This is a genomic window from Pseudomonas sp. MAFF 730105 (genome assembly GCF_055380705.1).
On record NZ_AP018438.1, the window covers coordinates 634,388 to 749,730 of the forward strand.

Genomic DNA, 115,343 nt, shown 5'->3' on the forward strand with positions numbered 1-115,343 from the left:
CAAGCGCTATACGACCGCAGAACTCAGGCACGGCACCATCACCCAGATCAAGGACTCCCTCGGGGCCGCTATCGGGCTGACCGGGAGTGCGTTATCGGGCAATGTCAAAACCATTGCCATTGGTCTGTATGAAGAGTTCGATGAATGAACAAGGAACTGACGCTCCGGGTGTTCTTCCAGCGGCACTTCCTTGGCTTCATCGCGGCCATCTTCACCGCCTACCTTTCCGTTGCCTTGGCGCTTGCGCTGGCGTTTGTCACCTATTTCCGAGCATGGCCGCTGGAGGACAGCGGCATCTACATCATGCTGGCTGGTGCCGTGGTCACCCTGCTGGTGGCCCACGGTAACCTGATGGTCCTGTGGGGACGACCGCGCTGGGTGTGGCTGCTGGTGGGGGTGTTTGTTGCCTGCCTGGCGTTTGTGCTGCCGATGATTTACTTCGCCCCTCATCAAGTGCTTTATGGGCTGGCTGTGTTGTTTCCGCTATTGGGCTTGCTGTTGCTCAACAGCAAACGCCACCGTGAAATGCGCAGCAAACTGGTCGAAATTCGCCATCAGCGTGAACGCCTCTCTCAAGCGATAAAGACCTCACGCTCGCGCCGCTGAGTCGATTCGCTACGATCCCCGCCACATTTATGTGCACCTCTGTGCACGGGAAGTCGGGCATCGTTCCGTTTTAGTGCTCTACTGCCTTGAGTAGACGAAGAAAGTGTCCGGCCAGCCTGCATGGCATAAGTCTTGCGCCGCTTTCTATTCCGCCCAGGTTTGCAGGAGGCACGCCGTGTCGATCCATGTCGCATTGCATCACGTCACGCATTACCGCTACGACCGTGCCGTCGAGCTCGGCCCGCAGATCGTTCGCCTGCGCCCCGCGCCCCACAGCCGTACGCGGATTCTTTCCTATGCATTGAAAGTTTCGCCTGAGCAGCACTTCATCAACTGGCAGCAGGATCCCCAAGGCAATTACCTGGCGCGCCTGGTGTTCCCCGAAAAAACCAAAGAGCTGCGGATCGAGGTCGATCTGCTGGCGGAAATGGCGGTGTTCAATCCGTTCGACTTTTTCCTCGAACCCTACGCCGAAAAGATTCCATTCACCTACGGGGCCGATGAGAAACACGAGCTGATGCCGTACCTGGAGACGTTGCCGCTGACGCCGAAATTCAAGGCGTACCTGGATGGCATCGACCGCACACCGCTGCCGGCGGTGGATTTTCTGGTGGCGCTCAACCAGCGCCTGCACGACGACATCAGCTATTTGATCCGCATGGAGCCCGGTGTCCAGACCCCGGAACACACCCTGGAACAGGCGTCCGGTTCCTGCCGCGACTCGGCCTGGTTGCTGGTGCAACTGTTACGTCACCTGGGCCTGGCCGCGCGGTTCGTCTCCGGTTACCTGATCCAATTGACCGCCGATGTGAAAAGCCTCGACGGTCCGTCCGGTACCGAAGTGGACTTCACCGACCTGCATGCCTGGTGCGAGGTCTACCTGCCCGGCGCCGGCTGGATCGGCCTGGATGCGACGTCCGGCCTGTTTGCCGGCGAAGGGCATATTCCGCTGGCGTGCAGTCCCGATCCTTCATCGGCGGCGCCGATCACGGGCCTGGTGGAGCCGTGCGAATGTGAATTCAGCCACGAAATGTCCGTGGAGCGGGTCTGGGAAGCGCCGCGGGTGACCAAGCCCTACACCGAAGAGCAATGGCTGGCGATCCAGGCGTTGGGCCGGCAAATCGACGCTGACCTGCTGGAAGGCGATGTTCGGCTGACCATGGGAGGCGAGCCGACCTTCGTCTCCATCGATGACCCTGACGGCGCCGAGTGGAATACCGCAGCGCTCGGCCCGGACAAGCGTCGGCTCTCCGCCGAGTTGTTCCAGCGCATGCGCAAGCACTACGCGCCCCAGGGGCTGGTGCATTTCGGCCAGGGCAAGTGGTACCCCGGCGAACAGTTACCGCGCTGGTCCCTCAACTGCTACTGGCGGCGTGACGGCGTGCCGATCTGGCATAACAGCAGTTTGATCGCGGACGAGCAGCAGGATTACGGTGCCGATGGCGAGATGGCCGGGCGTTTTCTGACTAGCGTCGCTGAACGTTTGAACATTCCCGCGCGCTTCGTGTTTCCGGCCTACGAAGACAACTTCTATTACCTCTGGCGCGAAGGCGCGTTGCCTTCGAATGTCAGCGCCCAGGACCCACGCCTGGACGATGCCCTGGAGCGGGCGCGGTTGCACAAGGTTTTCAGCCAGGGCCTGGACAAAGTGATCGGCCAGGTCTTGCCACTGGCCCGCACCGCCAAGGGCGATCAATGGCAGAGCGGTCGCTGGTACCTGAGGGATAACCACTGCCGATTGGTGCCGGGGGATTCGCCCCTGGGCTATCGCTTGCCGCTGGCGTCCCAGCCGTGGGTGACGGCAGCCGAGTATCCATTCATTCACCCGACCGACCCTAATCAGGATTTACCTGAGCTGCCCGGCGCCGAAAAGCTGGCCCGTCACGGCGAGGCGCTGATCGAAGAGGATCGCGTGCCGGAAATCGACGTGTCCGCCGACTGGCTGACCCGCACCGCATTCTGTGCCGAGGCCCGCGAAGGTCGGCTGTATCTGTTCATGCCGCCGCTGGAGCGGGTCGAGGATTACCTTGAACTGGTCAGTGCCATCGAGGCCACCGCCGAGGAGCTGCAGTGCCCGGTGTTGTTGGAGGGCTACGAGCCGCCGAGCGATCCACGGCTGGGTAACTTCCGCATCACGCCCGATCCGGGCGTGATTGAAGTGAACGTGCAGCCGTCGGCGTCTTGGGATGAATTGGTCGAGCGCACCGAATTCCTCTACGAGCAGGCACGGCAAACCCGGCTGACCACCGAGAAGTTCATGATCGATGGTCGGCATACCGGCACGGGCGGCGGTAACCACTTCGTCCTCGGCGGTGCGACGCCGGCTGACTCACCGTTCCTGCGACGCCCCGATCTGCTGCGCAGCCTGATCAGCTACTGGCATAACCATCCGTCGTTGTCCTATCTGTTTTCCGGATTGTTCATCGGCCCGACGTCCCAGGCGCCCCGGGTGGACGAAGCGCGTAACGATGCGCTGTACGAACTGGAAATCGCCTTTGCGCAGATGCCGGAGCCAGGCGAGGCATGCCCACCCTGGTTGGTTGACCGGTTGTTGCGCAACCTGTTGATCGACGTGACCGGCAACACTCATCGTGCCGAATTCTGCATCGACAAGCTGTATTCGCCGGACGGCGCGACAGGGCGTCTCGGCTTGCTGGAATTGCGCGCCTTTGAAATGCCTCCCCACGCCCGCATGAGCCTGGCCCAGCAATTACTATTGCGGGCGCTGGTGGCGCGGTTCTGGCGCGAACCTTATGCGCCGGCCAAACTGGCGCGCTGGGGCACCGAACTGCATGACCGGTTCCTGTTGCCCCACTTCATCGAGCAGGACTTCGCCGATGTCATCGAAGAACTGAATACCGCCGGTTACCCGCTGCGGGCCGAGTGGTTCGCCGCGCACCTGGAGTTCCGCTTCCCGAAAGTGGGCGATTACGCGGCGGGCGGTATCGAGCTGCAATTGCGCCAGGCCCTGGAACCCTGGCATGTGCTGGGCGAGGAGGGCGCAGTCGGTGGCACCGTGCGCTATGTGGATTCATCCCTGGAGCGCTTGCAGGTCAAGCTCAACGGCCTGGCCCCGCAACGGTATCTGCTGACGTGCAACGGTGTGCCGGTGCCGCTGCAACCCACTGGCCGGGTCGGAGAGTTTGTCGCCGGGGTGCGTTTCCGTGCCTGGCAGCCCGCCAGTTGCCTGCAGCCAACCATCCCGGTCCACGCGCCGCTGGTCTTCGATCTGCTCGACACCTGGATGCAGCGTTCCGTGGGCGGTTGCCAGTACCACGTGGCACACCCGGGCGGGCGCAACTACGACAGCCTGCCGGTGAATGCCAACGAGGCCGAGAGCCGGCGGATGGCGCGTTTCTTCCGTCTGGGACACACTCCTGGGAAACTGCCGATACCCAATCTGGACGTGGCTGACGAGTTCCCACTGACACTCGACCTGCGGCGTTTTCAGGGGGCCCTGAACAAAGGAAACTGAAGAGGTTTACCTGTGGCGAGGGGATTTATTGTGGCGAGGGGATTTATCCCCGTTGGGGCGAAGCCCCCCCATAATTAATGCCCGCTACACCGCGGTGCCTGGATTGGGTCTGCTGCGCAGCCCAGCGGGGATAAATCCCCTCGCCACAGAAAACCTCCTCCCACCAGAGGTACTGCGTCGGTCAAACCGTTCACATGCCAAGCCATGGCATCTATCCGGGCATCATGCCCTTGCGCTAGTCTCACCTTTCACTGCCGTCTGCCGAGCTTTCCATGCCTGACCTGCTTGACCGTTACCCGCTGACAACGGGCACCTATCACGAACTGCTGGACGACAGCGGTGCGGTACGCCCGCACTGGCGGCGGCTGTTCGACCAGTTGCAGCGCAGCACGCCGGCCCAGTTGATGCAGCGTCAGGCCTTGCTGGCGCGACAGATCCAGGAAAATGGCGTCACCTATAACGTCTATGCCGATCCGAAGGGCGCCGACCGGCCGTGGGAGCTGGACTTGCTGCCCCACGTCGTCGATGCGCAGGAATGGAAGCAACTGTCGGCCGGTATTGCCCAGCGCGCACGGTTGCTCAACGCGGTGTTGGCCGACCTCTACGGGCCGCAACGACTAATCAGCGAAGGTCTGCTGCCGGCGGAGCTGGTGTTCGGACACAACAACTTCCTCTGGCCCAGCCAAGGCATCAGCCCGCCGGACGGGATTTTCCTGCATTTGTATGCCGTGGATCTGGCGCGAGCGCCCGATGGACGCTGGTGGGTCACGGCGGATCGGACCCAGGCCCCCTCCGGGGCCGGTTATGCGCTGGAAAACCGCATGATCGTCTCCCGTGCCTTTCCGGATCTCTATCGCGATCTGAAGGTCCAGCACCTGTCCGGTTTCTTTCGCACCTTGCAGGAAACCCTTGCCCGGCAGGCCCCCAGCGATGGGGAGCCGCCGCTGGTGGTGTTGTTGACGCCGGGGCGTTTCAACGAAAGCTATTTCGAACACCTCTATCTGGCGCGCCAGCTTGGCTACCCGTTGGTGGAGGGGGGCGACCTGACCGTTCGCGACGCCACGGTCTACCTCAAGACCCTCAGCGGGCTCCGTCGGGTCCACGCGATCATGCGCCGGCTCGATGATGATTTTTGCGATCCGCTGGAGCTGCGTACGGATTCGGCCCTGGGTGTGCCGGGGCTGCTGGAGGCGGTGCGCCAGGGCCGGGTGCTGGTGGCCAACGCCTTGGGTAGCGGCGTGCTGGAATCGCCAGGCTTGTTGGGGTTCCTGCCGAAGATCTGCCAGTTCCTGTTCGGCGAAGACCTGTTGCTCCCCTCCATCGCCACCTGGTGGTGCGGCGAGCCACCGGTGCTGGCCCAGGCCCTGGAAAAGCTGCCACAGCTGTTGATCAAGCCGGCGTTCCCTTCCCAGAGCTTCAGGCCGGTGTTCGGCCGTGACCTGAGCGAGGAGCAGCGCGACCGTCTGGCGGCGCGGATCCAGGCGCGGCCCTACGCGTATGTGGCCCAGGAGCTGGCGCAGCTGTCCCAGGCCCCGGTCTGGCAAGCCGAGGACGGGCTATTGCAGCCACGGGCCATTGGCATGCGCGTGTATGCGGTGTCCGGTGAGGACGATTACCGGGTGCTGCCGGGCGGCTTGACCCGCGTGGCGGCCGAGGCCGATGCCGAAGTGGTGTCGATGCAGCGCGGCGGCGCCAGCAAGGACACTTGGGTGCTGGGAGAACAGGCACCTGGCAGTGAACAATGGAAGGCCCAGCGTACCGTGGGCGTTCACGACCTGGTTCGGCGGGATCCGTACTTGCCATCCCGGGTGGTGGAAAACCTGTTCTGGTTCGGCCGTTATTGTGAACGCTGTGACGATAGCGCGCGCCTGCTGCGGATCATGCTGGCGCGTTATGTCGATGGCGACGATCCGCAGGCCCTGCAATCGGCGGTGTCCCTGGGTGAAAGCCTGATGCTGCTGCCCGAGGAGGGCGAACTGCCCGAGCGTCTGCTGGTCGCGTTGCTGGGGGACGATTGGTCGTTCAGCCTGCGCTCCAACCTGCAGCGCCTGCAGTGGGCGGCCTCGCAGGTGCGGGGCAAATTGTCCCGAGAGAACTGGCAGGCGCTGGTGGAGCTTCAGCGCGAGGCGCTGGAGCTGGAAACCGACGAAGCGGATTTCGGCGAGCTGCTGGATTTCCTCAACCGGCTGGTGATGTCCCTGGCGGCGCTTTCCGGCTTCGCCCTGGACGACATGACCCGCGACGAGGGGTGGCGCTTCCTGATGATCGGTCGGCGCCTGGAGCGCCTGCAATTTCTCAGCAGCAGTCTGGCCGCATTCCTGCGGGGCGAGGCGGTGTTCGATCAGGCCGGGCTGGAATGGCTGCTGGAACTGGGCAACAGCAGCATCACCTACCGCTCGCGTTACCTGGCGGTCGCCCAGTTGATCCCGGTGCTCGACCTGTTGCTGCTGGACGAGCAGAACCCCCATGCGGTGCTTTTCCAGTTGAAACTGGTGACCCGTACCCTCAAGCGCTTGAACGATGACTTTGGCGCGCCCAGGGAAACCGCATTGCCGGAGTTGGTGACGCGCCTGTCGCGCTTTGACCTGCGTTGCCTGGAGAATCCACTGTTTGGCGAAGCCAGCCTGCGCGCAGCGCTTGATGGCCTGGCCGATCTGTTGCAGGAAGTGGCCGATGTCAGCGGCCAGGTGTCGGATCGCCTGGCCTTGCGTCATTTTGCCCACGTCGATGACGTCAGCCAACGCACGGTGTCCGTATGATGAGCGCCCGCTACCAGATTCTCCACGACACCCACTACCACTATGACAGCCCGGTGTCCCTGGCCCAGCAGCTTGCTCACTTGTGGCCGCGGTCCTGTGATTGGCAGCGTTGCACCGATCAGCAGTTATTGATCAGCCCTGAGCCGACGACCCGTCGGGATGAACTGGATGTCTTCGGTAATCCACTGACCCGGCTGGCATTCGAACGGCCCCATGACGAGTTGTTGGTCAACGCCCGCCTGAGCATCGAGGTCCTGGCCCGCCCCGCGCTGGATTTCAACCTGTCGCCGGCCTGGGAGGCGACCTGCCAGGCACTGACCTACAGCAGCCGGCCGCTGTCCGAGGCGGTGCTGGGTGCGTGTCGCTACCGTTTCGAGTCACCCTACGTGCACCTCAAGCGCAGCTTCGTCGAGTTTTCCGAAAGCTGCTTCCCGCCGGGACGCCCGTTGATGTTGTGCATTCGGGCGTTGATGGAGAAGATTTTCGACGAGTTCACGTTCGATGCCGAGGCAACCCAGGTGGCGACGCCGCTGGTGGAGGTGCTGGAGCGACGGCGGGGCGTCTGCCAGGACTTTGCCCACCTGATGCTGGCCTGCGTGCGCTCCCGTGGGTTGGCGGCGCGCTACATCAGCGGCTACCTGCTGACCCAGCCACCGCCCGGCCAGCCTCGGCTGATTGGCGCCGATGCGTCCCATGCCTGGATCTCGGTGTTTTGCCCGGAGCTGGGCTGGGTGGATTTCGACCCGACCAACAACGTACAGCCCGCCCTGGAGCACATCACCCTGGCCTGGGGCCGGGACTTCTCCGACGTGTCGCCGTTGCGTGGGGTGATCCTGGGGGCGGTAATCACGATCCCGAGGTTCGCGTGACAGTGATGCCGCTGGAGTAATACAGGGTTTGGTCTGAGGGAAGGCTGCGGGAGCATGGCTTGCCCGCGATCGGGATGTAGCGGCTGAGCTGAAAACCGCGAGGGCCATCGCGAGCAAGCTTTGCTCCCACAGGGCAAGCCATGCCCCCACAGGAACTGCGTGCTTCCATGGGGGCCACATGGTTCATAGGCGCTGTGATTTATTGGAGAGCTATATGTTCCCGGTTTCCATCAAAGGCGTGCTGCAATCCCCCGAAGGCCTGATCGTGCTCATGCTCAACGAGCGGGATGAGTGGGAATTGCCCGGCGGGCGAATCGAATTGGGCGAAACGGCACCGCAATGCCTGGCCCGGGAAATCATCGAGGAACTCGCGGTGGAGGTGAGCGTAGGGGAACCGCTGGATTCCTATCTGTTCGAGGTCATCCCCGGCAAACACGTATTCATCTCCACTTACCGCTGCCAATTGGTGGGCGGCTTCGTGCCGATCGTCAGCCATGAACACAAGGAGATCGGGCTTTTCGAGCCGGGCCAGCTACCGGCCAACCTGCCCGAAGGTTATCGCGCCTCGATTGCCAAAGCCTTGCGCGGGTGAGGGCCCCAGAGCCCTCACGCCGGTTCTCAGAGGGTTTTCTGCTCAGCCCATTTCGGCTGTACCGAGGGTTGCCATTCATCCAGCGCATCGAGCAGGTCATGCGCTGACTCGCTCACTTGCAGCATGTCGCGATGGGCTGCACGGACGAAACCTTCGTCGACGATATGGTCGAGGAAAGCGGTGAGTTTGCTGTAGAAACCATTCACTTCCAGCAGGCCCAGCGGCTTGCCGTGGTAGCCGAGCTGACCCCAGGTCCAGACTTCGAACAATTCCTCCAGGGTGCCGAGGCCGCCGGGCAGGGCGATGAAGGCGTCGCTGAGTTCGGCCATGCGCGCCTTGCGGGCATGCATACCGTCCACCACCTCCAGGCGGGTCAGGCCGCCGTGGCCGATTTCCTTGTCCTTCAGGCTTTGCGGAATGATGCCGATTACCTCGCCCCCGGCCGCCAGGGCCGCGTCGGCAACGATGCCCATCAGGCCGACGGCGCCGCCGCCATAGACCAGGGTGAGCTTGCGTTCGGCCAATGCTCGCCCCAGGGCTTGCGCCGCTTCACGGTAGGCGGGATTGGAGCCGGTGCTGGCGCCGCAAAATACACAGACAGACGCGATGGACATGCTTTACTCCAGAGTCGGTAACCGCTGCAGAGTAAAGCCTGGCCGCTGCCGTGTGCAAAGGGCGCAAGGGCATCAAGCCTCGCGTGCAGGTTTTTCGTAGGTGCCGCTGGCGCCGCAGGCGTAGGCGGCGAGCAGGCTGCATAACAGGCTGTTGAGGTTCATGACAGGCGCTCCATTGAGGTGATGAGGCCGATCATAGGCGGACATCGTGCGTCTGGCCGGTTGATTGTATCCATCAGGCTGATAGCCTTAAGTTGTATACAATTTTTGATTCAGGTCATAGGAACTTGTCTGAAATTAGGGCAGTCTTCCCCTTTGAAGGAATTTTCTAACCATGCCTTGGAGATTCATGATGTTTGCCAAACTTGTAGCAGTATCCCTGTTGACACTGGCTAGCAGCCAACTGATGGCAGCGGAGTGCAAGACCACCATCGACTCGACTGATCAGATGTCCTTCAGCACCAAGGCCATCGAGATCGACAAGAGCTGCAAGACCTTCACCGTTGAGCTGACCCATTCGGGCAGCTTGCCAAAAAATGTCATGGGCCATAACTGGGTGTTGAGCAAAGAGGCTGACATGCAGCCGATTGCGACCGATGGCCTGGGCGCCGGGATCGACAAGAACTACCTCAAGGAAGGTGATGCACGGATCATCGCCCACACCAAGATCATCGGCGCCAATGAGAAAGATTCGGTGACCTTTGACGTATCGAAGCTCGATGCCGCCGAGAAGTACGGTTTCTTCTGCTCGTTCCCTGGCCACATCTCGATGATGAAAGGCACCGTGACGCTGAAGTAATCCTTCAGGCATAAAAAAGCGCCCCTTGCAGGGCGCTTTTTTATGTCCGTAAATCACCGGGGGCCGGATGTGGGAGCGAGCCTGCTCGCGATGGCGGAGTGTCAGTCAACTTCCAGACTGGCTGACCTGACGCCATCGCGAGCAGGCTCGCTCACACAGGAGCTTTGGGTGCCGGCTATGGGGCGTACGGCAACACTCGCTTGTGCTCGGTCTTGCGATAGGTCTCGCAGATGATCCGGGCCGCTTCTTCGCGAATGGTCTGGCCGTGCAGGAAAGCATCGATTTCCCCATAGGTCACGCCGTGAGCGGCCTCGTCGGGTTTGCCCGGGGAGAGGTCCTCGAGGTCGGCGGTGGGGACTTTTTCCACCAGCGATTCCGGCGCTCCGAAGTCACGGGCGATGGCCCTGACCTGATTCTTCACCAGGCCGCTCAGGGGCGCCAGGTCACAGGCGCCGTCACCGAACTTGGTGAAGAAACCCATCACGGCTTCAGCCGCATGATCGGTACCGACCACCAGGCCTTGCTCGGCACCGGCGATGGCGTACTGCGCCACCATGCGCATCCGCGCCTTTGAATTACCCAGCACGAAATCCCGCGAGCCTGGCGTCTTGCCTTCGAATGCCAGGATTTCATTGGCCAGGGCCTTGACCGCCGGGCCGATGTTGACGGTGTGGCGTTCGTCCGGCTCGATGAAGTCCACGCAGGCTTGTGCTTCGTGCTCATCGAACTGGGTTTCGTACGGCAGGCGCACGGCGATGAACTTGTAGGCCGGGTTACCGGTTTTTTCCCGCAACTCGCGCATGGCGCGCTGGGCCAGCAGGCCGGCAGTCAACGAATCGACCCCTCCACTGATCCCCAGCACCAGGCTCTTGAGTCCGGAGTTGACGAGGCAGTCCTGGATGAAGCTAACCCGACGAGCGATTTCGGCCTTGAGGGCGGCCTCATCGGCGAACGGTGGCTGGACCTTGAGCTGTTCAGCAATCTCACGCTGTACGGCTTGCATGAATTCACTCCTTGCTTGATATGCCAGAAAGGGTGGCAGGTACTTGGAAAACGTGTCGCATGTAGGCGACGAAATTCGGATCCTTGCAGTGGGTCTTGCCGGGCTCGTCTGAAATCTTGGCCACGGGTTGCCCGTCACAGCTGATCATTTTAAGCACAATACTCATGGGCTCGACGCCCGGGATGTCGCAGGTCAGGTTAGTGCCAATACCGAAGCTGACATTGATGCGACCACGCAACGCACGGAAAATCTCCAGGCATTTGGGCAAGGTCAGACTGTCGGAGAACACCAGGGTCTTGCTCATCGGGTCGATCCCCAGCTTGTGGTAGTGGGCGATGGCTTTCTCGGCCCAGGTCACCGGGTCACCCGAATCATGGCGCAGGCCGTCGAACAGCTTGGCGAAGAACAGATCGAAGTCCTTCAGGAAGGCGTCCATGGTGATGCAGTCGGTCAGCGCGATCCCCAGCAGGCCCCGGTACTCGCGCACCCAGCAATCGAGGGCGGCGATCTGGCTGTCGATCAGCCGCGGGCCCAGTTGCTGGTGGGCCATGATCCACTCATGGGCCATGGTGCCCAGGGGTTTCATGTCCAGTTCCCGGGACAAATGCACATTGCTGGTGCCGACGAAGCGCCCTGGGAAATCGTGCTTGAGCACGTTCACCACTTCTTCCTGGGTGCGGTAGGAGAACCGGCGGCGGGTACCGAAGTCCGCCACTTGCAGCTCGGACAATTCCTCGCTGCTGGCGTTGGCGCTCAGCCAGTCGAACTTGCGATACAACTGCTCCCGTGCCTGCTCCAGGATCACCTCGCGGTAGCGATAGCGATTGCGCACTTCGCTGACAATGGCCAGTAGCGGCACTTCGAACAGGATCACATGCAGCCACGGCCCGCGCAGGCGGATGAACAGCTCACCATTTTCGATGCCGGTGTACACGTAGCGCAGGTTGAAGCGAAACAGGCCCAGGAAGCGCAGGAAATCCGGCTTCAGGAAGCTGATGCGCTCCAGGAAACCCAACTGATCGGCGCTCAGGTTGAGCTCGGCCAGGCGTTCGATCTGGAAGCGGATCTCTGCCAGATAAGGGCGCAGGTCTTCGCTGTTGCGGCAACGAAACTCCCATTCGACTTCGACGTTGGGGTAGTTGTGCAGGACTGCCTGCATCATCGTCAACTTGTAGAAGTCGGTGTCGAGCAGGTTCTGCACGATGCGATCGGCAAACACACTCTCGCTCATGACGGGTATCTCCAGACAGTTCGCTGCAGCGGGCAGCGTCGGACAGCGGTTTGTGATGAAGGGGCTAGTGGCGCATAACCTTTGGGGTGATTGCCAGTGTTTTTTGGACACGGAGCTTTTGTGGCGAGGGGATAAATCCCCTCGCCACAGGGCTTTGTGTCGGTAGCTCTTACTGTGGTGCATCAGGATTAGCCATCTGCTCCAACATCCACTCCACAAAGTATCTGACCTTGGGCACCTCTGCCGAATGCTCAGGATAAGCCATGTAATAGGCGTTGGTGCTGGGCATGGCGTGCTGCCATGGAATGATCAGCTTGCCGTCTGCCAGTTCTTCCTCCACCAGAAAGCGCGGCAGCAGGGCGACGCCGCAACCGACCTGGGCGGCGCGGATGCACATGTAGAACGTTTCGAAGCGCGGCCCGTGGTAGCTGTGTTCGGTGTGAAAGCCTTGGTCGGCGAACCAGTCATGCCAGGCCTGGGGGCGTGATGCATTCTGCAACAGCACCAGGTCGGCCAGTTGCGTCGGGTCGGTAAAGGGGGTATCCGGCAGGCAGCCCGGCGCGCAGACCGGCACCAGTTCTTCGCCGAACAGTTCCAGGGATTCGGTGCCAGGTCGAGAACCCTGGCCGAAGTAAAACGCCATGTCGCTGCGCCCTTGCAGCAAATCGTCGGGCTCCTGCTCGCTGCACAGGTCCAAGTGGATCTTCGGATGCCGCAGGCGCCAGCCTTTGAGGCGCGGCACCAGCCAACGTGCACCGAAGGTCGGCGGCGTGGAGACTCGCAGGACTTCCGTGTCGCCACCGTAGGAGCGCAGGTAATGGGTGGACATTTCGACCTGGGTGAGAATTTTCCGCACTTCCCCCAGGTACAAGTCGCCGGCCGGCGTCAGTTGCAAGCGCCGACGCACGCGGCGGAACAGCAGGTGCTGCAAGAGCTCCTCGAGCTGCGCGACCTGCTTGCTGACGGCGCTTTGGGTCAGATGCAATTCTTCGGCGGCACGGGTGAAGCTCAGGTGACGGGTCACCGCTTCAAAACATTGCAGCGCCGTAATCGACGGTAAATAGCGTTTATTGAGCATCGGTGAGGCCTATTTGCGGTGGCTCGATGTATCCGTTCACGGGCAGCATGAATAAACGGAATGATATCTCGCTTAAAGGTCGTTTGTTGGCAAGACTCGGGCCAGCTACAACTACAGTCCTGATCAGCCGTGATCGTCCGGCTGCTGTTTTTTGTCTTTCGCTTGAGGAATTGACCATGGTTGCTGCATTGCTTGATCGCCTGGGGGTAGCCCCGGCCCTGTACCAGAACGGCACACAGCCGGTGCATTCGCCTATCGACGGCAGTCGTATCGGCGCGGTGAATTGGGAAGGCGCGGCCGAAGTCGAGCAGCAGGTCAGCCGTGCTCAACATGCTTTCGATCTGTGGCGCCAGGTCCCAGCCCCGCGTCGCGGCGAGCTGGTGCGCCAGTTTGGTGACCTGCTACGTGAATACAAGGCCGATCTCGGCGAGCTGGTGTCATGGGAAGCTGGCAAGATTACCCAGGAAGGCCTGGGTGAAGTGCAGGAGATGATCGACATCTGCGATTTCGCCGTCGGCCTGTCCCGTCAACTGTATGGCCTGACCATCGCCTCCGAGCGCCCGGGTCACCACATGCGTGAAACCTGGCATCCGCTGGGCGTGGTCGGGGTGATCAGTGCGTTCAACTTCCCTGTCGCGGTCTGGGCCTGGAACACCACGCTGGCTCTGGTGTGCGGCGATTCGGTGATCTGGAAACCTTCGGAAAAGACCCCGCTCACCGCCCTGGCGTGCCAGGCGCTGTTCGAGCGTGCATTGAAGAACTTCAGCGATGCGCCGGAATATCTGTGCCAAGTGATCATCGGCGGTCGCGATGCCGGTGAGGCGTTGGTAGATGACCCGCGCGTGGCATTGATCAGCGCCACCGGCAGCACCCGCATGGGTCGGGAAGTGGCGCCGAAAGTCGCCGCGCGCTTTGCCCGCAGCATCCTCGAACTGGGTGGCAACAACGCGATGATCCTGGCGCCGAGTGCCGACCTGGACATGGCCGTGCGCGCCATCCTGTTCAGTGCCGTCGGTACCGCCGGCCAGCGTTGCACTACCCTGCGCCGCCTGATCGCCCATGAGTCGGTGAAAGAAGAAATCGTCACCCGCCTCAAGGCCGCCTATTCGAAAGTGCGCATCGGCCATCCGCTGGAGGGCAACCTGGTCGGGCCGCTGATCGACAAGCACAGCTTCGACAACATGCAGGACGCCCTCGAGCAGGCCTTGAGCGAAGGTGGTCGCGTATTCGGCGGCCAGCGCCAGCTCGAAGACCAGTTCCCGAATGCCTATTACGTGTCGCCGGCCATCGTCGAGATGCCGGAGCAGAGCGACGTGGTCCGCCACGAAACCTTCGCCCCGATCCTGTATGTGATCGGCTACAAGGACTTCGCTGAGGCCCTGCACCTGAACAACGCCGTGCCCCAAGGCCTGTCGTCCTGCATCTTCACCACGGACGTGCGTGAAGCCGAGCAGTTCATGTCCGCGGTGGGCAGCGATTGTGGCATCGCCAACGTCAACATCGGCCCGAGCGGCGCGGAAATCGGCGGCGCCTTCGGCGGTGAGAAGGAAACCGGCGGCGGTCGCGAATCCGGCTCCGACTCGTGGCGCGCCTACATGCGTCGCCAGACCAACACCGTCAACTACTCGCTGGAGTTGCCGTTGGCCCAGGGGATTACGTTCGACTGAGGTTGAGTGAAGCGGATCTTCCTTTCATGAAGATCCCTGTGGGAGCGAGCCTGCTCGCGATGGCGGTCGATCAATCGACATCAGTGTTGAATGAGCGTCGCCATCGCGAGCAGGCTCGCTCCCACCCTTGAAAGGTGTGATGGTTGGGTTTCATTTCCGGAGTCTGGCAATGCCGTTACGCGAAGAATGTCTGTGGGAAAAACTGACGCCGCAAAGGCCTGAAAACACTGCGCTCACCGGTGAGGTCACGGTGGACGTCTGCGTGATTGGCGCAGGCTTTACCGGGTTGTCGGCGGCGGTGCATTTACTGGAACAAGGCAAGCGCGTCGCGGTGCTGGAGGCTCATCGGACCGGACACGGCGGTTCGGGGCGCAATGTCGGGCTGGTGAACGCGGGCCTGTGGATTCCGCCGGACGATATCGAGGCCGGCTTCGGCGAAGCCGTCGGCAGCCAGCTCAATCGCATGCTGGGCGCAGCTCCAGCGTTGGTGTTCAGCCTTGTCGACAAGTACAACATCGATTGCCAGTTGCGCCGCGAAGGCACGCTGCACATGGCCCATAACGCCCGGGGCGAGGCGGACCTGCGCAGTCGTGAAGAACAATGGAAACGCCGTGGCGCCCCGGTGGAGCTGCTTACCGGCCAAGCCTGCGTCGAAGCCACAGGCACGTCGAAAATCGCTGCGGCTTTGTTGGATCGACGCGCCGGTACGCTCAATCCTATGGCCTATGTCAGCGGATTGGCCAAGGCGGCGGCGGACCTGGGCGGACAACTGTTTGACCACTCCCCCGTGACCCGCCTGGAACGCCAGGGCCAGCGCTGGTCGGTACAGACGGCCCAGGGTTCGGTACTGGCCGAGCAGGTGGTGATCGCCTCCAATGCCTACACCGAAGGCGAATGGACCGAGCTGCGGCGCAATTTCTTCCCCGGCTATTACTACCAGGTGGCTTCCGTCCCGTTGACCGACGAGGCGGCACAACGCATCTTGCCTGGCGGCCAGGGGTCGTGGGACACCCGTCAGGTGTTGAGCAGCATTCGCCGCGACAAGGACGGTCGTTTGTTGCTGGGCAGCCTGGGCAATGGCAACCGCAAGCCCACCTGGTTCCTCAAGGCCTGGGCGGATCGGGTACAGCAGCACTACTTCCCGTATCTCAAGTCGGTGGAATGGGAGTCCACCTGGACCGGTTGCATCGCCTTCACCCCCGACCATCTGATGCGCCTGTTCGAGCCGGCGCCCGGATTGGTGGCGGTCACCGGCTACAACGGGCGGGGCGTGACCACCGGTACGGTGGTGGGCAAGGCCTTTGCCGATTACCTGTGCCATGGCGACGCGAAAGCGTTACCGATTCCCTTTGCGCCGATGCAACCCGTGACTGGGGCGGGGGTGCGCAGCTGCTTGTATGAGGCGGGCTTCTCGCTGTATCACGCGGGCCAGTGCCTGCGGATCGTCATTTGAGTGTGGAAAAATGTTGCCGGAACCGGCGTTTTCCGGCGAAGCGTCTAGCCTGTAATGGTGCGGGTTGTAGCAGTTGTGCACCGACAGTGTGCAGTTCGGTGACGCAGGTTGTTACAGGCTGGTTGCACGTACTTTCCTGCGATGGTTGCAATGATGGCTCAAAGAGGGTTGTGCTCGGCTAGGCAAAAGGTTGCACCTCGTGCGATTTAGACGGTTGCACGCCCTGTGAAAAAGGGCCCGAAACAGTCGAAATAACAATAAAGCAGCGACTTTTTTCAGAATAAAAAACCGATGGCACGGCCCTTGCTCTGAGCTTTTCAGTGAAGTCGCAGTGCCAACTAAAAAAAACCTTGGAGCACCACCTCATGTCCCAGACGTTTTACAAGAAAGGCTTTCTGGCCCTCGCCGTTACAGCAGCGATGGGTGTTTCCGCGTTTGCCCATGCAGACTTCAAGATCGGTGTAGCGGGTCCCATGACTGGTGCCAACGCAGCGTTTGGCGAGCAGTACATGAAAGGGGCACAGGCGGCGGCGGACGAAATCAACGCCAAGGGCGGCGTGAACGGCGAGAAGATCGTTCTGGTGAAAGGTGACGACGCCTGCGAGCCGAAGCAGGCCGTGGCCGTGGCCAACCGCTTCGTCGACCAGGACAAGGTGAACGCCGTGGTCGGTCACTTCTGCTCTTCGTCGACCATCCCGGCTTCCGAAGTCTATGGTGACGCCGACATCATGGCCATCACCCCAGGTTCCACCAACCCGGCCGTTACCGAGCGTGGCCTGAACGCGATGTTCCGTATGTGCGGTCGTGACGACCAGCAGGGCATTGTCGCCGGCGACTACATTGTCGACGTGCTCAAGGGCAAGAAAGTCGTGGTGCTGCACGACAAGGACACCTACGGCCAGGGCCTGGCGGATGCCACCAAGGCCCAGCTGACCAAGCGCGGCGTGACCCCGGTACTGTACGAAGGCCTGACCCGTGGTGAGAAAGACTTCAGCGCCGTGGTCACCAAGATCCGTGCCGCTGGTGCCGACGTGGTCTACTTCGGCGGCCTGCACCCGGAAGCCGGCCCGCTGGTTCGCCAACTGCGTGAGCAAGGCCTCAAGGACGTGAAATTCATGTCCGACGACGGCATCGTGACCGACGAACTGGTGACCACCGCCGGCGGCGCGCAATACGTCGATGGCGTGTACATGACCTTCGGTGCCGATCCACGCCTGCTGCCAGACAGCAAGTCCGTGGTCGACGCATTCCGTGCCAAGGGCACCGAGCCGGAAGGCTACACCCTGTATGCCTACGCTTCCGTCCAGACCCTGGCGGCCGCTTTCAACGGTGCCAAGTCGAGCAAGACCGACGCCGCGGCCGAGTGGCTCAAGACCAACCCGGTCCAGACCGTAATGGGCAAGAAGGAATGGGACAAGAAGGGCGACCTGAAGGTCTCCGACTACGTGGTCTACCAGTGGGACAAGGACGGCAAATACCATCAGTTGGAAAAACAGAAGTGATTTGAAGGGATAACGGCGTGTGGCGAGGGAGCGTGCTCCTTCGCCACGCAACCCGTGATCGCCCTTCCCGGGCTGGTATCAGCCAGGACCCACCTGTCTTTTCTCCCGAAAGCTGTGCGCCCACCGTGTAGCCTCGGCGGCTGAACCCCGGTCCGTCGCTGCGGTGCGCGTGCAGTCTTTCAAATGCGTGAGATTGCGTTATGGATGGTATTTTCCTGCAGCAACTGATCAATGGCCTGACCCTCGGGTCGGTCTATGGTCTGATCGCCATCGGCTACACAATGGTCTACGGCATCATCGGCATGATCAACTTCGCCCACGGCGAGGTTTACATGATTTCCGCGTACCTCGCGGCAATCAGTCTGGCTCTGCTGGCTTACTTCGGTATTGAATCCTTTCCGCTAATGATCCTCGGCACCCTTGTGTTCACGGTTGTGGTCACCGGGGTATACGGCTGGGTCATCGAACGCGTCGCCTACAAACCGCTGCGCAACTCCACCCGCCTGGCACCGCTGATCAGTGCCATCGGCATTTCGCTGATCCTGCAGAACTATGCACAGATCAGCCAGGGCGCTCGCCAACAGGGTGTGCCGACACTGCTTGAAGGCGCCATGCGCGTCGACATCGGCACCGGCTTCGTCCAGCTCACCTACACCAAGATCTTCATCCTGGTCGCCGCGTTCGCCGGGATGGCCTTGCTGACCTACATCATCAAGTACACCAAGCTGGGGCGCATGTGCCGTGCCACCCAGCAAGATCGCAAGATGGCCTCGATCCTGGGGATCAACACCGACCGGGTGATTTCCTACGTGTTCATCATCGGCGCGGCCATGGCGGCCCTGGCCGGTGTGCTGATCACCATGAATTACGGCACGTTCGACTTCTATGCCGGCTTCATCATCGGCATCAAGGCGTTCACCGCAGCGGTCCTCGGTGGCATCGGCTCCCTGCCTGGGGCGATGCTCGGCGGGATCATCCTCGGGATCTCCGAGTCGCTGTTCTCCGGACTGATCAACTCCGACTATAAAGACGTGTTCAGTTTCTCCCTGCTGGTGATGATCCTGATTTTCCGTCCCCAAGGCCTGTTGGGTCGCCCACTCGTGGCGAAGGTATAAGTATGTCTGCTGCCAATAAACCGATTGATATCAAACAGAGCGTCATTGACGCGATCCTGGCGGGCCTGATCTCGCTGATCGTATTCGGGCCGATTGTCGGCGTGGTGCTCGACGGCTACAGCTTCAACCTGCAACCGGCCCGCGTCGGCTGGCTGGTGGCGATCGTGATGATCGGGCGCTTTGCCTTGAGCCTGTTCCTGCAAACGTCCAAGGGCCTGAAGGTGCTCCAGGGCTTTGAAAACCCGGGTTCCGGCGTGCACGTCCTGCCACCGGACTACAAGTCGCGCCTGCGCTGGATCATCCCGGCGCTGATCGTGATTGCCATCGTGTTTCCGTTTTTCGCCAACAAATACGTGCTCACGGTAGTCATCCTCGGGCTGATCTACGTGCTGCTCGGCCTGGGCCTGAACATCGTGGTCGGCCTGGCGGGCCTGCTCGACCTGGGTTATGTGGCGTTCTACGCCATCGGTGCCTATGGCCTGGCGCTGGGCTATCAGTACCTGGGACTGGGTTTCTGGACCGTGCTGCCACTGGCGGCGCTTGCGGCAGCGCTGGCGGGATGCATATTGGGCTTCCCGGTGTTGCGAATGCACGGCGACTACCTGGCGATCGTGACCCTGGGCTTCGGTGAAATCATCCGACTGGTGCTCAATAACTGGTTGTCGTTCACCGGCGGGCCAAACGGCATGCCCGTGCCGTCGCCGACCTTCCTCGGTCTGGAGTTCGGTCGCAAGGCCAAGGATGGAGGGGTGCCATTCCACGAGTTCTTCGGCATCGACTACAACCCGAACCTGAAATTCCTGTTCATCTACATCGTGTTGTTCATCGTTGTGCTGCTGGTGCTCTACATCAAGCACAGGTTGACGCGCATGCCGGTCGGGCGCGCCTGGGAAGCCCTGCGTGAAGACGAGATCGCCTGCCGTTCCATGGGCCTGAATCACGTACTGGTCAAGCTTTCGGCGTTCACCCTCGGTGCATCCACCGCCGGCCTGGCCGGGGTGTTCTTCGCCAGCTACCAGGGGTTCGTCAACCCGTCGTCGTTCACATTCTTCGAGTCGGCGCTGATCCTGGCGATCGTGGTCCTGGGCGGCATGGGCTCGACAGTGGGCGTGGTGATCGCGGCATTCGTACTCACCATTACGCCAGAGCTGCTGCGCAGCTTCTCCGAATACCGCGTGCTGCTGTTCGGTGTGCTGATGGTGTTGATGATGATCTGGCGACCTCGCGGCCTGATCCGCATCAGCCGTACCGGTGTGAGGCCGCGTAAAGGTGTCATAGCGCATGACGGAGGGCAGCGCCATGAGTGAAGTCGTACTCCAGGTCGAAAACCTGATGATGCAATTCGGTGGCATCAAGGCCCTCAGCGATGTCAGCCTGCAGGTCAAGCGCAACTCGATCTTCGCCCTGATCGGCCCCAATGGCGCGGGCAAGACCACGGTGTTCAACTGCCTGACCGGTTTCTACAAAGCCTCCGGCGGCAAGATCGAACTCAACGTGCGCGGCGAGCGGACCAACGTCATCAAACTGTTGGGCGAAGCGTTTCGCCCCACCGACTTCGTCTCGCCGAAATCCTTCGCCAGCCGGCTGTACTACAAGATGTTCGGGGGGACCCACCTGGTGAACCGCGCCGGCCTGGCCCGTACCTTCCAGAACATTCGCCTGTTCCGGGAAATGTCGGTGCTGGAAAACCTCCTGGTGGCCCAGCACATGTGGGTCAACCGCAGTCTGGTGGCCGGCATCCTCAACACCAAGGGTTATCGCAAGGCCGAAAGCGACGCACTGGATCATGCCTTCTACTGGCTCGAAGTCGTGGACCTGGTGGACTGTGCCAACCGCCTGGCGGGTGAGCTTTCCTATGGTCAGCAGCGCCGCCTGGAAATTGCCCGGGCCATGTGCACCCGTCCGCAGGTCATCTGCCTCGACGAACCGGCCGCCGGCCTCAACCCTCAGGAAACCGAAGCGCTGAGCGCGATGATCCGACTGCTGCGCGACGAGCACGATCTGACCGTGGTGCTGATCGAACACGACATGGGCATGGTAATGAGCATTTCCGACCACATCGTGGTGCTGGACCACGGCAACGTGATCGCCGAGGGCGGCCCGGAGGCGATTCGCAACGATCCTAAGGTGATCGCGGCCTACCTGGGTGCCGATGAAGAGGAACTGGTATGAGTGAACCGATCCTCGAACTCAAGGAACTGGACGTGTTCTACGGGCCGATCCAGGCCCTGAAGAAAGTCTCGATGCACATTGGCAAAGGCGAGACGGTGAGCCTGATCGGCTCCAATGGCGCTGGCAAGTCCACGCTGCTGATGTCGATCTTCGGCCAGCCGCGCGCAGCCAGTGGTCAGATCATCTACCAGGGTGTGGACATCACCCATAAGTCGTCCCACTACATCGCGTCCAACGGCATCGCCCAGTCGCCGGAAGGCCGGCGGGTGTTCCCCGACATGACCGTCGAGGAGAACCTGCTGATGGGCACCATCCCCATCGGCGACAAGTACGCCAGCGAAGACATGCAGCGCATGTTCGAACTGTTCCCGCGGCTCAAGGAGCGGCGCAACCAGCGGGCCATGACCATGTCGGGTGGCGAGCAGCAAATGCTCGCCATTGCCCGGGCGTTGATGAGCCGGCCGAAGTTGTTGCTGCTCGATGAGCCGAGCCTGGGGCTGGCGCCAATCGTGGTGAAACAGATCTTCGCCACCCTGAGGGAACTGGCGTCCACCGGGATGACCATCTTCCTGGTGGAGCAGAACGCCAACCACGCCCTCAGGTTGTCGGACCGGGCCTATGTGATGGTCAACGGCGAAATCCGCCTGACCGGCACCGGCAAGGAGCTGCTCGCCAACGAAGAGGTGCGCAACGCGTACCTGGGCGGGCACTGACGCCGATATGGCAATAAAGAAACCGGCGAGTGATCGCCGGTTTTTTTATCTCTCCTGAACATCACCAACCCCTGTGGGAGCGAGCCTGCTCGCGATAGCGATGGAACAGTCGGCATCTCTGTGCCTGATCCACCGCTATCGCGAGCAGGGGAAATTCATGTGGCCGAAGAATTGTGGACAACAATCCTTAACCCTTAGCAAACCGCGACATAAAGTCGCCGCAAACAGTTGTTTTGTCACGGTTTTGACTTGTCCCCGTTTGCTGTGGAACCGGCTGTGGGTAACGTGGGAGTAGCTGGCTGGACGCCTTTAAATACGTGGCTTGCAGGCCGGCGATCGTTTTTTGATCAGGCATTTTCAGGCGAGCATGAGTCTAGGTTGTCAACACTTTTTTAAGCGCGGGATAGGCCGGAAAATCTGTGGGCAATCCTGTGGATAAGTCTGTGACTAAACTCTGGAAAGACCGCTCTGAGGGCCGTGGTTACTGGCTTCGAGCCATCGCCCCTATGGATCGTGGCTCATAGCAGAGAATCCGATCTGCACAAGCTCACATGCAGGGTCAAGGGAAAAAATTTTCCAGATGCCTCGCAAAGCCTTATGCACAGCGGGCTGGAGCGTTTTCACTTGCCCCCGATTACTGTGGACGTGCCTGTGGATAAGGTGCGGGCAACAGGCTGCACCCCCTATCCTGCAAGGGTTGGCGCGGTTTGATCATTTTATGATCAGTCCGACCCGAATCAACATCCACGGTGGGCAGTTGCCGCTCGCGGTCGGGCCGGGCATGCTGTGGGCCGATCCCATTCAATGGCTGCCTCAAGCCCATTCAAGGAGAACATGATGTCCAACACCCTGTTTATCACCGGGGCGACGTCCGGATTTGGCGAAGCCTGTGCCCGTCGTTTTGCCGAGGCCGGTTGGAAACTGGTGCTGACCGGGCGCCGTGAAGAGCGCCTCAGTGCACTGTGTGCCGAGCTGTCGAAACAAACCGAAGTCCATGGCCTGGTATTGGATGTGCGCGACCGCACGGCCATGGAGGAGGCAATCGCCAATCTGCCGCCGTCCTTCGCTACATTGCGTGGCTTGATCAACAACGCTGGACTCGCCCTGGGGGTCGATCCGGCGCCCAAGTGCGACCTCGACGATTGGGACACGATGGTCGACACCAACGTCAAAGGGCTGCTCTACAGCACGCGCCTGCTGCTGCCGCGCCTGATTGCCCATGGCCGCGGTGCAGGGATCATCAACCTGGGCTCCATCGCCGGCAACTACCCCTACCCGGGTAGCCACGTGTATGGCGCGACCAAGGCGTTCGTCAAACAGTTCTCGCTGAACCTGCGTTGTGACTTGCAGGGTACGGGTGTGCGGGTCAGCAACATCGAGCCAGGGCTGTGTGAGAGCGAGTTCTCACTGGTGCGCTTCGGCGGTGACCAGGAACGCTACAACGCGACCTATGCCGGGGCCGAGCCGATCCAGCCGCAGGACATTGCCGAAACCATTTATTGGGTGCTCAACACGCCAGCCCACATCAACATCAACAGCCTGGAACTGATGCCGGTAAGCCAGACCTGGGCCGGATTTGCCATTGAGCGTAACAAGACCTGACGGCAATCCCCTGTGGCGAGGGGATTTATCCCCGTTGGGCTGCGAAGCAGCCCTAAAATCAGCCGACTCGGTGTCAGGTAGATTGAGGTGAGTGCTTTGGGGCTGCTTCGCAACCCAGCGGGGATAAATCCCCTCGCCACAAACAGCCTCAGCCCAGGTAATCGGCCAATCCGCGATAGCAGGTCATCAGGTGATAGGGGGTGGTGGAGGGCATGTCCCGACGGCTGACGACGCCGTCGGCATCAAGGCATTCGTTCCACCCCTTGGCATGCAGGAAATGCTGTTGCAGAGCCTGTAGCTGACGCAGCAACACGTCCTGGCTTCCCGGGCGCAGGGTGAGGGCGCGCAGGTATTCGGCCTGGGCCCAGATGCGCTGGGTGGCGTCGCGCGCGATAGCGTCCGGCGCCGGGCCCAGCATGGCGCATACCGCGCCGGACTGCAGGTTCACGCCTTGTTGCTCGGTATAGCCGAAGCTTTGTTCCAGGGCCGCATGCAACTTGCCGCCCTGCAGCAGGGGAGACGAGGCCAGCAGGAAATACCACTCGAACTGGTGTCCCGGCTCAAACCAGTTATCCACAGCCTTGAGCGGTTTCTCCATCATCACGCCCAGCTTCGGTTCAATGAAACGCTTGAACATTCCATCACACAGGCTCAGCAATGCCTGGCGAGTGCTGGCGTCTTCGCGAACCGAGAGGGTGGCGAGGAAGGCTTCGGCCAGGTGCATCAGGGGGTTCTGCAACGGGCCGGATCCGAGCGTTGACCAATCGCGCTTGAGACCGGCCTCGTAGAGACCGTCGCCAGTGGCAAAGCGCCGGGCAATGACTTCCAGGGCAGCGTTGAGCACCGATTCCACCAGCGGCTCGCGAACTTTGCCCCAGTAGTGGGCGCAGGCAAACAGGATGAAGGCGTGGGTGTAGAGGTCTTTGCCAGTGTCCAGCGGGGTGCCTTGCGGGTCGATGCTGTAGAACCAGCCGCCGTGTTCGGCATCGTGGAAGTGCCGCTGCAGCGAGCGGAACAGCGCCGCGGCCCGTTCTTCGGCCCCTGTCACTTCGCCGATCAGACTGGCGAACACATACAACTGTCTGGCGCAGGCCATCGCGCGGTAACGCTGGGGCGGCAACGGCGTGTGGGTGGCATCCAGGGATTCGTAGGGCAGTGCCAATTCGGCATTCCAGCCCGGGCCCTGCCACATGGGCACGATCACCTCGTGAAAATGCTGGCGCACTGTTGCGAACAGGGCGATCAATTCAGGCGAAGGAGCGGGGCGGGAAGCATCGGGCATGGGCGGACGTCGTCACGGCAGGGGCGATTGCGCGACATGGTAGCAGAGTGACCGACTTCAGATAGGTAGCGCTTGCAAGTCTGCCATCGCGAGCAGGCTCGCTCCCACAGTTGTTGGGCGTACGCCGTTCATGTGGGAGCGAGCCTGCTCGCGATGAGGCCCGTACGGGCACTAATAAATCAACCCGCCAACAACCAGACCCCAACCCCCGCCGAAGCCGCCCCCGCCAGCCGCACCAAAGGCGCTGCGGCTCGCGGCAACGCGCGAACCAGGGCGAAACCTGCGCCATGCAGCGCCGCTGTCGCTGCGACGAACCCGGCCGCATAGGCCCATGGGCTCGACATGTCCGGCAGTTCCAACCCATGGGCCACGCCATGGAACAGCGCAAACAATGCCGTCGCGACAACCGCCAGGCTCAATGGCGGACGCACGGCCAGCGCCACCGCCAGGCCCAGGGCCAGCACCGAGGCGGCAATCCCGCTTTCCAGTGCCGGCAACTGCAGGCCTTCGAAACCGAACAAGCCACCGATCAGCATGGTGCCGATGAACGTGCAGGGCAGCGCCCAACGTGCGGTGCCTTGTTGTTGTGCCGCCCACAAGCCGACTGCGAGCATGGCGAGCAAATGATCCAGGCCGCCGACAGGGTGCCCGAGGCCGGCGATCAGGCCATTGTCGCCATGGCCGGGGTGGGCGAAGGCCAGGGTCGGGGCCAGCAGCAGGGCGAGGGCGCCGAGAATGCGTTTGAGTGTCATGAAAAGGCTTCCTTGTTGAGAGTTCGAAAAATCAGGCCGCAGTCAGCAGGCCCTGGCGCTCGATGAACGCGATGATTTCGTCCAGGCCCTGGCCGGTTTTCTGATTGCTGAACACGAATGGCTTGCCGTTGCGCATCCGCCGGGTGTCGCTGTCCATCATCTCCAGGGAGGCGCCTACCAGTGGTGCCAGGTCGATTTTATTGATCACCAGCAAGTCGGACTTGCAGATGCCCGGCCCGCCCTTGCGGGGCAACTTGTCCCCGGCCGATACATCGATCACGTAAAGGGTCAGGTCCGACAGTTCCGGACTGAAGGTCGCCGAGAGGTTGTCGCCGCCGGACTCCACCAGGATCAGATCCAGCCCCGGGAAGCGCCGGTTCAACTGGTCTACCGCTTCGAGGTTGATCGAGGCGTCTTCGCGAATGGCTGTGTGCGGGCAACCACCGGTTTCGACACCAATGATCCGCTCCGGCGCCAGGGCTTCGTTGCGGACCAGGAAGTCGGCGTCTTCGCGGGTGTAGATATCGTTGGTGACCACCGCCAGGTTGTAGCGCTCGCGCAGGGCCAGGCACAGGGCCAGGGTCAGGGCGGTCTTGCCGGAGCCCACCGGGCCGCCGATGCCGACGCGCAGGGGTTGTGTGTTCATGTTGGTCTCCTAGGAACGGAACAGACGGCTGTACTGGCGCTCATGGGCCATACACGCCAGGGACAGGCCAAACGCGGCGCTGCCGTAATGCTCGGGGTTGATGTTCGAGGCGTTGTGCTGGGCCTGTTGCAGCAGCGGCAGCAGTTCGCTGGTCAGGCGCTGGGCGGCTTGCTGGCCGAGGGGAAGGGTTTTCATCAGCACCGCCAGTTGGTTTTCCAGCCAGCTCCACAGCCAGGCGGCGAGCGCGTCCTGGGGCGCGATGTCCCAGGCGCGGGCGGCCAGGGCCCAGCCCAGGGCCAGGTGGGGTTCGCTACGTTGCTCGAGAAATTGTCGGGCGGCACCGTCGAGTTCCGGCAGGCCGCCGAGCAGTTGCTGCAACGAATAGCCCATCTGCCGGCTCTCCTGATACAGCTCGCGGGTTTCCCGGCTGGCGCGGTGTGCTTCGTAGTGTTGCTCCAGGGTGGCCCAATCGTCAGCCGCGGCGGCGGTGCAATGGGCGAGCAGCAGGGGCGCTTCGAAGCGTGCCAGGTTCAGCAGCAATTGATCGCCGATCCATCGGCGTGCGTCGTCGGCGGTCTTGACCTGGCCGTTATCCACCGCCATCTCCAGCCCTTGGGAATAGCTGTAGCCGCCGATGGGCAACTGCGGGCTGGCCAGACGCAACAGCGCCCAGGCCGGGTTCATGTGCGCACGCCGAACTGGTGCAGGCGCGGTGCGTAGTTGAAGTCTTCGTCGCCGTGCCGTGAATGGTGATGGCCGCCGCCATAGGCGCCGTGTTCCGGTTGGAAGGGGGCTTCGATGGGGGTGACGCTGGCGCCCAATTGTTCGAGCATCGCCTTGAGCACGTAATCGTCCAGCAGGCGCAACCAGCCATCGCCCACTTGCAGGGCCACATGGCGATTGCCCAGGTGATAGGCCGCACGCGTCAGCTCGAAGCCATTGGCGCAGGTGACATGCAGCAGTTGTTCGGGGCGGGCGCAGACGCGCACGATACGTCCGTCTTCGGCCTGGAGGTATTCGCCGTCGTAAAGCGGCGGCTGGCCCCGCTCCAAAAACAATCCCACATCTTCGCCCTCGGCACTGAAACAGCGCAGGCGACTTTTGCTGCGGGCATCAAAAGTCAGATGAAGCTCCGCATCCCAGCGGGGTTGAGTGTCGATTCTGCGGTGAATCACCAGCATCGGAGTGCTTCCAGCAATGAACGGTGCTGTGTTTAGAGCAAGGGGCTTGCCAATCGAAGATGGTGTAGGAAATGGGCGTGGGATGCTTGGCGCAGCCTTTCAGGTCGCTCCGAACCAGTGCGCGCGACGAGAGGTGCGCACTGTTTTGTAGCGTTCGGCGGACCTGTGGGAGCGAGCCTGCTCGCGATGGCGGCGCATCAGACGCATGGAAGTCGACTGATCCACCGCCATCGCGAGCAGGGGGATTACTCTGTGCTGCCCAACCCTTGCCAATGCTTGAGGCCGATAAAGATAAACCGCAGTTGCTGGGTGATCTTCGCCTGAGGCGTGAGGTGGTCGGGGGGCGCTTCGGCGGGAGGGTCGATGATGTCGGGCAGGGTGGCGAACACGCTCTTGACGATGAGATCGGCCATTACGCTCAGCCCGGCCAGATCCAGATGCTGCAGTTTCGGCATCAACGCGAGGTCGGCGGCCAGGTCAGAGCTGATGGCTTCGCGCAGTTGTGCGACGGCCTGGCGTACTGGAAGGGAGCCGCCGTACTGTTCGCGGGCTAGAAACAGAAACTGCGATCGGTTGGCTTGCACCACGTCGAGGAAAATTCGCACCGACGCGTCGATGATGCCGCCCATGACGAATTCATTGTGACGCACCAGCCGGATGGTTTCGCGGAAGGTCTGGCCCACTTCGCTGACCAGCGCCAGGCCCAGTTGGTCCATATCGTCGAAATGTCGATAGAAACCGGTGGGTACAATGCCCGCTGTCTTGGCCACTTCGCGCAGGCTCAGGCTGCCGAACCCCCGGCCGGACTCCATCAAATGACGGGCCGCATCCATCAGGGCAATTCGGGTTTGTTGTTTCTGTTCGGCGCGGGGCAGCATCGCAGGACTGACTTCCGAGTCATGGGAGCGACGCACTTTAGCAAATCGGCTTTGCCGACGTCGAACGGTAGAGGGGGATTACGCGGGGACGCGGGGTGCATGAAAAGCAAAAGCCCGATTGCAGGAATCGGGCTTTTTTCCGGGCCACCATGGGCTCAGCTCACTTTGCTGTTGCGTTCGAGGGCTCGCTCACTGCCGTCTTCAACCAGGCCTTTTTCTTCCAGACGCTGGCGACCGCCTTCAGCGAGTTGGCCCTGAGGGGTGTTGTTGTAGCCATCTTCAGCGAGTTGGCCCTGAGGGGTGTTGTTGTAGCCATCTTCAGCGAGTTGGCCCTGAGGGGTGTTGTTGTAGCCATCTTCGGCGAGTTGGCCCTGAGGGGTGTTGTTGTAGCCATCTTCGGCGAGTTGGCCCTGAGGGGTGTTGTTGTAGCCATCTTCAGCGAGCTGGCCCTGAGGGGTGTTGTTGTAGCCATCTTCGGCGAGCTGGCCCTGAGGGGTGTTGTTGTAGCCGTCTTCAGCGAGTTGGCCTTGGCGGGTTTGGTTATAACCGTCTTCGGCAACAGTCTGGCTATACACGGAGTGGCTGTCCTTGACCTGTGGTGTAGCCTGTTCGGAAGCTGGCAGGGCGAAAGCGGTGGAGGCCAGCAGTGAAAGGGAAAGACTCATCAGTAATTGGCGTTTCATGATCGTTGCTCCTCGGGAGGGCTAAAAAGTGGGTACGAGGGCAATGCTACTCTCGATAAGTCGATATAAAAGTTCCTAAACGCAATGGTAATAATCAACGGAATTGATTGTTCTATGGGAAGGCTCTAGAACGGGCGTTTCCGAGGGGCGGTTTTGCACCATGGTGGGTATTTCGTACCCATCGGCGCCACGCAAATGTGCGGGGGCGGTAACAACTTGCTGGCGGATCGGTCAGGTTTTTCGCCCTGTAGGGTAAACCTGTTGCTCGTTTCACCAGTCTCACTCATATAACGAACCGACTACAGGTTCGGTTTTCAGGTGTTGCGGTACGGACGCCGATTTGTCATCAGGAGCCTTGTGCATGACACGCACTTCAAAAATCCTTGCCTGGAGCTTGGCCAGCCTTGCTGTCCTGCTGGCCGTGTTGGTGCTGGTCATCGTGTTCTTCGATTGGAACCGGATCAAGCCGACGCTCAACGCCAAGGTCTCCGAGGAACTGCATCGCCCGTTTGCCATCAACGGCAACCTGGCCGTGGTCTGGCAACGTGAGCCCGAAGAGGGCGGCTGGCGGGCCTGGGTACCGTGGCCCCATGTGGTAGCCGAGGATTTGAGCCTGGGCAACCCCGATTGGTTGAAGAAACCGCAGATGGCCACGCTCAAGCGTGTCGAGTTGCGGATATCCCCCTGGCCCTGCTGGCTCGGCGAGTGACGATTCCCCGGATCGACCTGACCGAACCCGACGCCAACCTGCAACGCCTGGCTGATGGACGTGCCAACTGGACCTTCCAGTTCGATCCGAAGGACCCGGACGCCAAACCGTCGAGCTGGGTGATGGACATCGGCGCCATCGGCTTCGACAAGGGGCACGTCACGCTTGACGACCAGACCTTGAAGACCCGACTCGACCTGCTGATCGACCCGCTGGGGAAATCCATTCCATTCAAGGATATCGTCGGCGAAAAGGCCGCGAAAAAGGTTCAGGACCAGGGCGCGACGCCTCAGGACTATGGGTTCGCCTTCAAGGTCGACGGACAGTATCACGGACAGGACCTCAGTGGTTCCGGCAAGGTCGGCGGTCTGCTGGCCTTGCAGAATGCATCGCAACCCTTTCCCCTGCAGGCCCAGATCAAGACCGCCAATACCCGTGTCGAACTGGCCGGCACCCTCACCGACCCGATGAATCTCGGCGCCCTGGACCTGCGGCTGAAACTGGCCGGCACCAGCCTTGCTCATCTGTACCCACTGACCGGCGTGACCTTGCCGGATTCGCCGCCCTATGAAACTGACGGTCATCTGATCGCCAAGCTCCATGAGCCGGACGGGGCGCTGTTTCGCTATGAGGCATTCAACGGAAAGATCGGCGACAGCGACATCCACGGTGACCTGGCCTACGTCGCCAGCCAGCCACGGCCAAAACTCAGTGGCACGCTGGTATCCAATCAGCTGTTGTTCAGCGATCTGGCGCCGCTGATCGGCGCCGATTCCAACACCGAACAGAAGGCCCGCGGCAGCGCCAGCAAGCAGCCATCGGACAAGGTGCTGCCCGTGGAGGAGTTCCGCACCGAGCGCTGGAGCGCGATGGACGCCGACGTGGAGTTCACCGGCAAGCGCATCGTCCACAGTGCGCAGTTGCCGTTCACCGACCTCTACACGCACTTGGTGCTCAACGACGGACAATTGAGCCTTGAGCCCCTGCGTTTCGGCGTCGCCGGTGGCCGACTCGATGCGCAGATCCGCCTCAACGGGCAGGCCCATCCCCTGGAGGGCCAAGCGAAGTTGACGGCGCGAGGATTCAAGCTCAAGCAGCTATTCCCCGGCTTCGAACCGATGAAAACCAGTTTCGGCGAGCTCAACGGCGATGCCGATATCAGCGGGCGCGGCAATTCGGTCGCGGCGTTGCTGGGTACTTCCAACGGTACGCTGAAAATGCTCATCAACGACGGTGCCATCAGCCGCGAGCTGATGGAGCTGGCAGGGTTGAACGTGGGTAACTACGTGATGGGGAAAATCTTTGGCGACAAGGAGGTGAAAATCAACTGTGCAGCGGCGGACTTCGACATCAAGACCGGCCTGGCAACCACCCGCCTGTTCGTATTCGACACGGAAAACGCGATTATCTACATCGACGGCACGGCGAACATGGCCACGGAGCAACTGGACCTGACCATTTCTCCGGAATCCAAGGGCTGGAGGCTGATTTCCCTGCGCTCGCCCTTGTATGTGCGGGGCAAGTTCGCCAAGCCCTCCGCCGGGGTCAAGGCCGTGCCGCTGATGTTGCGCGGTGCCGGGATGGTGGCGCTGGGTGTGATCGCCGCGCCGGCGGCCGGCTTGCTGGCCCTGGTGGCCCCCAGCGGTGGCGAGCCGAACCAGTGTGCGCCGCTGCTGGAGCAGATGAAGGCGGGCAAGGCGCCGGTGACGGTCAAGCCGACACGGTAATTCGGAGATTTGCGGTGAGGCGGCTGGCCTCATCGCGAGCAGGCTCGCTCCCACATTGAGGGTGTACACCTATCGAATGTGGGAGCGAGCCTGCTCGCGATGGGGTCTTACAAATCGGCCAGGATATCGGCCATGTCATCGGCGTGTTCTTCTTCCTGGGCCAGGATGTCCTCGAAGATACGCCGGGTGGTCGGGTCCTTATCCCCCATGTACTGGATGATTTCCCGGTAGCTGTCGATGGCGATCCGCTCGGCCACCAGGTCCTCGTAGACCATTTCCTTGAGGGTGTTGCCTGCCACGTACTGTGCGTGGGAGTTGCGGGTCAACAGATCGGGGTTGAACTCCGGCTCGCCGCCCAGTTGCACGATGCGCTCGGCCAGTTTGTCGGCATGTTCGGCTTCCTGGTTGGCGTGTTCGAGGAATTCGCTGGCCGCCACGCTGGCCTTGAGGCCGGTGGCCATGAAGTAATGGCGCTTGTAACGCAGCACGCACACCAGCTCAGTGGCCAGTGCTTCGTTGAGCAGGCGCACGACTTCCTGTCGATCGGCGTTGTAGCCCTCGGTCACCGCGCCGTTCTGCACGTTCTGCCGCGCACGTTCGCGCAGGGTCGTCACATCGGATAAGTGCATGTCGCTCATCTCGTTCTCCTGGAGGCTGATCCGGTTGGGGGGCGTCGCGCTCTCGAGGCGCGATCGCTTACAAGGTTGGGAGTGATGAGCGAGGCAAAAGTTTTATGGGATGTGCCAGCTCTTACAATGATGACCAGGCGTCATGAAGGGCGCCTAGACTGCTCTTCAACCCCATCATCAATCACAAGGACGTCCATATATGTCGCAACGCTGCGCCACTCGCTACCCGCTGGTGCTGGTCCCTGGCATGCTCGGGTTCATCCGCCTGGTGTTGTATCCGTACTGGTATGGGATCGTTTCGGCGTTGCGCCGGGGTGGCGCGGTGGTGGTGGCGGTGAAGGTCTCGCCGCTGCATTCGTCCGAGGTGCGCGGCGAACAATTGCTGGCGCGGATCGAGGAGGTCCTGCGGCAAACCGGCGCGGCCAAGGTCAACCTGATCGGCCACAGCCAGGGCGCCCTCAGTGCCCGTTATGCGGCGGCCCGGCGCCCGGACCTGGTGGCCTCCGTCACGTCGGTGGCCGGTCCCAACCACGGTTCCGAACTGGCCGACTACCTGCTGGCCCACTATCCGCCGAACAGTGCCAAGGGGCGCATGCTCAGCGCGGTGCTGCGGTTGATCAACGCGCTGATGAGCCTGCTCGAAACCGGCTATCGCGGGCCGAAGCTGCCGGTGGACCTCCATGCTTCCCATGAATCCCTCACCACTGCCGGGGTGGCGCGCTTCAATGAGCGTTATCCACAGGGGTTGCCTGAAACCTGGGGCGGGCAGGGGGCTGAAGAGGTCGACGGCGTGCGTTATTACTCCTGGTCCGGGATCCTGCAACCCGGCAAGACGGACAAGGGGCGCAACCTCTTCGATGGCACGAACCGCAGTTGCCGCCTGTTCGCCCGGACTTTCGTACGTGAGGCGGGGCAGTGCGATGGCATGGTCGGACGCTTCAGCTCGCACCTGGGTACGGTCATCGGTGATGACTACCCACTCGACCATTTCGATATCGTCAATCAGTCCTTGGGGCTGGTGGGCAAGGGGGCCGAGCCGATCCGGTTGTTTGTCGAGCATGCAGAGCGCTTGAAAGCGGCCGGTGTCTAGGCCCTGTACGAAGAACCTTGATGCTCGTTCATGCTGCGTTGAAAACAGCCTCGCCTGACCTTCGTCTCAAGACTTTTCGTACAGAGCATAGGGCTGCGTTGTCTACACTGGATTCATCGCCGTCACGGTCGTGCGGCATTCAGGAGAAAACGTCATGAAGATGTTGCGTGTCCCTTTGTTGATGATCGGTTTGCTGCTGTGTTCCCAAGGCTTCGCTGCGACGGCCCAACAGACCAAGATGACCACCTGCAACGCCGATGCCACCGCCAAGGCGCTCAAGGGCGATGAGCGCAAGGCCTTCATGAGCACCTGCCTGAAGACCAAGCCGCCTGAAGTACGGGCAACGCCGCAGGAGCGCATGAAAACCTGCAACGCCGACGCGACCACCAAGGCGCTCAAGGGCGACGAGCGTAAAGCGTTCATGAGCAATTGCCTGAAGAACAAGTAACGCAGTGTCTGTCGCGAGTTTCTGTGGGAGCATGGCTTGCCCGCGATGCAGGCGCCTCGGTTTACGTTGAGACCGAGGTGACCCTGTCGCGGGCAAGCCATGCTCCCACAGGGCCCTCACGGCTACTGCAAAATCCCCTGAACCCCGACCAAAGTCGGCCGATACAATCCCTAGTGCTGTCGGCGGAAGGCTGGCAGACTGCCGATCCTTTCACGCCGTTTTTGGTTCTGAGGCTGTATGCCAACGTTTTCTCAGCGTCATGTGTTGTTGGTGATCAGTTGGGTGATCATTTTTGGTGGGTTGCTGCTGGTGTTGCCGCTACGCCTGTTGCCAAGCCTGATGGCCGGGCTGCTGGTGTTCGAGCTGGTCAACATGCTCACCCCACAGTTGCAGCGATTGATCGAAGGCCGACGTGCCCGCTGGCTCGCGGTAGCGTTGCTGGGCACCCTGGTGGTCAGTGTGCTGTCGTTGATCTTCGCCGGTGCAATCAGCTTCCTGCTGCATGAAGCGGAAAACCCCGGTGCATCCCTGGACAAGTTCATGGCCGTGGTCGACCGCGCCCGCGGACAGTTGCCCCCCTTCATCGACGCCTACCTGCCGGCCAGCGCCGCCGAGTTCCGGGTAGCGATTGGCGACTGGATGAGCAAGCACCTGAGCGACTTGCAACTGGTGGGCAAGGACGCGGCGCACATGTTCGTGACATTGCTGATCGGCATGGTGCTGGGGGCGATCATTGCCTTGCAGCGCGTCCCCGACCTGACCAAGCGCAAGCCCCTGGCCGCCGCACTGTTCGATCGCCTGAGCCTGTTGGTCAAGGCGTTCCGCAACATTGTCTTCGCCCAGATCAAGATTTCCCTGCTCAACACCTTCTTCACCGGGATTTTCCTGGCGGTGGTGCTGCCGCTGTTCGGCATCAAGCTGCCGCTGACCAAGACCCTGATCGTGATGACCTTCCTGCTGGGTTTGCTGCCGGTCATCGGCAACCTGATGTCCAATACTCTGATCACCATTGTCGGCCTGTCGCTATCGATCTGGGTTGCCGTGGCGGCACTGGGTTACCTGATCGTGATCCACAAGCTCGAATACTTCCTCAACGCCCGCATCGTGGGTGGACAGATCAGCGCCAAGTCCTGGGAACTGCTCATGGCGATGCTGGTGTTCGAAGCGGCGTTCGGCCTGCCGGGGGTGGTGGCGGGGCCGATTTACTATGCGTATCTCAAGAGCGAGTTGAAGCAGTTGGGGATGGTCTGATTCCGGGAATGCATTGTCTGATCCGGCCCCTTCGCGAGCAGGCTCGCTCCCACAGGTGACCGAGTCTCTTCAGCAAGCACCCGGTGCAATGTGGGAGCGAGCCTGCTCGCGAAGGCCGCCCCGCAATATCAGGTCAGGCCTGGGTCCCGTAGCGCTTCATCGCCTCGATCGCCAACCCGCTGCCAATGCTCCCGAAGATGTTCCCTTCCACATGCCGCGCCTTGGGCAGCATGGCCGAGACGCTGTTGCGCAGGGCCGGGATGCCACTGGAGCCGCCGGTGAAGAACACCGTGTCGACCTGATCGACGCCAATGTTGGCGTCGCCGAGCAGTTGCGTGACGCTGGCGCGAACCCGCTCCAGCAGACCGTCGATAGCCGATTCGAACAATGCGCGGCTCAGGTCCACGCTCAAGCCCGGTTCGATCCGGTCCAGGGCCACGTGGCGCTGGTCGGCGTGGGTCAGCTGGATCTTGGTTTCTTCCACTTCCATCGCCAGCCAATGCCCGGCGCGCTGTTCGATCAACTTGAACAGTCGGTCGATGCCGCCGGTGTCTTCGATGTCGTAGCGCATGCTGTTCAGGGCCAGGGTGGATTTCTGCGCATACACTGCGTTGATGGTGTGCCAGGTCGCCAGGTTCATGTGGTGGCTGGTGGGCATGTAGGCGCCGCTTTTCATCCGGCTGCCATAGCCGAACAGGGGCATCAGGCCCTGTAGGCTCAGTTGCTTGTCGAAGTCGGTCCCACCGATGTGCACGCCGCCGGTGGCGAGGATGTCGGCGTGGCGGTTGTCGTGGTTGCGGCGTTCGGGAGACAGGCGTACCAGGGAGAAGTCCGAAGTACCGCCGCCGATGTCGACGATCAGCACCAGCTCTTCTTTTTCGATGGTCGATTCATAATCGAATGCCGCAGCGATGGGTTCGTACTGGAACGAGACCTCCTTGAAGCCGATGGCGCGAGCCACCTCGACCAAGGTGTTTTCGGCCTCCTGGTCCGCCAGCTCATCGTCATCGACGAAAAACACCGGGCGGCCCAGCACCACTTCCTCGAACTCCCGACCAGCGGTCGCCTCGGCGCGTTTTTTCAACTGGCCGATGAACAGGCCGAGCAAGTCCTTGAATGGCATCGCCGTGCCCAGCACGCTGGTGTCGTGCTTGATCAGCTTGGAACCGAGCAGGCTCTTGAGCGAGCGCATCAGCCGGCCTTCGTAGCCTTCCAGGTATTCGTGCAGGGCCAGTCGGCCGTAGACCGGGCGGCGCTCCTCCAGATTGAAAAATACCACCGAGGGCAGGGTGATCTTGTCGTCCTCCAGCGCGATCAGCGTTTCCATGCCGGGGCGCAGCCAGCCGACGGTGGAGTTGGACGTGCCGAAGTCGATGCCGCAGGCACGGGCTGGGGATGCGTTTTTCATGTCTTTCAGGTTCCGGTCGAAAAAACGGCCGCGCAGTGTATGCCAGTGCGGCGCGGATTCGAAGGCCGGTTATCCGCTAATTCGCACTCTCAGCCTTGAAAGACAGCGTTGGACCCCCAAACTTGTCGGCATGAGACTGGCAGCCACAGGGCGGACACAAGAACCGCCACCGGTTGCCGATAAACTTCTGAAGCGCCGCCAGGTCCCAATCTTGAGATGGATCAACCCGGTGCCCGCTGTTCGGGGCATGCTGTGGACGGTGGTGCGACATCGATAACGGGTGGTGATGCTTAGATGGACTTCAAAGACTATTACAAGATCCTGGGTGTGGAACCGACGGCTGACGACAGCACGATCAAGGCTGCCTATCGCAAACTCGCGCGCAAATACCACCCGGATGTCAGCAAGGAAAAAGACGCCGAGACCAAATTCAAGGATGTCTCCGAAGCCTATGAAGCGCTGAAAAGCGCCGACAAACGCGCCGAGTACGACGATCTGCGTCGATATGGCCAGCACGGCCAGCCGTTCCAGGGGCCGCCGGGCTGGCAGAGCCGCGGTGGTTTCGGGGGCCAGGATACCGGGGATTTTTCAGACTTCTTCAGTTCGATCTTTGGCAATCGCGGGCCAGGATTCGGGGGCGCACAGTCAGGTCGCAGCGCCGGCCGTCGGGGGCAGGACGTGGAGATGGAATTACCGATTTTCCTGGAAGAAGCCCTGTCGAATGAGTCGAAAAAGGTCAGCTTCCAGGTGCCGCAGTACAACGCGGCGGGCCAGCACGTCAGCAACACCAGCAAAAGCCTGAACGTGAAGATCCCGTCAGGCGTGACTGACGGCGAGCGGATCCGCCTCAAGGGCCAAGGCGCGCCGGGTATTGGTGGCGGGGCCAATGGCGACTTGTACCTGACCATTCGCTTTGCCCCGCACCCCAAATTCGATGTCGAAGGCCAGGACCTGATCATCACCCTGCCGCTGGCGCCCTGGGAGTTGGCGCTGGGCACCGAGGTGGCCGTCCCGACCCTCACCGGCAAGATCAACCTCAAGGTCCCGGCCGGCAGCCAGAACGGCCAGCGCATGCGCGCCAAGGGTCATGGCCTGCGCAACAAGGCCGGTGAGCGCGGCTACCTGTTCATCCAGCTCAAGGCCGTGATGCCCAAGTCCAACGACGAAGCGGTCAAGGCTTTGTGGGCAGAGCTGGCGAAGAAAGCCGCGTTCGATCCACGGGAGAATTTCTGACGGCGGGGCCTTTGCCAGCCCTGCCCTATCAAGGTATTGGGAGAAGCACACCATGAGCAACCCGATCATTGAACTGAGCCTGACGGAGTTCTGCGAGGCCGCCGCGTTGCAGGATGTCCATGTGATAGAAATCGTCGCCCATGGCATCCTCGAACCCCACGGCGCGGCCCCGACGGACTGGCGGTTCACCGACTACGAGCTGGTCCTGGCCCGTCGTGCCGCCAAGCTGCGCCGCGAGCTTGAACTGGAATGGGAAGGCGTCGCCGTGGCGCTGGATCTGTTGGAAGAAGTGCAACAACTGCGCACCGAGAACCGCATGCTCAAGCAGCGGTTGGGGCGGTTGGTGGAGTGATGCTCGCTCATTAGCTAGAGCCAATCCTTGTGGCGAGGGGATTTATCCCCGCTGGGCTGCGCAGCAGCCCCTATTTTTTTGCGGTTGCTGCGCAACCGAGCGGGGATAAATCCCCTCGCCACAGGGGGCTGTGTTTACCCAGGGCCCTCTTTTCAAGTCAAAACAGAAAATACCGCTGCGCCATCGGCAGCGACTCGGCCGGCTCGCACCACAGCAACACACCGTCGGCCTTGACCTGATAGGTCTGCGGATCGACGTCGATGTCCGGCAGGTAGTCGTTGTGGATCAGGTCGGTTTTCTGCACCCCCCGGCAACCCTTGACCACCGCGATTCTTTTCTTCAGGCCTAACTGTTCCGGCAGGCCCGCATCGGCGGCCGCCTGGCTGATGAAGGTCAGGCTGGTGGCATGTCGCGAGCCGCCGAAGCTTGCGAACATCGGTCGGTAGTGCACCGGTTGCGGTGTCGGGATCGAGGCGTTGGCGTCGCCCATCAGGCTCGCGGCAATCGCTCCGCCCTTGAGGATCAGCGTCGGCTTGACGCCGAAGAACGCCGGGCGCCACAGCACCAGGTCGGCCCACTTGCCCACTTCGATGGAGCCCACTTCATGGCTGATGCCATGGGTGATCGCCGGGTTGATGGTGTATTTGGCGATGTAGCGCTTGATGCGGAAGTTGTCGTTGCCTTCGCCGTCGCCGGGCAGGGCGCCGCGTTGTTTCTTCATTTTGTCCGCAGTCTGCCAGGTGCGCAGGATGACCTCGCCGACGCGGCCCATGGCCTGGCTGTCGGAGCTGATCATCGAGAACGCGCCGAGGTCATGGAGGATGTCTTCGGCGGCGATGGTTTCGCGGCGGATTCGGCTTTCTGCGAACGCCACGTCTTCGGCGATGCTTGGGTCCAGGTGGTGACAGACCATCAGCATATCCAGGTGTTCGTCGATGGTGTTGCGGGTGAACGGCCGGGTCGGGTTGGTAGAGCTGGGCAACACGTTAGGGAAACCACAGGCCTTGATGATGTCCGGCGCATGACCGCCGCCGGCGCCTTCGGTGTGGTAGGTGTGGATGGTGCGCCCCTTGAGGGCGCCCAGGGTGGTTTCCACGAAGCCGGACTCGTTGAGGGTGTCGGTATGGATCGCCACCTGCACGTCGTACTGGTCGGCCACGTTCAGGCAGTTGTCGATGGCTGCCGGGGTGGTGCCCCAGTCTTCGTGCAGCTTCAGGCCGATGGCGCCGGCCTTGACCTGTTCGATCAAGGGCTCCGGTAGGCTGGCATTACCCTTGCCGGTGAGGCCGATGTTCATCGGGAAGGCGTCGGCGGCCTGGAGCATGCGCGCCAGGTGCCATGGGCCGGAGGTGCAGGTGGTGGCGTTGGTACCGGTGGCTGGGCCTGTGCCGCCGCCGATCATGGTGGTGACGCCGCTCATCAAGGCCTCTTCGATCTGCTGTGGGCAGATGAAGTGGATGTGGGTGTCGACGCCGCCAGCCGTGAGAATCATGCCTTCGCCGGCAATCACTTCGGTGCTGGCGCCGATGGCGATGGTCACATCGGGTTGGATGTCCGGGTTGCCAGCCTTGCCGATGGCCGCGATGCGTCCGTCCTTGAGGCCGACGTCGGCCTTGACGATGCCCCAGTGGTCGATGATCAGCGCGTTGGTGATCAACGTGTCCACCACCTCCGCGGCCAGCAGCTGGCCCTGGCCCATGCCGTCGCGAATCACCTTGCCGCCGCCAAATTTCACTTCTTCACCGTAGGTGGTGAAGTCCTTTTCCACTTCGATCCACAGCTCGGTATCGGCCAGGCGGACCTTGTCACCGACGGTGGGGCCGAACATGTCGGCGTAGGCTTGTCTCGAGATCTTCATGTGCTTTCCTGATCGTTCCCATGCTCTGCGTGGGAATGCCGCCATGGACGCTCTGCGTCCGCTTGTGGGACGCGGAGCGTCCCGAGATGCATTCCCACGCAGAGCGTGGGAACGAGCTGTGACCTAGAGGTCGCCCATGATCCGCCCGGCAAACCCGAACACCCGGCGATGCCCGGCCAGGTCCACCAGTTCCACCTCGCGGCTCTGCCCCGGCTCGAAGCGCACGGCGGTGCCGGCCGGGATGTTCAGGCGCATGCCGCGGCTGGAGGCGCGGTCGAAGGTCAGGGCGTCGTTGGTTTCGAAGAAGTGATAGTGCGAGCCGACCTGGATCGGCCGGTCGCCGCTGTTGGCGACGGTCAGCGTCACGATACGGCGGCCGACGTTGAGTTCGATGTCGCCGGGCTGGACCTGGTATTGGCCTGGAATCATTGCGGTTGTCCCAAAAGCTTGTAGTAGATGGCGGTCGGGGTGTACGTCCCGTCCGGGCTCTGGCAGTAGTCGGGCAGTTCACCGACACGGGTGTAGCCCATGGCGCGGTAGAACGCCTCGGCCTCGGAGCCGGCCTCGGTGTCGAGGTACAACAGGCCACGCTTGTGCTGGCGGGCGCCGAGCTCCAGGGCACTCATCAGCTGCTGGCCCAGGCCCCGCCGGCGGGCCTCGCCTCGGACCAGCAGTTTCTGCACTTCGGCGCGGTTCAGGCCGTTGGGCTTCTGACACAGGGCAAGCTGGACGCTGGCCTGCACCTGTTCGTCCTTGACCACGACCCACAACAACAGACTGCCCTGATTGAGGCTGGTCTGGACTTCGTCGAAATAGGCGCGGGCCTGGACCGCATCGAGATCGGCCATGAAGCCGACACTGGCGCCGTACCCCACGGCGTCGAGCAACAGATCAATCAGGCCTTGGCGGTAATGCGCAAAGCTTTCGGCGTGGACTCGACGCAACTGGGCGGCGTTCATCTGATGTCACTCCTTGTTGGAAACAGGCGCAGGTGCCCCGGGATTGAGGATCAACTGCATGAAAGTCAGGTCCAGCCAGCGACCGAACTTGGTCCCCACCTGGGGCATCTGCCCGGTGATGACGAAACCGGCCCGCTCGTGCAAACGAATCGAAGCCGCGTTGCCGCTTTCGATGGCGGCGACCATGACGTGTTTGCCACACGCCTTTGCGCGCTCGATCAACACCGTCATCAACCGTGGGCCGAGGCCATTGCCACGCTGGTCGCTGCGCACGTACACCGAATGCTCCACGGTGTGCCGGAAGCCGTCGAAGGGGCGCCAGTCGCCGAAGGCAGCATAGCCGAGTACATGTTCTTCGCCGTCGACGATCACCAGCACCGGGTAGCCCTGGAACTGCCGCGCATCGAACCATGTCTGGCGGTTGCCCAGGTCCACGGCCTGTTCGTTCCAGATCGCCGTGGTGTTGAGCACCGCGTCGTTGTAGATGTCGCGGATGGCGGGCAGGTCCGCCGGGAGCGCGTCACGAATCCGATACGTCATGGCACGGTCCTCAGGCGATCGGCTGATGGACGGTGACCAGCTTGGTGCCGTCGGGAAAGGTTGCCTCGACCTGGATCTCCGGGATCATTTCCGGGATGCCTTCCATCACCTGTTCGCGACTCAGCAGGGTGGTGCCGTAATGCATCAACTCGGCCACGGTCTGACCGTCGCGGGCGCCTTCGAGCAGGGCCGCGGAAATGTAGGCCATGGCCTCCGGGTAATTGAGTTTCAAGCCGCGGGCCAGTCGCCGCTCGGCGACGAGGCCGGCGGTGAAGATCAACAGCTTGTCTTTTTCGCGTGGGGTCAGGTCCATGTGTCATCCATAAGGGCAGATAAATAGTTCGAGCCAAAACAAGTTCCCTGTGGGAGCGAGCCTGCTCGCGATAGCCATTGAACATTCAACATGGATGTTGACTGACCCACCGCCATCGCGAGCAGGCTCGCTCCCACAGAAAAGCAATTCAGGTGCTCCAGATCCGAGGTGGCACGGCTTCTCGACCCAGCAGCGCCGGCCGCAGTAACCGCCACAACTCAACCAGCCACCCCCGCGCCAGCAACGCCTCGCTCGCCAGGCACCGCGCCACGACCAGCCCCGGCAACTGCGTCAGGTCCCCACGCACCGCGTGGCCCAGGGAGCGACACTGCTCCAGCAGTTCACTGTCGATCTCGCCCGTCACCAGCAGCGTCGCAAACACCGGGTCGCCGCCCAGCCCGATGGGTGAGTCCAGTAAACCGTCGCCACCGACGATGCGCTGGCGCTCATGCCACAACAACTGTCCGTCGCGGCGAATGTCCAGCCGCGATTGAAAGTGTCCCAGGTCGAAGCGCTCGCCGCTGGCGGGGCGGCCGAGGGCAACCATGTCCCAATAAAACAGGCGCCCGTCGCCCTGCAAGTCGATGGACGTGCCGAGTTCGGCCTGGGCGGCGCTGAAAACAATGGTCTCCTGGGGCAACCACTCCAGTGTCGCCCCGGCTGCCACGCTCAGGCTCAGTTGCTGACAGGCAGGCGCCGTGGCGCGGTACCACTTGGCCGCGCCGGGGCTGGTCAGCTGTGCCCAGGCGCCGGGGCCGACGTGAGCCGAGATCGCCAATCGGTCACCGCCAGCAATGCCCCCAGGCGGGTGGACAATGATGTGTTGGCACACCTCGGGCCCTTCGGCATACAAATGTTTTTGCACCCGCAGCGGGCCTTTATGGCGGCGTTGTACCGGGCGCGTGCTGTCGCCAAAGCGGGCGTAGGCCAGCTCCAGCTCGGCGTGCCAGCAGGGCGTGAACAGGGCAGGTGCAGAGAGAGGTAGATTCATGATTTCTGATTATTGTCCGGACGCTACAGACTAGATCGTAACCAGTCCGCGCACACCCTCGGCTTCCATGTTTTCTCCGCGCCCCTGCTGCACGATCTCGCCCCGGGACATCACCAGGTATTGATCGGCCAGCTCGGCGGCGAAGTCGTAGAACTGCTCCACCAGCAAAATCGCCATGTCGCCCCGGGCCGCCAGTTGCTTGATGACCGCGCCGATTTCCTTGATGACCGACGGCTGGATGCCTTCGGTGGGCTCGTCGAGAATCAACAGGCGTGGGCGACTGGCCAACGCCCGGCCAATGGCGAGCTGCTGTTGCTGGCCGCCGGACAGGTCACCGCCACGGCGCTGTTTCATTTGCAGCAGCACCGGGAACAACTCGTAGATGAACGCCGGAACCTCCCGCGCCTCGGATGCGGGAAAACGCGACAGGCCCATCAGCAGGTTTTCTTCCACCGTCAGCCGCCCGAAAATCTCCCGACCCTGGGGCACATAGGCGATGCCGGCGTGAACCCGCTGATGTGGCTTGAACGCGGTGATGGTTTTGCCTTCCCAATTCACTGCCCCTTCCCTGGCCGGCAGCAGGCCCATCAGGCATTTGAGCAGGGTGGTCTTGCCCACGCCATTGCGACCTAGCAGGCAGGTTACTTCGCCGACCTTCACGTCAAACGACAGGCCCCGCAGGATGTGACTACCGCCGTAGTATTGGTGGAGCTTGTCGACTTGCAGCATCTTCCTGATTCTCCTCAAACCCCTGTGGGAGCGAGCCTGCTCGCGATGGCGGCGGCACATTCAACACCTAAGCAAACTGACCCACCGCTATCGCGAGCAGGCTCGCTCCCACAGGGAACAGCATTTTCCGCTCTACCGACCGAGATACACCTCGATCACCCGCTCATTGTCCTGGACCTGCTCCAACGACCCTTCGGCCAGCACACTGCCCTGGTGCAGCACGGTGACGTGGTCGGCGATGGTGCCGACGAAGCCCATGTCATGTTCCACCACCATCAGCGAATGCTTGCCCGCCAGGGATTTGAACAGCTCGGCGGTGAAGTCGGTTTCGGCGTCGGTCATGCCCGCCACGGGTTCGTCGAGCAATAGCAATTGCGGGTCTTGCACCAGCAGCATGCCGATCTCCAGGAACTGCTTCTGTCCGTGGGACAGCAGCCCGGCCGCGCGATTGACCGATGGCGTGAGGCGGATGGTCTCCAGCACTTCATCGATACGGTCATGCTGCTCGCCGGTCAGCTTCGCCCGCAGGCTGGCCCATACCGACTTGTCGGTTTTCAACGCCAGTTCCAGGTTCTCGAACACGCTCAGGGCTTCGAACACTGTGGGCTTCTGGAACTTGCGGCCGATACCGGCCTGGGCGATCTGCACTTCGCTCATGCCGGTCAGGTCGAGGGTCTCGCCGAACCAGGCGTTGCCGTGGCTGGGGCGGGTCTTGCCGGTGATCACGTCCATTAGCGTGGTCTTGCCCGCGCCGTTGGGGCCGATGATGCAACGCAGTTCGCCCACGCCGATGTACAGGTTCAGATCGTTCAGGGCCTTGAAACCGTCGAAGCTGACGCTGATGTCTTCCAGGGTCAGGATCGTGCCGTGACGGGTATTCAGGCCTTCGCCGGCGGCCCGGCCGAGGCCGATGGCGTCGCGGCTGCTGCCGGCGTCCTTGTTGGGTTCGGTTGGAAAAAAAGCTGGCTCGAGCATGAATTCGGCACTCGCTGTGATTCTCATTGTTCGCCTCGTTTCTTCAGCAGGCCCACCACGCCCTTGGGCAGGTATAGGGTCACCACGATGAACAGCGCGCCCAGGAAAAACAGCCAGTACTCCGGGAAGGCCACGGTGAACCAGCTCTTCATGCCGTTGACCACGCCGGCGCCCAGCAGCGGCCCGATCAGTGTGCCGCGCCCGCCGAGCGCCACCCATACGGCGGCCTCGATGGAGTTGGTCGGTGACATTTCGCTGGGGTTGATGATGCCAACCTGTGGCACATACAACGCCCCGGCCAGACCGCACAGGACCGCGCTCAAGACCCAGACGAACAGCTTGAAGCCCCGGGGATCGTAACCGCAGAACATCAGGCGGTTTTCCGCGTCCCGCAGGGCGGTCAGCACCCGGCCGAACTTGCTGCGGGCCAGTCGCCAACCGATGAACAGGCTCGCCACCAGCAACAGCACGGTGAGCAGGAACAGCACGGCTCGGGTGCCGGGTTCGGTGATGCCGAAACCCAGGATCGAGCGGAAATTGGTGAAGCCGTTGTTGCCGCCGAAGCCGGTTTCGTTGCGGAAGAACAGCAGCATTCCGGCGAATGTCAGGGCCTGGGTCATGATTGAGAAATACACGCCCTTGATCCGCGAACGAAAGGCGAAGAAACCGAACATCAACGCCAGCAGCCCCGGCGCCAGGACCACCAGGCACAAGGCCCAGAGAAAACTGTCAGTGCCGGTCCAGTACCAGGGCAATTCGGTCCACGACAGGAACGTCATGAACGCCGGCAAGCCATCACCGGCCGCCTGGCGCATCAGGTACATGCCCATGGCGTAGCCGCCCAGGGCGAAGAACAGGCCATGGCCCAGGGACAGCAAGCCGGCGTAGCCCCAGACCAGGTCCAGCGCCAGGGCAACGATGGCGTAGCAGAGAATCTTGCCCACCAGCGTCAGGGTGTAGGCCGAGACATGCAGTGGATGGTCCGCCGCCAGCAACGACAGCAGTGGCAGGCTCAACAGTACGGCCAGGATCAGCGCACCGACGGCGAGGGTGACTTTAGGCCCGGCCTTTTGCGTGGCCGTGAGCATCAGGGGCTGGTTCATCAGTCGATTACCCGTCCTTTGAGCGCGAAGAGGCCTTGCGGACGCTTCTGGATGAACAGAATGATCAGCGCGAGGATGAGGATCTTGCCGAGCACGGCGCCGATCTGCGGTTCGAGAATCTTGTTGGCGATGCCCAGCCCGAACGCGGCGGATACGCTACCGGCCAACTGGCCGACGCCGCCGAGCACCACCACCAGGAACGAATCGATGATGTAGCTCTGGCCCAGGTCCGGGCCGACGTTGCCGATCTGGCTCAGGGCCACGCCGCCCAGCCCGGCAATGCCCGAACCGAGGCCGAAGGCGAGCATGTCCACGCGCCCGGTGGGTACGCCGCAGCAGGCCGCCATGTTGCGGTTCTGGGTGACGGCCCGCACGTTCAGGCCCAGGCGGGTCTTGTTCAGCAACAACCAGGTCAGCAACACCACGAACAGTGCGAAGGCGATGATGACGATGCGGTTGTACGGCAGCACCAGGTTCGGCAACACCTGGATCCCCCCCGACAGCCAGGCCGGGTTGGCCACTTCGACGTTCTGCGCGCCGAATACCAGGCGCACCAGTTGGATCAGCATCAGGCTGATGCCCCAGGTGGCGAGCAGGGTTTCCAGTGGCCGTCCGTAGAGATGGCGGATCACCGTGCGCTCCAGGGCCATGCCGATGGCGGCGGTGATGAAAAATGCCACCGGCAGGGCGATCAGCGGGTAGAACTCGATGGCGTTCGGCGCGAAGCGCTGGAACAGCATCTGCACGACGTATGTGGAATAGGCGCCGAGCATCAGCATCTCGCCGTGGGCCATGTTGATCACCCCCAGCAGGCCGAAGGTGATGGCCAGGCCGAGGGCCGCGAGCAACAGGATCGAGCCCAGGGACATGCCGCTGAACGCCTGGCCCAGCAGCTCGCCCACCAGCAGTTTGCGCTTGACCTGGGCGAGACTGGTCTCGGCGGCGGTGCGCACGCCCGCATCGGTTTCGGCGCCAGGTTCGAGCACGCCTTCGAGACGGGTGCGGGCCAGCGGGTCTCCGGTTTCCCCCAGCAACCGGACGGCCGCCAGGCGCACGCTTGGATTGGCGTCCACCAATTGCAGGTTTGCCAGGGCCAGGCTCAGAGCGGCGTGGACATCTTCGTCTTGCTCGCCGGCCAGTTGCCGGTCGAGAAAAGCCAGCTGCGCCGGGCGCGCGCTTTTTTGCAGCTGTTGCGCTGCGCCCAGGCGCATGCGGGGATCACTGGCAAGCAGTTGGTGACTGGCGAGGGCGGTTTCGATCAGCCCCCGCAAGCGATTGTTCAGGCGCAAGGTCTTGGGCTGGCCGTCGACGGTCAACTGGCCTTGCTGCAAAGCGTTGAGCAGTTCGACACGCCCGGGCTCGGGCTGCGCCGCCCAGGTTTCCAGCAGTTTGGCCTGCAGGGTCGGGTTGGCGGCGACGAAGTCTTCGGCGTCGCCCGCGTGGGCGCCCAGTGGCAGTAACATCACCAGGGCGAGAATCAGACGGTAAAGGGCGGTGGGCATATGCTCGGCCTTGCGCAGTGCTTTTTGTGGGAGCGAGCCTGCTCGCGATAGCGGCGTACCCGTCACGTTTGCGCTGACTGATCCAGCGCTATCGCGAGCAGGCTCGCTCCCACAGGAGTCGTGTGTCGGTCCCGGGATCCGGGGCCGACACCCATGGGCTCAGTTACCCTTCACCGCATAGTCGGGCTTCTTGTCGTTGCCGGCGATGAAAGGGCTCCACGGCTGGGCGCGGACCGGCCCCTCGGTTTGCCAGACCACGTTGAACTGACCATCGGCCTGGATCTCGCCGATCATCACCGGCTTGTGCAGGTGGTGGTTGGTCTTGTCCATGGTCAGGGTGTAGCCCGACGGCGCGGCGAAGGTCTGGCCGGCCAAGGCTTCGCGGACCTTGTCGACGTCGGTGGACTTGGCCTTTTCTGCCGCTTGGGCCCACATGTGGATACCGACATAGGTGGCTTCCATCGGGTCGTTGGTCACGGCCTTGTCGGCGCCCGGCAGGTTCTTGGCCTTGGCGTAGGCTTTCCAGGCGTCGACGAATTTCTTGTTCGCCGGGTTATCCACGGATTCGAAGTAGTTCCATGCCGCCAGGTTGCCCACCAGCGGTTTGGTGTCGATGCCACGCAGCTCTTCTTCGCCCACCGAGAACGCCACCACCGGTACGTCGGTGGCTTTCAGGCCCTGGTTGGCCAGTTCCTTGTAGAACGGCACGTTGGAGTCGCCGTTGACCGTGGAGATGACCGCGGTCTTGCCGCCGGCAGAGAACTTCTTGATGCTCGCCACGATGGTCTGGTAATCGCTGTGGCCGAACGGGGTATAGACCTCTTCGATGTCCTTGTCCGCCACACCCTTGGAGTGCAGGAACGCGCGCAGGATCTTGTTGGTGGTGCGCGGGTAGACGTAGTCGGTGCCCAGCAGGAAATAGCGCTTGGCGCTGCCACCTTCTTCGCTCATCAGGTATTCCACTGCCGGAATCGCCTGCTGGTTCGGCGCGGCGCCGGTGTAGAACACGTTAGGCGACATCTCTTCGCCTTCGTATTGCACCGGGTAGAACAGCAGGCCATTGAGTTCTTCGAACACCGGCAGCACGGATTTGCGCGACACCGACGTCCAGCAGCCGAACACCACGGCGACCTTGTCCTGGGTCAGCAACTGCCGGCCTTTTTCCGCAAACAGTGGCCAGTTCGAGGCCGGGTCCACGACCACCGCTTCGAGCTGCTTGCCGTTCACACCGCCCTTGGCATTGATTTCGTCGATGGTCATCAGTGCCATGTCCTTGAGGGACGTCTCGGAAATCGCCATGGTCCCGGACAGCGAATGCAGGATGCCGACCTTGATGGTCTCGGCGGCCTGGACGGTCCAGGTCATGCCCATCGCGGCAATGCTGGCCGAGAGGGTAAAAGCCTTGATCAAGCTACGACGTTTCATGGTGCAATCTCCGTGAATTGGTGTTTTTTTCGAGGGCAGATGCAGACGCTGAACAGGGCTTTTGCAAGGGGTGTGCCCGGTCGTGGCAAGGCCGGGAAATGTGGGGGCGATGCGCTGGGGAGCGCAGGGCAACGCACCACGAGCGACCGTCGCTTGTGCGCTGGTGCGATCAGATGCGCCACATCGGTGCGCAGAAATCGCAGGCCCCGAATGCCTTGATGTGGGAGCGAGCCTGCTCGCGATAGCGGTGGGTCAGCCAGAGACGATGGGACTGATCCACCGCTATCGCGAGCAGGCTCGCTCCCACAAGGAGGCTACTGTGGACAGAGGATTCGGGGGCTCAGCGCCGGCGCATCAGGCCGATGAAAAACAGCCCGCCAATGGCTGCCGTCGCGACGCCAATCGGCAAGTCTTCCGGTGCGATCAGGGTCCGGGCGGCCACGTCCACCCACACCAGGAACAGGCTGCCCAGCAGTACACAGGCCGGCAGCAAGCGACGATGCTCGGCACCCACCAGGCGCCGGGCGATGTGCGGCACCATCAGCCCGACGAAACCGATCGAACCGCTGATGGACACCAGCACGCCAGTCATCAGCGACGCGATCAGGAAGATCCACAACCGCACCTTCGCCGCGTTCAGGCCCAGGGTCACCGCGGTTTGTTCGCCCGCCATCAGGGCGTTCAACGGCCGAGCCATGCCCAGCAGCAGGACCAGTCCCAGCAGGACACTGGCGGCGGGCACCGCCAGCAGTTCCCAGCGCGCCAGGCCCAGGCCGCCGAGCATCCAGAACATCACCGCGGAGCTGGCGCGATGGTCACCCAGGAACAGCAGCAGGTTGGCCGCCGCCATCATCACGAATGACACCGCCACGCCGCACAGCAACAGACGATCGCTTTCCAGGCGACCCTGGCGGCTGGCAATCGCCAGCACCAACAGCATGCTCAGCAGCGCGCCGATGAACGCGGCGAGGGGCAGGGTCAGCAGGCCGACGATTTCCCCGACATGCAGCACCACGATGACCGCCCCGAGGGTCGCGCCGGAGGTGACCCCGAGCAGGTGCGGATCGGCCAGTGGGTTGCGGGTGACCGCTTGCAGCACCGCGCCGATCAATGCCAGCCCCGCGCCCACCAGCGCGCCGAGCAGCAGGCGCGGCACGCGGATCAGCCAGACGATGTGTTCCTGGCCGGCCGTCCAATGGACCTCTCCCATACCGAAGGCCTTGTTCAACAAAATATCCCAGACCACGGCCACCGGTACCCGCGCCGGCCCGAAGCCCAGGGACACCACGCACGACAGCAGCATCAGCGCGCCGAGGAAGATCAGCAGTCCGGCATAGCGACGAGGGTTCATCGATGCTGGAAACCCTGCGCCAGGGTTTGTACCGCCAGCACGTTGTCGATGCCCGGTGTGGCCTGGACGTAGGGAATCACGATGAAGCGTCGGTGCCTGATCGCATCCACTGATTGCAAGGCCGGATTGCTCAGCAGGAATTGCTGTTTCTGCTCGGCGCTGACTTCGCCGTAATCGACGATCACGATGACCTCGGGGTTGCGCTCGACCACGTTCTCCCAGTTCACCCGGGTCCAGCTGGTTTCAACATCGTCCAGGATATTGCGCCCGCCCGCCGCGTCGATCAGGGCCTGGGGCATGCCCAGCCGGCCGGAAGTCATGGCCCTGTCTTCACCGCTGTCGTAGAGGAACACCCGGGGCCGATTGGCTGGCAGGTCTTTGCGGACTTCGGCCACCCGGGCCTGCATCGCGGCGATCAGTGCATCGGCGCGATCCTGGACATCGAAAATCTTCCCGAGATTGCGCAGGTCGTTGTAGGTGTCCTCCAGCGAAGCCGCCGGGCGTTTCATCACGAACGCACAGGATTCGGTCAGTTCGTAGACAGGGATACCCAGCGGTTGCAGGGTCTGTGGCGTCAGCTCACCGCCCACCCGCATGCCGTAGTCCCAGCCGGCGAAGAAGAAGTCCACGTTGGCGTTGAGCAGGGTTTCCACCGAGGGGTATTTGGCCGCCAGTTCCGGCAGGCCATCGAGAATCTTCGCCATCTCCGGCGTCACCGATTTCCAGCCGCTGATGCCGCTGTAGCCGACCATGCGCGATTTGAGCCCGAGGGCGAGCATCATCTGGGTCATGTTGATGTCGTGACTGACGGCATGCCGGGGTGCTTCGTTGAACACCACCTGACGGTTGCAGCTCTGGATCGTCAATGGATAGCGGGTGGCTTCGGCCAGGGCGTGGGCGCTGCACAGCAGCAGCGGCAGGAGCAGCAGGGAACGCAGGGTCATGGTTGGGTTATCCAGGTGATTCGTGGGTAGCCAGCGAGGGGATGTTCATCCACCAGGGCTTCGACGCCGAAGACGTCGTGCAGCAGCGTGGTGGTCAGTACATCCTTGGGGGCACCGCTGGCGACGATGCGGCCGTGTTCGATCACATAGAGTCGGTCACAGAAGGCGGCAGCCAGGTTCAGGTCGTGGATGCTGGCGAGGGTGCCGATCCCCAGGCGCTTGATCAGTTGCAGCAGTTCGAGTTGATAGCGCGGGTCGAGGTGATTGGTCGGCTCGTCGAGGATCAGCAGTTGCGGTTGCTGGGCCAGGGCCCGGGCCAGGATCACCCGCTGCTTTTCACCGCCCGAGAGGGTGGCGAAGGCATGTTCGCCGAAGCCTTGCAGCCCTGCCGCTTCCAGGGCCTGGATGACCAGACGCCGGTCCTCGTGGTTATCGCCATCGAACAGGCCTTTGTGAGGCGTGCGGCCCATGGCGACCACTTCCTCGACCGTCAGGCCAAAGGCGTCGGGAAATTCCTGCAGTACCACGGCGATACGTTGCGCGCACCAGCGTGACGACTGGCGCCAGACGTTGTGGTGGTCGAGTTTCACCTCACCGCTCTCCGGCGGGTTGAACCGATAGGCGCAACGCAGCAGGCTGGTCTTGCCACTGCCGTTGGGCCCGATCAACCCGACGAACTCCCCGGTCGCCACCTGCAACGTGGCGTCACGCAGTTGGAACTGGTGATGGCAGTGACCATGGCCCAGGGGTGTCCAGGCGAGGTGGGAGAGGGTCAGCGAGGTCATGCGTGTACTCAAAGATCGGGTTAAAACACAATCCCTGTGGGAGCGAGCCTGCTCGCGATAGCCGTGGATCAGGCGCCTCTGTGCTGGCTGATCCAGCGCTATCGCGAGCAGGCTCGCTCCCACATTGGCGGGTTATGTCTACAGTTCGGCAGCGGGCGCGATTGTAGAGGTTTCGCGCCGCCTTCCGTTAACACACTGTCTTCAACTTGAAGATGAAGCCACTTCAGCCTGGCGGTTGAAACGGGTGAAGAGCCGATCGAACAGCCACACCACCACCAGCGACGCCCCCACCAAGGGAAACACCACGGCCAGGGTCAGCATGATGAACACCCCGGTTTTCCACGTTGGCAGGTCGTGACGCAGGGGCGGTACGCCGAACTTGCCCTGTGGCCGGCGCTTCCACCACATCACCATGCCGCTCACCGCGCTGAGCAGGATCATCAGGCAGATCAGCAGCACGACGATCTGGTTCGCCGGGCCGAACATCTTGCCTTCGTGCAACATGACGCCGGTTTCGGTGGCGCGGGCGACGACGCTGTAATCGGCCCAGCGCACATCAGCCAGGACCTTGCCGGTGTACTGGTCCACGTGAAGAGTCGCGTCATTGCGCGGATCGTCGGCGAACACGGCAATGGTGAACACTCCCGTGGCTGTGGTCGGCAGGGTGATGCTGTAGCCCGGCGTGACCTTGTGTTCGGCGGCGATGTCCTGCACCGCTTGCAGGCGGATGGTCGGCGCCGCGGGACCCTCGTGCATGCCACCGTGGGCCATGTGTTCGGCATGATCGCCGGACATCGGCATCGGTGTGTTCTCCACGGCCCAAGGCACGGTCTGGCGGTGGGCGTTGTTGAGGCTGCCGGCTTCGACGTCGGACTTGGGCATGTCGTTCCACATCGCAGCCGGGAAGCGATTCCAGAGCTCGGCATACTGCTTGCCCCAGAGGCCGGTCCAGGTCATGCCGCTGAGCAGCATCACCAGCAGCAACGCCGCGCCCCAGAAGCCGACGACCACATGCAGGTCGCGCCAGAACAGCCGACCGCGAGCGTTCCAGCGCGGCCACAGGACCCCGGCCGAGGATTGCCCACGGGGCCACCACAGGTACAGCCCCGACACCACCAGCACCACGCCCCAGCCGGCGGCCATTTCCACCAGCCGATCACCGACGGTGCCGATCAGCAGTTCGCCATGGATGGCCCTGGCCATGGCTTGCAAGTTGTTCTTGGCGTCCTGTTCGCCGAGGACGTCACCGTGATAGGGATCGATGAAGACGTTCAGCTCCCGACCCTTGTCGATCACCACGAACTGCGCGCTGCGCTCGGCGTCGGCCGGTGGCAGGTACTGTTTGACCCGCGCTTCGGGGTAGGCCTGGCGGACCTGTTGGAGCAAGTCGTCCGCGGCCATCGTGTGATGACCGGCCGGTATGTTAAGCAGGCTACCGTACATCAGTGGATCGAGTTGCGGTTTGAACAGGTAAATGATGCCGGTCAAGGCCAGCATCACCATGAACGGGGCGACGAACAGCCCGGCATAGAAATGCCAGCGCCAGGCCAGGTTGTAGAAATTCGGTTTCGGTTGGCTCATCGAAAAGCGCTCCGCTTGGCAAATGTGTTTGTTATGTAGTCGCTGTGCGACCGAGCGCGGGCAAGCCTTGCTCCCACAGGGTTGGGTAGTGCCTGTGGGAGCAAGGCTTGCCCGCGATGTTGTCAGAAACTCATGTCCACCTTGGTCCAGAGCGTGCGCCCCGGTTCGTTGATGGCTTGGGGATCACTGGCCGGATAGCCGAATCCGGCGTTGCCGGCCAGGTTCAAGTGTTCCGCGTAGGCTTTGCCGAACAGGTTGTCGACGCCGCTGCTGACCTTCCAATGCGTGTTGATGCGATAGGCGCCGTTGAGGGAGAAGACCCCGAAGCCCGAGCTCGTGCCGTAGTCCTTGCCCACCACGTTGCCCCTGTTCTCATCGACCCGGTGCTGCGCCGCCACCACGCGCCACAAGGCTCCGGCGCTCCAGCGGTCGGCGCTGTAGGTCAGGCCCAGGCGCGCATCCAGCGGCGGCATCTGTGCCAGGGCACTGCCGTCGCTGCTGTTCTTGCCCCAGGCATAGGCCAGGGTGGCGTCGGCCTTCCAGCGTTCAGTCAGTTGGTAGGCCGCCCCCAATTCGCCGCCCATGATCCGTGCGTCGATGTTTTCAGCCCGGGAGGTACTGCCCATCATGCCGGGCGTGTAGTCGAACAGGATGTAGTCGCGCACCTGCCCGACATAACCCGAGGCCCAGGCTTCGAGGGTTTCGGTCTTGTACTGCAGGCCGAAGTCGAGCTGGGTGGTTTTTTCCGGCTTGATCGAATCGAAGGCATTCAGCGAGCCGGTGGGTCCGTTATCCGGCGAGAACAGCTCCCAGTAGTCAGGGAAGCGTTGCGCGTGGCCCAGGCCGGCATAAACCGTCGTGGGACTGTCGGCCAGATCGTGCTCGTAGCGGACGAAACCGCTGGGCAGGGTATCGGCGCGGGTCTCGTCGGCAGTGGGGTTGGGCTGGACCATCATGCCGGAGCCGACGCTCTGCCGGTAATCCTTGGCCGAGGCCCGGTCGAGGCGGGCGCCGGTCACCAACCTGTCGCGGTCGGCGGCGTACCAGGTCAGTTCACCAAAGACACCGTAGTTGTGAAAGTCGGCGTCCTTGGTGCGCGGCAGTTCCTTGTAGGTATCGATCCCCATGCTGCTGCGTTGGCGATGTTCGTTGGTCTGGGCATCCAGGCCGCTGATCAATTGCACATCGGCCCAGCGCCAGGTGGCCTTGATGCGTGCGCCAAGCGTGCGTCGGTCGACGTTGGACGCCATGGGCCCGGCCATCATCCCGGTGCCCGAAGGCGTGCGCAGCGTGTAGTTGTCCATCACGTGGTCGGCGTAGTTGTAGTAGACCTGTGCCTCGATCTTATCCAGCACTTCGCCGAGGTTCGACCGTTCGAAACGCAGCCCTAGGCTTTCACGCTTGAACTGTGCGCCGTCCATGCCTCGCCCGGCATAGCGCGCCTCGCCGTCGCCCTTGCCGGCGGTCAGCTCCAGCAGCGTATCGGTATCCGGCGTCCAGCCAAGGGTGACGTCACCGTTCCACTTGTCGTAGCGCGACGGCACCGTGTCGTTATTGCCATCGCGGTAATCGTCCGAATGAGCGGTGTTGCCGATCACTCGTACGTAGCCCAACGACCCGCCCGCAGCAGCATCCAGCACTTTGTCGAAACGACCGTTGGAGCCGGCCAGCACACTGGCATTGACCCTCGTGCCCAGTTCGCCGAACTGTTCCGGCTTGCGGTCGAACAGGATGGTTCCGGCCGACGCGCCGGGGCCCCACAGCACGGTTTGCGGGCCCTTGATCACCGTGAGCTGATCGTAGGTTTCCGGTGAGATGTAGGAGGTGGGCGCGTCCATCCGGCCGGGGCAGGCGCCCAGCAGCGTGCTGCCGTTGGTGAGGATATTCAGTCGCGAGCCGAACATGCCTCGCAGCACCGGATCGCCATTGGTGCCGCCGTTGCGCACCAGGGCGAAGCCGGGAATGGTCTTGAGGTAGTCACCGCCGTCACTGGCCGGGACCGGTTGGCGCGGGTCCTTGGGGTTGGTGACCACGGTCAGAGGGGAGCTGGGCGCGATGGCGGTGATGACCGTCGGGCTCAGTTCCTCGACTTGGCTTTCATGATGGTCGTGCTCATCGGCCAGTGCTTGAGACGTGAGCAACAGGCCGCACACGGCGGCGACGGCAGGGTGAAAACGCACCCGTGCCTCATTTGGAGGGCAACTGGCCTGGGCAGTGCCCAAAGCGATGCCGGCAGGAAACCTGGACATGATGATTCCATCGAACAAACGTAGACGACACGGTCGGGCAGCCTGGGGCTGTCTTGTGCGACCGGGTTGGTAAGTGTCGGGTTTACGCGTCGAGGGGCGGTGCGCGGGGACGGGCGCCCGGGAAGAAGGCCGGCCGGGCATGGCCCAGACGTGGAGAAGGGCTGGTGAAGGTGTTGGCCGTTGGGGTGTCGAAAACGGCGAGGGACTGCCCTCCGGGCAAGGCCGGGCAGTTGAACAGCAGGCTGCAATAGCCGCATTTTTCCCACAGCGCGTGGTGCTCGTTCTGGGACGGGCAGTGTTCGGCTGCCGTTGCCTCATCTCCGGTGTGAGCACCTGCGGACATGTCCATGCTCATGTCCATATCCATGGTCATAGGCATGGACGAAGACATGCGTTGATCCATCGGCATCGACTGAGAAATCAGTGGACCGATAAAGATCATCAGCATGGCGAACAGGCTGATCCAGCTGCCGCGTGCCAGTCTCATCGGCTGGCGGCGGGGCATGTCAGGCCTGGCGCGGAGAAGACCCATGGCCGGCTATCAGTGCATGTGGGCTTCGGTTATGGTGCCGTCGGGGGCTTTTTTCTGCACCGCTACGTCGACCGTGACATCCCCGGCTTTCTCGAAGTGCAGGGTCATGGCGAAGCGCTTGCCGTCGCTCAGCAGGCTGCGGTCCTTCAGGTCCAGCAGCATGACGTGGTAAGCCATGGGGGCAAAAGTGACGGTGGCGCCAGGAGCAATCGCAACCACAGGCACGGGCTGCATCTTCATCAGGTCGTCCTGCTTCACGTGTTCGTGGAGCTCGGCCTTGCCGGCAATCGGCGAGTCGACGCTAAGCAGTTTGTCCGCCGTTGCCCCGGTGTTGTGGATCACGAAATACGCGGCCACGGTGGGCGCGTTGGGCGGCAGTTCCTGGGACCAGGGATGGGCAATCTCAAGGTCGCCGACCTTGTACTGATGAGCATGGGCGAAGCCGACGGGAAGCAGCAGGGCTGCCAGCAGGATGAGTCTGTTCAACATGGGTGATTCTCCGGAACGATTCAGGACGCAATTGTTTTTATGCGGTGGGAATCAGACCAGAGGCGAGGCGCGGGGGTTGAGACTCGGCCATTGTTGGCGTGGCGTGGGGCTGTCGAACGCCAGGTGGACAAGGCCGTGATGGGCAGGCTGTGGAGTCAGATACAGCCGCGGAGCCTGTCCAGTGAGCGCCACCAACGACGCCGAGCCTGCGCAGCACCAGCAATGCTGCATGGTCGAATGGTCGTCGTTGCGGGGCGTGCCCTGTTCGAGCTTGCCCAGGGAAATCGCCACCAGCTTCGTGCCGCTGGAGGAGCAGAAACTGCCCCACAACAGCTGCTCGACCGGCGCATCCTTCTGCACCGCCCCGCTGCCGGAAAGCGGCATGGCAAGCATGTTGAACAGCATTGCGAAGCAGGCGATCCAGGCAAATGCAAGCCGTTGTCGGGACATGGGCGAATCCGCTCGGTTGGGCGATCAGGTGGCGGTATTTAGCCTGATCGCAGGCTGGAAGTAAAAAAGCCATGTGCGGTGTAGGGTCGCAGGGCTGGGGTTAACAATAGCAACAGATCGCCATATGAGCGCTGTCGTGGCGAGATATCAGGCAAGGCGATGTAGTCTGGGTTCGTAGTCTCAGTGCGGCCGGATCGTGAAGGTCGGTAGAGTTACATCGACAGCGCCGACAACATCTCATCCAGCGTCCAGAATTCCCGATCCACCCCCGCCAACACCGGCCGCCTCAACACCAACACCGGCACCCCACGCTCCCGCGCCACCTCCAGTTTCGGCTCGGTCGCGGTGCTGCCACTGTTCTTGCTGACCAGCACATCGATCTGCCGCCGCTCGAACAGCACCCGTTCGCCGTCGATATGGAACGGCCCTCGCGCGCCGATGACTTCGCAGCGTTCGTTGCCGGGGTACACGTCCAGGGCGCGCAGGGTCCAGAATTGCTCCGGGGGAATTTCATGCAGATGTTGCAGTGGTTCGCGGCCGAGGGTGAAGAGGGGGCGGTGGAAGGGTTTCAGGGCCTGGATCAGTTCGGCCCAGTCGGCCACTTCGCGCCAGTCATCGCCATGGCGGGGCTGCCAGGCCGGGCGGCGCAGGGCCCAGCAGGGGACGCCACAGGTGCGGGCGGCGTGGGCGGCGTTGTGGCTGATCTGGGCGGCGTAGGGATGGGTGGCGTCCAACAGCAGGCTGATGCTCTGGTCGCGGATGAATTGCGCCAGGCCCTCAGCGCCGCCGTAGCCGCCGACGCGTACCTGGCAGGTCAGGTCAGTGGGGACACGGCCTACGCCCGCCAGGCTGTAGATGTGTTCAGGGCCGAGTGTGCGTGCGATGGCCAAGGCTTCGGTGACGCCGCCCAGCAGCAGGATGCGTTTCATGTAAAGGCTCCGGCGTGGCCGACGATCCCGCCTTGGCGGTCGATGGCGAAGACTTCGACTTGAACCTGGGGCGGCACGACGCTACGGGCGAAGGCCAGGGCGTGCTCGCACACCGCGTCGCCGAGGGCGATGCCTGCGGCACTGGCCATCGCCAGGGCCTGTTGGCTGGTGTTGGCCTCGCGGATGCCTTTCTGCAAGACTTCGCCGGCGCCGATTGCGGCGGCCCAGTCGGCCAGTTGTGGCAGGTCGATGCTCGAATGGCGGCTGTGCAGGTCCATGTGACCGGCGGCGAGTTTGCTGATCTTGCCAAAGCCGCCGCAGAGGCTGAGCTTGTCCACTGGAACCTTGCGCACATGCTTGAGCACGGCCCCGACGAAGTCGCCCATTTCGATCAAGGCGATTTCCGGTAGGTTGTAGACCCGGCGCATGGTGTCTTCGCTGGCATTGCCGGTACAGGCCGCGATGTGCAGGTAACCGTTGGTTTTCGCCACGTCGATGCCCTGATGGATCGAGGCAATGTAGGCCGCGCAGGAGAAGGGCCGGACAATGCCGCTGGTGCCGAGGATCGACAGTCCGCCGAGGATGCCCAGGCGTGGGTTCATGGTCTTCAAGGCCAGGGCTTCACCGCCCTCGACGTTGACCGTGACTTCGAAACCGCCGGTATAGCCGGTTTCTTCGGCCAGCCGGTCCAGGTGATCGCCGATCATTTTGCGCGGCACCGGGTTGATCGCCGGCTCACCGACCGCCAGCACCAGGCCCGGTCGCGTCACTGTGCCGACGCCGCGCCCGGCAATGAAGCGCACCCCCGGTTCGGCGGTCAGCCGCACCTGGGAAAACAGCAACGCACCGTGGGTCACGTCGGGGTCGTCGCCGGCGTCCTTGATCGTCCCGGCCTCGGCGCCCTGGCCGGTCAACCGGCAGAACTCCAGGCGCATCTGCACCTGTTTGCCCTTGGGCAACACGATCTCCACGGCATCGGCGCAATGACCTTGCAGCAACAGGCGCGCCGCCGCCAGGCTGGTGGCCGTGGCGCAGCTGCCGGTGGTCAGGCCGCTGCGCAGGGGCGCGGGTTGTTCGGCGGTTTCGTCACGCATCGAGGGGCTTTACCAGGTCCAGCAGGGTAATCGGCAACGCCTGGCGCCAGGTGTCGAACTCGCCCAATGGTTGGGCCTGGGCAATGTGGATGCGGGTCAGTTCGCCGCCATGGAGTTCGCGCCAGTTCATGAGCGTCATCTCGCTTTGCAGGGTCACGGCATTGGCGACCAGCCGACCGCCGGGCTTGAGTTGGGCCCAGCAGGCTTCCAGCACGCCTTCACGGGTAACGCCGCCGCCAATGAATACGGCGTCCGGTCGCTCCAGTCCCTCAAGGGCCTGGGGCGCTCGTCCGCGAATCAGTTGCAGGCCGGGTACGCCGAGGGTATCGCGGTTACGTTCGATCAAGCCTTGGCGGCCTTCGTCGGCTTCGATGGCCAGGGCTCGGCAGGCCGGGTGCGCGCGCATCCATTCGATGCCGATGGAGCCGCTGCCTGCGCCAACGTCCCAGAGCAATTCGCCGGGCATCGGGGCGAGACGGGCCAGGGTGATGGCGCGCACATCGCGCTTGGTCAATTGGCCGTCATGTTCGAACGCGGTGTCCGGCAAACCGGCCAGGCGTGACAGGCGCAACGCCGCAGGGTCGGCCCGGCACTCGACGGCGATCAGGTTCAGGTCGGTGACGTCTGGCTCGGACCAGTGTGCTGCGCAGCCTTCGATCCGCCGTTCTGCCGGGCCGCCAAGGTGTTCCAGCACAGTCATGGGGCTGGGGCCGAACCCGCGCTCGCGCAGCAATGACGCCACTGCACCGGGACTGTGGCGGTCATTGCTCAGCAACAACAACCGGACGCCTGTGGATAAATGGGCATTGAGCGCTGCCAGAGGACGCGCCACCAGCGACACAGTGACCACCTCCTGCAGCGGCCAACCCATGCGCGCCGCCGCCAACGAACATGACGATGGGGCCGGGATGACCAGCATCTGCTCGCTTGGCAGGTGTTTGGCGAGGCTGGCGCCGACGCCATAGAACATGGGGTCGCCGCTGGCCAGCACACACACCGGCTCGCCCCGTCGCGCCAACAGTGGTTCCAGGGAAAACGGGCTTGGCCACAGCTCCCGTTCGCCGCGAATGCACACCGGCAATAACGCCAGTTGGCGAGCGCTGCCGAGAATGCGCGTCGCTCGCAACAGGGCATGGCGAGCCGTTCGGCCCAGACCCTTGAAGCCGTCTTCGCCGATGCCCACTACGGTCAGCCAGGGGGTCATCTCTGTTCCTCGAATGGGTAGGGTTGCTCGACGGGCACATCAGTCCCGCGAACCGGGCCGCCATCATACCGCGCCGGTGGGAGCAAGGCTTGCCCGCGATGGCGGTGCCCATTCAACATCACCGTCACAGACGGCCCGCTATCGCGAGCAGGCTCGCTCCCACATTTGAATGAGGTTGCCCCCTTAATTTGTACCAGCCGCGGATCCTTTGTGGGAGCAAGGCTTGCCCGCGATGGCAGTGTTCCGTTCAACATCATCATCACAGACGGCCCGCTATCGCGAGCAGGCTCGCTCCCACATTTGAATGAGGTTGCCCCCTTAATTTGTGCCAGCCGCGGATCCTCTGTGGGAGCAAGGCTTGCCCGCGATGGCGGTGCCCATTCAACATCACCGTCACAGACAGACCGCTATCGCGAGCAGGCTCGCTCCCACATTTGAATGAGGTTGCCCCCTTAATTTGTGCCAGCCGCGGATCCTTTGTGGGAGCAAGGCTTGCCCGCGATGGCAGTGTTCCGTTCAACATCATCATCACAGACGGCCCGCTATCGCGAGCAGGCTCGCTCCCATATTTGAATGAGGTTGCCCACTTAATTTGTGCCAGCCGCGGATCCTCTGTGGGAGCAAGGCTTGCCCGCGATGGCGGTGCCCATTCAACATCACCGTCACAGACAGACCGCTATCGCGAGCAGGCTCGCTCCCACATTTGAATGAGGTTGCCCCCTTAATTTGTGCCAGCCGCAGATTCCCTGTGGGAGCGAGCCTGCTCGCGATGGCGTCGGACCATTCAGCCCCACCTTGCCAGCCACACCGCTATCGCCGGCCAGCTCGCGCCTCACATTCCTGGCGACGCTGCACATAATCCGACGGGCAAGCTTTTCATGCCCCCCGGCAAAGCAGGCATAATGGCGGTCCTTCGCCGATGCTGACCGGTTTTCCCTTGAACGAACGTCCATCCTCCAACGCCATACGCCCCTCGGGTTGCCCGGGGTTGCTGCGTGTCGTCCAGGCGCTGGACGGGGGCATCTGCCGGATCAAGCTCGATGGCGGTGCTATCCAGGCGGATCAGGCCGAAGCCGTGGCGTTGGCGGCCGAGCGGTTCGCCGGTGGCGTGATCGAGGCGACCAACCGAGCCAATCTGCAGATCCGCGGGATCGGCCCTGAGCACGCCGCGTTGATCGAGTCATTGCTGGCCGCCGGACTCGGCCCGCACACGCCGGCCGGCGACGATGTGCGCAACCTGATGCTCAGCCCCGCGGCCGGCATTGACCGGCAGATGCTGCTGGACACCCGCCCGTTGGCTGCGCAGATCCTGCTCAGCCTGCAGACCCACGAACGATTCCATGAACTGTCGGCCAAGTTCGCCGTGCAACTGGACGGCGGCGAGGCGCTGGCGATGCTCGATCATCACCATGACCTGTGGTTGTCGGCGTTCATGCGTCACGGCGAGCCCTGGCTGGCGTTCGGGTTGGCGGGCTCGCCCCTGGATGAGCCGGCAGGCGCGGTCCCCCTGGCCGAAGGACATGGGTTGGTGCTGGCGGTGCTGGAGCTGTTTCTCGACCTGGCCCGCCCAGACCAGACACGCATGCGTCACCTGCTGGCAGAGCTTCCTGACACTGGATTCAGCCAGCCACTGGCCCGCCGGGTCTCGCTGCAACCGTGTTCCGGTTGGCAGCGCGAGGGGGCCATCGATGGATTGCACCTCGGCATCCAACCCCAACATGACGAACGTGTCTACGTGGGCGCCGCGGCGCCCCTTGGCCGACTCGACGCCGTCATGCTGCGAGGACTGGCGCAACTGGCCCGGGAGAAGGGTGACAGCAGCCTTCGTTTCACCCCATGGCAAAGCCTGTTGTTGCCCAACGTACACCGCGAGGACGCGGATGAAGTGCTGGCGCGGCTCGAAGGGTTGGGCCTGCTGTGTTCGGCGGAACAACCGTTGGCGCATCTCATCGCCTGCACGGGCTCCAGTGGCTGCGGCAAGGCGCTGGCCGACACCAAGGCCGATGCCCGGCGCCTGGCCGACGTGCTGCAACGCCAGGGCCACGGGATGAAAGTCCATTTATCCGGGTGCCCGCGCTCATGCGCGGCGGCCCATATCGCGCCCGCCACCTTGCTGGCGGTCGCTCCCGGTCGTTACGACCTCTATTTTCGCGATGCCACGCAGCCAGGTTTTGGCGCGTTGCAGGCGCACAATCTGACTATTGAAGCGGTCGGCCAATGGCTCGACGCTCGCCCCCGGAGCCCCCTTTGATGCTTGATTACATCCGCGACGGTCAGGAGATCTATCGCAACTCCTTCGCGATCATTCGCGCCGAGGCCAACCTGGCGCGCATTCCGGCCGATCTGGAAAAACTCGCGGTACGGGTCATCCATGCCTGCGGCATGGTCGAGGCGGTCGATGGGCTGCAGTTTTCCGAGGGCGCGGGCACGGCCGGGCGTCAGGCCCTGGCTGCCGGCGCGCCGATCCTGTGCGATGCGCGGATGGTCAGCGAAGGTGTGACCCGTGCACGCCTGCCGGCCAACAACCCGGTGATCTGTACCTTGCGCGACGAGAGCGTGCCGCAGTTGGCTCGCGACTTGGGCAACACCCGTTCGGCGGCGGCCCTGGAGCTGTGGCGCCCACATCTGGAAGGCAGCGTCGTGGTGATCGGCAATGCACCCACCGCGCTGTTCTACCTGCTGGAAATGCTCGACGCCGGCGCCCCGAAACCCGCGTTGATCCTGGGCTTCCCCGTCGGGTTTGTCGGCGCCGCCGAGTCCAAGGCGATGTTGGCGGCCAACAGCCGTGGCGTGCCGTTCGTGATCATGCAAGGCCGACTCGGCGGCAGCGCCATGGCTGCGGCTGCCGTCAATGCCCTCGCTACGGAGATTGAATGATGCAGCAGCGTGGACGTCTGATCGGCCTCGGCGTGGGCCCCGGTGACCCGGAACTGATCACCCTCAAGGCCTTGCGCCTGTTGCGCGAGTCCCCCGTGGTGGCGTACTTCGTCGCCAAGGGCAAGAAGGGCAACGCCTTCGGGATCATCGAAATGCACCTGCAAGAAGCGCAGACGCTGATGCCGCTGGTGTATCCGGTCACTACCGAAGTGCTGCCGGCGCCGCTGTCCTATGAGCAGGTGATCGCCGACTTCTACGACACCGCCGCCGAACAGGTGGCCGTGCATCTGGATGCCGGTCGCGACGTGGCCGTGATCTGCGAGGGCGATCCGTTCTTCTACGGTTCGTATATGTACCTGCACGATCGTCTGGCCGAGCACTACGACGCCGAAGTCATTCCCGGCGTCTGCTCGATGCTGGGCGGAGCCTCGGTGCTCGGCGCGCCGCTGGTGTACCGCAACCAGAGCTTGTCGGTGCTCTCGGGTGTGCTGCCCCATGACGAACTCAAGCGCCGGCTGGCCGATGCCGATGCGGCAGTGATCATGAAGCTGGGGCGCAATTTCCCCAAGGTCCGCCAGGTGCTCGGGGAACTGGGCCTGGATGGCCGGGCGTTGTACGTCGAACGGGCGACCATGGCCAACCAGAAAATCGTGCCGCTGGATGAAGTCGAGCCAATGTCCTCGCCGTATTTCTCGTTGATCATCGTGCCGGGCGAACGGTGGCAGGGATGACGTTCAAGGCACCGGCAATCGTCATCCTCGGCCCGGGCAGCCTCGCAACGGCCCGGCGGGTCCAGCAGTGCTATCCCGATGCCTTGATCCACGGCCTGGCCGGGCGGGTCGAGGGCGTGGACCGTCACTACCTGGAGTTCGGCGCGACGCTGCGCGAGCTCTATCAGCAGGACACCCCCATCATCGCCCTGTGCGCGGCGGGCATCGTCATCCGCACCCTGGCGCCGCTGCTGCTGGAAAAAGGCGTCGAGCCCGCCGTGCTGGCGGTGGCCGAAGACGGCAGTGCCGTGGTGCCATTGCTCGGTGGCCTGGGCGGGGTCAACGTCATGGCCCGGGACATCGCGACCGCCCTGCAAGTCGCCCCGGCGATCACCACCAGCGGCGAATTGCGTTTCGGCACTTGCCTGCTCAATCCGCCGAGTGGCTACCGTCTCGACGATCTGGAGCAGGGCAAGCGCTTCGTCTCCGATCTGCTGGCCGGTGAGCCGGTGCGCATCGAAGGGGCCGCGCCGTGGTTGGATCAGGCGCACTTGCCCCAGGACCAACAGGCGCGCCTGGCCATCCGTATCGACAGCGCTGCCGGTGTGCCCGCCGTTGATGAGTTGCGTATCTATCCACGCAACGTAGCCGTGGCGCTGGACGTCGGGATGACGGACATAGCGGTCGCCATTGGCGATGCCCTGGGTCAGGCCGGCCTCGCGGTGCAGTCATTGGCCTGCCTGGTGGCGGCGGACAGCGACATGACCCGTCCGGAGTTACACGAAGCCGCTGCGGGCCTGGGCGTGCCGCTGCGCTTCGCTTGCGCCAGCGGCGACATCGCCGGATGGTTGAGCGAGACCCTCGGCCAGCCGGCCTCGATTCGGCTCATGGGCAGCCTGGCCATCGCGGTGGCCGAACAGCCCCTGGATCCGCAACGGATCGGCCGTCCACGGGGGCGCCTGGCGGTGATCGGCCTGGGCCCGGGGGCAGCCGAGTTGATGGTGCCGGCGGTGCGCGCCGAACTCGACCGCGCCAACGACGTGCTGGGCTACGAAACTTACGTGCGCATGGCCGGGCCGTTCCGGGCCGATCAGGTGCAACACTGCACCGACAACCGCGAAGAGCTGCAACGCGCCCGCCATGCTTTCGAACTGGCGGCCCAGGGACGCTCCGTGGTGGTGGTGTCGTCCGGCGATCCGGGGGTGTTCGCCATGGCCGCGGCGGTGCTGGAAGCGCTGCATGAGTCGACGAATGCCCATTGGCACGCTGTCGACCTGCAGATCCTGCCAGGCGTCTCGGCTTCCCTGGCCACGGCTGCCCAGGCCGGCGCGCCGCTGGGTCATGACTTCTGCGTGCTGTCGCTGTCGGACAACCTCAAGCCCTGGTCGATCATCGAGAAGCGCCTGGATCTGGCGGCACAAGCGGATCTCGCGCTGGCTTTCTACAACCCCATCTCCCGTTCCCGGCCCTGGCAACTGGGGCGGGCGCTGGAGATCGTCGCCCAGCATCGAACCGCGCAAACGCCGGTGGTCCTGGGGCGTGACATCGGCCGTCCGGGCCAGACCCTGCGCGTCACGACGCTGGGGCAGTTGACCCCGGACCAGGTCGACATGCGCACCATGGTCCTGGTCGGGTCTTCGACCACCTGCGTGTTTCCCCGTGCCGACGGCGGCGAGTGGGTGTACACGCCGCGCTGGTATGGCAACAAACCGCTCTGATACAACCCGGCAGTCCGCTCGGGCTGCCGTCGTTTCTCGAAAATGCTAGTAGCCTGTGTGGCTAATTCGTTTACTCAAATTAACCGTAGGCTACTAGTTACTGATGGTCTTTGGTTATATATAGCCGGTCTTTGCCCTCAAGTTGCAGGTATGGTGCGCCTGTAACATGAAGTTTGTTTTTATTTGGAAATTTATTGGATTGCTTATTAGTTGAGCCGTAACCGGGTGCCAGGTTACTTTTATTCGCGCTTATCGAGAGCGTTGCATTTTTTAAAGTTTAATGCCCAGGTGCCTGGATGCACGGGTGGGCTGTCGTTGCCTGAAAATGGCTTCGGCTATTCATATACGATAAATGGAAGTGTTGTTATGAGTGAGAGCGGGTTTTCATCGACGGCGGGTTATGTCGATTTCAAGGGTGTACTGAAACTGAAGGATCTTGAACAGGCGTTAGCGCCCTACAAGGGCGATGATCAATATGATGCGGTGCTCCGATATTACTCCGGCTGTACCGCCGTGCAGGATGCGTCATACCTGTTGGAGCCGCTGGGGCTGCTCAAGCAGGCGTTGACGGTATTGCAGGGCAGTCGTCGGCGCCGTGCGGCAGAACTGACGCCAACTGGCGGCTCCGCTGCTGGGGATCTGGCGCACATTCAAAACCAAGTAGAGGATTTTGAAGCGCGCCTGCAAAACAGTCTCGATCAATTGAAAGTAGCGGCCACGGAAGTACCGAAAAAATTGCACTTTGCCTGGCTCGGCGGAGGTATTGGCAGTATTCAGCGCGACTACATCAATATCTGGAAGCACGTGATGGGCGCTGCCGACCATCAACTTTATCTTTGGTATGACAGTGATGCACTGCTGGCCTATGAAACCAACCGGATTATTGTCGAAGCCGCCAAGGCGGATGCCATGTCCAACGGTGGGAAGGACAGTACCGATGCATCTGAATTGGGTGACCTTTATGAAGAGCGTGCCATCGTCCTCAAGCAACAGATGTATGCCCATATCAAGAAGGCGGTGGAAAACGGCGGCAGTGCCGATGCTGCGAGAGTGGACCTGCTGGTTCGAGCTTATGGCCAGGACAAGGCGCGACTCGATACCCTGAAGGCCGATAACCGGCGCAGCCTCCAGGCATTGGCCGAAGGGAACTTGGCGTTGCGTGATCTGACCCGGGGTGAAGGGCTTCAACTGAAGGATATCTACGAACGCGAGATCAGCCTGCGTGGCAATTTTGCCTCAGCCTCCGATGTCGTGCGCGCCGAGGCGCTGCTCATGGAGGGCGGCCGATATGCCGACGTCGACTGTCTGCCACCCTTGCTGGAGAAACTGGGGTCAGTCGATATTCGCGGGTTCAAGACCGATGCGCTTCTGGGCACGTTGCAGCTGCTGCTTGATCGCAATCCCGACTGGATGCCGGGTCGCCAGGCCTTGCGCAACCAGTACATGGACTACCTGGAGCAGATTCCATTGGAAAGTCGTGAGGCACTCAAGAGCTTCGCGGACAGCAAACCCGAGTTGGAGCGCGTTTTTCGCATGCCGGTGGAGCGCTTGGCTCGCCCATACGAGCTGCGCGCCGTTGTGGTACGGAACTCGCTGAGCAACGCATTTCTGATGGCCCACCCGGGGTCGGCGATGCTCAAGGCCGTGCTCGATCGTTTCAGGCTCAACTATGAAATCGTCGATGCCACTGCCCGCCTGGCCGATGAGCAGAACGTCGCCTTTACCGATGTCGACGCCATGGCTCGTGTTGCAAAGCAGGCGGCGACCCAGGTGTTTGGTGCTTTGCATGAGTTGCCACCGGAAGTGGAAATGACCACGTCTTTGCTGGTTCAGGCTGCCGCCACCTACTACAGCGATGGAATCCGCCCCCAGAGCGAAGTGACGATCTACCTGACCGGACCTGGCGCCATGCTCGAGGGCATGGCGGCCCACCTGAGGGCGCATTTCACGCCTCGAACGGCTGAACGGTGGCGAGCGGAAGCCGCCATCCCGGCGGTCACCAGCGTTAACCTGGCCACCGAGGAAGAGCAGGACCATTCCTGGAAAGAGAACGAAAGTGACACCACCCAGTGGCTCGACAACGAGAAAAAGCGCTGGAAGGAAGGCCGCTTCAAGGCCCGTTATGCCGGTGACGTGGCAGAGCTGCTCAAGTACCGCTCGCTGCAGTTCGACGAAGGCTGGCCGCTGCTGGAAGGGCGTCATGTGTTATCCACCGAGCTGCTGCAGCGTCTGGCCGATGAGCTGGGCGACACCTTCATGAGCACGATGAATCGCAGTCATACCGGCGTGGTGACTTTCGATAAGGCCATCGTGTTGAGTTTTGCAGAGCGCCAGTCGATCCGCGACCAGAGCGCGAAGTTGCTGCCCCCGGCCTCCTTGAGCGATGCGCAGACCCAGCGCTTGTCTATCGTTGAACTGTTGGGCCGTCTGGCCAAGGGCAGTTTCGAAGTGGCTCAACTGAGCCCGTTGCAACGCCTGCTGGTAGGGGCGTTGATCGGCGCGCAGGCGCTGGATAACCGCAGCTTCGAGGCGGCTCGCCCACAATTGGACAACCTGGCCAACAACCTCGACGAGCGCGGCATCGCGGGCAACTACGCGACGATCGAGCGTGTCCTGTTCAAGCTTCAGGCGCCGGCTTTCCAGGCCGGGTTGGCCGACCCGAGCGGTGGGCCGCCCGGGCATTCCGAAACCGCCCTGGGCTTGAAGAAGCAGGCGCTGGAGCAGCCCCTGACACTGCGCCAGTGGGGGCGGCACGTTGCCCGGATCCAGCAGGTGGCGAAGCTTGAGTACCGTGACCGGATCACCGAGCGCCTGGCGACTGTCCTGGACGGCTTCGAGGCCGACACGATCAAGCTTGTCCCCCAGGATTTGCTGCTTCAGGGCGAAGGTGACAGGGTGGGTGGGCGCTGTTATCCACTGGCCCTGGTCATGGCGGCGGCCATGACATCGGGGAAGGCGGCGGTCAACACCCTGCGCGAACGCTTCTACCTGGGTGCCATCGAGCCTGAGGCAGGCGATTGCGTGTCGTTTCTGCAAGGTGTGGAAGCGTTGCGTGAAGTGCAGCTCAGTGACGTCGGCAATGCCTTGGGGCGCTCGGATCTGAAGCGGGTCGTGGAGACGCTGCAAGCCAGGACAACCACCGGCACGTTGATGCTCAATTCCGACAACCACGCCATGCTGGTGGCCAGGACCTTCGACGGTGAGCGCAGCACCTATCACTTCTACGATCCGAATTTCGGCGTCTTCGAGTTCGAGCATGCCACTCGATTCAGGCAGTCGCTGGAGCGGTTCTTTATCCAGCAGGAAATGGCCGTTCACTATGCGGCGTATGGGGAGGCGGCCCGTCCGACGTTCGAGCTGATCGAGCTGGACGGTGAGCGCGTTTCGAAAGCCTCATTGCCCGGTTCGATCCGGGTCTCGGAACTGCTGCAACCGGGTGCCCTGCCTGGACATTCGCAACCCCCAGTCAGGCAGCGCTGGGCCAGTGCCCGCGGGCAATCGCTCATGAACAATTCTCGACTGGGCAGCAGTCTGTTGGCCCTGGATGGTCACTGGTGGGGACAACGCATTGCGGAGGTCACGAGCCAACTCCGGCAGCAGAACCAATTGGCGCCGCAACTTGTGCCGTTGTTCGAAACCCTGGAAATCACCTCGGACGGGTCGTATCGGATCAACCTGATCGATCCGAAAGACCCCGGGCAACTGGTGCGGGTCATGTCCGACGACCATCGACTCCTGCGAATCAAGAACTACCTCTCGGAGCGTTTTCTGGCCTTGGCCAACAAACCCTTGGTCCCGAGCGAGCCTGCCGAAGTGGGCAGCGTTCACACCCTCAATGCCGGTTTCAGCATACAGGCGCTGATGTCCGCGTTGACTGAGCGGGAAGGGCCGGACCGTCCTCTGTCCCTGGCGGTGCGGCTGCATGTCTATGTCAATTACGCACAACTGGTGCATGGCAACGTAACCGATGTGGCAGGCTTGGTAGGCCTGGTCCGGCAGGCGTTGGCGGAAGAGAAGTTGATTGCCCGCACGGTTGCGCCAGTGGTCAAGGCGGCGGTGGGTTCCAGCGTGAGCGAGGCGACCGGAGGCGTGCTGCAACTGGCGAATGTCGGGTTCGATATCTATCAGTTGTTGACCGCGTCCAATGAGATCGAACGTACCCGGTTCGGCACTCAACTGGCTTTCGATTCGGCCGGGCTGATGTTGTCGGCGGGAGCGCTCACGGTCGGCGCCACCACTGCCGGAGCGTTTCTTGGCGGGGCTGCCGTGATCCTGGGCGGCTTGGCGGTAGGGGTGACGGCCGTGGCCCAGGGGTTCGCCGCCGTTGCCGAAGAGGCCAGGCAGGTCGGGCTGTTCTTCGACGAACTGACCAAGGCCCATCTCCAGGCCTACCGGTTTGACGCTCGCAGCGACGCCTGGTTGCCACGTCCGTCACTGATTGTCGGCACGTTGGATCTGGTCCGCGGCGAACTCGCCCTGGACAGCCCGAGGCTGTATCCGTTGCGGGATCATTTCGGCGTGCCGACGTTCGATGACGATTATGACCGGGCGATCGATATCCGTTGGGAGCTGCGCCTGACCGAGCGAGTCAAGTTCACCCCGTCCGCCGGCCAGGCCATCGTACTGCCTTGCGTGCCGAGAACCTGTTACCGCTATGAGTACAAGGCGCTGCCATTCGCGGGGTTGCGCCATGACACCGGGTTCGACACGGCACGGCGACTGGAGAAAAAGAAGGCGGATGGTGGATGGCTGTTCCTGTTTTCGTTCTATTCGTTTCCGAGCGACTACATCCTGTACCGCATGCTCCCGGATTACCGGCCAACCGTGATCGACGTGTTGCTCGATGAGACCGAGCGTTCGCTGGTGGTGCCGGTGCTCCCAACGGTGTGGCACGGAAAAGTCAGCTACCGGATCCGAGGCGCGGGCAAGCGTTGCGCAGTGGGCCTCAATCCCGGCGTGAGCCTCACACTCGAGTCGTTGAACCGACAGCGCTCGGGTTGGGTGCTGGATGCGCCCTGGGCCACTGAGGGCGATATCCGGATCGAGCGCTACGCGAAACTGTTCGTGGGCGCCGTCCAGGTGAGCTTTACGGGAACGGGCTTTCATGACGTGCTGCTGCGGATCGCTGGCAACCAGGTGTTCCAAGTCGAGCTGAGCGAACGCAAACTCACGCTTATCGAGCAGGACGTGCCTGCGGGCATGGATCGACAGGCGTTGCAGCCACACCTCAAGCGCCTGGCGCAAGGTCACCGCCTGGCGATGCCCTACACGCCGGTCCACCGCTACCTGATTCCCTTCGAGAAGCCCGACGAGCCCCGTTACGTCACGGCCTGGTATGACGCGAAGGAGGACCGTTTCCTGTACATCCGTAACGAGATCCCCGGTACCGATGACGCACTGCTGGGGGCGGTGGCAGGCGACAGTGCCTATTTCCATGAACCGGAGGGCCTGATCATCTGGCAGGTCGATGCGAACACTGGACTGTTGAGCCATCGCTATTGGCTACGGGGCGCAAAGAATGCGGCTACCAGCATCCGCAGCGTCGAGGCCGACGCCCAGGGGGTGATTCATGTCGCACAGCAAATCACCCGTGCGGACCAGACCCGCGATGTGCTGGTCTATGTCATCCATGATGGGCAATTGCTGCTGAGTTCGGTGACTCGGGAGGAAGGGCCGGCGCTGGAATCGGTCTTCAGTGCCAGCGAAACACTGGCCGACTGGACCCAGGTTCTGGGCAGCGGTTACCCCTCTACGCCGTATGTCGATAATGAGGCGACTTACGCCACCGTCGATTGGCAGCCGGCCCCCTTTGTGTCGGTCTGCTGGAAAATCGACGCGCAATGGCGGGATATGGCCTGGGTTCGCCGCAGTGACCAACTGATCATCCGCCCCGCGCCGAAACACAACCATCTGCGTGGCTGGCCGGACTCGATCAAGAACATGACGGATCTGACGTTGCTCACGCCGGAGGACGGCAGCGATGTGTTCATCGTGTACGACAGGCTCAGAAAGGAACTGTGCCGTCGGCGACGGACCCTGGTGGCCGGTAAGTGGCAGTGGTCGAGCAAGTGGAAGCAGTACGAGAAGTTGGAAAATATCATCGCCATCGACGGAGGCTACCTGGTGCTGACTTCCAATGGGTTGTTCTACACCCTCACGGACCAGGGTGAACTGAGCCTGGGGGGCATGAACGCGCCCTGGTTCAAGAATCGGGCGCATTGGTGGTCTGCATTGGAGCCGCTGGCCCGACGACACGCCACCGAGCGTCTGGCCCTTGTCGGCCTGACCAGCTTCAGCGGTGACGCGACGTTGTGTGCCTGGTACATCGGCAGCAGGCTGCTGCTGGCTGAACCGGGGCATGGGAAGGAAATGCGCCTGCTGAGCGTCACTCCGGATGGCGAGGCGGCCTGGCTGTTCGATGTATCCGAGGGGGAAGTCCATCGTCAGGCGTTCATCGATCCGCAGCAGCTTGAGTCGGTCTTTGGACTGGGCACGCAAGTGTTGCAGGCCGACGCGTTACCCAAGGCGCAGCGTGAATGGGCACCCTGGCGATTTGTCGAGGTGACGGTCGACGGTATCGGACTGCGTGGCGTGACGCCCGAAGGTGTCGTGGTTTCGTTGCGGAGTCGGGAGTCAGCGTTGATCACGGGTGTGACTCGTGAGTGGGTCATTGCCCAGGATGGCCGGAAGCAGGAGATGCTCGAGCAATTGGCGAACCAGCCGTTTCGTAACGCGTTGCTGACTGTGGAGGATCCTGGCGACCTGCAATGGTTCGTCACTGAGCGTAAGCGCTTGATTCGGGTGCCCAGGACCGAGGTTCCAGGGGCCTTCGATTTACTGGGGACCCAGCGGCAGGACAACGTGCTGCTTCATGAGCACAGTAATGGCAAGTTGTTGAGCTACCCGGCCATGGTAGAGGCGGGGCCCCTCGGTTACGTCCGGCGTGATGGCGAGGTACTGGTTGTCGGCGGGGAAAAGATGAAGATCGACGATCTGCTACCGGACGATGTCACGACCTTGGTCCTGTGCCTGGGGCAGGGAAGCGTGAGTTACCGGCTGACGAAGGCGGCCTGGTTGAGGCTCGAATCGGTCGTCCTCAACTGCCGGCCCTCCCTGGACGGCGTGTCTGCAGAACCTGGCAAGTTGATCTGGGAGCTGGATGACCCAGACCGGTTGTTGCTGAGCATTGTCGATGAGCACTTGGTGATCATTGATCCTGATAGTGGACACAGTGTGATTATTCGTGAGGTGTATGCCAGCGATATCAACTTGCGGGGTGAGGTCTTGCTCAGTTTCGAGGGGCATCGACGTTATGCCGTTTCAAAGTTGATACGGCGCTTGGACGCCCAGCCGAATCCCCGCAATAGCATCTTGCTGAAAGATCTGCTGAGCGTTTCGAAGAAGTTGGAAAGTAATGCGGTGGATTAATCAGGTCGCTCAATAAAGCGGAGCCGATTATTGAACGCTCATGGGGCGATTCCTTTTCAAGTTGAATCGCCTCATGAGATGTTCGTCCAGCTTCTTCTTTATGAGGGTTCTTTTATTGTTCAAATGAATCCTGTCCAGTTTGAAGAATGCCTGTTGCTGGATGATTTTTGCCGAGCGCTTTTCCCAGTCCCAAAATAGAAAGTTGTGTTTTTTTATATCCACGCTCAGTTCGAGCTTGTAGACGGCGATATGGACGTCGTTCCGCGAGTCGTAGCGGGCCGGGATGATCTGAAACGTTTCGCCGTGCCGGGTTTCCTTGTCGAAGGACAGCATCGCCGGCTGATCGGCTTTCAGGGCATCGAGGGTATCGATCATTGCGTTCGCCTGCCGTGAATCCTTCATGGCCTGGGCGCCCTGAACCAGGAAGTCCGCCACCGAGCCGGAGACGAGGTGCCGGGTACGGGTGAAGATGGTGTCGTCATACAGCGACCAGCCGAGGAAATTCAACGTGCGTACATACTCTTCGAACCAGCCTTTCGAATCGGTATAGCGGTGATGACCAAGGTCGGCTGAGCGGGTGGCAATGTTATTGCAGTCCGCGATGTCGTTGTGATCCTGCAGGGAAAGTGTCTCGATATAGGAGAGCAGGTTAGGACCTGTGACCAGGCCGGTCAGCGATGGGTTGTTCATGGGTGAGTCTCCGTAGAAGTTGTCTTTTATAAATACAGCGGTGGTCGGTGGATTCAAGTAAGTAAATGAGTTGATTTAAATCAGAATGTTGTTGGGAGGCCGAGGCTAGGAAGGCTACATATGTTGTAATGGGCCTGAAGTTGCAGTTTTACTAAAGGGTAAATTAGATTGCAGCTTGTCCGCAGGAGCGGTCATTACATAACCAAGGAAGTTATATGGAACAGTTTGAAAGTGAAGTGAGTATTGAACAGAGCATTGAGCTGATCGGCGCGCGCATCAACAGGCGCAAGGCGCTGGTTTCTCCCAGTCGGCGTGTGCGTCGATCCGCAGCACTACTGGACAGCCCGACCAGGGATCTGGACGCGCTGATGTTGGGAAACGCGCTGGTAGGCTACGGCAGCAACATGTCGCTCACCAACATGGCGATCATGGAGAATCTGATGACCATGGCCATCATGGAGGCCAACTTTGAAGTGCCGGGCGGCAAGAACACCTTGGCGTGGTACGACGCATTTATCCGGTGCCTGCATGACCTCGGATGTTTCGTGGCCGATGACGGCTATACCCGCTACTCCGAGAGTTCCCAGCGCGTGGACATGGACTTCGTGATCAGCGATATCGTCAAGGGGATCATCGATGGCGTGAAGGCCAGTGTCCCGGCAGCATCGGTGCTCGGTGCTGTGGTGAACACCACGATCGACGGGCTGAAGCAGGATAAGCAAACCATCAATCTGTTCAACAGCCAGGTCAAGACACCCGAGGGCGCTCGCCTCTCCGTCATTCCCTGCGAGCAGTTGGCCAACGGCATCCTGATCGCCTCGTCCGCCTCGATCAGGCAGACCGGCACTTCGAATAACGGCGGTGTCCTTTTCGTGAACTGGCAATCGTCGGCGCGGGACATCTTTCGCGGTAAATCCTTCGTGACGTTCAACCCGGCTCGTTACGAAGAGTTCAGGTCGGACATCGAGGAGTACCTGGGGGAACATCGCAGGGAAGTGCTGCGAAAGCGCTTCAACCGCCGCAAGCAAGGCTGACAGGTCAGTGGTGTTATGGCACCAGGTAGCCTTTCACGCCGGTAAAGATGATCTGGGCCGCCAACGCACAGACGAATAAGCCCATCAGGCGGCTGACGATCTGCAAGCCCTGGTCACCCAGGATCCGTTCGATGCGGCTGGACAGGTAGAGCACGACACCGACGGTGAAGCTGGCCAGGGCGATGCTGATGATAGCCATGAGTTTGTCGTCCCAGTGCGGCTGGCTCACGCCCATCACCAGCAGCGCGCCGATGGTGCCGGGGCCGACAGTCAACGGAATGGTCAGCGGGACGATGGTTACGTCCTGCTGGACATTGTCGGTCTGTACAGCCGACTTGCCTTGGGCCATGCCCAGCGCTGAAATGAACAGCACGCTGCCAGCGCCGATACGGAATGCATCCACGGTGATGCCGAACACAGTGAAAATCACCCGCCCGAACAAATACAGCAGGACGCTGGAGATCAGTGTCGCGATCGCGACCTTCCAGGCCAGGCGTCGCTGCTCCTTGCGCGAATAGCCACGGGTCAGGCCGATAAAGCACGACAACACGAAGAAGGGGCTGTAGAGCACCAGCATCTTCAGGTAAACGCTGAACAGCACATGGAGCATGGTCGGGGCTCAAGGCGGAGAAAGAGGACGGAAGTCTATCAGGCAGTGTGACGTCTGTCGGCTCAGGACGTTTGCGCCGTGCGGTTCTGTTGTTCGCGTTGGGCCACCCAGTGCTCGATCAGCTCGCGCAGTTGCGACAACTCCACCGGTTTGGCCATGTGGCCGTCCATCCCGGCCTGACGGGCCCGCTCCTTGTGCTCGGCCAGGATGTGGGCCGTGAGCGCCACGATGGGCGTGCGGGTTCGCTGGTTACCCATTTCCCAGGCTCGCAGCTGCTGGGTGGCGGAAAATCCATCGAGGATCGGCATTTCGCAATCCATCAGGACCAGGTCGTAGCGCCGTTCCTTCATGGCCTTGAGGGCTTCCTCACCGTTGCTGGCGGTGTCGGGTTGCAGGTTGAGCTTGCCGAGCATGCCGCGGATGACTTTGGTGGAAATGCTGTTGTCTTCGGCCACCAGGATGCGGAAGTCGCTGGGGACTTTCACCGGCACGGCGGGACCGGCATTCAATGGGACATTGGGGGCATGGCCTTTGTTGCGCTGGTTCAGTTCGTCCGCGAGGGTGGTCTTGAGGGTATAGCCGGCCACCGGCTTGGCGAGGATGCGCTTGACCCCGCTGTTGCGCGCCACGATCTTGCTCGGTGCGTTGCTGATGCCGGTGAGCATGATCAACAGGATGTCGTGGTTCAGGCTTGGGTCTTCCTTGATCTTGGCCGCCAGCTGCATGCCGGTCATGCCGGGCATGTTCTGGTCCAGCAGCACCACGTCGAAATAATCCCGCAGGTGAGCCTTGGTGCGCAGCAGCGCCAGGGCTTCCTTGCCCGATGGCACCGCGCTGACATTCAAGCCCCAGGCGCTGCATTGCTGCACCAGCACCTTGCGGCAGGTCTCATTGTCATCGACGACCAGCACCCGCGCGCCTTGCAACGGACTGTCGAGATCGGAGGTCGGGTGCTCCAGGCGATCCGGATCCAACGGCAGGGTCAGCCACAAGGTGCTGCCCTGGTTGCTTCCGCTCTTGATGCCGAACTCGCCGTGCATCAGCATGATCAACTGGCGGGCGATGACCAGGCCCAGGTTGCCGCCCAAGCGCGTGGCCGACAGGAAGTTCTTGCTGTGCAGCTCGGCGTGCATGAGCGTGTCGCGCTCTTCGGCGTCCATGGGCACGCCGCTGTCTTGCACGGCAATGCGCAGGCGCGGTTCGCTGCTGCGCTCGTCAAGGGCCACGACGATCAGCACCTCGCCTTCGTCGGTCTTCTTCAAGGCGTTTTCCAACAGGCTCAGCAACGCCTGGCGCAGCCGCGTCGGGTCACCGCTGATCACCCGCGGTACCTGGGGCTGGATGAAACTGATCAGCTCGACATTCTGCTGCTCGGCCTTGGCGCGGAAGATGCTCAGGCAATCCTCGATCAAGGCATTGAGATCGAACTGCACATCGTCCAGTTCGATCTGACCGGATTCGAGCCGGGAAATGTCGAGGATCTCATTGATCAGCGTCAGCAGCTCGTTGCCGGCGCTGTGGATGGTCTGCACGTAGTCGCGCTGCTTGACCGACAGCGGCGTGCCCAGCAGCAGTTCGGTCATGCCCAGCACGCCGTTCATCGGGGTACGGATCTCGTGGCTGATCTTGGCCAGGAATTCCGCCTTGGCATTGATCTCGGCATTGCTCGCCGCCAGGTCGCGACTGATGCTGAAACGGCTTTCGTTGATGGAGCGCTGGCGTTCGCCCAGGGCGACGCTCATCAGCAGGCCGCTGATGCAGATGAACACCAGCAGCGTGACGATCAGACCTTGGGGCGCGACTTCCGTGAGGCCTTGCAGGGCGGGCAGGATGATCAGCGTGCCCAGGTTGAAAACCACCATGGCCGCGACAAACAGCCGTGCGGGGCGGTAGCCCTTCTGCCAGTGCCAGGCGCTGACGAACAGCATGCTCAGGCCGGCCAAGGCCACCAGCGCGTAGGTCATGATGTTGAGCGGCAGGGTGTTGACGAACAACAGCAACAGACTGCACAGCATGATGAACACGATGCCCCCCAGCAGCAGCCGGTTCAGCGGGTGCGGTCCCAGGGGGGCAAAAAAGCGGTAGGCGAGCATCAGGCCGCATGGCGCGGTCAGCAGCAGGGCCAGATAAGCGCCAGGAGTCTGCACCGCCGGCCAGTCGGGTAACCAGCCCCCCGCCAGGTTCAGCAGCAATGCCAGGCTGAGCATCAGCAGCCCCTCACAAGCCGCCAACCACAGGCAACTGCGTGAGCGGGTGTAGGCGTAGCGGGTGAGGTTGTGCAGGATCAGCATGGCGATGCAGCCGAACAACCAGCCATAGATCAGGGTCTGGTTCTGATCCGCCGCGGCCACGATTGCCGGCTGCAGGGTGATGTGCGGGCGCAGCTCATGCCGGGATGCCAGTCGCAGGTAGACGTCCAGCGGTTTATCGCTGCGGGGCAGGGCCAGCATGAAATCGCTGCTGGGCACCGAATGCTCGCTGCGGGGCAGGGCATTGCCGGTGATCTGTTGATCGATCAGGGCGTCGCCGTCCAGCACATAGAGATTCAAGCGCGACAGGTCGGGCGCAAAGATGCGCAGGATCTGCTCATGCTTGTCGGGTGCCAGCCGGAAGCGCAGCCACAGCGCGCCATCAGGCTCGGCGGCGCGGATACGGTCGAGGTCGATGGGGCTGAATTGGTTGGTGTAGCGGGCGGAGCGGATGTCGCTCAGCTTCAGGTCGCCCTGTTCGTCGAGCAATACCGCCCAGCCACTGCCTGGCGCGGCCTGGGCCGAAAGCATGCAGAGCAGCGTAAGCAGGGTGACGGTAAAGCCTATGGCAATCCTGAGCCAGCGCACGGCGAAATCCCTTCTTAGGTTGATGCCAGATTATAACTATGCGCGGCGCCCGGACAGACAGGCAAGGGCCACGGAGCCCTGCCTGGCTGAAAGGCCGGGTTATTCCAGATTTTCGCCACGCTCGCGGGCAATGGCACGATAACCAATGTCCTTACGGTAGAAGCAACCTTCCCAATCGATCTCGGCGGCAAGCTTGTAGGCCTGCTGCTGAGCGGCGTCGACACTGGCTCCCATGGCGGTGGCGCACAGCACGCGACCGCCTGCGGTGACGACCTGGCCGTCCTTCAGCGCGGTCCCGGCGTGGAAAACCTTGCCTTCCAACTGGGCCGCAGCCTCCAGGCCACGGATCGCGCTGCCCTTGGCGTAGTCGCTCGGGTAACCGCCGGCCGCCAATACGACACCAACGCTTGGGCGCGGATCCCACTGCGCTTCGACCTTGTCCAGCGCCTGGGCCAACGCGGCTTCGACCAGCAGGACCAGGCTCGATTGCAGGCGCAACATCACCGGCTGGGTCTCAGGATCGCCGAAACGGCAGTTGAATTCGATGACTTTTGGGTTACCAGCCTTGTCGATCATCAGGCCAGCATAGAGGAAACCCGTGTAAACGTTGCCTTCCTCAGCCATTCCGCGCACGGTTGGCCAGATCACCTGGTCCATGACACGCTGGTGCACCTGGGCGGTGACGACTGGGGCCGGGGAATAGGCACCCATGCCGCCGGTGTTCGGGCCGCTGTCGCCGTCGCCGACGCGCTTGTGGTCCTGGCTGGTGGCCATCGGCAAGACGTTCTTGCCGTCCACCATGACGATGAAGCTGGCTTCTTCGCCGTCGAGGAATTCTTCGATCACGACCCGGGAACCGGCGTCACCGAAGGCATTGCCGGCCAGCATGTCGCGCACGGCGTCTTCGGCTTCGGCCAGGGTCATGGCCACGATCACGCCTTTACCGGCCGCCAGGCCATCGGCCTTGATCACGATAGGGGCGCCTTTCTCCCGCAGGTAGGCCAGGGCCGGCTCGATTTCGGTGAAATTCTGGTAGTCGGCGGTCGGAATCTTGTGCCGGGCCAGGAAATCCTTGGTGAAGGCTTTCGAGCCTTCCAACTGTGCGGCGCCGGCGGTCGGACCGAAGCAGTCCAGGCCACGGGAGCGGAACAGGTCGACGACACCGGCGACCAACGGCACTTCCGGACCGACGATGGTCAGCGAGACATTCTTCTCGGCGAAGTCGGCCAATTGTTCCAGGGCCAGCACGTCGATGGCGACGTTCTCGCACTTGGCTTCGATGGCGGTACCGGCATTGCCCGGCGCCACGAAAACCTTCTGCACGCGCGGATCCTGGGCCACTTTCCAGGCCAGAGCGTGTTCACGGCCACCGCTGCCAATGATCAAAACATTCATTTCAAAAACCTCGGATGACGCTGATTGGGGCTGATCGTTCCCACGCTCTGCGTGGGAATGCCTCTACGGACGCTCTGCGTCCAGGGACGCGGAGCGTCCCGGGCTGCGTGCCCACGCAGAGCGTGGGTACGATCAATAGGTGTATCAGTGGCGGAAGTGGCGCATGCCGGTAAATACCATCGCAATGCCGGCTTCGTCGGCGGCAGCGATGACTTCTGCATCACGCATCGAACCACCCGGCTGGATCACCGCAGTGATGCCGACCTTGGCCGCGTTGTCGATACCGTCGCGGAACGGGAAGAACGCATCGGACGCCATGACCGCGCCCTGGACCTGCAGGCCGGCGTGCTCGGCTTTGATGGCGGCGATACGGGCCGAGTTCACGCGGCTCATCTGGCCGGCGCCGACACCGATGGTCTGGCGGTTCTTGGCGTAGACGATGGCGTTGGACTTGACGTACTTGGCGACTTTCCAGGCGAAGATCAGGTCGTTGATTTCCTGCTCGCTCGGGGCGCGCTGGGTCACGACTTTCAGGTCGGCGCTGCCGATCATGCCGATGTCACGGCTCTGTACCAGCAGGCCGCCGTTGACACGCTTGTAGTCCCAGGCCGGAGCACGGTCGGCCGACCATTGGCCGCAGGCAAGCAGGCGCACGTTGGCCTTGGCGGCCACGATGGCTCGAGCTTCTTCGCTGACCGAAGGCGCGATGATCACTTCGACGAACTGACGCTCGACGATGGCTTTGGCGGTTTCGGCATCCAGTTCACGGTTGAAGGCGATGATGCCACCGAAGGCCGATTCGGTGTCGGTGGCGTAGGCCAGCTCGTAGGCCTGGCGGATACCGCCCTCGGCGTCCGGGCTCACGGCCACGCCGCACGGGTTGGCGTGCTTGACGATCACGCAGGCCGGCTTGACGAAGCTCTTCACGCACTCCAGCGCGGCGTCGGTGTCGGCCACGTTGTTGAACGACAGTTCCTTGCCTTGCAGCTGGGTGGCGGTGGCGATGCCGACTTCGGCAGGCTTGGCTTCCACGTAGAACGCCGCGCTCTGGTGCGGGTTCTCGCCATAGCGCATTTCCTGGGCCTTGACGAACTGGGTGTTGAAGGTGCGCGGGAATTCGCTGCGGCCTTCGGTCGACAGGGTTTCAGCGGCCTGGTTCACGGTGCCCATGTAGTTGGCGATCATGCCGTCGTAGGCGGCGGTGTGTTCGAAGGCCTTGAGCATCAGGTCGAAACGCTGGGCGTAAGTCAGGCCGCCGGCCTTGAGGTTTTCCAGCACATTGGCGTAGTCGCTGGCGTTGACCACGATGGCCACGTCTTTGTGGTTCTTGGCCGCCGAGCGGACCATGGTCGGGCCGCCGATGTCGATGTTCTCGATGGCGGTCGGCAGGTCGCAGCCCGGCTTGTTGATGGTGGTTTCGAACGGGTAGAGGTTGACCGCCACCAGGTCGATCGGCTTGATGCCGTGTTCGTTCATGATGGCGTCGTCGATGCCGCGACGGCCCAGGATCCCACCGTGGATTTTCGGGTGCAGGGTCTTGACCCGACCGTCCATCATTTCCGCAAAACCGGTGTAGTCCGCGACTTCCACTGCGGCGACGCCATTGTCCTGCAGCAGCTTGAAGGTCCCGCCGGTGGAGAGGATCTCGACACCCAGCTGTTGCAGCTCGCGGGCGAATTCGAGGATCCCGGTCTTGTCGGAGACGCTGATCAAGGCGCGGCGGATCGGCAGGCGGGTGGTCTGGTCGGTCATTTCAATTTCCATCAAAAGCAAGGGAAGTCAGCAAAAAAGGCGACCGTTTTTTATGCGGGCGCCTTTCTGGTTTGATTGAATGCTTACAGCAGATCGTACTGCTTGAGTTTCTTGCGCAGGGTACCGCGGTTCAGGCCCAGCATCTCGCTGGCCTTGGTCTGGTTGCCCTTGACGTAGTTCATCACGCTTTCGAGCAGTGGCGCCTCGACTTCGGAAAGCACCAGGTTGTACACATCCGTGACGGCAGCGCCCTCAAGGTGGGCGAAATAATTGTGCAGCGCCTTCTCGACACTCCCGCGAAGGGTCTGACCCTCTTCGCTAGGCGTATTGAGGTGCTGTTTCAAATTCACGTTGTCGCTCACGGGTGTTATTCCACTCACTAAAGTCTCGGTCATCATCGTCATGCGGCCACCCCTTCGTCCCCTGTCAGGCTCTTGTAACGTTCAGCGAAGAAGGCCTGAACGTCGGCGCATTGTGCTTGCGTACCATCCAAACGATTGAAGCGGGCGCGAAACTCCCTGGCGCCCGGCAGGGTTGCGAGATACCAGCCCACATGCTTGCGCGCGATGCGTACGCCCATGACTTCTCCGTAGAAGGCATGCAGCGCGGCCAGATGCTCCAGCAGAATTCGTTCCACCTCGGACATTTGCGGCGCAGCGAGCTTTTCGCCAGTGCGCAGGAAGTGTTCGATCTCACGGAAAATCCAGGGCCGCCCCTGGGCGGCCCGGCCGATCAACAGGCCGTCGGCACCGGTTGCGTCCAGCACATACCGGGCCTTCTCTGGCGAGTCGACATCGCCATTGGCAAACACCGGTATCGACACCGCCTGCTTGATCGCGGCGATGGTGTCGTACTCGGCCTCGCCGGTGTACAGGTCGGCACGGGTGCGGCCATGGACTGCCAACGCCGTGATTCCCGCCTGTTCGGCGATCTTCGCCACCGTCAGGCCATTCCTGTTCTCCCGGTCCCACCCGGTGCGGATCTTCAAGGTCACCGGCACATCGACTGCGGCGACGACCGCCTGCAGGATCTCGGTAACCAGGGCCTCATCCTTCAACAGCGCCGAGCCGGCAGCCTTGTTGCAGACCTTCTTTGCCGGGCAGCCCATGTTGATGTCGATGATCTGTGCCCCCAGCGCCACATTGGCCCGGGCCGCCTCTGCCAGCATCTGTGCATCGCCACCGGCGATCTGTACCGAGCGGGGCTCGGGATCGCCTTCGTGGATCATGCGCAGACGCGACTTGCGGGTGTTCCACAGGCTCATGTCGCTGGTGACCATTTCCGAAACCACAAGACCGGCGCCCAGCCGTTTGCATAACTGACGAAAGGGCTGATCGGTGACGCCCGCCATGGGGGCGAGAACCAGACCGTTCTGCAGTGTGTATGGGCCGATGCGTACCGCCGACATAGGACTTCCCTGAAGTGGGGCCGGATCATGAGACTTCGAAAAAGGGTTGGCATGATACCCGCTCTCGATGACTGGATAAAGATCGAATTGGATAAAATCTGAACAGCTATTTTGTTATCGCCAGCGGTTTGGTCCGGCTGGGGTGGGTCAGAAAGCTGCCGTCAATCGACTGGCCCCCGGTGGCTTCACTCGGGCGAGTGGAAGCTCAAACTGTAGTTCACCGCTTTGGGGCCCGGATCCAGAATGTCCAGGGCGATATGAATAGGGGTCTGCGGCGGCATTTCCCCCAGGCCTTCCAGATCGCCGCCCAGGTATTCTCCGGGCTTGAAGCGACGGCTGGCGATCAAGTGCCCGTTAAGGTCGGCGAAGCGCAGTTCCAGCAGCGGAAAAGGCTGGGAGAAGGGCGCACGATTGTAGATGATCGCGTCCACCACCAGGGCGCCGCTGAAGTCCGGATGACTGCGCACCACCAGGTTGCTGCTCTTGATCTTGGCGATGTCGACTTTGGATGGCACGTCGCAGCCAATGGTCGGGCAAATCTGCAGGAACCACGGGCGGTACTGGTCCTGGCGGGCCAGTTCGTCGAAATGATAGGCGATGTACTGGCCTGCCAAGGCCCCGGCGGCGAGCAGGATCAACAGGCTCCACAGCAGGCGCCGCCCCCAGGGCGAGCGGCGCTTGCGCCAGTCCAGTTGCAACGGATCGTCGTCAAGGTCCTGAAGGACTTCGGCGCGTATTCCAGGCTCCTGGCGTTCGCGTTTCCTGCGGGACTGGACCGGCTCTTCGTCGGCGTCGTCGATATCGTCGGTGGCGGACAGGCGCTCGAGGCGTTCGTCGGGCTCATCGTCCGGCGCCAGGTGCAGCGGCGCGCCAGGTTCATCGTCCGGGTCCAGTGGTTCCAGCGTCAGAGGTAGGGACAGGGACGGCTCGGTGCGTGGTGGCCGGACGGGCTCATGGGGCGCGAACGGTTCGATAGGGACTTGGGCCACTGCTTCCGCGCGCTCGGCGGGAGACTCGCTGTACAGGCTGTCGGACCAGGGTTCCTGCTCGTCGGAAAGGTGGTCCCGCTGTGCGCTCAGGTTATCTTCGCGGCGTCGGCCGAAGGAGTCCGGTGCCCGTTTGTCGCGTCGCTCCAGGCGAGCCAGTTCCTTGTCCAGGTCATCCAGGTCCAGCTCCGCGGCGGTCCACTGCTTCTGGCTGATCGCCCGGGGTGGTGCTTCGACGACGGCAGGCCGAATGGGCGCGGGAGCGGTGGGAGCGGGTTCCCTGGCTGTCCGTTGTTCCAGCAGTTGCCGTGCGGCATTGAAGACTTGCAGGCACGAGCCGCAGCGAACCACCCCGCGGGCCACGCTCAATTGAGCATGGCTGACGCGAAAACTGGTGTGGCAATGCGGGCACTGGGTGACGAAACTGTCGGTCATGCGGCTATCCGGTGGATACAAGCGGCCATTCTAGCGCCGACGGCCGGTGATGCGCACCCAGCCATCACGATTGGCAATAGGGTCCAGGTCAAAGTCGGCGGCATAAGCGGCGGCGACTTCCTCGCCCTGTTCGGCCAGGATGCCCGACAGCGCCAGTCGTCCACCCGGCTTGACCAGGCCCGACAGTTGCGGCGCCAGGGAGACCAACGGTCCGGCGAGGATATTGGCCACCAATACGTCGGCCTGGACCTGGGGCAGGTCCTGCGGCAGATAGAGTGGGAACAGTGCTTCGGCAATGTTATTGCGCCCGGCGTTGTCGCGGGACGCTTCCAGGGCCTGGACGTCGATGTCGGTGCCGACCGCTTCTTTGGCACCCAGCAGCAGCGCGGCAATGGCCAGGATGCCCGACCCGCAGCCGAAGTCGAGTACGTCGCAGCCCTTGAGATCCTGACCGTCGAGCCATTCCAGGCACAGCGCGGTGGTCGGGTGGGTGCCGGTGCCGAACGCCAGGCCCGGGTCCAACAGCAGGTTGACGGCGTCCGGCTCCGGCGCCGCGTGCCAGCTCGGAACGATCCACAGCCGCTGGCCAAAGCGCATCGGCTGGAAATTGTCCATCCAGCTGCGTTCCCAATCCTGGTCTTCGATCACTTCGCTGTGATGTTCGGGCAACGGGCTGCCGGTCAGCAGTTCCAGATGGGCCAGAACGCTGGCCGCTTCGGTGCCGCCTTCGAACAAGGCCAGCAGATGGGTGTGGGACCACAGCGGGGTGGTGTTCAGTTCCGGCTCGAAGATCGGCTGGTCTTCGGCGTCCATGAAGGTGACCGATACGGCGCCTACTTCAAGAAACGCATCTTCGTAGGTTTCGGCTTGTTCCGGGCTGATGGCCAGACGTACTTGCAGCCAAGGCATGGCGGGCACCTTTGGAAATAAATCTACAGGAAGCAGGCTTAATGACCTGTGTGGCTAATTTGAGTAGCCGAATTAGCCACGCAGGTCACTAGGCTGCGAAAGCTGCGCAGTGTACGCCAGGTCGCCGTCAAAGTGGATAAGCCCGGTGGCCCGTGGCAGGCCGCGGCTGCCGTCCGGCGTGGTGTTTCGAGATATATATGTATGACATGGAGGTGTTGTACGGCGGATAAGGTGAGGGTCCACACAACAGGGAGGAACGTGATGGACAACACTGCCGAGGGGCAAAGCAAGGTGAATGGCGCAGGACCGGTATCTGTTCCGCAAGCGGAAACCGCACACGCCGTTCTGGAAAGACTGACACGCTGGAAGGCCGTTATCGACACGCGACTACAAACCCAGATGACCTTGCTGGAGGTGCTGGAGGAGTATCTGTTGGTCGAACTGCGTACCCGTTACCAGGAAGGCAACATCGATCCGTATTTCATCGGCACCCTGCTGGACACCGTGCTGCAACGGATGATCGATGACAGGCCGATTGCGCCTGACGAGGAATACGACGTGGCGTTCCGTTGGCCTGGCGGGCCCGACTCGGGTTTTACGGACGAGCGTCGGGAGGTCATTGTCCAGGTGGTGGAGTCCGTCGCCTGGGGGGGCATTCAGCACTACAAGGACTACCTGCGTCGTTATTGGCGGATGACTGCTGGTGACGCCTCGCTCGAGGGCGTGGTCCAGCGCAAACTTAATGAACACATGGCGGCCATCGACAGGATTTTTCAGCCTGACCAGTTGGCAGGCCTGGACGTCGAGGCGCTGCGGGAGCGCATCGAAACGCTCCAGGATGCCTGGCGTCGCGTAAGTGAAGCGACTGCGCTGGCCACTGAGCAGGAGCGCCGGGATCTCGATGCGTTGGCACGCTTGCAACTGCCTCATTGGCTGCGGGTGTTGGATGAACCCGGGCGAGCATCGCTACGGCTGCTTCAGGAGCGGACTCAGCAGGCGCAGGCGCTGGTCGATGAGTTGCTCGATGGCGTGGGCTCGTTGCGGGCCTTCGCCCGGCAACAGGCCAAGGCGTATATCAGGCATGAGCTGGACATGGACGTCGAGCCGGACAACGTTCGGGTGACGTTGCAATGGAGAGCGGTCGTTGATCAGCCCATACAACGTTACAGCCTGAGTGACCTGCTGGTGGCGGGGCCGGTAAGGTCGGATGCCGTGTCGGTACTGTTGGTGGAAAACGGCGCGATGCTACGCAATCAGCCCCTTTCATCGGCGTTCGTCAGCCGTTTGTTGGCGGATGTGGATGCGCCTGCCGGGTACTTGCAAGCGCTGACCGATCGATATGGTCGGGCTGATCTGAAGCCCGCCATGTTCGATTGGCTGACGGCCCGACTGCAGCAAAGCGCATTCATTGCGCGTTGCGCGGGTCATCTGAAGGCGGTCAATCATGACGCGGTCAAAGCCCTCTGGGACGGCGAGGCGTCGGTCCTGTCCGCCAACCCGCTGCATGTCACCGGCCTGGCACTACCAAACGGCTTGCGATGCGCCGATCTGCTGCTGTTTTTCCGCGAGGGTATGCAGGGTGACCTATTGCTGTATGCGCCCGCCAAGCCCGATGGCCAGGAGTGGATCGAGTTGCCGTCGCTGTGGGCCGTAAGTGTGGAAATCGGCGCATGGACCCGAAATGAGGCAGGGCGCGAATACCTGGTGCAGCAGCTGTCCCCGAATGATCGCGATGTGGCTCGGGAATACTTTGCCCGTGTGATGGACAAGCCGATTTCATGGGACATGGGCAAGGATCTAAGGGCCGGAGCGACGGGATTCAGGGCGTGCCTGGAAGACGCCGTGGCCATGGGGTTGGCCCATAACCTGGCGCAGGTGCAGTTGGACGAGTCGCCTCGCTGGTACGCCGCACTGCCGCTTGATTCCCGTCGAAACATCAGCAGTTTGAGTCAGGAGCTCCTGCTGCATCAGCGGGCATTCAACGAGCTGCTTGCGGACTTCGAAGTCTTCGTGGACTTCGCCAAGCGCACCGTCGCCCAGGCGATCACGCCTTACCTGCGCAGCAGGGGCGTACTTGAGTCGGTGGATCCCGCGACGATCCTCATCGACTACAGCCCGGGGCTCGCGGGCCGTAACACGAAGACCGCGAGCCTGCTGGATCTGGTCATCCATGGATACGACGATAACTCGGGTATCGACGACCCTCGCAAAGGTGTGCGTTCCTCTGTCGGGCAGGACCTGGGGCAGGTCCGCAGTGCCGAGCTGGCGCTCTATATCCGACGGGCTTATGTGGGCGAGCACTATGGGGCAGAGACCCGCACCAGGTTCCTCGACGTCGATTCGCCTGCCTACATCAAGCGCCGCAATACCTACCGCCACATGCTGCTGATCCGAATGGACCGTGACCTGCGCGTCGCGAAGGGGATGGGGCTGTTGAACGATTCGGAATTCTGGTGGCTCACCCGGCAAGTCACCCTGCTGGGTGAGTTGGTGGCAGTGTCGGGCCCTGAATATCCGGGGACGCTGGTGAGGCGCGAGGGCGTGGTCAGGTTTACTGTCGATGGGCATGTCGTATTGGGCGTTTACGTTTTCACCTACTTCGATCCGAAACGTGCATCCTGGCTGTACACGCCAGACGCGCCGGACGGCGTTACCTTTCGCCGGTACCGGGATTTTTCCGGAGGGGTCGCTGCGCGACTGCATGATTATGTCGTGGGGCGGGTGGCGCTCACCGCCAGGGAAAAGGTAAGGCGTTCGCTGGTGGCCCTGGCGACGACGAGTGCTCGCGTCGATGCGCTGCGCGAACTCAATCGGGTGATCGACATCCGGGCCGAATTCGATGCCTATATCGAGCGCAGCATCACTGATGTGGAGGATGTCACCACCAGCCGTATCGAAGTGATCGAGGGCCAGGTCATCAAGGGCCTACTCTTTGCGTCAGCGCCGGTATGCATGGTGTATCCCCCTTTTGTCCTGCTGCTGGATATCGCCCTCATTACCGTCAGTTCCGGGCAGGCCATCGAGGCGCATGTCCAGGGCGACACGGAAAGCGCGCTGTGGCATTGGATGTTCGCGACCTGGGGAGCGTTGTTCGCCGCGTTTGGGCTACAGATCGTGGGCGCTGTCAGGCGTCTGGGGCAGGTGGTGAAGCCTGCATCGTTGTCGGCCCGGCGCTTGAGGCATGCAGCCCCCGCCGCCAAAGAGACTGATCCGACGCTACGACCCATACGCTTCAAGGCGCATCAGTCCATCAGGAAAGTGCCTGCAAATCTGGTGGAGGTGACTGAGAAGGGCATTTTCAAGGGCACCTGGCGTAGCCCGTCCAGTGCTTCACAGCCGCGGGACACCTACTTTATCAAGCATAAAGGCAGGTACTACCAAGTGAAGAAACATCCCTCTCTTGACGGTCTGCGCCTGGTGGATGCCAGGAATCCCGGGGCGCTTTATCAAGAGCCCCTGCGCAGGATGTCGAATGGCAAGTGGGTCTACGATAAGCCGGGCTTGCTGGGTGGAAACGGCGAGGTGGCTTATCTTGGGCGAGTGGATGACTTGCGGGCGGCGTTTCCTGGGCATGTCTTCCCGGATGTCTCAAGGGGCGCATTGCAGGGCGAGGCGGTAGTGGCGAGGTTCAGCGAGGCCGTCGCAGACAATTATCTGTTCTCCCTGAACGCGCAGACCTGCGTGATCGCTTCGCTGCACAACCCGACCACCGGAATGGGCGCTGTCATTCACTTTGATCACAATATCCGCGCGCTGATCGAACGCTGTCTGCGGGACATAACGCAGCGTCTGGGCGGCGTGGCTAAGGATATCCGTGCCACCCTGGTGGGTGGGGATTGGCTGACTGGCACTGACATCGGCGGGCGGGTCAGGTCGGCGATGCGGCGCCAGGGCCTGCAACCCACGTGGGATTACTGGTCGTACTCTTCTTGTTTTGGCAGTACCTATGGTGTCGCGCTGGACCTGCGCAGTGGTGTGACGTCGGTGTTCAAGACAGGGCGCGGCCAAGTCGAACGCTACTACATACCGGTGCTGGCGCGAGCGAAAAAGAGCTCCGATCCGGTGTCGGTACGGGCACGGGGGTTCATGAGGCGCGTGCGAAACGAGCCCCTGGTCGCCAATCCCAGCGGTGCCATCAGCACTGGGCAGGGGAGGCCGGTGACTTCGGCGCAGATCGAAGCGCAAGCTTTCTCGACGGTGCTGCTGAGCTGATCGGTCGGCAGGCAAAAAAAGACCCCGGCCAACGGACCGGGGTCTTTTTACATCACTTGGGACATCAAGCCTCGTGGGCCAGTTTGTGCTCCAGGTAATGGATGTTGACGCCGCCTTCGCAGAAGCCTTTGTCACGTACCAGATCGCGGTGCAGCGGGATGTTGGTCTTGATCCCGTCAACCACGATTTCTTCCAGCGCATTGCGCATGCGCGCCATGGCTTCGTCGCGGGTCGCCCCGTAGGTGATCAGCTTGCCGATCAACGAGTCGTAGTTCGGCGGAACGGCATAACCGCTGTACAGGTGCGAGTCGACGCGAACGCCATTGCCGCCCGGTGCATGGAAGTGCTTGACCGTGCCTGGGCTTGGCATGAAGGTTTTCGGGTCTTCGGCATTGATCCGGCATTCCAGCGCGTGACCGCGGATGACCACGTCATCCTGGGTGAACGACAGCTTGTTGCCGGCGGCGATGCTGAGCATTTCCTTGACGATGTCGATACCGGTGACCATTTCCGAAACCGGGTGCTCCACCTGAACACGGGTGTTCATTTCGATGAAGTAGAAGCGACCGTTCTCGTACAGGAACTCGAAGGTGCCGGCGCCACGGTAGCCGATGTCGATGCAGGCCTTGACGCAACGAGCCAGGACTTCCTGGCGGGCCTTCTCGTCGATGCCCGGTGCCGGCGCTTCTTCGAGGACCTTCTGGTGACGACGTTGCAGCGAACAATCGCGGTCGCCCAGATGGATGGCCTGGCCTTGGCCGTCGGACAGCACCTGGACTTCGACGTGGCGTGGGTTGGTCAGGAATTTTTCCAGGTAGACCATCGGGTTGCCGAACGCCGCGCCTGCTTCGGAGCGGGTCAGTTTCGCCGAGGAAATCAGGTCTTCTTCCTTGTGTACCACGCGCATGCCGCGACCACCGCCGCCGCCGGCGGCCTTGATGATCACCGGGTAACCGACTTCGCGACCGATGCGCAGAGCGGTTTCTTCGTCTTCAGGCAGCGGGCCGTCGGAACCCGGAACGGTCGGTACGCCGGCTGCGATCATGGCGTGCTTGGCCGAAACCTTGTCGCCCATCAGGCGGATGGTCTCGGCTTTCGGGCCGATGAAGGCAAAACCGGAATTCTCGACCTGTTCGGCGAAGTCGGCGTTTTCCGCCAGGAACCCGTAGCCTGGGTGAATGGCGGTGGCGCCGGTCACTTCGGCAGCGGCAATGATCGCCGGGATGTGCAGGTAGGAGTGCGCGGCAGAAGCCGGGCCGATGCAGACGGACTCGTCTGCCAGGCCCAGGTGCATCAGCTCTTTGTCGGCCTTGGAGTAAACGGCGACGGTCTTGATGCCCATCTCTTTGCAGGCACGCAGGATCCGCAGAGCGATCTCACCGCGGTTCGCGATCAGGACTTTTTCCAGCTTCGCAGTCATCAAAGGCTCTCCGCGGTTCAAACGATGGTGAACAGCGGTTGGTCGTACTCAACCGGCTGGCCGTCTTCAACGAGGATGGACTCGATCACACCGCTGGTTTCAGCTTCGATGTGGTTCATCATCTTCATGGCTTCGACGATGCACAGGGTGTCGCCTTTCTTCACGGTCTGGCCCACTTCAACGAAGGACGGCGAGGTTGGCGAAGACTTGCGATAGAAAGTACCTACCATCGGCGAACGGGCCACGGTGCCGTTGAGCGCTGGAGCGGCGGCAGCGGCTGGAGCAGCGGCGGCGGCAGCAGGTGCGGCTGGCGCTGGAGCGGCGGCCGGAGCCTGCATCGGTGCCGGAGCGTAGAACTGCTGGGCTGGCGTCTTGCTGTGGCGGCTGATACGTACGGACTCTTCGCCTTCCTTGATCTCAAGCTCGTCGATGCCGGACTCTTCCAGCAATTCGATCAGTTTCTTAACTTTACGGATATCCATGAATCATCAACTCCCAAGGGTCGGTCAGGGGCGTTTAACGCTTGTTGTTCAAGCTGTTGCCTGTTTTTCAAGCTGCTCTAGGGCGGCCTCCAGGGCCAGTCGGTAACCGCTGGCGCCAAGGCCGCAGATCACTCCCACCGCTACATCGGAGAAGTAAGAGTGATGGCGGAAAGGTTCGCGTTTGTGCACGTTGGACAAATGCACTTCGATGAATGGGATGCTCACCGCCAGCAACGCGTCACGTAATGCGACACTTGTATGTGTAAAAGCTGCTGGATTGATCAAAATGAAGTCCACGCCTTCGCCACGGGCGGCATGAATGCGGTCGATCAATTCATATTCGGCATTGCTTTGCAGATAGAGCAAATGATGGCCTGCGGCGCGGGCTCGCTGCTCCAGGTCCTGGTTGATCTGGGCCAGTGTCACGGCCCCATAGACGCCCGGTTCACGGGTGCCCAGCAGGTTCAGGTTGGGTCCGTGCAGGACCAAAAGGGTCGCCATCTGCTGTTCCTTGTTATCTGTGAGCAGGTATCAGAACCCGGCGACTATGCCGCAAAGCCTTAATGACTGTCCAGTTCTCGGCAATAGCCAGCACGATGAGCGATGTTTGCGAGAAATTTGTGACCATGTCTAGAGATCCGGTCACCTATGCCGGCGCAGACCATCCTGAACCTGTGGAGGCACCCCGGACTAGGGTGGGAGCGAGCCTGCTCGCGAAGACGGCGCTACATCCAACATCCATGCAAGCTGACCCACCGCTTTCGCGAGCAAGCCCGCTCCCACAGGGGATTGGTGGTGGGCATGGAGATTGTGTTCACCCGAGATCAAGGGTGGGAGCGAGCCTGCTCGCGAAGACGGCGGTACATCCAACATCCGTGCAAGCTGACCCACCGCTTTCGCGAGCAAGCCCGCTCCCACAGGGGATTGGTGGTGGGCATGGAGATTGTGTTCACCCGAGATCAAGGGTGGGAGCGAGCCTGCTCGCGAAGACGGCGGTACATCCAACATCCATGCAAGCTGACCCACCGCCATCGCGAGCAGGCTCGCTCCCACAGGGGATTGGTGGTGGGCATGGAGATTGTGTTCACCCGAGATCAAGGGTGGGAGCGAGCCTGCTCGCGAAGACGGCGGTACATCCAACATCCATGCAAGCTGACCCACCGCCATCGCGAGCAGGCTCGCTCCCACAGGGGATTGGTGGTGGGCATGGATATGGTGTTCACCCGAGATCAAGGGTGGGAGCGAGCCTGCTCGCGAAGACGGCGCTACATCCAACAGCCATGCAAGCTGACCCACCGCCATCGCGAGCAGGCTCGCTCCCACACGGGATTGTCGGTGGCAGTCAAACACGAAACGCTTGTACTGCCGTATGCAGGCGCCCACCCAGCACCAGCAGATTTTCGCCCTGTTCCCGTCCCTGGCCGATACGCAGCAGGTTTTCCCCACCCAGTTGGTGAATCCGCTCGCTGTGATCGCGGATTTCGCTGACGGCACCGCTCTGTTGGGCGGTGACTTCGGCGATGCGCACGGCGGTGTCGGCGATGGTCTGGATGGCATCGACGATTTTATCCAGCGCGCCGTCGGCCGCTTGTGCCTGGTTGGCGGTGGCTTCGGCGTGTTCGACTTGGGCGCGCATGCCATCGACTGACTGGCGCGCGGCCAATTGCAGACGAGCGATCAAGGTCTGGATTTCGGCCGTGGCCCCTGCCGTGCGTTGGGCCAGGGAACGGACTTCCTCGGCCACGACCGCAAAACCCCGGCCCATCTCCCCGGCGCGGGCGGCTTCGATGGCGGCGTTGAGGGCCAGCAGGTTGGTCTGGTCGGCAATCGAGCGAATCACCGTCAGCACGCCGCCGATGGTGGCCGATTCTTCGGCCAGTTGTTCGATCATCTGCGCGTTGCCTTGTACTTCGCCCACCAGTGCGTGCAGTCCGGTGAGACTCAGGCCGATGACTCTCTGCCCTTGTTCCACGGCATGCCCGGCGCTGCGGCTGGCGTCGGCGGCCTGGCTGGCATCGCCGGCCACCTGCTGAATGGTCGCTTCAAGCTCGCCCAGGGAGTCGCGGATCAGCGCCGTGTCGTCGGCCTGATACTCCGCGCCGCTGTGCATCTCCGCGCTGAGTTCGGCCAGGGTCCGGCTGCTGCCAGCGACCTGTTCGGCGTTCAGGTGAATGGTCCCCACCAGGTCCGCCAGATAGGCTCGCAGCCGATTGAGTGACGCTTCGATGTCTTGCAGCTCGCGGTTGCTGGCGCCTACATGGATATCTCGGCTGAAGTCGCCTTCGGCCCAGGTCGACAGGGCCGGCGCCAGATGCGTCAGGGTCCGGGCCAGGCGTCGTTGCAAGGTGTCGATGAGCAGTGCGATCAACAGGATCAAGCCGATCATCACACCCTGGATCAAGCGGACCTCGCCCTGGATCTGCCCGTGTTGGGCACGCACCACGGGCTCCAGGGCATCGATCGCCTGCTGCACATCCGCGGTTTTCACATGGGTGGCATTGCTCAGTTCGGTGCGCTTCTGGATCAGTTCGCGGGTGCGCGCCAGCTCCGCAGGGTAGCGTCCGAGCAGGCTGTTGAGCTCGCGCTTGAGAGCGATGCCGGCGTCTTCGGCGACGGTTTTCTCCTGATTTTCCAGGCCCATCAGCGCGGCGAAATCGTCGCCAGCGGAATCGCTGCTGGCTGTCACGCCCAACAGCGGCAGGCGGTCCAGTTGTTCGGCCTGCGCGCGGATGCTTGCCAGCTCCCGCTCGACATCGGCGGCCAATTCGCTGCGTCCGCTGCTGACCAGCTTGTCCCGCGCAAGGGACAGTCGCCCCAAGTGCTGCGATGCGCTGAACAACAAAGGCAGGTAACTCGGGGCCCCGTTGGCATATTGGGCGAACTGGTCCAGGTTGGCGCTCAGTTCACGTTCGGCCTGCAACAGCAGGGCCTGGGGGTCGCCGGCCAGCTTGCCGGCGGCCAGCAGGTCGGTCTTGCTGAAGTCATCCAGGCTCGACAGGCTCGGCCTGAGCGTGTGGGCCAGTTGCCCAGGGAACTGATCCAGTTCTGTCTGCAGAGTGTCGAGGGCCTGGCTGGCGGCGCTGAGGCGCAAGGCGTCGCCGCTGGCCAGGTAATCCTCGATGTTGCGCGTGACCTCGCCCTGGAATTGCCGTGACAGACCCAGGTAGCGCTCCATCAACAGATAAGGACGTTCCAGGGCGGCCTGGGACCACCAGAGCGTGGCGCCCAGGCCCAGGCACACGGCCAATAAAAGCAGGGTATTGAGGTTGGTCAGCAGTTTCAGGCGCATCGAAGGTCTACCGCGGGCAGAATCGTAAGTGTCTGAATTTATTGCGCTTGAGTTACAGGTTTATGACTGTGTCAGTCGTTTCCGATGAAAAAGTGGCACTTTGCCTTGCGCTTTGTACCCGGTTGCGACCGGCATGCTTGGCGCGATACAGCGCTTCATCCGCCTCGCTGGCCATCATCAGGCTGTCGGCGTCCTCGCTCATCTCCACCAGGCCGGCACTGAACGTGCACCACAGGTCATGGGGCTGGGCCGGATAGTGGATTTCGGCAAAGCGTTGGCGGATTTCATCCAGCACCGCGCAGGCGTCGTTGATGTTGGTGTCCGGCATGACAATGGCGAATTCTTCGCCGCCATAACGGCCGATGAAATCGGTCTTGCGCAGGCGCTGCTTGAGAAACAGCGCCAGGCTCTTGATCACCCGGTCGCCCATGGGGTGGCCGTGGCTGTCGTTGACCCGTTTGAAATGGTCGATATCCAGCATGGCGAAGCTCAGGGGCTTGCCTTCGCGGCGGGCGCGGAAGCAGCAGTCTTCGAGCAGTTGCAGGATATGGGTGTGGTTGTACAGGCCGGTGAGGCTGTCACGCACCATCCGCGCCTTGAGGTTACGGGCCCGGGCCGCACGGTTGCGCACCGTAGTGATCAGGTGGCGAGGCTTGATCGGCTTGGTCAGGAAGTCATCGCCACCCTCGCTCATGGCATCGAGCTGCTTGTCCAGGTCATCCTCGGCGGACAAGTAGATGATCGGTACGCTGACGTAGCGGTCATTGTGGCGGATCACCTTCGCCAGCTCCGTACCGGTGCAGGCGGGCATGTACATGTCGAGAATGATCAGGTCCGGCTGGAAATCGGCCAGCTCGGCCATGGCCTGGATCGGATCGATCAGCGTGCGGGTCACGATGCCGGCACTGTTGAGCAGGCGCTCGGTGTGCAAGGCCTGGGCGCGAGAGTCATCGATGATCAGCACTTTATAGGGTTCGTACTGGGCGACGCAGGTCAGCACCTCGATCTTTTCCAGCAGGCTCGAGGCCTCGAGGGTGCCGGTAAGGAACTCCTGTCCGCCGGCGCGCACGGCCGCCAGACGTGTCGGGGTATCGGTTTCCAGCAGGCTGAAGAACAACAGGGGCAAGGGCTGTTCCAGGCCTTGCTGGGCTTCGGCCGCCAGTTTCAGGCCGATGCCGGGGCCACTGAAATCCACATCCATGACAATCGCCGCCGGCAAACGCTCGATCATCGAGGCGCGGAATGCCGCGACACTCTCCAATGCCTGGGCGCTGAGGCCGAAGAACTCCAGTTGCTTGGCCAGCCGCTCGGCGCGGTCATGGTCTTGCAGCAACACATAGATGGGTTTGCGCAACGGCGGCAGGAAGGTTTGTTCGAGCTGGTCCCCATGGCGCAGGCCGGTACGGGACAGGCGCTGCATCAGGCGATTGATTTCGGTGATCAGCTGGCTGCTCAACCGCCCGCGATTGGCGTCCACCGCTTGCAGTGACTGGCTGATGCCCTGGGCCAGTTGGGAATGCTCGGGCTGTTCGAAGCGCTCGGCGAAACGCAGCAGGCGCAGATTGGCTTCGCTGAGCTCCGACAGATCGGTGCTGGACCACTCACTGCGTTGCAGGCGCTGCCATATCTCCAGGATCTGACGAGCCTGATGAATTACCCGCTGGGCAAAGTGGTGCTTGAGGCGCTCACGGCTGGGGTCTTCTGGCTCGGTCATATCCTGACTACTAGGTTAGTGGTCTGTGTGCATGCTGAGGTCGACTGGTGGCTCTATGCTAGCACCTCTTTTCATGCCCATGAGTGTCGTGCGTCAATAATCTGCCCAGTAGCGACATTCAGTTTGTGACCAGTCGGTTTCGTAGGCCGATTGCCGCGCTTCCTTTATAGTTGCCATCCGACTGCTCCGCCTGGGCCGGAATGATCTGAGCAGGATTTATCGCGTTTCAAATCAGGCACGATGGCGTAGGGTTGTGGTCGAACCGTGAACTCAAGTGATTGAAGGAACATCGCCATGCTGGACTGGAAAAACCGCGCGGGCAGCGCACCTGAACGTGCCGCCGAGCCGAAATCGGACACCCGCAGCTACCTGGGTGGGCTGTTTTTCAGCCGCGCGCTGGCCACGCTGATCGGCCTCTACCTGCTGGTGACCATTGCCATCGGCTGGTACTGGAGCCAGGAGCCCGCCCTGTTTCCCGTGCAGCAGAATGCCCAGGCGGCGGCCGAGAGGGACGGCCGGCAAATGGTGGTCGGTTATACCACCGTCGAGACGCTCAAGACCGTGGCTGGGACCCTGCTGACCAAGCCGGGCGGCTACATTTCCAACGACCGTTTTCCGCCAGGCCTGTGGATGGACAACATGCCAAGCTGGGAATATGGCGTGCTGGTGCAGGTCCGCGACCTGAGTCGTGCCTTGCGCAAGGACTTCGCCCGTTCCCAGTCCCAGTCCGCCGAGGACGCCGACCTGGCCAAGGCCGAGCCGCGTTTCAACTTCGATAACCGCAGCTGGGTGCTGCCCTCCAGCGAATCGGAGTATCAGGAAGGCATCAATTCCCTGAGCCGCTATCAGGCGCGCCTGTCCGATCCCGCTCAGAAAAGCGCGTTGTTCTACGCCCGCGCCGACAACCTGAACAACTGGCTGGGCGACGTCGGTACTCGTCTGGGTTCGCTGTCCCAGCGCCTGTCGGCCAGTGTCGGCCGGGTCAAGCTCAACACCTCGCTGAAAACCGAAGTCCCGGCTCCGGGCCAGGTACCGCAGGTGGATGAAGAAGTCGTCGAGACCCCGTGGTTGCAGATCGATAACGTATTCTACGAAGCGCGCGGCCAGGCCTGGGCCTTGTCCCACCTGTTGCGCGCCATTGAAGTGGACTTCGCCGATGTGTTGGCGAAGAAGAACGCCACGGTCAGCGTGCGGCAGATCATTCGTGAGCTGGAGGCCTCCCAGGAACCGGTCTGGAGCCCGATGATTCTCAATGGCAGCGGCTTCGGTGTATTGGCGAACCACTCCCTGGTCATGGCCAACTACATCTCCCGGGCCAACGCGGCGGTGATCGACTTGCGGCAATTGCTGAACCAGGGCTGATCCATGAGCGAAAGTCACCGGGAGGCCGCTCACCGAGTGGCCTCGGATGCCGAGCTGATCGCTTGGGTCGATGAACACGACAACCTGCTTGGCAGCCTGGTGCGTTCGGACCTGCGCGAGCGTGGCCTGATCGGGCGTGGCACCTACATCATGCTGTTCAACTCGGCGGGTGAACTGTGCGTCCACCGCCGAACCCTGAGCAAGGCGATCTATCCGGGCTTCTGGGACGTGGCGGCGGGCGGGATGGTGCAGGCCGACGAGACCTATGCCGAGTCGGCGGCCCGTGAGCTGGAAGAGGAACTGGGGTGAGCGGTGTGCCACTCACCGCCCATGACCATTTTTACTTCGAAGACCCTGGCAGTCGCCTGTGGTGCTCGGCGTTTTCGGCGGTGTGGGACGGCCCCCTGGTATTGCAGCCCGAAGAGGTGCTCGAAGCGCGCTTCATGCCGATCGAACAGGTACTGGATGAAATCCGGTACAAGCCTTATTGCCCGGACTCGTTGGCGGCGCTTGAGCGTTATCTGCGTGGTGTCGCAAAGAAGCTGTAAATTGGCGCGGATTGGCCCTTAGCAAGTCTGCTTTTTGCCGTTACACTGCGCGACTTTTCAAGCTGAACCGACGTCTGCGGTTCAGTAGCGCTGCCCCTGCCTGAGTGGGGCTTCGCGGTCGAGGCACTCCCCGACCAGTCTTTGTCCTCCCGAGAGGATTGCCGGTGGCCAAAAAAGCCGCATCCTTCGCCGCCCTGGGCGGCCTGGTATTTTCTACCGACGCCGGTCGTCATTGCCCCGATTGCCGTCAGCCGGTGGATGCCTGCATCTGCAAACAGACCGTCATCCCTGCCGGTGACGGTGTGGCCCGTGTGCGCCGTGAAAGCAAAGGGCGCGGCGGTAAGACGGTGACCACGATCACTGGCGTGCCGTTGGCCGAAGACGCGCTCAAGGAACTGGCCACCACGTTGAAGAAACGCTGTGGCACCGGTGGCGCGTTGAAAGACGGCGTCATCGAGATCCAGGGTGATCACGTCGAGCTGTTGCTGGCGGAACTGGTCAAGCACGGCTTCAAGGCAAAAAAATCCGGCGGCTAGCAGCCTCTGTGAAAACCACTCCGGCTTGATCCGAACCCGATGTTCGAGGTCGCCCATAGGGTTTTCACAGAGCCTGTTCTGAACGGGTTTCTAAACTCAGCGTTGCAGGCAGGGTCTACCCTGCTTGCAGGCAAATCGTCATTTCCATTCTCTAGACTGCGCCAGCCTCCGACCGGATGGTGCATTTTGACTTCTTTATAGGGGACTTCGATGTCCGTACGACGCACACGCAAAGACGATGGCAGCCAATGGACAGTTGCGGACAGCCGCAGTGTTTACGGGATTCGCCATTGGGGGGCCGGGTATTTCGCGATCAATGACGCCGGTCGCGTCGAAGTTCGTCCGAACGGTCCCGATAGTTCGCCCATCGATCTGTTCGAACAGGTCGATCAACTGCGCCAGAGCGGTCTGTCGTTGCCCTTGCTGGTGCGCTTCCCCGATATCCTGCAAGACCGCGTACGCCAGCTCACCGGTGCGTTCGACAGCAACATCGCGCGCCTGGAGTATCAGAGTCAGTACACCGCACTCTACCCGATCAAGGTCAACCAGCAGGAAGCGGTGATCGAGAACATCATCGCCACCCAGAACGTCTCCATCGGCCTGGAAGCCGGTTCCAAGCCCGAACTGCTGGCGGTGCTGGCCCTGGCGCCGAAGGGCGGGACCATCGTCTGCAACGGTTACAAGGACCGTGAGTTCATCCGCCTGGCGCTGATGGGCCAGAAGCTGGGCCACAACGTCTTCATCGTGATCGAGAAAGAATCCGAAGTCGGCCTGGTGATCGAAGAAGCTGCTTCGCTCAAGGTCAAGCCACAGGTTGGCTTGCGGGTGCGCCTGTCCTCCCTGGCGTCGAGCAAATGGGCCGACACCGGTGGCGAGAAGTCCAAGTTCGGCTTGTCTGCTGCACAGTTGCTGTCGGTGGTCGAGCGTTTCCGCGCTGCTGGCCTGGACCAGGGCATTCGCCTGCTGCACTTCCACATGGGCTCGCAGATCGCCAACCTGGCGGACTACCAGCACGGCTTCAAGGAAGCGATCCGTTACTACGGCGAACTGCGCAACCTCGGCCTGCCGGTGGATCACATCGACGTCGGCGGTGGCCTGGGCGTGGACTACGACGGTACACATTCGCGCAACGCCAGTTCGATCAACTACGACATGGACGATTACGCCGGTGTCGTGGTCGGTATGCTCAAGGAATTCTGCGATGCCCAGAGCCTGCCGCATCCGCACATCTTTTCGGAAAGCGGTCGCTCCCTGACCGCGCACCACGCGATGCTGGTGGTGCAGGTGACCGACGTGGAGCGACACGTCGACGACATGCCGGTGATCGACAACAAGCAGGAGCTGCCGGAAACCGTGCAGTGGCTGGTTGACCTGTTGGGCCCGACCGATATCGAGATGGTCACCGAAACCTACTGGCGCGCCACCCACTACATGAGCGACGTGGCCACCCAGTACGCCGACGGCAAGCTGACCCTGGCGGAAAAAGCCCTGGCCGAGCAGTGCTACTTCGCCGTGTGCCGTCGCCTGCACAACTCGTTGAAGGCCCGCCAGCGTTCCCATCGCCAAGTGCTGGATGAACTCAACGACAAGCTCGCCGACAAGTACATCTGCAACTTCTCGGTGTTCCAGAGCCTGCCGGATACCTGGGCCATCGGCCAGGTGCTGCCGATCCTGCCGCTGCACCGTCTCGACGAGGAGCCGATGCGCCGTGCCGTGTTGCAAGACCTGACCTGCGACTCCGACGGCAAGATCAAGCAGTACGTCGACGAGCAGAGCATCGAGACCAGCCTGCCGGTCCATGCGCTCAATCCCGGAGAGGACTACCTGCTGGGGATCTTCCTGGTCGGCGCCTACCAGGAAATCCTTGGCGACATGCACAACCTGTTCGGTGATACCGACTCGGTGAACATCTACCAGAACGCCGACGGCAGCGTGTACCACGCCGGTATCGAAACCCACGACACCATCGAGGACATGCTGCGCTACGTGCACCTGTCGCCAGAGGAGTTGATGACCCACTACCGCGACAAATGTGCCAGCGCCCGTATCAGCGCCGCCGAGCGCACCCAGTTCCTCGATGCCCTGCGCCTGGGATTGACGCGTTCGTCGTACTTGTCGTCCTGATGCGCAGATGAAAGCCGGTTGAACACGGGGCTCTGCGGCTGATGCCAGTCAGTTAAGGATCAAACGGCACAAACCCTGTGGGAGCAAAGCTTGCTCCCGCAGGTTTGTGGCTTGACTGATCGGCATCAGGGCTCTGTGGCAGCTCTTTGATCGATCGGCATCGCCCTCCGGGTCTGTCAGAAAATTCATCGCGCATTGCGAGTTTTTTCAGATAGTTCCGGAGGGCGTTCTTATTTGTGCCGCTGTTAATTCCGAGCGTTGGGTCATTTCCTCAATACTGTCCTCATTTCATGTAGTCCCTTTCCTAACTTGTACTTGGGCTCTCTACTCCGCCATGGCTCTCAGCGAGAATCCCCGGCCGCCCCTCCTGTAGAGATATGCCGATGTCCGATCCAGCCAACGAGCCATCATTTCGTCTGGAGATAGCCGGTCTGCCCGAACCCTTTGTCGTGTCGGCCTTCATGGGTAGCGAAGCCATCAGCGAGCCTTTTGCCTATGAGGTGGAGTTGTCGCCCGGCGACACGCCGCCGGACCTGGCGGGCTTGTTATACCGCAGCGTCTGGCTGAGTTTCGGGGAGGCGGGCGGGGAGATTCACGGGCAGCTTCTCGCGCTTGTGCAGCAGCGTCCCGGCGCCGGCTGTCGCCTGCGTATCGGGCCGAAGCTGGCTGGCCTGGCGCAGCGCTTCAACCAGCGGGTACTGAGCGACTGCACGGTGCCGCAGATCATCCGCCAGGTGCTCAAGGGCCATGGCATCGGCGGCCGCCAGCTGTGCCTGGACTTGAAGGGGGATTACCCTCCGCAGGATTTCTGTACCCAGTACCGCGAGTCGGATCTGCAATTTCTCCAGCGGGTGTGCGCCCAGGCGGGCATTCACTTCTATTTCGAACAGGCTCGGGACGGGCGCTGCCTGGTGTTCGCCGATAACGCGGGCGGCTTTTCTCCAGTCGACGAGGTTGCCTACGGGACGGCTCCGGGTGTTCAGGCTTTCAACGTGCAAACCACGGCCTCGGGGAACAGCTCGCCCAAGGCAGCAGTGACCTGATGGGGCTGTACAGCGGGCAGGTACTGTTGCTCACGGCGCATCCTTTTAGCGATTGGAACCAGCGCTGGCTGCTGACGAAGGTCGAGCATCGCGCGGATGCCTGGGGGTATGGCAACCATTTCCAGGCCGTTCCCTGGGGCTTGCCATTCGTGGCGACCGGGCTCCCTGCCAAGCCGCGCATGGTGGGCCGGCAGCGTGGATGGGTCGTGGAAGTGGACGAACCGGCGTTGCAGATGGCCGGGCGCGTGGCGGTGCAGTTCGATTGGGTGTATCAGGGCGAGGGGGCCAGCCCCAGTCATTGTTGGCTGCCGTTGGCGCCCGAGTTGGCCGCCTGCGCGATGGGCACCTTCGGTGCGGGCACCGAGGTGTTGGTGAGTTTCTGCGAGGGCGACCCGGATCGCCCCATGATCAGCGCGCTCCTTGATGCGCCGGCTACTGCGGCAATGGCCGATGCGGCGCCGTCGGACGCGACGACTCATGAAGCACCCTGGCCGTCCGGAGCCGATCCAGCGTTGTTGTCCGCGATCCAGGCGGCCGAGCCGCTGGTATTGCTTTGCCTGCTGCCCGGCGGGGGCAGCTTCAGTGCCTGTGACCAACCGGTATGTACCTGCCGACTGGTTACCCGGCGCGACATGGGTGCCGCGCCATGAGCGCTGCATCTCTGTCCGGAACCACGCCTCAGTGGTTGCTGCTCGACCTACCTGGCGTCCCCAAGGCGGCGCAGCGACTACAAGAGCAGTTTGCAGAAGCGCGGTGCTTTGCCTTGTTCGAAGACACCGAATGGCATGGGCTCAAGGAGCACGGCCCGCTGCTGGTGGACTTGCAGCAATCCCCAGCGCTGGCGAGCCTGTGTCATGTCGACGCGGGTGCCTGGCCGGGACTGTTGTTGGTGAGCGAGTCACCGCCTACGCAATTGCTGGCGCATCTGCGACGCATGCTGACGGTGACCTTGGGTCCTCACTACAAGGCGTTGTTGAGCTATTACAACCCTCACACCGCCAGCTATTTCTTCGACGGCTGCGACCCAGGGGAGCTCAGTTGCTGGCTGGGGCCCATTCGCTTGCTGCGTTGGTTCGGCGGCACCTGGGCCGACCGGGCCATCGGCAGCCAGGGCTGGCAGCAACTGTCCAATCCGGGGTTGCCCGTGACGCCGCTGGAGAACGAGCACAGCCTCAGCGATCGACAACAGCGCAAATTGCAGCAATGCCTGCTGGAGCGTCATGCCTGGCATTGGTCCCGTGCCACCGGGCGTGATTATCGCGCGCTCTGGGATTGCCTGGAGCAGGGCTTGAAACTGGGGTTTACCGAACGGGAAGTGCTCGACGGCTGGCTGTGGCTGCGCCTGCAATACCCCGACGCCCGGCCAACACCAGCGCTGGCCGGCGGCTCTCAGCGCGAGCGGCTCGAGCATCTGCGGCGGTTGTGGCAAGGCGATGAAGAATAAAGCATCACTCGGCGCGGACTGCGAGCCAGCGGTCCTGCCGATCCAGGTGCCAGGCGAAACCACCGAGGGTCAGGCTGCGCAACGCCATGAACAACAGGAAGGTGATCCACAGGCCATGGTTGCCCAACCCTTGCAGCGCCCAGGCAAAGGGCAGCACCAGCAAGAGGGTCAGTAACATGCCGTTGCGCATTTCCCGGGCGCGGGTGGCCCCGATGAACAAGCCATCGAGCACATAGCTCCAGACCGCAATCAGTGGCAGGGCGGCGAGGTAAGGCAGGTAGCGGTAGGCGGTCTCGCGCACATCGGGGATGTCGGTCTGCATGTTGATGAACAGGTGCCCGGCGAGCAGGAACAACAGCGCAAACCCGATGCTTGCAATCAGCGACCAACCGCAGGCCACTACCAGTGAGCGACGTAGCGCCAAACGGTCGCGAGCGCCAATGGCGTGTCCGCACAGCGCTTCGACGGCGTGGGCGAGGCCGTCCAGGGCATGGGCCGTCAGCAACAGCCCGTTGAGCAGCAGCGCGTTGGCCGCAACGGTTGCGTCCCCCAGGCGCGCGCCTTGTACGGTGATCAGGAAAAACACCGACTGCAGGGCCAGGCTGCGAATGAAAATGTCCCGGTTCACCGCCAACAGCGGCCGCCAGCTCTGCCACAGCCCCAGAGTCGCCCAGACAATCTGTCCGGGCCAGGCCCGCAGGGTTTTGTGGGCCAGGGCCAAGCCGACCAGTGCCCCGGTCCATTCGGCGATCACCGAGGCCCGGGCCGAACCGGCCACGCCCCAGTCCAGGCCGAGCACGAACCACAGGTTCAGGACGATGTTCACCAGATTGGTGGTCAGCAAAATCGCCAGCGGTGCCCGGGCATTCTGGGCCCCGAGAAACCAGCCCACCAGCGCATAGCTGGCCAGCGCCGCCGGAAGGCCGAAGAGCCGCGTGTAGAAGAAATCCCGGGTCAACTGGTTGAGTTCGGCGGACGGCTGCATGAAATGCAACGCCACGTTACTCAATGGCACCCCGACGATTCCGAGCGCCACAGCCAACCCTATCGCCAGCAGCAGGCCTTGCAACAACACTTGCCGCAATGCCGCGCCATCACCCCGTCCGGCCGCCTGGGCCGCGAACCCGGTGGTGCCCATGCGCAGGAAACCCACGGCCCAGGCCAGCACCGTATACAAACTCGCCCCGACCGCCACCGCACCCAACTGATGGGCATGGGGCAAATGGCCGATGACGGTACTGTCCACCAATGCCACCAGCGGCACGGAAATGTTCGAAAGAATCATCGGCGCGGCCAACGCCCAGACCCGACGATGGGTGAGACGGTCGCGCCAGTCGGCGAGCAGGTTGGACATGGGGGCTCCTTGGTGGAGCGCCATTGTAGCGGGTTCTCTGAGTGATCGTTTCCAGTGCGTGCCGAACACGCGAGATGCTCCGAATTCAGTGTGGCGAGGGGATTTATCCCCGCTCGGCTGCGCAGCAGTCGTAAACCCGGCTGACGCGGTTTACCTGATGCACCGCAGAGCCTGGTTTTGGGGCTGCTGTGCAGCCCAGCGGGGATAAATCCCCTCGCCACAAAGGTGATGTGTTGCTTCGGTTAGCGTGGGTCGACGTTGTCCAGCGCCCGGTTGGCCAGTAAGCCACCCAGCTCGATTAGCTGCTGGATGCCCAGGGCAACGTGGCGTCGCGAACCATCTAGATCGAAGGCCAGGTCACCGGCCATGGCGTTGGCCGAGGCCAGGGTTTCGCTGAGGTTGGCGAGCAGGCATTCGGTGTCGATGCCGTTCGCAACGGTGAACAGTTGGTCTGGTTGGGCTTCAGGCGGTTCGGGCTTGAGGTAGAAGTCGAGGGCGCGTTTGGCGGCTTTGTCAAAGGCTGTCGAGTCGGTGGGGTCGTTGGAGGATGCGGGATCGGTGGCCGGTGGGTTGGGGGTGACCTTGAACATGGTGAATCTCCTTGATGAGTGGAGCCGTCATCCTTCGCTGCTAAACGAGTTGGGTGGCGGCTGTACGCGGGTTAGCAGACCAGGCATCAAGGAACCCGGCGCACCGAAGTGCCCCACGCATAGCCGCCATAGTGCTGACAATCCGATGCGGATTGGCTGTTCTGATGGCGACACTGGCGTGCCTTGATGTTATCCGAGCTGCTAAACCCGATCGCTGATTTGTCAGCGACGGAGAAACAATAAAACCCGGCCCCAAGGCGCACAAGCCGGCGGATTCTGGCGTAGTTGTAGGCAGCGGCGCAAGGCGGTGTAGCCAGGACCTACACCTGAAGGAATGGAATAAACAGAAGGCTTTTGTGGTGAGGGGATTTATCCCCGCGGGGCTCAGTAGGAGCTGTCGAGCGGAGATAAATCCCCTCGCCACAGAGACGCGCGATTCTAGTGAATGATCCAACTCAACAACCACAACCCCAACACCAGCCAGATGATCCCCAGCACAATCGAGGCACGCATGAAGGCGCGGATCGCCGAGTACAGCAACATCAGCCCGAGGATCAGCGCGATGATGCTGATGATCGAGGTGTCCATGCCCAGCGCCCGTGACAGGCCGTCAACAAAGTTGCCGCCGGCGTTGGCCAGGGTGTTGAACAGGCCGCTCAGCAGGTCGACGATGAAACGGATTATCGAGCCGAGTGCCTGGCCGAGCCATTCGAAAAAGCTTTCTACCTGCATGTTTGCATCCTGATGGAAGAGAATCGAGTCGAGCCTTGGGTTCCTGATTGTAGGAGCTGTTGGCGCCGCGATCGTTCGATTATGAGGTAAATTGCCGCTTCGTATCGAGACGCTTGCCTTCCCCCGTCATCCCCCGGAAGCTATGGGCATCCAGGAGAGCCCGATGAACCTTGTTGAACTGACTGAACGCCTGCACGCCATTCGTGATCGCAACGATTGGCGGCCATTCCACAGCCCGAAAAACCTCGCCATGGCCGCCAGTGTAGAGATGGCCGAGCTGGTGGAGATTTTCCAGTGGTTGACCGAGGATCAGTCGCGCCAGCTGCCGGCCGACAAACTGGCCCACGCCGGGCAGGAAGTTGGAGACATCGTCTTGTACCTGTTGCTGCTGTGCAGCGAATTGGGCTTGGACATGGACGCCGTGGTGCGCAGCAAACTGGCCGACAGCGAGCGGCGGTTCGGCCAATGAGCGACCGTCATTTCGATCAGTTGGCCACGCGCTTTGCCGAAAAAATCTATGGTGGGGCCAAGGGCGCGATCCGCCTGGCGGTGCTCCAGGCCGACCTGCTTGAAGTATTGCCGGAACGCCCGTTGCGTGTGCTCGACATCGGCGCCGGCCTGGGCCATATGTCGTTGTGGCTGGCCGAGCGCGGTCATCAGGTCACCCTGGCGGAACCGGCCGCGCCCATGCTCGAAGGCGCCCGCCAGCGGTTTGCCGACGCCGGCCAGGAGGCAACCTTCATCCAGGCGCCGTGGCAGGCACTGCCGGGCCAGCTCACCGAGCCGTACGACCTGGTGCTGTGTCATGCGGTGTTGGAGTGGCTGGCGGAGCCTCACACGATCCTGCCGGTGCTGCATCAACTCACGGCGCCCGGCGGCTGGCTGTCGCTGGCATTCTACAACCGTGACGCGCTGGTTTATCGCAACTTGCTCAAGGGGCACTTCCGCAAGCTGCGCAAAAATGACATGGCCGGTGAAAAACAGAGCCTGACGCCGCAACAACCCCTTGATCCGCGAGAGCTGGCGGCGCAACTTGAGGGTCTGTGGCAGGTCGAAAGCCAGAGTGGCGTGCGGGTTTTTCACGATTACATGCCGGTGGAGTTCCAGGGCCGTGTAGAGCTGTCGCAGTTGCTGGACATGGAGCTGGCCCACCGTCGCCATCCCGCGTTTGCCGGGCTGGGACGTTACCTGCACTGGATCTGCCGTCCCCTCTGATCGGAGAGTGAAATGCAAGGCCGTACAGGGTTACTGATGTTATGTCTGGGGCTGGCGGCCTGCCAGGGGCCCAACCCCTATGTCGCCACCTCCAGGCCGCTGCCGCCGGCCCCGCCCGAGGCCGCCACGGTGTTCGACCGCAGCGCATACCCGGCGGCCCCCCGTGACTATGGACGCTATCGCAGTTGGGCCTGGCTCAACGGCCGCCTGCCGCCGGGTACCGCGTGGGCGGATTCGGCCCAGGTGGCCGAGGCGGTGAGCAATGCCCTGGACCAGCGTGGCTTGCGTCCGCTGCATGACAACCGGCCGGCCGACCTGTTCGTCAGCGCCGACCTGCGGCTGGAGACCCGCCTGCGCCAGGTTCGGGAAGATTATGATTCGGGCTACTACGGAGGCTACAACCGCTACGGTCCTGGCTATGGCATGTACAACACCGTGCCGGTCGTGCGCACGTATCAGGAGCAGGTCGTGGTGGTGCGCGTCGACCTGTTCGACGCCCGCAATGGTCAACCGGTGTGGAGTGCCAGTGCCGAAACCCCTCAGGCTGGCCGTCCGGGCGATAACACCGATGCCATTCGCGAGGCGGTGGAAAAAGCCATGTCGGCCTATCCGCCAAGTTGATTACGCAACAGGAGAAGCGTGATGTTCCGTCGTCTTGCTCTACTGGGCCTTGCCCTGCTGCTCAGCGCCTGTGCGACCAACCAGGTCAACCATGATTTCGATACCAGCCGCGACTTTGCAGCCTATCGAAGCTGGAGCTGGAAAGAGCCGGCGTTGCAATACCGCCCCGATGATCCGCGGATCAGGAGTGACCTGACCGAACAGCGCATCCGTCAGGCCGTAGCCGATCAACTCGACCAGCGCGGCCTGCGCCCTGCCGCCGGAGGGCACGGCGATGTCCTGGTCCAGGCCTACCTGATCGTCGAGGATCGCCAGCAACAAGTGACCACCAACTATGGCGGCGGTTGGGGCGGGCCCTGGAATGGTTACTGGGGTGGACCGATGTACAACGAAACCCGCAACGTCAGCTACAAGGTCGCCACGGTGCAGATCGACTTGCTCGATGGCAAGGACGGCAAGCTGGTCTGGCGTGGCAGCGACGAGCAACTGCTCAGCAGCTCCCCCAACCCCGCTGACCGCGACAGCGCGGTGCGTGAGACGGTCGGGCGTATCCTGTCCAATTATCCGCCGCGGTGACCACCGCTATCGCGAGCAGGCTCGCTCCCACAGGAGATTTGTGTCGAGCACAGATGTTTGGTCACCGCAGATCCAATGTGGGAGCGAGCCTGCTCGCGATGACGGCAGTCCATTCAACATAAGTGCAGGCTGACCCATCGCTATCGCGAGCAGGCTCGCTCCCACAGGAGATTTGTGTTGAACACCGATGTTTGTTCGCTGCAGATCCAATGTGGGAGCGAGCCTGCTCGCGATGACGGCAGTCCAGTCAACATGGATGCTGGCTGAGCCACCGCCTGGCTCAGGCAATCGGTCGCCAGCTTCCTACCATGTGTTCCAGATCTCCCGACCCCACCAACCGCAAATCCCCACTGGACCCCGCCGCGCTCGCCAGCAGCGTCACTTCGCTGGGTAGGCGTACCGGCTTCTTGAAGGTCACCGCGATTTCAAGGTTGGCTTCGGGCAGGTGATCGTCCAATGCCGCCAGGGTCCGGGCTTTGTTCCACAGGCCATGGGCAATGGCAGTGGGGAAACCGAACATTCGCGCACTGATGGCACTCAGGTGGATAGGGTTGTAGTCGCCGGACACCTTGGCGTATTGCCGGCCGATGTCCGCAGGGGCAGTCCAGCGCGTGACTTCGGTCAGCGCCGGAGCCATCTGCGGTGGCGGCTCCACCAGCACACCCTCAAGTTGCACGCCCTTGCAGAGCATTTCGCTCTCGGCTTCCCACAACGGCCCCAGTTGATCCTCGATGCGGGTCACGAGGTTGAACACCGCGCCCTTGGGGTGAGGCTGCAGTTGTTCGACATTGACACTGGCCCGTACCTGGCTGACGCCACCCATGGGGCGGAGCACGCGGATGCGGTTGCTCAGGTGGATCAACCCCAGCAGCGGGAACGGGAAGTCCCGGGCGGTGAGCAGTTGCATCTGCAGGGCGAACGCCAGTACATGGGGGTAGGTCGGTGGCAGCAGACCGTTGTCGACAAAACCACAAACCTTGCGATAAGCCGCCAGGCGCTGCTGATCCACCTGGAGCATCTGGCGCAATCCGGTCTCCGGCAAGGTCTTGCCGGTGATCTTGCGACGTGTCGCGGCTTTCGCGTAGAGCCCCGACATACTCGGCGCGCTGCTGACCTCATGCCATTGGATCGTCATGGTCAGGCTCCCAAGAGGCTTTGTCCGCAGACCCGCAGGGCCTGCCCGGTGACGGCCCCGGTGCCCGGCTGCGCGAGCCAGGCCACGGCTTCGGCGACGTCCTGGGGCAAGCCACCCTGGCCCAGGGAGCTCATGCGCCGTCCGGCTTCGCGCAGGGCGAAGGGGATTTCGGCGGTCATGCGGGTCTCAATGAAGCCGGGGGCCACGGCGTTGATGCTGATGCCCCGCGTTTGCAACAGCGGCGCCCAGGCCTGGGCCAGGCCGATCAGCCCCGCTTTGCTGGCGGCGTAGTTGGTCTGGCCGCGATTGCCGGCGATACCGCTGATGGAAGCCAGCAGAACGACTCGGCCATTGTCCCGCAGGGTGCCGCTGTCGAGCAGGGCCTTGGTCAGCACCTGCGGTGCGTTGAGGTTGACCGCCAGCACCGCATCCCAGAACTCCGGCGTCATGTTGGCGAGGGTCTTGTCCCGGGTGATGCCGGCGTTATGCACCACGATGTCGATGCCGTCTGGCAGGTGTTCGATCAACTGGCTGGCGGCGTCTTCGGCGCAGATGTCCAGGGTCACGGCGCGCCCGCCCAGGCGTGCGGCAAGGGCTTCGAGATCGGCCTTGGCCTGGGGAACGTCCAGCAGGATCACGTCGGCACCGTCACGGGCCAGGGTTTCGGCGATGGAGGCGCCAATCCCGCGGGCCGCGCCGGTGACCAGTGCCTTGAGCCCGGTGAGCGGTCGCGTCCAGTCCTGGACCTGGGTCTGGCATGCATTGAGGCGAATGACCTGCCCGGAAACGAAGGCGCTCTTGGGCGACAGGAAGAACCGCAGCGCTCCCTCCAGCTGGGTTTCGGCGCCGTCACCGACGTACAACAGTTGCAAGGTCCCGCCATGGCGCAACTCCTTGGCCAGGGAGCGGCTGAAGCCCTCCAGCGCTCGCTGGGCACTGGCGGCGAAGGGATCCGTGAGACTTTCCGGGGCTCGACCGAGGATGACGACATGGGCGCTGCGGTCGAGATTCTTCATCAACGGCTGGAAAAATTCCCGCAGCTGCTTGAGCTGATCGGCCTGGGTCAGATGGCTGGCGTCATACACCACGGCCTTGATTTTCGGGCCGTGGCCGGGGATCCACTCGGTGGCCAGGGTCGGTTCGGCGCCGTAGACGAAAATCGCGTCGGTCAGGCGCTTGGCGAACGCACCGATCGGTTCGATCAGCGGCCCGCCGCCCAGCAACAGCGCGCCCTCGATTGGCCGCAGCCGCCCGGCCTGCCAGCGTTCCAGACGTACCGGCGATGGCAGGCCGAGGGCTCCGACCAGGCGCAGGCCAATGGGCGAATTGGCGAAGTCGATATAACGGTCAGACATGGAACGTACTCCGGCGGATGAGCTCCCAAGTGTGGACCATGATCGGCAATCAGTCGTTCGATTGGCGAGATAAAGCCTAAGCTTGTGCGCAGGTAGTATTTTTTTCGGGATCGCCAGCGCATTGCAATCTACTCGGGGAGTTCTTCATGACACAGCTACGCCGCGTCGCGATCATCGGTGGTAACCGCATTCCTTTTGCCCGTTCCAATGGGGCTTATGCCAGCGCCAGCAACCAGGTACTGCTGACGGCTGCCCTTGAGGGGCTGATCGAGCGCTATAACCTGCATGGTCTGCACATCGGCGAAGTGGCCGCCGGCGCGGTGCTCAAGCATTCCCGGGAGATGAACCTGAGCCGTGAATGCGTGCTCGGCTCGCGGCTGGCACCCACCACTCCTGCCTATGACGTGCAACAGGCCTGCGGCACGGGACTGGAGACCGTGCTGCTGGTGGCCAACAAGATTGCCCTGGGCCAGATCGACAGCGCGATTGCCGGCGGGGTGGACACCACCTCGGACGCGCCCATCGCCGTCAACGAAGGACTGCGCCGGATCCTGCTGCAAGCCAATCGCGCCAAGACCACTGCCGAAAAGCTCAAGGTATTTCTGCAACTGCGTCCCCAACACCTCGTCCCCGAACTGCCGCGCATCAACGAGCCGCGCACCGGCCTGAACATGGGGCAGCACTGCGAGCTGATGGCACAGACCTGGCAGATTCCCCGGGAGGAACAGGACCAACTGGCCCTGGAAAGCCATCAGAAAATGGCAGCGTCCTACGCCGAAGGCTGGCAGAACGATCTGATGACGCCGTTTCTCGGCCTGACCCGGGACAACAACCTGCGCCCGGACCTGACCCTGGAAAAACTTGCCTCGCTCAAACCGGCCTTCGAAAAGAGCGCCAAGGGCACGATGACCGCCGGCAACTCCACGCCACTGACCGACGGCGCGTCGTTGGTGCTGCTGGGCAGCGAGGAATGGGCCAAGGCGCGGGGGTTACCGATTCTGGCGTACCTGCGTGACGGCCAGACCGCGGCGGTGGATTTCGTCAATGGCGCCGAAGGACTGCTGATGGCGCCGGTCTATGCCGTGCCCCGGCTGCTGGCGCGCAACGGGCTGATGCTGCAGGACTTCGATTACTACGAAATCCACGAAGCATTTGCCGCCCAGGTGTTATGCACGCTCAAGGCCTGGGAGGATGCGGACTACTGCAAGACCCATCTGGGCCTCGACGCGGCGTTGGGCGCGATAGATCGCAGCCGGTTGAATGTGAAAGGCAGCTCCCTGGCCGCCGGTCACCCGTTTGCCGCCACGGGTGGGCGTATCGTGGCCAATCTTGCCAAGTTGCTCGATGCCGCAGGGCGGGGCCGGGGACTGATCTCCATCTGCGCGGCCGCCGGCCAGGGCGTGACGGCGATTATCGAGCGTTGAGCAGCGTTTCGTTCTGCCGGGTGACCGACGCTCGCTGACGGCTGGCGTAACGCTCGGCCAGGATCGAGCAGACGATCAACTGCATCGGGTGGTAGATCATGATCGGCAGCAGGATCAGCCCCAGGCCTGGGTTGTTGCCGAAGATCAGCGCCGCCATCGGCACCCCGGCGGCCAGGGATTTCTTGCTGGCACAAAACACCGCGGCGATTTCATCGGCGTTGTCGAACCCCAGGGTACGGGCGGTGCGGGTGGTCATCCAGAGGATGATTGCCAGCAGCACGGCGCTGCCGAGCACCGCACTGAGCAGCACACCGTTGCCTTGCTGTTGCCAGATCCCGGACACCATGGAATTGCAGAACGCTGCGTAGACCAGCAGCAGGATCACCAGCTTGTCGATGATGCTGGTGTAGCGTTTGTAGCGGCCGAAAAAACCGGCCAGCCAGCGCCGCAGAAACTGCCCGAGTACCAGCGGCAGCAGCAACATCAGGCACAGGTCGAGCAGGGTCGAACCCAGGTCGATACCACCATCGCCGCGACCGACCACGAGACTGACCAGCAGCGGTGTCAGGAATACCCCCAGCACGCTGGACAGGCTCGCGTTGAGAATCGCCGCCGGCACGTTACCCCCTGCACTGCCGGTGAGAGCCACCGAGGAGGAAATGGTCGAGGGCAGGGCACACAGGTAAAAGAACCCCAGCATCAGCAGTGACGGCACATGACTGCCCAGCAGCTTGTTGCTGGCGAGCCAGATCAAGGGGAACACGACGAAGGTAAACACCTGCACCATCACGTGCAGCCGGGTGTTCTTCAGGCCGTGCCGGATCTGTTCGCCGGACAGGTTGACCCCGTGCAGGAAAAACACCACGAAGATGCCGATATTGACGACCCACTCGGCATGCATGGCGCCGCCGGTGGCGCCAAAGCCCGGGAAGAAATACGCCAACAGTGTGGCGAGCAACATGCCGCACAGGAACCAGTCGGTCACCATGCGCTTGAGGTGTCTGAAAATAGCCATAGGGCACCGCAGGTTGTCAGAAGAGGTGACTTAGCCTAACGTCGGTCCTGACAGTCGTCTTGCGACATAAGGCCAATCAATGCCGACTAACGGACATCAGCAGCTCGAACGTCGTATTCCTGACCTGACGCAACTGCCCAGGCCGTTGTATGCCCGTGTCGAGAGCTTGAGCGCCGGTTCGTGGACCCAAGCCCATCGGCACGACTGGGTGCAGTTTTCCTACGCCATCAGTGGCGTTCTCGGCGTGCACACCGCCGCTGGCAGTTTCTTCGCGCCGCCGCAGTGGGGCATCTGGATCCCGGCCGACCTGGAGCATCAGGTCGTGACATCGATGCGGGCGGAAATGCGCAGCCTGTATATCCACCGCGACAGTTGCCCATGGGCCGATGATCGCTGCCGGGTGCTGGAGGTCACACCGCTGGCCCGGGAGTTGATCAAGGCGTTTTGTCAGTGGCCGGCCGATTATCCACAGGGCGATACGCAGGAGGCACGGCTGGTGCAGGTGTTGCTGGATCAGTTGGCGTTGCTGCCGGAAGTGGGTTTCTCCCTGCCGTTGCCACGGCACGATCGGCTGCTGGGGTTGTGTAACGAGTTGATCGAACAACCTGAGCGGAACGTTACCCTGCAAATGTGGGCCGAACGAATGGGTACCTCGGAAAAAACCCTGATGCGCCTGTTCCAGCGTGAAACCGGCCTGAGCTTTCGTGCCTGGCGTCAGCGCATGCGGTTGCTGTCGTCACTGAGATTGCTGGAGGATGGCGAGAGCGTGACCGGTGCGGCGTTGTCGTGTGGGTACGATTCCACGTCGGCTTTTATCGCGGCGTTCAAGGGGATGTTCGGGGTTACGCCGGGGGAGTTGTTCAAGCCCTGAATCCGCTCACCGGGTTTCAGCCCGGCGTAAATTTTGTCGCAAATACAGACGCATCCAAATGCCAACGGCGTCGCGGCTGTCAGCTATGATTCGGCTTGGTCGATTATCGGCACAGTGTGTGCATCGAAGGTTCATAGGTCGGCAACCCCTCCCCGTAGAGGAAGGATTGCCGTATAACGGCTGTCATTCGCGTGTTTGGTCATAAAGGACCCAGAATAAAAGCTGATGAAGACTCCAAAACGCATTGAACCCCTGATCGAAGACGGTCTGGTCGACGAAGTGCTGCGCCCACTCATGAGTGGTAAAGAAGCAGCTGTTTATGTGGTGCGCAGCGGCAATGAGCTGCGTTGCGCCAAGGTCTACAAGGAGGCGAACAAGCGAAGTTTTCGTCAGGCGGCCGAGTATCAGGAAGGCCGCAAGGTCCGCAACAGTCGCCAGGCCCGCGCCATGGCGAAAGGCTCGAAGTTCGGGCGCAAGGAGACCGAGGATGCCTGGCAGAACGCCGAAGTGGCGGCGCTGTTCCGCCTGGCCAACGCGGGTGTGCGAGTGCCCAAGCCGTACGACTTCCTCGAAGGCGTGCTGCTGATGGAGCTGGTGGCCGACGAGTACGGCGATGCCGCACCGCGCCTGAACGATGTGGTGCTGGAGCCGGATCAGGCCCGTGAATACCACGCGTTCCTGATCTCCCAGATCGTGCTGATGTTGTGTACCGGTCTGGTGCACGGAGACCTGTCGGAGTTCAACGTGCTGCTCACCCCGACAGGTCCGGTGATCATCGATCTGCCACAGGCCGTGGATGCGGCCGGTAACAACCATGCCTTTAGCATGCTAGAGCGGGACGTGGGCAACATGGCCTCCTACTTCGGCCGGTTTGCACCGGAGCTCAAGCGCACTCGGTATGCGAAGGAGATGTGGGCGCTATACGAGTCAGGCACCTTGCATCCGGCCAGCGTGTTGACCGGCGAGTTCGACGAGTCGGAAGAACTGGCGGATGTCGGCGGGATCATGCGCGAGATCGAGGCCGCTCGCCTCGACGAGGAACGGCGCCAGGCCGTACGCGCGGCGGACGACGCTCCCCCCGGCAAAACCGAAGAACCGCCTCCGCCCTGGATGCAATAATCGGTTGACCCGAAACCCGGCCAAGGCCGGGTTTTTTGTGAGCCCACCATGGGGCTCGGCGGTGTCGACGGACTATCGGTTTGCCACAGGCCCTGTGGGAGCGGGCTTGCCCGCGAAAGCGGCGGGTCAGTTGGCATGGATGTCGAATGTGCCGCCGTCTTCGCGAGCAAGCCCGCTCCCACTCTGATCTGAGGCGAGCACACCATCGATACTCACCACCCGTCTCTTGTGGGAGCGAGCACGCCATCGATGCTCACCACCCATCCCTTGTGGGAGCGAGCCTGCTCGCGATAGCGGTGGGTCAGCTTGCATGGATGTTGACTGTACCGCCGCCATCGCGAGCAGGCTCGCTCCCACCCTGATCTGGGGCTGGCACACCATCGAGGTTCACCACCCGTCTCTTGTGGGAGCGAGCCTGCTCGCGATAGCGGTGGGTCAGCTTGCATGGATGTTGACTGTGCCGCCGTCTTCGCGAGCAGGCTCGCTCCCACCCCGGATCTTGGGTGAATAGAACATCCGTGTTCACCGCCAATTCCTGTGGGAGCTGGGTGTCAGGCGTTGGCCGTTTCCTTGCAACACCCCGACGCCAGTTCCTTGAGGATCGGGCAGTCCGGGCGGTGGTCGCCGTGGCAGTGTTCCACCAGGTCCTGGAGGGTATCGCGCAGTTCGGCCAGTTCGCGGATTTTCTGGTTCAGTTCGTCGATGTGTTGCCGGGCAAGGGCCTTGACGTCGGCGCTGGCTCGTTGCCGGTCCTGCCAGAGGGTCAGCAGCTTGCCGACCTCTTCCAGGGAAAAACCCAGGTCCCGGGAGCGCTTGATGAAGGCCAGGGTGTGCAGGTCATCGGCGCCGTA

95 protein-coding genes and 3 pseudogenes (2 of these 98 running past the window's edge) are annotated in these 115,343 nt (G+C 62.3%); 42 read left to right on the forward strand and 56 right to left on the reverse strand.

Annotated features, from left to right (window positions below; translation table 11 throughout):
- From PCOSP_RS02745 to PCOSP_RS02770, 6 genes and pseudogenes are all read left to right on the forward strand, one after another.
- A protein-coding gene (locus PCOSP_RS02745; protein WP_139646750.1) for an NAD synthetase crosses the window boundary here: on the forward strand, positions 1–148 show its 3' end. 773 nt of this gene lie to the left of the window's left edge; 148 of the gene's 921 nt are visible here — the last part of the coding sequence; its start codon lies beyond the left edge, outside the window; it ends in the stop codon at positions 146–148.
- Positions 145–606 carry a hypothetical protein gene (locus tag PCOSP_RS02750; protein WP_464710261.1) on the forward strand — a complete coding sequence of 154 codons (462 nt, stop codon included), beginning with the start codon at positions 145–147 and terminating at the stop codon, positions 604–606. The genes PCOSP_RS02745 and PCOSP_RS02750 overlap by 4 nt, the downstream gene beginning before the upstream one ends.
- A gap of 175 nt (positions 607–781) precedes the next feature.
- On the forward strand, positions 782–4,081 hold the full coding sequence (locus PCOSP_RS02755; protein WP_464710263.1) for a transglutaminase family protein: 3,300 nt from the start codon (positions 782–784) through the stop codon (positions 4,079–4,081).
- A gap of 272 nt (positions 4,082–4,353) precedes the next feature.
- The gene (locus PCOSP_RS02760; RefSeq protein ID WP_139646745.1) at positions 4,354–6,840 is read left to right on the forward strand and encodes a circularly permuted type 2 ATP-grasp protein; all 2,487 of its coding nucleotides are present in this window, start codon (positions 4,354–4,356) and stop codon (positions 6,838–6,840) included.
- A pseudogene (locus PCOSP_RS02765) lies at positions 6,840–7,729 on the forward strand (transglutaminase family protein). Before PCOSP_RS02760 ends, PCOSP_RS02765 begins: the two are co-directional and overlap by 1 nt.
- Before the next feature lie 194 nt (positions 7,730–7,923).
- Positions 7,924–8,301, forward strand: a complete 378-nt coding sequence (locus PCOSP_RS02770) for an NUDIX hydrolase (protein WP_139646740.1) — start codon at positions 7,924–7,926, stop codon at positions 8,299–8,301.
- A 26-nt stretch (positions 8,302–8,327) separates the two neighbouring features.
- On the opposite strand, the gene PCOSP_RS02775 is transcribed toward PCOSP_RS02770, so the two are convergent.
- Positions 8,328–8,915, reverse strand: coding sequence for an LOG family protein (locus tag PCOSP_RS02775; protein WP_139646738.1), 588 nt, complete (start codon positions 8,913–8,915; stop codon positions 8,328–8,330).
- 352 nt (positions 8,916–9,267) lie between these two features.
- Here PCOSP_RS02775 and azu point away from each other — a divergent pair, with 352 nt between their 5' ends.
- Complete coding sequence (gene azu / locus PCOSP_RS02780) at positions 9,268–9,714, forward strand: azurin (protein WP_139646736.1); 447 nt, start codon at positions 9,268–9,270, stop codon at positions 9,712–9,714.
- Positions 9,715–9,889: 175 nt separating this feature from the next.
- Here the strand turns inward: azu and nadE are convergent, their stop codons facing one another.
- From nadE to PCOSP_RS02795, 3 genes are all read right to left on the reverse strand, one after another.
- The gene (gene nadE / locus PCOSP_RS02785; protein WP_139646734.1) at positions 9,890–10,717 is read right to left on the reverse strand and encodes an ammonia-dependent NAD(+) synthetase; all 828 of its coding nucleotides are present in this window, start codon (positions 10,715–10,717) and stop codon (positions 9,890–9,892) included.
- A gap of 4 nt (positions 10,718–10,721) precedes the next feature.
- Positions 10,722–11,948 (reverse strand): nicotinate phosphoribosyltransferase, encoded by a 1,227-nt coding sequence (pncB, locus tag PCOSP_RS02790; protein WP_139646732.1) that lies wholly within the window; start codon positions 11,946–11,948, stop codon positions 10,722–10,724.
- Positions 11,949–12,117: 169 nt separating this feature from the next.
- Entirely contained in the window at positions 12,118–13,026 is a 909-nt protein-coding gene (locus PCOSP_RS02795) for a LysR family transcriptional regulator (RefSeq protein WP_055129145.1), read from the reverse strand.
- Positions 13,027–13,202: 176 nt separating this feature from the next.
- Here PCOSP_RS02795 and amaB point away from each other — a divergent pair, with 176 nt between their 5' ends.
- From amaB to PCOSP_RS02835, 8 genes are all read left to right on the forward strand, one after another.
- On the forward strand, positions 13,203–14,693 hold the full coding sequence (gene amaB / locus PCOSP_RS02800; RefSeq protein ID WP_055129146.1) for an L-piperidine-6-carboxylate dehydrogenase: 1,491 nt from the start codon (positions 13,203–13,205) through the stop codon (positions 14,691–14,693).
- A gap of 169 nt (positions 14,694–14,862) precedes the next feature.
- Positions 14,863–16,146 carry an L-pipecolate oxidase gene (gene amaA, locus PCOSP_RS02805; protein ID WP_139646730.1) on the forward strand — a complete coding sequence of 428 codons (1,284 nt, stop codon included), beginning with the start codon at positions 14,863–14,865 and terminating at the stop codon, positions 16,144–16,146.
- A 365-nt stretch (positions 16,147–16,511) separates the two neighbouring features.
- Complete coding sequence (locus tag PCOSP_RS02810) at positions 16,512–17,648, forward strand: branched-chain amino acid ABC transporter substrate-binding protein (RefSeq protein ID WP_139646728.1); 1,137 nt, start codon at positions 16,512–16,514, stop codon at positions 17,646–17,648.
- A gap of 200 nt (positions 17,649–17,848) precedes the next feature.
- Entirely contained in the window at positions 17,849–18,763 is a 915-nt protein-coding gene (locus tag PCOSP_RS02815) for an ABC transporter permease subunit (protein ID WP_024779191.1), read from the forward strand.
- 2 nt (positions 18,764–18,765) lie between these two features.
- Entirely contained in the window at positions 18,766–20,070 is a 1,305-nt protein-coding gene (gene livM / locus PCOSP_RS02820) for a high-affinity branched-chain amino acid ABC transporter permease LivM (protein WP_175385558.1), read from the forward strand.
- On the forward strand, positions 20,063–20,935 hold the full coding sequence (locus PCOSP_RS02825; RefSeq protein WP_041023534.1) for an ABC transporter ATP-binding protein: 873 nt from the start codon (positions 20,063–20,065) through the stop codon (positions 20,933–20,935). Before livM ends, PCOSP_RS02825 begins: the two co-directional genes overlap by 8 nt.
- Complete coding sequence (locus tag PCOSP_RS02830) at positions 20,932–21,648, forward strand: ABC transporter ATP-binding protein (protein WP_139646723.1); 717 nt, start codon at positions 20,932–20,934, stop codon at positions 21,646–21,648. The genes PCOSP_RS02825 and PCOSP_RS02830 overlap by 4 nt, the downstream gene beginning before the upstream one ends.
- Before the next feature lie 837 nt (positions 21,649–22,485).
- On the forward strand, positions 22,486–23,250 hold the full coding sequence (locus PCOSP_RS02835; RefSeq protein WP_464710265.1) for an SDR family oxidoreductase: 765 nt from the start codon (positions 22,486–22,488) through the stop codon (positions 23,248–23,250).
- 148 nt (positions 23,251–23,398) lie between these two features.
- Here PCOSP_RS02835 and PCOSP_RS02840 read toward each other — a convergent pair whose 3' ends face one another.
- The 7 genes from PCOSP_RS02840 to PCOSP_RS02870 all read right to left on the reverse strand — a co-directional run bounded on the left by PCOSP_RS02840 (position 23,399) and on the right by PCOSP_RS02870 (position 28,672).
- On the reverse strand, positions 23,399–24,532 hold the full coding sequence (locus tag PCOSP_RS02840) for an AGE family epimerase/isomerase (RefSeq protein ID WP_139646720.1): 1,134 nt from the start codon (positions 24,530–24,532) through the stop codon (positions 23,399–23,401).
- Between the two features lie 179 nt (positions 24,533–24,711).
- On the reverse strand, positions 24,712–25,284 hold the full coding sequence (locus PCOSP_RS02845; RefSeq protein WP_139646718.1) for a HupE/UreJ family protein: 573 nt from the start codon (positions 25,282–25,284) through the stop codon (positions 24,712–24,714).
- Positions 25,285–25,315: 31 nt separating this feature from the next.
- Positions 25,316–25,930: an urease accessory protein UreG gene (ureG, locus tag PCOSP_RS02850; protein WP_041020088.1), complete on the reverse strand. Its 615-nt coding sequence runs from the start codon at positions 25,928–25,930 to the stop codon at positions 25,316–25,318.
- 9 nt (positions 25,931–25,939) lie between these two features.
- Positions 25,940–26,614, reverse strand: a complete 675-nt coding sequence (locus tag PCOSP_RS02855; protein WP_464710266.1) for an urease accessory protein UreF — start codon at positions 26,612–26,614, stop codon at positions 25,940–25,942.
- Entirely contained in the window at positions 26,611–27,111 is a 501-nt protein-coding gene (ureE, locus tag PCOSP_RS02860; RefSeq protein ID WP_139646715.1) for an urease accessory protein UreE, read from the reverse strand. The genes PCOSP_RS02855 and ureE overlap by 4 nt, the downstream gene beginning before the upstream one ends.
- A 245-nt stretch (positions 27,112–27,356) precedes the next feature.
- Entirely contained in the window at positions 27,357–27,989 is a 633-nt protein-coding gene (locus tag PCOSP_RS02865; protein ID WP_139646922.1) for a TetR family transcriptional regulator, read from the reverse strand.
- A gap of 155 nt (positions 27,990–28,144) precedes the next feature.
- The gene (locus PCOSP_RS02870) at positions 28,145–28,672 is read right to left on the reverse strand and encodes a hypothetical protein (protein ID WP_139646713.1); all 528 of its coding nucleotides are present in this window, start codon (positions 28,670–28,672) and stop codon (positions 28,145–28,147) included.
- A 361-nt stretch (positions 28,673–29,033) separates the two neighbouring features.
- Between PCOSP_RS02870 and PCOSP_RS02875 the strand changes: the two are divergent.
- Positions 29,034–31,108 (forward strand): annotated as a pseudogene (locus tag PCOSP_RS02875) (AsmA family protein).
- 107 nt (positions 31,109–31,215) lie between these two features.
- On the opposite strand, the gene PCOSP_RS02880 reads toward PCOSP_RS02875, so the two are convergent.
- Positions 31,216–31,746, reverse strand: a complete 531-nt coding sequence (locus tag PCOSP_RS02880) for a ferritin-like domain-containing protein (RefSeq protein WP_139646709.1) — start codon at positions 31,744–31,746, stop codon at positions 31,216–31,218.
- A gap of 190 nt (positions 31,747–31,936) precedes the next feature.
- Here PCOSP_RS02880 and PCOSP_RS02885 point away from each other — a divergent pair, with 190 nt between their 5' ends.
- The 3 genes from PCOSP_RS02885 to PCOSP_RS02895 all read left to right on the forward strand — a co-directional run bounded on the left by PCOSP_RS02885 (position 31,937) and on the right by PCOSP_RS02895 (position 34,526).
- A complete protein-coding gene (locus PCOSP_RS02885) occupies positions 31,937–32,827 on the forward strand; it encodes an esterase/lipase family protein (RefSeq protein ID WP_139646707.1) in 891 nt (296 codons plus the stop codon).
- 154 nt (positions 32,828–32,981) lie between these two features.
- Positions 32,982–33,275 carry a PsiF family protein gene (locus tag PCOSP_RS02890; RefSeq protein ID WP_464710267.1) on the forward strand — a complete coding sequence of 98 codons (294 nt, stop codon included), beginning with the start codon at positions 32,982–32,984 and terminating at the stop codon, positions 33,273–33,275.
- A gap of 237 nt (positions 33,276–33,512) precedes the next feature.
- Positions 33,513–34,526 carry an AI-2E family transporter gene (locus PCOSP_RS02895; RefSeq protein WP_139646703.1) on the forward strand — a complete coding sequence of 338 codons (1,014 nt, stop codon included), beginning with the start codon at positions 33,513–33,515 and terminating at the stop codon, positions 34,524–34,526.
- A gap of 133 nt (positions 34,527–34,659) precedes the next feature.
- Here the strand turns inward: PCOSP_RS02895 and PCOSP_RS02900 are convergent, their stop codons facing one another.
- Positions 34,660–35,934, reverse strand: coding sequence for an Hsp70 family protein (locus PCOSP_RS02900; RefSeq protein ID WP_464710269.1), 1,275 nt, complete (start codon positions 35,932–35,934; stop codon positions 34,660–34,662).
- 294 nt (positions 35,935–36,228) lie between these two features.
- On the opposite strand from PCOSP_RS02900, the gene PCOSP_RS02905 reads away from it, so the two are divergent.
- Complete coding sequence (locus PCOSP_RS02905) at positions 36,229–37,167, forward strand: DnaJ C-terminal domain-containing protein (protein WP_139646699.1); 939 nt, start codon at positions 36,229–36,231, stop codon at positions 37,165–37,167.
- Between the two features lie 52 nt (positions 37,168–37,219).
- On the forward strand, positions 37,220–37,519 hold the full coding sequence (locus PCOSP_RS02910) for a chaperone modulator CbpM (RefSeq protein ID WP_464710270.1): 300 nt from the start codon (positions 37,220–37,222) through the stop codon (positions 37,517–37,519).
- Positions 37,520–37,676: 157 nt separating this feature from the next.
- On the opposite strand, the gene ureC is transcribed toward PCOSP_RS02910, so the two are convergent.
- From ureC to cbiE, 22 genes are all read right to left on the reverse strand, one after another.
- On the reverse strand, positions 37,677–39,377 hold the full coding sequence (ureC, locus tag PCOSP_RS02915) for an urease subunit alpha (protein WP_464710271.1): 1,701 nt from the start codon (positions 39,375–39,377) through the stop codon (positions 37,677–37,679).
- A gap of 123 nt (positions 39,378–39,500) precedes the next feature.
- Positions 39,501–39,806, reverse strand: coding sequence for an urease subunit beta (locus PCOSP_RS02920; protein WP_464710272.1), 306 nt, complete (start codon positions 39,804–39,806; stop codon positions 39,501–39,503).
- Entirely contained in the window at positions 39,803–40,336 is a 534-nt protein-coding gene (locus PCOSP_RS02925) for a GNAT family N-acetyltransferase (RefSeq protein WP_139646692.1), read from the reverse strand. The genes PCOSP_RS02920 and PCOSP_RS02925 overlap by 4 nt, the downstream gene beginning before the upstream one ends.
- Before the next feature lie 6 nt (positions 40,337–40,342).
- The gene (locus PCOSP_RS02930; RefSeq protein WP_464710274.1) at positions 40,343–40,876 is read right to left on the reverse strand and encodes an N-acetyltransferase family protein; all 534 of its coding nucleotides are present in this window, start codon (positions 40,874–40,876) and stop codon (positions 40,343–40,345) included.
- A gap of 10 nt (positions 40,877–40,886) precedes the next feature.
- Complete coding sequence (gene ureA / locus PCOSP_RS02935) at positions 40,887–41,189, reverse strand: urease subunit gamma (RefSeq protein ID WP_003197350.1); 303 nt, start codon at positions 41,187–41,189, stop codon at positions 40,887–40,889.
- 148 nt (positions 41,190–41,337) lie between these two features.
- Positions 41,338–42,180, reverse strand: coding sequence for an urease accessory protein UreD (locus tag PCOSP_RS02940; protein WP_175385565.1), 843 nt, complete (start codon positions 42,178–42,180; stop codon positions 41,338–41,340).
- A 30-nt stretch (positions 42,181–42,210) separates the two neighbouring features.
- Positions 42,211–42,909 carry an urea ABC transporter ATP-binding subunit UrtE gene (gene urtE / locus PCOSP_RS02945; protein WP_047700267.1) on the reverse strand — a complete coding sequence of 233 codons (699 nt, stop codon included), beginning with the start codon at positions 42,907–42,909 and terminating at the stop codon, positions 42,211–42,213.
- A 132-nt stretch (positions 42,910–43,041) separates the two neighbouring features.
- Positions 43,042–43,911: an urea ABC transporter ATP-binding protein UrtD gene (urtD, locus tag PCOSP_RS02950; protein WP_175385566.1), complete on the reverse strand. Its 870-nt coding sequence runs from the start codon at positions 43,909–43,911 to the stop codon at positions 43,042–43,044.
- Positions 43,908–44,987 (reverse strand): urea ABC transporter permease subunit UrtC, encoded by a 1,080-nt coding sequence (gene urtC, locus PCOSP_RS02955; protein WP_139646685.1) that lies wholly within the window; start codon positions 44,985–44,987, stop codon positions 43,908–43,910. Before urtC ends, urtD begins: the two co-directional genes overlap by 4 nt.
- A complete protein-coding gene (gene urtB / locus PCOSP_RS02960) occupies positions 44,987–46,489 on the reverse strand; it encodes an urea ABC transporter permease subunit UrtB (RefSeq protein WP_139646683.1) in 1,503 nt (500 codons plus the stop codon). The genes urtC and urtB overlap by 1 nt, the downstream gene beginning before the upstream one ends.
- 159 nt (positions 46,490–46,648) lie before the next feature.
- Complete coding sequence (urtA, locus tag PCOSP_RS02965; protein ID WP_464710276.1) at positions 46,649–47,914, reverse strand: urea ABC transporter substrate-binding protein; 1,266 nt, start codon at positions 47,912–47,914, stop codon at positions 46,649–46,651.
- A 340-nt stretch (positions 47,915–48,254) separates the two neighbouring features.
- Positions 48,255–49,265, reverse strand: a complete 1,011-nt coding sequence (locus tag PCOSP_RS02970) for a FecCD family ABC transporter permease (protein ID WP_139646681.1) — start codon at positions 49,263–49,265, stop codon at positions 48,255–48,257.
- Positions 49,262–50,209: an ABC transporter substrate-binding protein gene (locus PCOSP_RS02975; RefSeq protein ID WP_464710277.1), complete on the reverse strand. Its 948-nt coding sequence runs from the start codon at positions 50,207–50,209 to the stop codon at positions 49,262–49,264. Before PCOSP_RS02975 ends, PCOSP_RS02970 begins: the two co-directional genes overlap by 4 nt.
- Positions 50,206–50,994 (reverse strand): ABC transporter ATP-binding protein, encoded by a 789-nt coding sequence (locus PCOSP_RS02980; protein WP_464710278.1) that lies wholly within the window; start codon positions 50,992–50,994, stop codon positions 50,206–50,208. Before PCOSP_RS02980 ends, PCOSP_RS02975 begins: the two co-directional genes overlap by 4 nt.
- 201 nt (positions 50,995–51,195) lie before the next feature.
- Positions 51,196–52,575, reverse strand: a complete 1,380-nt coding sequence (locus PCOSP_RS02985) for a PepSY-associated TM helix domain-containing protein (protein ID WP_464710279.1) — start codon at positions 52,573–52,575, stop codon at positions 51,196–51,198.
- Positions 52,576–52,697: 122 nt separating this feature from the next.
- Positions 52,698–54,824, reverse strand: a complete 2,127-nt coding sequence (locus tag PCOSP_RS02990; protein ID WP_464710280.1) for a TonB-dependent copper receptor — start codon at positions 54,822–54,824, stop codon at positions 52,698–52,700.
- A gap of 82 nt (positions 54,825–54,906) precedes the next feature.
- Positions 54,907–55,311: a DUF2946 domain-containing protein gene (locus PCOSP_RS02995; protein WP_464711859.1), complete on the reverse strand. Its 405-nt coding sequence runs from the start codon at positions 55,309–55,311 to the stop codon at positions 54,907–54,909.
- A 54-nt stretch (positions 55,312–55,365) separates the two neighbouring features.
- Positions 55,366–55,845 (reverse strand): copper chaperone PCu(A)C, encoded by a 480-nt coding sequence (locus PCOSP_RS03000; RefSeq protein ID WP_464710282.1) that lies wholly within the window; start codon positions 55,843–55,845, stop codon positions 55,366–55,368.
- 51 nt (positions 55,846–55,896) lie between these two features.
- Positions 55,897–56,295 carry a DUF2946 domain-containing protein gene (locus PCOSP_RS03005; RefSeq protein ID WP_464710283.1) on the reverse strand — a complete coding sequence of 133 codons (399 nt, stop codon included), beginning with the start codon at positions 56,293–56,295 and terminating at the stop codon, positions 55,897–55,899.
- 212 nt (positions 56,296–56,507) lie between these two features.
- On the reverse strand, positions 56,508–57,224 hold the full coding sequence (locus tag PCOSP_RS03010; protein ID WP_464710284.1) for a cobalt-precorrin-6A reductase: 717 nt from the start codon (positions 57,222–57,224) through the stop codon (positions 56,508–56,510).
- Positions 57,221–58,318, reverse strand: coding sequence for a cobalt-precorrin-5B (C(1))-methyltransferase (locus PCOSP_RS03015; protein ID WP_139646665.1), 1,098 nt, complete (start codon positions 58,316–58,318; stop codon positions 57,221–57,223). The genes PCOSP_RS03010 and PCOSP_RS03015 overlap by 4 nt, the downstream gene beginning before the upstream one ends.
- A complete protein-coding gene (cbiE, locus tag PCOSP_RS03020; protein ID WP_464710285.1) occupies positions 58,311–59,522 on the reverse strand; it encodes a precorrin-6y C5,15-methyltransferase (decarboxylating) subunit CbiE in 1,212 nt (403 codons plus the stop codon). Before cbiE ends, PCOSP_RS03015 begins: the two co-directional genes overlap by 8 nt.
- A gap of 937 nt (positions 59,523–60,459) precedes the next feature.
- Between cbiE and cobG the strand changes: the two genes are divergently transcribed.
- From cobG to PCOSP_RS03045, 5 genes are all read left to right on the forward strand, one after another.
- Positions 60,460–61,773: a precorrin-3B synthase gene (cobG, locus tag PCOSP_RS03025; protein ID WP_464710286.1), complete on the forward strand. Its 1,314-nt coding sequence runs from the start codon at positions 60,460–60,462 to the stop codon at positions 61,771–61,773.
- Entirely contained in the window at positions 61,773–62,399 is a 627-nt protein-coding gene (locus tag PCOSP_RS03030; RefSeq protein ID WP_047700231.1) for a precorrin-8X methylmutase, read from the forward strand. The genes cobG and PCOSP_RS03030 overlap by 1 nt, the downstream gene beginning before the upstream one ends.
- Positions 62,399–63,130, forward strand: a complete 732-nt coding sequence (locus PCOSP_RS03035; protein ID WP_175363115.1) for a precorrin-2 C(20)-methyltransferase — start codon at positions 62,399–62,401, stop codon at positions 63,128–63,130. The genes PCOSP_RS03030 and PCOSP_RS03035 overlap by 1 nt, the downstream gene beginning before the upstream one ends.
- On the forward strand, positions 63,127–64,827 hold the full coding sequence (cobJ, locus tag PCOSP_RS03040) for a precorrin-3B C(17)-methyltransferase (RefSeq protein WP_464710287.1): 1,701 nt from the start codon (positions 63,127–63,129) through the stop codon (positions 64,825–64,827). Before PCOSP_RS03035 ends, cobJ begins: the two co-directional genes overlap by 4 nt.
- A gap of 366 nt (positions 64,828–65,193) precedes the next feature.
- Positions 65,194–72,255: a TcdA/TcdB pore-forming domain-containing protein gene (locus PCOSP_RS03045; protein WP_464710288.1), complete on the forward strand. Its 7,062-nt coding sequence runs from the start codon at positions 65,194–65,196 to the stop codon at positions 72,253–72,255.
- A 27-nt stretch (positions 72,256–72,282) separates the two neighbouring features.
- On the opposite strand, the gene PCOSP_RS03050 is transcribed toward PCOSP_RS03045, so the two are convergent.
- A complete protein-coding gene (locus PCOSP_RS03050; RefSeq protein ID WP_139646653.1) occupies positions 72,283–72,945 on the reverse strand; it encodes a hypothetical protein in 663 nt (220 codons plus the stop codon).
- Positions 72,946–73,160: 215 nt separating this feature from the next.
- On the opposite strand from PCOSP_RS03050, the gene PCOSP_RS03055 reads away from it, so the two are divergent.
- Positions 73,161–73,979, forward strand: a complete 819-nt coding sequence (locus PCOSP_RS03055) for a hypothetical protein (RefSeq protein WP_464710289.1) — start codon at positions 73,161–73,163, stop codon at positions 73,977–73,979.
- Between the two features lie 13 nt (positions 73,980–73,992).
- On the opposite strand, the gene PCOSP_RS03060 is transcribed toward PCOSP_RS03055, so the two are convergent.
- The 8 genes from PCOSP_RS03060 to prmA form a co-directional block, all read right to left on the reverse strand.
- Complete coding sequence (locus PCOSP_RS03060; protein WP_139646649.1) at positions 73,993–74,589, reverse strand: MarC family protein; 597 nt, start codon at positions 74,587–74,589, stop codon at positions 73,993–73,995.
- Between the two features lie 62 nt (positions 74,590–74,651).
- Positions 74,652–77,426, reverse strand: a complete 2,775-nt coding sequence (locus tag PCOSP_RS03065) for a hybrid sensor histidine kinase/response regulator (RefSeq protein WP_139646647.1) — start codon at positions 77,424–77,426, stop codon at positions 74,652–74,654.
- Positions 77,427–77,525: 99 nt separating this feature from the next.
- Entirely contained in the window at positions 77,526–78,821 is a 1,296-nt protein-coding gene (gene purD, locus PCOSP_RS03070) for a phosphoribosylamine--glycine ligase (RefSeq protein WP_175363080.1), read from the reverse strand.
- A 144-nt stretch (positions 78,822–78,965) separates the two neighbouring features.
- The gene (gene purH / locus PCOSP_RS03075; RefSeq protein ID WP_464710290.1) at positions 78,966–80,573 is read right to left on the reverse strand and encodes a bifunctional phosphoribosylaminoimidazolecarboxamide formyltransferase/IMP cyclohydrolase; all 1,608 of its coding nucleotides are present in this window, start codon (positions 80,571–80,573) and stop codon (positions 78,966–78,968) included.
- An 83-nt stretch (positions 80,574–80,656) separates the two neighbouring features.
- A complete protein-coding gene (fis, locus tag PCOSP_RS03080; protein WP_024781407.1) occupies positions 80,657–80,977 on the reverse strand; it encodes a DNA-binding transcriptional regulator Fis in 321 nt (106 codons plus the stop codon).
- A complete protein-coding gene (gene dusB, locus PCOSP_RS03085; protein WP_041022520.1) occupies positions 80,974–81,981 on the reverse strand; it encodes a tRNA dihydrouridine synthase DusB in 1,008 nt (335 codons plus the stop codon). Before dusB ends, fis begins: the two co-directional genes overlap by 4 nt.
- 185 nt (positions 81,982–82,166) lie before the next feature.
- A complete protein-coding gene (locus PCOSP_RS03090) occupies positions 82,167–83,402 on the reverse strand; it encodes a DUF3426 domain-containing protein (RefSeq protein WP_464710291.1) in 1,236 nt (411 codons plus the stop codon).
- A gap of 30 nt (positions 83,403–83,432) precedes the next feature.
- The gene (gene prmA / locus PCOSP_RS03095) at positions 83,433–84,311 is read right to left on the reverse strand and encodes a 50S ribosomal protein L11 methyltransferase (RefSeq protein ID WP_139646636.1); all 879 of its coding nucleotides are present in this window, start codon (positions 84,309–84,311) and stop codon (positions 83,433–83,435) included.
- 261 nt (positions 84,312–84,572) lie between these two features.
- Between prmA and PCOSP_RS03100 the strand changes: the two genes are divergently transcribed.
- On the forward strand, positions 84,573–88,523 hold the full coding sequence (locus tag PCOSP_RS03100) for a dermonecrotic toxin domain-containing protein (RefSeq protein WP_464710292.1): 3,951 nt from the start codon (positions 84,573–84,575) through the stop codon (positions 88,521–88,523).
- Positions 88,524–88,587: 64 nt separating this feature from the next.
- On the opposite strand, the gene accC is transcribed toward PCOSP_RS03100, so the two are convergent.
- The 5 genes from accC to PCOSP_RS03125 all read right to left on the reverse strand — a co-directional run bounded on the left by accC (position 88,588) and on the right by PCOSP_RS03125 (position 95,428).
- Entirely contained in the window at positions 88,588–89,943 is a 1,356-nt protein-coding gene (gene accC / locus PCOSP_RS03105) for an acetyl-CoA carboxylase biotin carboxylase subunit (RefSeq protein ID WP_024781402.1), read from the reverse strand.
- A gap of 17 nt (positions 89,944–89,960) precedes the next feature.
- Entirely contained in the window at positions 89,961–90,425 is a 465-nt protein-coding gene (gene accB, locus PCOSP_RS03110; RefSeq protein ID WP_041022523.1) for an acetyl-CoA carboxylase biotin carboxyl carrier protein, read from the reverse strand.
- Between the two features lie 48 nt (positions 90,426–90,473).
- The gene (gene aroQ, locus PCOSP_RS03115; protein WP_024781400.1) at positions 90,474–90,926 is read right to left on the reverse strand and encodes a type II 3-dehydroquinate dehydratase; all 453 of its coding nucleotides are present in this window, start codon (positions 90,924–90,926) and stop codon (positions 90,474–90,476) included.
- A gap of 841 nt (positions 90,927–91,767) precedes the next feature.
- Positions 91,768–92,316: a methyl-accepting chemotaxis protein gene (locus PCOSP_RS03120; protein ID WP_373682505.1), complete on the reverse strand. Its 549-nt coding sequence runs from the start codon at positions 92,314–92,316 to the stop codon at positions 91,768–91,770.
- A gap of 1,450 nt (positions 92,317–93,766) precedes the next feature.
- Positions 93,767–95,428, reverse strand: a complete 1,662-nt coding sequence (locus tag PCOSP_RS03125) for a diguanylate cyclase (RefSeq protein WP_139646629.1) — start codon at positions 95,426–95,428, stop codon at positions 93,767–93,769.
- Between the two features lie 294 nt (positions 95,429–95,722).
- Between PCOSP_RS03125 and PCOSP_RS03130 the strand changes: the two genes are divergently transcribed.
- From PCOSP_RS03130 to PCOSP_RS03160, 7 genes and pseudogenes are all read left to right on the forward strand, one after another.
- Positions 95,723–96,790: a DUF2333 family protein gene (locus PCOSP_RS03130; RefSeq protein ID WP_139646627.1), complete on the forward strand. Its 1,068-nt coding sequence runs from the start codon at positions 95,723–95,725 to the stop codon at positions 96,788–96,790.
- Positions 96,791–96,793: 3 nt separating this feature from the next.
- Positions 96,794–97,338: pseudogene (locus PCOSP_RS03135) on the forward strand (NUDIX hydrolase).
- Positions 97,339–97,502: 164 nt separating this feature from the next.
- Positions 97,503–97,874, forward strand: a complete 372-nt coding sequence (locus PCOSP_RS03140) for a translation initiation factor Sui1 (protein ID WP_041022529.1) — start codon at positions 97,503–97,505, stop codon at positions 97,872–97,874.
- A gap of 210 nt (positions 97,875–98,084) precedes the next feature.
- Complete coding sequence (gene speA, locus PCOSP_RS03145; RefSeq protein ID WP_041022530.1) at positions 98,085–99,998, forward strand: arginine decarboxylase; 1,914 nt, start codon at positions 98,085–98,087, stop codon at positions 99,996–99,998.
- Positions 99,999–100,381: 383 nt separating this feature from the next.
- The gene (locus tag PCOSP_RS03150; protein ID WP_464710293.1) at positions 100,382–101,041 is read left to right on the forward strand and encodes a contractile injection system protein, VgrG/Pvc8 family; all 660 of its coding nucleotides are present in this window, start codon (positions 100,382–100,384) and stop codon (positions 101,039–101,041) included.
- Positions 101,041–101,691 carry a phage baseplate assembly protein V gene (locus PCOSP_RS03155; RefSeq protein ID WP_464710294.1) on the forward strand — a complete coding sequence of 217 codons (651 nt, stop codon included), beginning with the start codon at positions 101,041–101,043 and terminating at the stop codon, positions 101,689–101,691. The genes PCOSP_RS03150 and PCOSP_RS03155 overlap by 1 nt, the downstream gene beginning before the upstream one ends.
- The gene (locus PCOSP_RS03160) at positions 101,688–102,485 is read left to right on the forward strand and encodes a DUF4123 domain-containing protein (protein WP_464710296.1); all 798 of its coding nucleotides are present in this window, start codon (positions 101,688–101,690) and stop codon (positions 102,483–102,485) included. Before PCOSP_RS03155 ends, PCOSP_RS03160 begins: the two co-directional genes overlap by 4 nt.
- Positions 102,486–102,489: 4 nt before the next feature.
- Here the strand turns inward: PCOSP_RS03160 and PCOSP_RS03165 are convergent, their stop codons facing one another.
- From PCOSP_RS03165 to PCOSP_RS03175, 3 genes are all read right to left on the reverse strand, one after another.
- On the reverse strand, positions 102,490–103,839 hold the full coding sequence (locus PCOSP_RS03165) for an MATE family efflux transporter (RefSeq protein ID WP_139646619.1): 1,350 nt from the start codon (positions 103,837–103,839) through the stop codon (positions 102,490–102,492).
- A 242-nt stretch (positions 103,840–104,081) separates the two neighbouring features.
- Positions 104,082–104,429, reverse strand: coding sequence for a DUF6124 family protein (locus tag PCOSP_RS03170; RefSeq protein WP_053194187.1), 348 nt, complete (start codon positions 104,427–104,429; stop codon positions 104,082–104,084).
- A gap of 438 nt (positions 104,430–104,867) precedes the next feature.
- Positions 104,868–105,161 (reverse strand): hypothetical protein, encoded by a 294-nt coding sequence (locus tag PCOSP_RS03175; RefSeq protein ID WP_024780721.1) that lies wholly within the window; start codon positions 105,159–105,161, stop codon positions 104,868–104,870.
- A gap of 163 nt (positions 105,162–105,324) precedes the next feature.
- Here PCOSP_RS03175 and PCOSP_RS03180 point away from each other — a divergent pair, with 163 nt between their 5' ends.
- From PCOSP_RS03180 to PCOSP_RS03195, 4 genes are read left to right on the forward strand one after another with little or no spacing between them, the layout of a single operon-like run.
- Complete coding sequence (locus tag PCOSP_RS03180) at positions 105,325–105,630, forward strand: MazG-like family protein (RefSeq protein ID WP_024780720.1); 306 nt, start codon at positions 105,325–105,327, stop codon at positions 105,628–105,630.
- A complete protein-coding gene (locus PCOSP_RS03185; protein ID WP_464710298.1) occupies positions 105,627–106,376 on the forward strand; it encodes a methyltransferase domain-containing protein in 750 nt (249 codons plus the stop codon). Before PCOSP_RS03180 ends, PCOSP_RS03185 begins: the two co-directional genes overlap by 4 nt.
- Positions 106,377–106,388: 12 nt before the next feature.
- On the forward strand, positions 106,389–106,997 hold the full coding sequence (locus PCOSP_RS03190; RefSeq protein WP_175363072.1) for a DUF4136 domain-containing protein: 609 nt from the start codon (positions 106,389–106,391) through the stop codon (positions 106,995–106,997).
- Between the two features lie 21 nt (positions 106,998–107,018).
- Positions 107,019–107,573, forward strand: coding sequence for a DUF4136 domain-containing protein (locus PCOSP_RS03195; protein WP_175363071.1), 555 nt, complete (start codon positions 107,019–107,021; stop codon positions 107,571–107,573).
- A 280-nt stretch (positions 107,574–107,853) separates the two neighbouring features.
- Here PCOSP_RS03195 and PCOSP_RS03200 read toward each other — a convergent pair whose 3' ends face one another.
- Positions 107,854–108,708: a MaoC/PaaZ C-terminal domain-containing protein gene (locus tag PCOSP_RS03200; RefSeq protein WP_139646608.1), complete on the reverse strand. Its 855-nt coding sequence runs from the start codon at positions 108,706–108,708 to the stop codon at positions 107,854–107,856.
- A 2-nt stretch (positions 108,709–108,710) separates the two neighbouring features.
- Complete coding sequence (locus PCOSP_RS03205) at positions 108,711–110,063, reverse strand: 3-oxoacyl-ACP reductase (protein WP_464710299.1); 1,353 nt, start codon at positions 110,061–110,063, stop codon at positions 108,711–108,713.
- A gap of 146 nt (positions 110,064–110,209) precedes the next feature.
- Here PCOSP_RS03205 and PCOSP_RS03210 point away from each other — a divergent pair, with 146 nt between their 5' ends.
- Positions 110,210–111,487: an acetyl-CoA C-acetyltransferase gene (locus tag PCOSP_RS03210; protein WP_464710300.1), complete on the forward strand. Its 1,278-nt coding sequence runs from the start codon at positions 110,210–110,212 to the stop codon at positions 111,485–111,487.
- On the opposite strand, the gene PCOSP_RS03215 is transcribed toward PCOSP_RS03210, so the two are convergent.
- Positions 111,474–112,502, reverse strand: a complete 1,029-nt coding sequence (locus PCOSP_RS03215; RefSeq protein ID WP_139646600.1) for a bile acid:sodium symporter family protein — start codon at positions 112,500–112,502, stop codon at positions 111,474–111,476. The genes PCOSP_RS03210 and PCOSP_RS03215 overlap by 14 nt on opposite strands.
- A gap of 79 nt (positions 112,503–112,581) precedes the next feature.
- Here PCOSP_RS03215 and PCOSP_RS03220 point away from each other — a divergent pair, with 79 nt between their 5' ends.
- Both PCOSP_RS03220 and PCOSP_RS03225 read left to right on the forward strand, forming a co-directional pair.
- Positions 112,582–113,373: an AraC family transcriptional regulator gene (locus PCOSP_RS03220; RefSeq protein ID WP_139646598.1), complete on the forward strand. Its 792-nt coding sequence runs from the start codon at positions 112,582–112,584 to the stop codon at positions 113,371–113,373.
- A 225-nt stretch (positions 113,374–113,598) separates the two neighbouring features.
- Entirely contained in the window at positions 113,599–114,492 is an 894-nt protein-coding gene (locus PCOSP_RS03225) for a PA4780 family RIO1-like protein kinase (RefSeq protein ID WP_139646596.1), read from the forward strand.
- A gap of 551 nt (positions 114,493–115,043) precedes the next feature.
- On the opposite strand, the gene cueR is transcribed toward PCOSP_RS03225, so the two are convergent.
- Positions 115,044–115,343, reverse strand: partial view of a Cu(I)-responsive transcriptional regulator gene (gene cueR, locus PCOSP_RS03230; protein WP_139646594.1) — the 3' portion only. 114 nt of this gene lie beyond the right edge of the window; only the last 300 of its 414 coding nucleotides appear in the window; the start codon falls outside the window, past its right edge; its stop codon occupies positions 115,044–115,046.

Bases quoted from the DNA above. Each gene is read 5' to 3' on its own strand.
- PCOSP_RS02760 (WP_139646745.1), top strand. From the start codon at position 4,354: ATGCCTGACCTGCTTGACCGTTACCCGCTGACAACGGGCACCTATCAC.
- PCOSP_RS02920 (WP_464710272.1), bottom strand. From the start codon at position 39,806: ATGATTCCAGGCCAATACCAGGTCCAGCCCGGCGACATCGAACTCAAC.
- pncB (WP_139646732.1), bottom strand. From the start codon at position 11,948: ATGAGCGAGAGTGTGTTTGCCGATCGCATCGTGCAGAACCTGCTCGAC.
- PCOSP_RS02795 (WP_055129145.1), bottom strand. From the start codon at position 13,026: ATGCTCAATAAACGCTATTTACCGTCGATTACGGCGCTGCAATGTTTT.
- PCOSP_RS02825 (WP_041023534.1), top strand. From the start codon at position 20,063: ATGAGTGAAGTCGTACTCCAGGTCGAAAACCTGATGATGCAATTCGGT.
- PCOSP_RS02980 (WP_464710278.1), bottom strand. From the start codon at position 50,994: ATGACCTCGCTGACCCTCTCCCACCTCGCCTGGACACCCCTGGGCCAT.
- PCOSP_RS03005 (WP_464710283.1), bottom strand. From the start codon at position 56,295: ATGTCCCGACAACGGCTTGCATTTGCCTGGATCGCCTGCTTCGCAATG.
- livM (WP_175385558.1), top strand. From the start codon at position 18,766: ATGTCTGCTGCCAATAAACCGATTGATATCAAACAGAGCGTCATTGAC.
- urtB (WP_139646683.1), bottom strand. From the start codon at position 46,489: ATGCCCACCGCCCTTTACCGTCTGATTCTCGCCCTGGTGATGTTACTG.
- PCOSP_RS03150 (WP_464710293.1), top strand. From the start codon at position 100,382: ATGTCCGATCCAGCCAACGAGCCATCATTTCGTCTGGAGATAGCCGGT.
- ureG (WP_041020088.1), bottom strand. From the start codon at position 25,930: ATGAACACACAACCCCTGCGCGTCGGCATCGGCGGCCCGGTGGGCTCC.
- PCOSP_RS02775 (WP_139646738.1), bottom strand. From the start codon at position 8,915: ATGTCCATCGCGTCTGTCTGTGTATTTTGCGGCGCCAGCACCGGCTCC.
- PCOSP_RS03225 (WP_139646596.1), top strand. From the start codon at position 113,599: ATGAAGACTCCAAAACGCATTGAACCCCTGATCGAAGACGGTCTGGTC.
- PCOSP_RS03175 (WP_024780721.1), bottom strand. From the start codon at position 105,161: ATGCAGGTAGAAAGCTTTTTCGAATGGCTCGGCCAGGCACTCGGCTCG.
- PCOSP_RS03090 (WP_464710291.1), bottom strand. From the start codon at position 83,402: ATGACCGACAGTTTCGTCACCCAGTGCCCGCATTGCCACACCAGTTTT.
- PCOSP_RS03045 (WP_464710288.1), top strand. From the start codon at position 65,194: ATGAGTGAGAGCGGGTTTTCATCGACGGCGGGTTATGTCGATTTCAAG.
- PCOSP_RS02900 (WP_464710269.1), bottom strand. From the start codon at position 35,934: ATGAAAAACGCATCCCCAGCCCGTGCCTGCGGCATCGACTTCGGCACG.
- purD (WP_175363080.1), bottom strand. From the start codon at position 78,821: ATGAATGTTTTGATCATTGGCAGCGGTGGCCGTGAACACGCTCTGGCC.
- urtD (WP_175385566.1), bottom strand. From the start codon at position 43,911: ATGAGAATCACAGCGAGTGCCGAATTCATGCTCGAGCCAGCTTTTTTT.
- PCOSP_RS03100 (WP_464710292.1), top strand. From the start codon at position 84,573: ATGGACAACACTGCCGAGGGGCAAAGCAAGGTGAATGGCGCAGGACCG.
- aroQ (WP_024781400.1), bottom strand. From the start codon at position 90,926: ATGGCGACCCTTTTGGTCCTGCACGGACCCAACCTGAACCTGCTGGGC.
- PCOSP_RS03060 (WP_139646649.1), bottom strand. From the start codon at position 74,589: ATGCTCCATGTGCTGTTCAGCGTTTACCTGAAGATGCTGGTGCTCTAC.
- PCOSP_RS03160 (WP_464710296.1), top strand. From the start codon at position 101,688: ATGAGCGCTGCATCTCTGTCCGGAACCACGCCTCAGTGGTTGCTGCTC.
- PCOSP_RS03210 (WP_464710300.1), top strand. From the start codon at position 110,210: ATGACACAGCTACGCCGCGTCGCGATCATCGGTGGTAACCGCATTCCT.
- PCOSP_RS02940 (WP_175385565.1), bottom strand. From the start codon at position 42,180: ATGAATCTACCTCTCTCTGCACCTGCCCTGTTCACGCCCTGCTGGCAC.
- PCOSP_RS02830 (WP_139646723.1), top strand. From the start codon at position 20,932: ATGAGTGAACCGATCCTCGAACTCAAGGAACTGGACGTGTTCTACGGG.
- PCOSP_RS02925 (WP_139646692.1), bottom strand. From the start codon at position 40,336: ATGAACGCCGCCCAGTTGCGTCGAGTCCACGCCGAAAGCTTTGCGCAT.
- azu (WP_139646736.1), top strand. From the start codon at position 9,268: ATGTTTGCCAAACTTGTAGCAGTATCCCTGTTGACACTGGCTAGCAGC.
- PCOSP_RS02910 (WP_464710270.1), top strand. From the start codon at position 37,220: ATGAGCAACCCGATCATTGAACTGAGCCTGACGGAGTTCTGCGAGGCC.
- PCOSP_RS03170 (WP_053194187.1), bottom strand. From the start codon at position 104,429: ATGTTCAAGGTCACCCCCAACCCACCGGCCACCGATCCCGCATCCTCC.
- accC (WP_024781402.1), bottom strand. From the start codon at position 89,943: ATGACTGCGAAGCTGGAAAAAGTCCTGATCGCGAACCGCGGTGAGATC.
- PCOSP_RS03220 (WP_139646598.1), top strand. From the start codon at position 112,582: ATGCCGACTAACGGACATCAGCAGCTCGAACGTCGTATTCCTGACCTG.
- PCOSP_RS03165 (WP_139646619.1), bottom strand. From the start codon at position 103,839: ATGTCCAACCTGCTCGCCGACTGGCGCGACCGTCTCACCCATCGTCGG.
- amaA (WP_139646730.1), top strand. From the start codon at position 14,863: ATGCCGTTACGCGAAGAATGTCTGTGGGAAAAACTGACGCCGCAAAGG.
- PCOSP_RS02835 (WP_464710265.1), top strand. From the start codon at position 22,486: ATGTCCAACACCCTGTTTATCACCGGGGCGACGTCCGGATTTGGCGAA.
- accB (WP_041022523.1), bottom strand. From the start codon at position 90,425: ATGGATATCCGTAAAGTTAAGAAACTGATCGAATTGCTGGAAGAGTCC.
- PCOSP_RS02930 (WP_464710274.1), bottom strand. From the start codon at position 40,876: ATGACGTATCGGATTCGTGACGCGCTCCCGGCGGACCTGCCCGCCATC.
- PCOSP_RS03130 (WP_139646627.1), top strand. From the start codon at position 95,723: ATGCTGGACTGGAAAAACCGCGCGGGCAGCGCACCTGAACGTGCCGCC.
- PCOSP_RS03055 (WP_464710289.1), top strand. From the start codon at position 73,161: ATGGAACAGTTTGAAAGTGAAGTGAGTATTGAACAGAGCATTGAGCTG.
- PCOSP_RS02880 (WP_139646709.1), bottom strand. From the start codon at position 31,746: ATGAGCGACATGCACTTATCCGATGTGACGACCCTGCGCGAACGTGCG.
- PCOSP_RS03195 (WP_175363071.1), top strand. From the start codon at position 107,019: ATGTTCCGTCGTCTTGCTCTACTGGGCCTTGCCCTGCTGCTCAGCGCC.
- speA (WP_041022530.1), top strand. From the start codon at position 98,085: ATGTCCGTACGACGCACACGCAAAGACGATGGCAGCCAATGGACAGTT.
- urtC (WP_139646685.1), bottom strand. From the start codon at position 44,987: ATGAACCAGCCCCTGATGCTCACGGCCACGCAAAAGGCCGGGCCTAAA.
- PCOSP_RS03000 (WP_464710282.1), bottom strand. From the start codon at position 55,845: ATGTTGAACAGACTCATCCTGCTGGCAGCCCTGCTGCTTCCCGTCGGC.
- PCOSP_RS02870 (WP_139646713.1), bottom strand. From the start codon at position 28,672: ATGAAACGCCAATTACTGATGAGTCTTTCCCTTTCACTGCTGGCCTCC.
- PCOSP_RS02885 (WP_139646707.1), top strand. From the start codon at position 31,937: ATGTCGCAACGCTGCGCCACTCGCTACCCGCTGGTGCTGGTCCCTGGC.
- fis (WP_024781407.1), bottom strand. From the start codon at position 80,977: ATGACGATGATGACCGAGACTTTAGTGAGTGGAATAACACCCGTGAGC.
- PCOSP_RS02990 (WP_464710280.1), bottom strand. From the start codon at position 54,824: ATGTCCAGGTTTCCTGCCGGCATCGCTTTGGGCACTGCCCAGGCCAGT.
- PCOSP_RS03200 (WP_139646608.1), bottom strand. From the start codon at position 108,708: ATGACGATCCAATGGCATGAGGTCAGCAGCGCGCCGAGTATGTCGGGG.
- PCOSP_RS03185 (WP_464710298.1), top strand. From the start codon at position 105,627: ATGAGCGACCGTCATTTCGATCAGTTGGCCACGCGCTTTGCCGAAAAA.
- PCOSP_RS02970 (WP_139646681.1), bottom strand. From the start codon at position 49,265: ATGAACCCTCGTCGCTATGCCGGACTGCTGATCTTCCTCGGCGCGCTG.
- PCOSP_RS03050 (WP_139646653.1), bottom strand. From the start codon at position 72,945: ATGAACAACCCATCGCTGACCGGCCTGGTCACAGGTCCTAACCTGCTC.
- PCOSP_RS02865 (WP_139646922.1), bottom strand. From the start codon at position 27,989: ATGCTGCCCCGCGCCGAACAGAAACAACAAACCCGAATTGCCCTGATG.
- cbiE (WP_464710285.1), bottom strand. From the start codon at position 59,522: ATGACCCCCTGGCTGACCGTAGTGGGCATCGGCGAAGACGGCTTCAAG.
- PCOSP_RS02855 (WP_464710266.1), bottom strand. From the start codon at position 26,614: ATGAACCCGGCCTGGGCGCTGTTGCGTCTGGCCAGCCCGCAGTTGCCC.
- PCOSP_RS03030 (WP_047700231.1), top strand. From the start codon at position 61,773: ATGCTTGATTACATCCGCGACGGTCAGGAGATCTATCGCAACTCCTTC.
- PCOSP_RS03125 (WP_139646629.1), bottom strand. From the start codon at position 95,428: ATGACCGAGCCAGAAGACCCCAGCCGTGAGCGCCTCAAGCACCACTTT.
- amaB (WP_055129146.1), top strand. From the start codon at position 13,203: ATGGTTGCTGCATTGCTTGATCGCCTGGGGGTAGCCCCGGCCCTGTAC.
- cobJ (WP_464710287.1), top strand. From the start codon at position 63,127: ATGACGTTCAAGGCACCGGCAATCGTCATCCTCGGCCCGGGCAGCCTC.
- PCOSP_RS03190 (WP_175363072.1), top strand. From the start codon at position 106,389: ATGCAAGGCCGTACAGGGTTACTGATGTTATGTCTGGGGCTGGCGGCC.
- ureE (WP_139646715.1), bottom strand. From the start codon at position 27,111: ATGCTGGTGATTCACCGCAGAATCGACACTCAACCCCGCTGGGATGCG.
- PCOSP_RS02895 (WP_139646703.1), top strand. From the start codon at position 33,513: ATGCCAACGTTTTCTCAGCGTCATGTGTTGTTGGTGATCAGTTGGGTG.
- prmA (WP_139646636.1), bottom strand. From the start codon at position 84,311: ATGCCTTGGCTGCAAGTACGTCTGGCCATCAGCCCGGAACAAGCCGAA.
- PCOSP_RS03180 (WP_024780720.1), top strand. From the start codon at position 105,325: ATGAACCTTGTTGAACTGACTGAACGCCTGCACGCCATTCGTGATCGC.
- PCOSP_RS02815 (WP_024779191.1), top strand. From the start codon at position 17,849: ATGGATGGTATTTTCCTGCAGCAACTGATCAATGGCCTGACCCTCGGG.
- urtE (WP_047700267.1), bottom strand. From the start codon at position 42,909: ATGCTGCAAGTCGACAAGCTCCACCAATACTACGGCGGTAGTCACATC.
- PCOSP_RS02750 (WP_464710261.1), top strand. From the start codon at position 145: ATGAACAAGGAACTGACGCTCCGGGTGTTCTTCCAGCGGCACTTCCTT.
- ureA (WP_003197350.1), bottom strand. From the start codon at position 41,189: ATGGACCTGACCCCACGCGAAAAAGACAAGCTGTTGATCTTCACCGCC.
- PCOSP_RS02845 (WP_139646718.1), bottom strand. From the start codon at position 25,284: ATGACACTCAAACGCATTCTCGGCGCCCTCGCCCTGCTGCTGGCCCCG.
- PCOSP_RS02890 (WP_464710267.1), top strand. From the start codon at position 32,982: ATGAAGATGTTGCGTGTCCCTTTGTTGATGATCGGTTTGCTGCTGTGT.
- PCOSP_RS02905 (WP_139646699.1), top strand. From the start codon at position 36,229: ATGGACTTCAAAGACTATTACAAGATCCTGGGTGTGGAACCGACGGCT.
- PCOSP_RS03015 (WP_139646665.1), bottom strand. From the start codon at position 58,318: ATGCGTGACGAAACCGCCGAACAACCCGCGCCCCTGCGCAGCGGCCTG.
- nadE (WP_139646734.1), bottom strand. From the start codon at position 10,717: ATGCAAGCCGTACAGCGTGAGATTGCTGAACAGCTCAAGGTCCAGCCA.
- PCOSP_RS02995 (WP_464711859.1), bottom strand. From the start codon at position 55,311: ATGAGACTGGCACGCGGCAGCTGGATCAGCCTGTTCGCCATGCTGATG.
- PCOSP_RS03035 (WP_175363115.1), top strand. From the start codon at position 62,399: ATGCAGCAGCGTGGACGTCTGATCGGCCTCGGCGTGGGCCCCGGTGAC.
- PCOSP_RS02975 (WP_464710277.1), bottom strand. From the start codon at position 50,209: ATGACCCTGCGTTCCCTGCTGCTCCTGCCGCTGCTGCTGTGCAGCGCC.
- PCOSP_RS03010 (WP_464710284.1), bottom strand. From the start codon at position 57,224: ATGAAACGCATCCTGCTGCTGGGCGGCGTCACCGAAGCCTTGGCCATC.
- dusB (WP_041022520.1), bottom strand. From the start codon at position 81,981: ATGTCGGCGGTACGCATCGGCCCATACACACTGCAGAACGGTCTGGTT.
- PCOSP_RS03215 (WP_139646600.1), bottom strand. From the start codon at position 112,502: ATGGCTATTTTCAGACACCTCAAGCGCATGGTGACCGACTGGTTCCTG.
- purH (WP_464710290.1), bottom strand. From the start codon at position 80,573: ATGACCGACCAGACCACCCGCCTGCCGATCCGCCGCGCCTTGATCAGC.
- PCOSP_RS02770 (WP_139646740.1), top strand. From the start codon at position 7,924: ATGTTCCCGGTTTCCATCAAAGGCGTGCTGCAATCCCCCGAAGGCCTG.
- PCOSP_RS02985 (WP_464710279.1), bottom strand. From the start codon at position 52,575: ATGAGCCAACCGAAACCGAATTTCTACAACCTGGCCTGGCGCTGGCAT.
- PCOSP_RS03205 (WP_464710299.1), bottom strand. From the start codon at position 110,063: ATGTCTGACCGTTATATCGACTTCGCCAATTCGCCCATTGGCCTGCGC.
- PCOSP_RS02810 (WP_139646728.1), top strand. From the start codon at position 16,512: ATGTCCCAGACGTTTTACAAGAAAGGCTTTCTGGCCCTCGCCGTTACA.
- PCOSP_RS02840 (WP_139646720.1), bottom strand. From the start codon at position 24,532: ATGCCCGATGCTTCCCGCCCCGCTCCTTCGCCTGAATTGATCGCCCTG.
- urtA (WP_464710276.1), bottom strand. From the start codon at position 47,914: ATGAAACGTCGTAGCTTGATCAAGGCTTTTACCCTCTCGGCCAGCATT.
- PCOSP_RS03120 (WP_373682505.1), bottom strand. From the start codon at position 92,316: ATGATCGAACAACTGGCCGAAGAATCGGCCACCATCGGCGGCGTGCTG.
- PCOSP_RS03155 (WP_464710294.1), top strand. From the start codon at position 101,041: ATGGGGCTGTACAGCGGGCAGGTACTGTTGCTCACGGCGCATCCTTTT.
- ureC (WP_464710271.1), bottom strand. From the start codon at position 39,377: ATGAAGATCTCGAGACAAGCCTACGCCGACATGTTCGGCCCCACCGTC.